Raw genomic sequence first — 115343 nt, forward strand, 5'->3', positions numbered from 1 at the left:
ACCGGCGGCCTCACCAAAGTAGACATCCGCCGCGAAGTGTTCAACAACTCCAACACCCGCTCCGGCAACCCGAAGAGCAGCAACCTTGGTGTGAACGGCTCTATCAGCAACACCGAAACGGTGAACTGGCTGAACGAGAACACGCTCACCTACGCCCGCACCTTCAATAAGGTACACCGGTTGAATGTAGTGGGCGGGATGACCATGCAGCAGGTTTCCTCGCATCGCTATGGCTTCATCTCCACACAGGTGCCCAATGAATCCCTCGGCATGAGCGGTCTCGATGAAGGGATCATCACCAACGCGCCGACGGCTAAATCCACCAATACGCTAATGTCTTTCCTTGGACGTGTGAACTACGGCTATAAATCCCGCTACCTGTTCACGTTCTCCTTCCGCGCGGACGGCTCCTCCAAATTCCCCACCAACGCCAAATGGGCTTACTTCCCCTCCGGCGCGGTGGCATGGCGGCTAAGCGACGAACCGTTCATGAAGAACATCTCCTTCCTGTCGGACGCCAAGATCCGCGCGGGGTACGGTCTTACCGGGAACAACCGCGTGGACGACTTCGCCTACCTTTCTTCCCTGCAGATAGTCACTTCTTCCGGCTACAGCTTCGGGGAATCACCGGTGCAGGGCATCATCCCGAACAACCTCGGCAATACGCAGCTGAAATGGGAAACAACAGGGCAGGCGGATATCGGTATCGATCTCGGCTTCCTGAACGACCGGATCACCCTTACTACCGACTACTATAAGAAAAATACCCGCGACCTGCTGCTGAACGCCACGCTGGCGCCGTCTTCCGGCTACCTGAGCGGATACAGGAACGTAGGCCGCGTATCGAACGAAGGGTTTGAATTTACCCTCAACACCGTTAACGTAAAAGGAAAAGATTTTACCTGGTCCTCCAACTTCAACATTGCGTTTAACCGTAACCGTGTGATCCAGCTGAACGAAGGCGAACCGAGCTACGCTTCCCGCATCACCTGGGGCAACTTCAACAACGCCTATCCGTACATCGCCATTCCGGGTCATCCCATTGCGCTGTTCTACGGCTTCCTGTTCGACGGCATCTACCAGTACGGCGATTTCAATCAGCTGGCCAACGGCTCTTATGTGTTGAAAGACGATGTGCCGAACAATGGCTCTCCCCGCGCGAATATGCAGCCGGGGCATATCAAATACAAAGACATCAACCAGGACGGTCAGGTAGATAACAACGACCTGACCATCATCGGAGATCCCAACCCCGTGCACATCGGCGGTTTCTCCAACAACTTTTCCTACCGCAACTTCGACCTGAACGTTTTCTTCCAGTGGAGCTATGGTAACGACATCCTGAACGCCAACCGCATCGAGTTCGAAGGCGGCGACGTGGTGCGCAACTACCTGAACATGTTCAAATCCGTGGAAAGCCGCTGGACGCCCGACAACCCGTCCAACACCATGTACAAGATAGGCGGACAGGGGCCGCTGGTATATTCTTCCCGCACGATCGAAGACGGTTCCTACCTCCGGCTGAAGACCGTAGCGCTGGGATATACGTTGCCCGCGCACATCCTCAAAAGGGCCGGCATCAAGTCCCTGCGGGTGTACACCTCCGCGCAGAACCTGATCACATGGACGAACTACACCGGCCTGGACCCGGAAGTTTCCGTACGCCATTCTGCTTTAACGCCCGGTTTCGACTGGTCCGCTTACCCGAAAGCAAGGACCCTCACTTTCGGGCTGGATGTTAGTTTTTAACGATTAAAATGTAGAAAGATGAAGCCGAGCATAATGCGAGGCTCCATCTGACCCGCAAAAATTAAATATTAACAGATGAAACGTTTGATCAACATATTACTCCTGGCCGGCTGCATGTTCAGCTCCTGCAAAAAATTCCTGCAAACGAGCCCGGAAGACTTTGTGACACCGGACAACTATTATAAAACGGAAGCAGACCTGCAGCGCGCGCTCAACGGCGTGTACAACAGGCTGATCGATAACTACGGCAGGATGTACTCCCGCGGGCTGTACAGCTTCTTTGCCATCAGCGATGAATTCTTTTACAAGAACATCACTATCAACCACCTGAAGGTAATGGACTTTGATGCCGGCCAGCTGGACGTAGGCAAGCTCTGGGAAGTGGCCTACCAGGGAATCGACAGGGCCAACCTGCTGCTGGAGAATGTGGACAGGCCGGAGATGGACGAAACAAAAAGGAACGCCATCAAAGGGGAAGCACTCTTCCTGCGCGCCTACTATTACTACATCCTGGTGAACAACTACGGCAGCGTGCCCCTGAAGCTCGTTTCCACCAAATCGCCCACAGATCCTTACCTGCCGGGCTCTCCCATTGCGGACATCTACAACAGGATCGTTGCGGACATGCAGGAAGCGGAAGGGCTGGTAAGTGACATCAGCGGCTTCACCAACAACGAACGCATCAGCAAAACGGCCGTACAGGCCATCCTGGCAAGGGTTTTCCTGAAGATGGCCGGCGAGCCGCTGAAGGATGCATCCCGCTACGAAGATGCACTCACCTACGCCAACAAGGTGATCACCTCCAACAAACACTCCCTGCACCCGGACTACAAACAGATATTCATCAATCACTCCGCTAACCTTTATGACCTGCAGGAATGCCTCTGGGAAATAGGCATGTACGGCGACCAGCAGGGCATTCAGCTGGCGGGCGCGGTAGGCATTGAAAACGGACTGGAATGCCCGGATGATAATATCGGCTACTCCGGCGGCGCATTGCATGTTACCGCGCGCATCTTCAACATGTTCGATTCTGCTGATCTCCGCCGCGACTGGGCCATTGCTCCCTATAAATATGTGGTGTCCAACGGCGTTACCTCCAAATCATTCTACACCGATGCGCAGATCTATGAACGCACGGTAGGCAAATGGCGCCGTGAATATGAAACCGCCGCAACAAAAAACCGCGTATACAACTCCACCAACTTCCCCGTGATCCGCTATGCGGATGTGCTGCTGATGAAGGCCGAAGCCGAGAACGAAGTGCACCAGGGCCCCACACCGGAAGCCTACGAAGCCATCAACAAAGTGAGAAGAAGAGGTTACGGCAAACCGGTGGACGTACCGGACCCGGCAGTAGACCTCGCAGGACTGGGCCAGGAAGAATTTCTTGCTGCGGTGCAGGACGAACGCGCCCGCGAGCTTTGCTTTGAAGGCATGCGCAAACACGACCTCATCCGCTGGGGCCTCTTCATCACCAATATGAAGTCCCTCGTAGGAGATATCGACGCCACCGCTCCTTCCGCCTACAAATATGCCGCCAACGCCGCAAAAAACACCACGGCCCGGAACATCTGGCTGCCCATCCCTACCACGGAGCTGACCGTGAACCATCTCATGAAACAAAATCCTAACTGGTAAAACGTATCATCATGCGCAAAGCATTTATCATACCGATCCTTCTTACTACCGTTGCCGCCTGCACGAAAGAAAAAGTGACCACGCCGGGCCTGGAAGTTTCCACCTCCTCCCTGACCTACAAAGCAGGCGATACCGTGACTTTCAATCTCCGCGGCAATCCGGACAACATTACTTTCTATTCCGGCGAGCCGGGCCATAATTACGAGTTCCGCGACCGCACCCGCGCCGAGAACGACCTGCTGATCGATTTCACCAGCCTTGTGCAATTCGGAGAGATCCGGCAGAACCTTCAGCTCATGATCTCCACTGACTTCACCGGCGTAGCCGATTCCAACGCGATCAAAGCCGCTACCTGGACGGACCTCTCCGACCAGGTGACCTTTTCCTCCGGCGCAGACCGCACGCCCTCCGGCACCTTGAACCTGAAGGACTACGCCGTGGAAGGAAAGCTGATCTACGTCGCCTTCCGCTACACGGATTACAAGAAAGAAAAAGGCCAGAACAGGTGGGTGATCCGTACTTTCAATGCACAGAACATTTCGCCGGACAGCATCGTTACGCCGCTCGCTACGGTAGCCACCGGCGGATGGCAGGCAGTGGATTTTAAAAACTACAGCAAGAAATGGGTGATCACCACCGCGCAGCTGCTGATGGAAAGCACGGACAAAAACGGGGATGATAATGAAGACTGGATCTTCGCCAAAGGCTTCGACCCCTTCGCGATCAAACCGGATGAAGGCACTGCCTTGAAAAACATCAGCACCGTACTGTCCCAGCATCAACACGTATACAAAAAACCCGGTACCTATAAAGTGGTGTTTGACGTTTCCTCCGTTCGTTACAACGGTGAAAAGCGCGCGCAGAAAGAAATTATCTTAACTATTACGAACTAATTATCCATGAACGCTGTCATTGATACGTCGGTTATTGTTGTGTTTTCGGTATTTATTATGCTGGTGGGATTTTCTTTCTCGCGCACAGGCAGAAACCTCAAATCGTTCTTCGCCGCGGGCGAGGCGGTGCCCTGGTTCATCGGCGGGCTTTCGCTCTTCATGAGCTTTTTCTCCGCCGGTACTTTCGTGGCCTGGGGCTCCATCGCCTACAAGTACGGCTGGGTGGCCGTTACCATCCAGTGGACGATGTGCATCGGGGGGCTGGTGACCGGCCTGTACCTCGCACCGAAATGGAAAGCCACCGGCAACCTGACAGCCGCCGAATTCATCCGCGAACGCCTCGGCGATAAAGTGCAGAAAAGCTACATCTACATTTTTATGCTGGTGTCCCTGCTGATCAAAGGTTCCGTATTGTATTCCGTAGCCCGCCTGGTCAGCTCCTCCCTCGGTTTTCCGCTGATGCCGAGCACAGTGGTGCTTGGATTGTTCATGATCGCTTATACCGCCGTAGGCGGGCTGTGGGCGGTAATGGTGACAGACATCCTGCAGTTCGTGATCCTCACCGCCGCCGTGCTGATCATCATCCCGCTGGCATTCGACGCCGCGGGCGGCGTGCAGCAGTTCCTGCATTTTTCTCCCGAAGGATTTTTTGAAGTGGTGAACGGTGAATATACCTGGGGTTTCATGATAGCGTTCGCATTGTACCACATCTTTTACATCGGCGGCAACTGGACGTTCGTACAGCGCTACACCAGCGTGGACACGCCGAAGTCCGCCTCCAAAGTAGCGTATCTGTTCGCCGGGCTGTACATTATCAGTCCCGTGCTGTGGATGCTGCCGCCGATGGTATACAAGACCATCAATCCCGGTCTGACCGGACTGGATACGGAAAACGCCTACCTGATGATCTGCCAGCACGTATTGCCGGCAGGTCTGATGGGGCTCATTCTCACCGGCATGTACTTCTCTACGTCCGCGTCCGCCAATACCGCGCTGAACGTAGTATCCGCCGTTTTCACGAACGACATCTACAAAGGCACGCTCAACCCGAACGCTTCAGACAAAAAGCTGATGCTGGTGGCGCGCGTGTCTTCCTGGTTCTTTGGCATCGGCATGATTGCCATCGCCCTGGTTGTTCCCTACATCGGCGGCATCGTGGAATTTACGTTAAGCATTGGCGCCATCACCGGCGGCCCGCTGCTGGCGCCGCCCATCTGGGCGCTGTTCTCCAAACGGCTGACAGGAAAGAGCACGCTGTACATTACGCTGATCAGTCTCGCCGCCAACCTCGTTTTCAAAATGATCCTGCCGTTCACTTCCGGGTTCAGCCTGAGCCGTGGCGAAGAAATGCTCGTTGGCGTGGGCCTGCCGTTTCTGATGCTGGCATTGTACGAGATATATGCCGCCTATAAAGGAACGATCAGTAACGAATATACGGAGCTGCAACAACGCAAGGCGCTGCGGAAAGCGGCGCCGGTGGAAGTAAGCGAGGAAGAAGCATTCGAGATCAGGAAGCAGAACAGGTTCGGGTTGAACGTGATCTCCTTTTCACTGGCTTTCATCGCCGTGCTGCTGTACGTGCTTTGCTTCTTTTCCGGTGCAAGCGCCATGCTCGTAGGCGGTATTGCCACGGTGATCCTGTTTTCATCCCTGATCCCGCTGCGTGCCGCGCGGAAAGTAAAATTGCATTGATATGAAGAGATATATTGTGCTGGCTTTTCTCTGGTTTTCCGCGCAACCCGCGGATGCGCAACAGCGCGTTTCCCTGGAAAACGGGGCCTTGAAGCTGCGCTGGACAAAGAAAGAAAGCGGATGGCAGCTGAGCGATGTCACCGTGCATAAAACCCGGCTGTCGAATCCCAGCGGCGAATACACATTGCTGTATTCGAAAGAAAAGCCGGACTCCACACCGGATGCCACATACGCCCAATTCCCCGGGGAACAGTACCATTACATCGTTCCACTGTGGAAAGAGATCACGCAGCCTGTGCAGATGAACACGGCAGGAGAAGCGTTTCACTTCTATCCCGCCGAAGTTATCCATCATCAGAACAATGCGGTCACCTTTACAAGAGAACTCGGCATCGCCACGATGACCACGGCCTGGAGCATCGATCCCGATTATCCGGCCGACCTTCGCGTAAAGATCAGCCTGCGCGCCAAACAAGCCGGCTATTTCTCTATCGCAACGCCTACCATTGCCACTTCCTCTGAAAAGAACCTGAAATGGGCCGGCATTCCCGGTCATTTCCAGAGCAATGCCATTGAAAAGGATTTCATCAAAGCCTTCGGATACATGCAGGGTATCCCGGACAAACCCGTGCTGGTGCGCGAACGCAGCACCACTACTTTGTCGCCGTACATGGAGATGAAAAACAACATCACCCTCGCCGTGATCCCTGATCCCGGCACCGGCCGCGATCCCTGGGAACTGAACGCTAAAACACAGAACACGTGGCTGCTGGGGCTTTCCCTGATGAACCGGAAAGCCATGCTCACACCTACGGCGTATCATCCCGTACTCGGACAAAAAGGTTCGCTGCTGCAGGCCGGTGATTCAATAACCTTCTCCTTCCGCTTTTCCATCCAGCAAAAAGACTGGTATACCGTGTACAAACATGCGGTGAATGACATCTATCATTTCCGCGATTTCCTCGCGCTGAAAAAAACAAAACAATCCCTCACCGACCGCATCCTCGCCATGCACCGCTACCTCATCGACGATAAAACGTCCCTGTGGCGTACCGAAGCGTACAAGGGCATGCGCATCGGCGCGCAGGCTTATCTCGGCGGCGTATATGGGTCGAATAAGGACGCCATGAAAAATTCCGATTACGGCGCGATGTGGATGCTGGCCAATATCATGCAGGACACGGTATTGCAGGAAACAAGGCTGCCCTACGCCCGCAATTTCAAATTGCAGCAGCAGGAACATCAGCCCGGCTTCTTTTACGGCGCCGCCGCGGGACAATACTACCTTTCGAAAAGCAAACGTTTCACGGAAGAATGGGGGCCTTATGTTGAGCCGGTCGGTCTGACTTATTACATGCTGATGGATGCCGGTAACGTTTTGCTGTTCGAGCCGAACGATACGGCGCTCACTGCCACCCTGCAACGCGCGGCGGACAGGCTGCTGCGCTGGATGGAGCCGAACGGCCGCTGGCAGGTAGCATACGACCACGCCACGCAGCAACCCCTGTTCACCGAAGTGGAAGACCTGCGCCCAACGTTCTACGGCCTCGTGATCGCCTACAAAATATTGCACGATAAAAAATACCTCGATGCCGCCCGCAAAGGCGCGGACTGGTACATTAAAAACGCCGTGGAGAAAGGCCGTTTCCTGGGCGTTTGCGGAGACACCCGCTTTGCGCCGGACTTTGCTACCGGCCAGAGTGCGCAGGCGCTGCTGGAACTCTACGATCTCACAAAAGACCGGAAATATCTCAACGCCGCAATCGCTACCGCAAAACTATATACGACTTCCATCTATACCCATCCCATTCCCACTACCGCCGCGAAAACCGTGAACGGCATCCCGCGGCAGGATTGGGAGATCAGCCAGGCAGGGCTCAGCTTTGAGCACGGCGGCAGCCTCGGTTCCGCCAACTACCGCGGCCCGATACTACTGGCCAGCCACGCCGGCATGTTCGTACGGATGTTCGCGTTAACCGGCGATTCACTGTTCCTGAACATGGCGCGGGCCGGGGCTTTGGGCCGTGATGCCTTTGTTGATCCCGCAACGAGCGTTGCCTCCTACTATTGGGACGTGATGAACAAAGGCGCAGGCCCTTATCCCCATCACGCCTGGTGGCAGGTAGGCTGGATCACGGATTACCTGCTGGCGGAAGCTAAAATGCGCTCCGGCAGCAAAGTGAAATTCCCGCGCGGGTTCATCACGCCGAAAGTAGGTCCACACCAGGCATATGGCTTTGCGCCGGGAGAAGTGTACGGTACAAAAGCAGACCTGTTACTGAAGGATGGCCTGCTCCGCGCGGACAGTCCTTACCTGGATTATTACTGCGCGATCAACCGGGAACAGCGCAAGCTGTTTTTCATCCTGCTGAATAATGATGATGAACCGCTGCATACAACACTCCACGCTGATGTACAGCCGGGGCCAGCGGTACAGTTCGCCGCAGACGGTAGCAGGAAAACCATCACTGCCGGGAAGACCATTCCCGTGCAATTACCACCTTATGGCATACAAGTGATCGAAGTAAATTATAAATGAGCAAACGTTTAACATATACCTACCTGCTGCTGCTCGGAAGCCTCACGGCCCGGGCGCAGGAATCCCTGCTTGTGGAAGCGGAAGACTTTCAGTTCAAAGGCGGATGGCAGACAGAGAAAGCCGACGGCCGTACGATCCTTCGCGTGTTCTCCGGCAAAGTAGCCGCCGCGGACGCATTGACCGTGATCGACGTTAAAAAATCCGGCAACTACGCCGTATGGGTGCGTACGCCGGATTATCCGGCGAATCATCCCGGCACCAGGTTGTTTTCGTTACATATAAATGAGCAAGCCATGCCGCGGGAATCCGGGCAACATGGCAAGGACGGCTATTACTGGGAGAAAGCAGGCAGCGCTGTATTGGAGATCGGAGAAAATGTGCTCCGCCTCAAAGACACCCGCCGCAACTTCGGGCGGTGCGACGCCATCCTGCTCACCAGTACCGATGCGAATCCCAATGAACAGGACATCAAACCGGCAAAGGCTGCTATCGTTCAGAAAACAACTACGTCCACCTCACCCGCCACCGGTGATGCGTTGGCTATACCCAAAGATGCACGGACAATTGCTGCCATACAGAATGATAAAATACGGTTGCGGTTTGTGGAAGGAACAGATAAAAAGGCTTTAACGGTAACAGACATACGAAAGAACGATCAATGGATTTCGATGGATAATGCACACGAATCCAACCGTATCTTCCTGTTAAACGCCGTTGAGCCGCAGCTCAACTTCGGCAGCTTCTTTCCTTCCTGGAAGGGATCGCTCGGCAGCAGCAGCTTCACCAGCAAAGGCAAAACATATTCCATACAGGAGCCGGGCCAGTTGCTGAACCCTTTCCTGGCGGGCAAACTAAGCGTTTGCCACGCTACCACCGTACAACAAACGGACGATCACACACTGGCCGCGGAATACCAGACCGCAGACGGACAAGTGATCAAAGGTACCTGGCAGTTACCTGCGGGAGCACAGCATCTTCAGCTGACGCTGGACTACACCCCGGCGCAACAGGGTTATTACAGCTTTGTGGTAACAGCCTTCCAGGGCATTGCGCCAGCAGAAGTTACCAATGTACAGCTGCCGCCGATGTTCCAGTACCAGCGCCTGCCGGAAGGGCCGGTAATGCTGCCCTCCGCCATGATGCCGCAGCCGCTGGCCATCGTGGAGAATAAAACGCTCACAACATTTATCACGGCTGCACCCTCCACCTATCCGCTGGATTGGGCGCAGTCATTCACCTCCCGCGCCGGTTTCTCCATCAAAAATGAAAAGAATAATGTGCAGCCGGTGGCTTTCGCGCCGGTACTCGGGCTGGATGATGCTAAAACCGCAGCGGGTCAGTCCATCCGCCGCTCTTTTGTTATCGGCGCGGTAGCGGCGCCCTGGCAGGATGCGCTGGCCTATATTTCAGACAGCATCTACCGGGTGAAAGATTACAGGAAGCAGGAAAAAATTTCACTGACGGAAGCCGCCTTTAACATCATTGACCTGATCAAAAACGATACCGCCTCCGGCTGGGCGCCGCAGCTGAAAGGGTTCTACGATATTGAAGCCGATCCGAAGATACGCCCCACCGTTGTGCAGGCCGCGCCGCTGGCGGTGATCTCCGCGGCGGTGATCGGCAGGGACGAAGCGCTGTATATCAACAGGGCGCTGCCAACGATCGAATATACTTTATCCCGCAGCGGGTTCCGCTGGGCAAATGGCATTGCCGGCACCTTGTTCAATAAAGACAAACGATCATTGCGGCTCAGTCCATTCAACTCCCAGTTCACCACTGCGTACTACGAAGGTTTATACCAATTGTTACAGCAAGCCAACCCCTGGCTGAAAAGCATCGCGCTGCCGGATAACGCCGTGCGGAACGCAAAAGGTTACTCCGTGCGGGTACCGGAATGGTCGCAGGAACTGGCCGCCTACCGCATGACGAAAGACCGCAAATGGCTGGATGCCGCGCGGAAAGGCGCCAACGCATTCCTTGACACGGAAGTTTACGGCCGGCATACCACGCCGCTCAGCAAACAACCCTTTTACAATACGTCCTTCTACGCCAACTGGTGGGACCTCCCCGACCTTTATGACATAACAGCAGACAGCACTTACCTGCGCGCCGCGGAAGATGCTGCATTTCACACATTGGCAGGCGTACGTACGTATCCGTTAGTGGAAGAAAAAATGCAGACCATTCATCCGAAAGGTGTTTATAACGGTAATACAACGATGTGGTGGAAAGGCGGTAAAAAGTACCGGCTGGGCTTCCCGCGGCAGAAAGGCGATGCGCCGGAAAAGCAGGTACCGCAGCGCCTTGTTTCACCGGTGGGACTGGGCTTTGAGCAGCCCTTCACGTTCTTCGATCCGGGCAAGCTGGTGCGCCCCGTATTCATGAGCAGCTGGGCGCCGCACCTGTTGCGCCTCTCCGGCAGCCGTCACGGTGAGCTGTTTGAAACGTACGCCCGGAACGCCGTGATAGGCAGGTTTACGAACTATCCGGGGTACTATGGTACAGGGTTTACAGACATCACCATGCAGCCTGACTTCCCGTATAAAGGGCCAGACGTAAGCTCCATCTACTATCATCACATTCCGCCACACCTCGCTTTCACGCTGGATTTCCTGCTTACTTCCGTCATGCAGCGCGCAGCCGGACAGATAAGCTTCCCTTACAGCAAGCAGGATGGTTTTGTGTGGTTCAACAACCGCATTTTCGGTGGTGGGAAAGGACAGGTATTTGATGATAAGGACGTAAGCCTGTGGATGAAAAAAGGATTGATTCAAATCGATAATCCAGCCGTGAATTATGTAACGGCAACATCCGGTAAACATTTCTGGGTCATCCTGATGAATGAAGCGCAGGAAACACAGACCTGCAACATCACCATGAGCAGCGAGGCGCCGGTGGCGGAAAACGCGAAAGGTGTAGCCTATCCCGGCAGTGGCGCTGTAAACAGAACGGTAACGCTGGAAGGGAAAGGGTTTACAGCGATCGCTTACCCGTTGTCCGGAAAGCAGTCCACCCGCAAAATAACGCCGCTGAAGCACGGCATGCAGGAAGTGGACTTCGGTCCCGGTATCGGGAAATTCTACGCTTTCAGGATACGTTCGCCGTTCGGGTGGGATTCTATCTATGGATATTTTGAGGACATCGCATCGGAGGGCGCTACCGCCTCGGTGACGATCAATCACAGGGAAGAAATAAAGAACGCTTACCCTTACGAATGGTCGTATCACCCGCTGGACACGAAAGCGGACGCTACGATCAAGATTCAGGTCAGAACAAGAAGCGGAAAAACATTTGACAAATCAGTAGCGCTATAAAAAAATTTCGTTCAATGAACCAACAAAAGCTGAAGAGTGCGACGCAACGGCGGGCCCACCAGGGCTATACCGCCGGCCTCATAAAAAAAGCCTGCAGCAGCGCCGTTGTTCTTTACCGTGAATGCGGACGCATTGTGTTAGCATTGCTGCTATGGACGGGCACCGCGCAGGCGCAAACGAAAGAAGACCTGATCGCTGCATCACAAGCCGGCGCATCGCCGTTGTTCTTTTCCGTAAATGCGGAGAAGGTGCCCCTGGTAACTACCGGCAACTTCAGCGATCCCCGCGAATGCACTGTCAGGAACGGGCTGCCCAACTTCTTCCATAAAGTTCGTGCAGGCAAGCCCGTTACAGCCGGGTTTATAGGCGGCAGCATCACGCAGGGCAACGCGTGCTACCGGCCGCAAACGGCGAAATACCTCCAGTCCATGTTCCCCGATGTCCCCCTGAAAGCCATCAACGCCGGCGTTTCCGGCACCGGCACCGACCTGGGCGCCTGCCGGCTGCGGGACCAGCTGTTGCAGTACCATCCCGATCTCATATTCGTGGAGTTCGCGGTGAACGGCGCCTATGCGCCAGGCATGGAAGGGATCGTCCGGCAGATATGGCAATTTGATCCGGAGATCGACATCTGCCTGATCTACACTATCAATAACGGGCAAACGAAAATATACGCGGAAGGCGGTATTCCCGCTAACATACAGGGACTGGAGAAAGTAGCAGCGCACTACGGCGTGCCTTCCGTGCACCTCGGCCTGGAAGCCTCCCTGCTGGAAAAGGACGGCAAGCTGCTCTGGAAGCACAGCGGCGAAGCACCGGGCAAGATCGTTTTCTCACATGACGGTACTCACCCCGTACTGGCGGGCGGTAACCTTTATGCAGCGGCCATTGCGCGGAGCATGCAGCAAATGAAGCACACCGCCGAACCGGTTAGGCACTTGCTTCCGCCCGCCTTGCATCCCGGTAACTGGGAAGATGCGGCGATGTTCGCTCCGCTTGATCTCGCCACTTTCAAAGGCGGCTGGCAACAGGCTGAGCCGATGAAACAGTTTGCGCCCTGGTTCCCTTATGTGATGCAGGCCGCCACACCGGGCGCTTCGTTCACCTTCCGCTTTTCCGGCACGGCCTTCGGGCTTTTCACCATCGGTGGGCCGGAAGCTGGACAACTGCGTATTACGGTGGATGGTCAACCTGTCAGCCTGACGGACAGCCCGCTGGCGGGCACGCGGATATTCAGCGCGGGCGAACAACCGCTGCTCAACCTGTTCAACCGCTACTGCAGCAACCGGTACCGCGGGCAATATGACCTCGTGGCGCTGGAACCGGGCGATCATACCGTAACCATTGAACTTTCCGGTGAGCAGGCGGATAAAGCAAAAATACTGGGACCGCAACAGCAGGGTGATATTTCGCAACATCCGGAAAAGTACGCCCGCACCGTGGTCTATCTCGGCAAGATATTGCTGAAAGGCCGCCGTATCTGATGGGAATGTTCCCGCAATTTGGGAATGTTCCCGATTGTTTTTAATGGCGTTTGCATGAATAGCGCCTGCTGAAGCATATTAAATTTGATGATGAAACGTACGATGAAACACAGATACTTCACAATACTCTCCCTGCTTGGCGGTCTGACTTTGCCCGCGCAGGCGCAGGTGCCGGGCATCACCGTCCACTCCGCGGGGAAACCTTATGTTTTCAACCCCGCCTTTGTGGTACTGCGCAGCGCGGACAATCCGGGCCTGGCGCTGAAGCCGGCGGGCATTCCGAAAGTAGCGTACAATGTGCTGACCTGGAAGATGAAAGACCGCAGCAAATCGGATTTCAGGCAGCAGAAGATCGACGCTTCCGTAGCCGGCGATGGTTTTGACGACAAAATACTCCGCGGCAAAAGCGAATGGAGAACAGCGAATATCTATAACGTGGGCGAACAAACGGAGATGCTGCCGGTATCCGCGGTCACAAAAGGCGACACCGTGTTCTTCCGGTATGCCGATAACCCGGCCTTCCGGCTGTCCGCCTACAGCATCACTACCGCAAAACCTTATCCTGTTTTACACTATACCTTTACCCCTTTGCAGGCCGGCTACTACAGCGTTGGCTACACGGGTGCGCCGGCATTTACCACGGAACAGGCGGCTGCGATATGGCAGCCACTGATCTGGCAGGAGAAGCGCATCCCGGACGCTGCCTACCTTACACCCGCCTTCATGGCTACCCTTCCCACCACGATGGTGAACGATGGCCGCAGCACCGTGGGTGTACTGGCAGCGCCGCAGGAGCTTCCTTTCCAGCCCTTGCCCACATTGCCGAACAGCCGCTTCGGCATTGCGTTGCGCACAAAACAACAGCAGCTGCGACCGCAGATCTACGCCCCGATGCCCGGCGGTTACCGCTCGAAAATGAACAAAGGCGAAACATTTGAGTTCTCGATGCTGCTGGTGGCGGAACCGCTGGATATCAGCCATACCTACCAGCGGATCGCGGAAACGGTATTCGGGTTTAAGAATTACCGCCGAAACGACATTGCTTCGCTGAATACGGCGCTGGATAATATCGTGGCATATTCGCTTTCGCACTACGCCTGGTTTATCGACAGCCTGAAGGGATGCGCTTATTCCACGGACGTGCCGGGCGCGGTAAAGAACGTGTCCAGCCTCAACCCGCTGGAAATTGCGCTGGTAAAAGATGACGCAGCGATGTTCGAGCAACGCGCTTACCCGCTGATGGAATTTATGTTGTCCCGCGAGAAATTCCTGTTCAGTCTTGACAGCACACAGAAGATCCAAAGCCCTTCCCGCAAGCTGAGAGGCCCTGTAGCCCCGCTTTCCGAGCTGGGCGCTTTATATGCCACATTCGGCCGCAACAATGATTTTTATCTGCAAATGATGCAGCAGGAATATGGCAAAAGCCGCGTACGCAATCTCGATGTAAAAGAAAAAGGCAATAACTGGATCAACGCCATGCATCTTTACAAAGCCACCGGCGATGCGGCTTACCTGCGCACGGCGAAAGAAAAAGCCGATGTGTACCTAAAACAGCGCGTACGCACCGCGCAAACGGCTTTCAATGATCCGTTCGCCGGCAGTTTCTTTTTCTGGCCTTCGTATACGGACAGATGGATAGAGTTATCGGAATTATACGAGCTGACGGGTGATACGGCGTACCTCAACGCCGCGGTGCAGGGCGCGAGGAATTACACCCTTTTCACCTGGATGGCGCCGGGCATACCGGACAGCATGGTGACCGTGAACAAGGGCGGCAAAGCACCGATGTACAACTACCTCCGCTCAAAAGGACATACACAGATGTATTTCCCCGAAGAAAAAGCCCCGGCATGGCGCCTCTCCGAAACCGGTCTCACACCCGAATCATCCGGCACCGCCACCGGCCACCGCGGGATCTTCATGGCCAACTACGCCCCCTGGATGCTGCGCATCGGCCATTACGCGAAAGACACCTTCCTCATCAACGTAGCAAAAGCCGCCGTCATAGGCCGCTACCGCAACTTCCCGGGATACCACATCAACACGGAAAGAACAACGGCCTACGAAAAATATGATTTCCCGATGCATGAGCACAAGGCCCAAAGCGTCAACTCCTTTCACTACAACCACATCCTGCCCATGGCGTCCATGCTGATCGACTACCTGGTAACGGATGCGGTTACACGCAGTAAAGGCGCGATCAGCTTTCCGGCTGAATACATCGAAGGATATGCTTACCTGCAGAACAAAATGTACGGCATGCGGCCCGGCACCTTCTATACGGAGAAAGATGCACAGCTCTGGATGCCCGCAAACCTGCTGCGCATCAGCAATGTGGAGCTGAACTACGTGGCGGCGCGCAAGGACGATCAACTGCTGCTGGCATTCACCAATCAATCGGGACAGCCCGTTACAACAGACGTAACCGTGAACCCACAGCTGGTAAAATTCTCCGGGAACAGCAGCGTAGATGTGTTCGCGGGAGCGGCAAACAAGTTGCAGGACAGCACCTTCACCGTCACCGTACCGGCGGACGGCATAGCAGCGGTATCCCTGCAAAACGTAACACCGCAGCTTTCCTTCCAGCATCTTCTATTAAAAAACACACCGGACAACAGCAAGGATTATGCAAAGCTGAGCACCGGCAACGCACACGCCATGCTGTTCAAGCTGGGCGGGTACGGCAGGCGGCTGTACGTGTACCTGGAAGATGACGATAACAAGGTCCGTCGCGCCACGCTGCACTATGGCAATGAAACGATGACGGACAGCACGTACCCTTTCGAATTTACGGTTCCCCTGAAAGACGGACAGCGCATCCGCTGCTGGCTGTCACTTACAGATATTAACGGAAAAACAACTCAAAGCGAAAAAGTAACCTTAGGAAAAAAAGAATAAACAATGATCAAGTCTGAAGCGGCCGGGCAGCGTTCCTTTCCCGGTAAAAACATAGATGTTGACCTCGTGATCGCCGGTGGCGGTCTTTCCGGTGTGTGCGCCTCCATTACCGCGGCACGCCAGGGCCTCAAAGTTGCGTTGGTGCAGGACCGTCCCGTGCTTGGCGGTAACTCCAGCAGTGAAGTGCGGCTGTGGATACTCGGCGCCACCTCCCACATGGGCAATAACAACCGCTGGGCCCGGGAAGGCGGGCTGGTGGACGAGCTGCTCGTAGAGAACACCTACCGCAACCCCGAAGGCAACCCCCTGATATTCGATACCATTTTGCTGGACAAAGTGACGAGCGAGCCGAACATCACCCTGCTGCTGAACACGGCGGTGTATGCCGTCGATAAAAAAGACGCGCAGACCATCCGCTCCCTGAAAGCATTCTGCAGCCAGAACCAGACCGAATACACTTTAACGGCTCCCCTGTTCATGGACGCTTCCGGCGACGGCGTAGTGGGCTTCCTCTCCGGCGCCGCCTTCCGCATGGGCGCTGAAGCGAAAGAAGAATTCGGCGAGCTGTTCGCGCCGTCAGAAGAATATGGCGAACTGCTCGGCCATTCGCTCTATTTCTACAGCAAAGACACCGGCAGGCCGGTAAAGTTCGTTCCCCCGGCCTATGCGCTCGACGACATCACCAAAGTACCGAAATTCAAGAGCTTCAACGCACGTGAATTCGGTTGCAAACTGTGGTGGATAGAATACGGCGGCCGGCTGGACACGGTGCATGATACAGAGATCATCAAATGGGAACTCTGGAAAGTGGTGTACGGCGTCTGGAACTACATCAAGAACTCCGGCAACTTTCCCGAAGCGGAAAACCTTACCCTCGAATGGGTGGGCACCATCCCCGGCAAGCGCGAAAGCCGCCGCTTTGAAGGGGATTATATGATGCGCCAGCAGGACATTGTAGAGCAACGCCAGCACGATGACGCCATTGCATTCGGCGGCTGGTCCATCGACCTGCATCCGGCGGACGGCGTATTCAGCGAGAAGCCCGCATGCAACCAGTGGCACAGCAAAGGCGTTTACCAGATCCCCTACCGTAGCGTGTACAGCCGGAACATCAGCAATCTCTTCCTGGCAGGCCGCCTGATCAGCGCGTCGCACGTAGCTTTTGCTTCCACGCGCGTGATGGCTACGGCCGCATACGTATCACAAGCCGGGGCCATGGCTGCGGCGATCTGCAAGGAGAAAGGCATATTGCCGGCAGACATCGTGCATCAAGGACTTGTTCATTCGCTGCAGCAACGGCTGCTGAGAACGGGGCATTACATTCCGGGAGTTCATGCGCAGGATGAAAAAGACCTCGTAAAATCAGCCACCATAACAGCTTCCAGTGAGCTTGTATTTACAGAGTTTACCGGCACGCCGCTTAAAAAACCGCTGGATGTGGCCGTGGCCCAGATGATCCCGCTGCAGCCCGGAAAGATCGGCCCGCTTACCTTCCATGCGGACGCTACCGAAGCAACAACGCTGGAAGTAGAACTGCGCATCAGCAGCAAAGCCGCCAACCATACGCCGGACGTAACGCTCGCCCGGCAAACGCTGCCCATCCATCCCGGCAGAAACTGCCTGCAACTCAACTTTGACGCAGAGATACAGGAATCCGCCTACGCATTCATCACCTTCCTTAAAAACCCGCTGGTGCAGCTGCACCGCACGGAAAAAAGGATCACCGGTATGTTGTCCGTTTTCAACACGATCAACAAAGCGGTATCCAATTACGGCAAACAAACGCCGCCGGCAGACATCGGGATGGACGAGTTCGAGTTCTGGTGCCCGCAACGCCGGCCGGAAGGGCATAACATCGATTTTAAATATCCGGAGGGACTGAACGTGTTCAAAGCATCCAATATCCGCAACGGCATCGACCGGCCCGTATCACAGCCCAACGCATGGGTGGCGGATTGGCAGGATGCACATCCAAAACTGGAGCTGAACTGGCCCGCGCCGCAAAGCATACGCGAGATCGATATTTTCTTCGACACCGATTATGACCATCCGATGGAATCCGTGCTGATGACGCATCCGGAAACAGTGATGCCTTTTTGCGTGAGGGAATACAGGGTGAAAGATGATAAAGGCAATGTGATCGCATCGTGCAGCGATAATCATCAGGCGTATAACCGTATCCGTTTGAGCGAAGCGGTTACCACCGGCAGCCTTACAATTGAAGTGGAACATCCTTCAGCGGACGTACCGGCAGCGGTGTTCGCGGTAAGGTGCTATGCATAGACTAAATAAATGGTAGTCCATTGTCAACAGTTACCGTTAAATATAACAGGGGAAACTTGTGAATTGTAATTCGTAGGTTTCCCCTGTTCTCAAAAGAGATATCAATATACTAGTTTCAAATTCTCTAGCTCAATAGTCTATTGCTACCTACAGCCATCTGGATATACAGTACAACATACTACATAAAATTCACCGAGGCTTATTGAGCCATTTTGATTTCCATCAACAGTTTCAAAATCCGGGCTCTCAATTATAGCTTCCCATTCTGCCTTGCTGACAGAACCGTTGCCATCCGTATCAATAGCATTATAAAATTCCCCGCAGGGATCAGGTGTAATCTTATTTGAAGACATAAATAGAAGCGAAAGGCTTAAAATAACACTACCAACTAAAAAAAATTTAATTTTTTTCATAAAATAGAATTTAAAAGATAAATAAAAATGTTTGATGAAAACAGGGATATGCTTGGATTCAAGGCATATGACTAAGGGCTATAGAAGCTTATTGATTCTCTTCAATCTATTGCTACCAATAATATACAACATTGATATCGCCAAACTCATCAGTTCGATTTGTTGGCTAAGTTTCTTTGCTTCAACTAATCACAAGGATGCTTCTTATTGAAGAAAAAAACACAGAAAAACATTCGTTAAAAACGAAACCAGGTTGGGAAGCAGCTCAATCTTCGATTTGATCAGAAGTTCTTACATTCTTTAGTCTATACATTCTTTAGTCTATGCATGCTATTGACCATTCGGAAAAATCTAATGAGCCGCTTTGGTCAGTATCGAGTGTTTGAAAGTCGTCTGGATCTCCACCAGCCGAACTCCATTCCTCACCACTGATGTCACCACTACCATCTTGGTCCATTGCATTAAATAGCTCCTCGCATTCATCGAAATCACTAATATTTGTACTCTGTTCCTCTTTCGATTTCTCTTGCGAGTTTAAAGGGTATTCCATAACATTAAAAGAAAAAAAGAAGGTGGAGATAGATAAAACGAGTCCACAAACAAGAAAAAAATGAATCTTTTTCATAAGAAAATTGGAGTTTAAAGAGTGGGTTAATGATCAAAAATATCAGTATGAATATAGTATGAATGTAGTATAAATTTATCAAAAAATCAAACTCATTCCACTAAGATTTTTACATTATCTAAGGAAGATGCAATTTTTTCATCGGTATAAGCTATAAAAAAATTGGCTCAGAAATGTCTCTGAATATAATCATAGAAATACTCTGGCCGGCGATAGGCGCCGGTGTAAGGGATAACGTGGATGCCGGAACGGAATCCGTAAATGGATGAGAAGGCCGGCTAGTTGAGGAAGCCGCTGATGGCTTGCCACAGCTGTGCTTTTGTAAATGGTTTTTCCAGGAATAGGTCTGCGCCGTTTTCCAGGGCGATGTCTTTTGCGGAAACGTCCACGCCGGAAATCATGATGATTTTGGTAGCGGGATAATTTTTCCGGATGAAACTCACCAGGTCCAGCCCGAAGCCGTCTGGCAGCCGGTTATCTACCAGTACGATGGCGGGGCGGTACTGTTGAAAATATTCCACAGCATCGGCAATAGTTTTTACATGTTCTACTTCCAGGCCCTTTCCATCCAGCAGCATATTGATGAGCAGGCACATTTCGCCTTCATCTTCGATGATCAGCAGTTTCTGTTTGGTGTTGGCATGGGTTGCGGCGTTTGTCATAAGCGATCTTTGTTTTACAGGGATGTATTTGTAAAAATCGTACCAAAGCTTGCGGGTGGGGTTAAAATGAAGGAAGACCAGCTCTGTTGAGTTGGTCTTCCTTGTGTTATTTTTAAACAACAGGTGGCGATACTGCTATCTGGCCGCAGTGGCGCTGCCGGGAGGGTTATTTATTGCGGTCGCTGTCGTTATTGCCGTCGGTAGCTTCATCATCGTTTTCATCGTCCCCGCCATTTTCTTCATCGTCTTCATCGTCATCAACGTTTCCGTTATCTTCATCTTCACTATTGTTGTCATCATCATCATTATCTTCACTATCGTCCTCGGTATCTTCGTCTTCGTCCTCATCATCATCTTCACCATCGCCGTCTTCATCTTCATTATCTTCATCATCTTCTTCATCGTCCTCGTTATCTTCATCTTCGTCCTCATCATCTTCACCATCGCTGTCATCATCATCACTATCTTCACCACCCTCTTCATCGTCCTCAGTATCTTCATCATCTCCACCAGCGCCGTCTTCACCTTCATTATCTTCATCATCTTCTTCATCGTCCCCGTTATCTTCATCTTCGTCCTCATCATCTTCACCATCGCTGTCATCATCATCACTATCTTCATTATTCCCACTTTCATCATCCTCTCCAACTGCGCCCTGTTCCTGCTCCAGCCCGTCGCTTTCCTCCGCGACTTCATCATCCATCATAACCGTAGTGGTTTCCGTCAGCTCGCCGTTCTCTGAAACGATGAGATGGCCGTCATCCACGACTTCTTCATCTACCTCCAGCGTTTCGCCGCCTTCAATGGCCAGCTGCGTGGGCGGCACAAAATCCTCGTCGAACACTTCTTTCAGCTTCGGCAGGTCTTTGGGGGAATTCAGGCCGAAGTAGTCCATGAAAGCCTTTGAGGTGGAATACAGCAGGGGCTTGCCGGGCAGGTCCTCGCTGCGGCCGGAGATCACGATCAGCTCTTTTTCCAGCAGTTTTGTGATGGAATAGTCAGTGCTCACGCCGCGGATGTGCTCGATCTCGCCTTTGGAGATCGGCTGCCGGTAGGCGATGATGGCCAGTGTTTCCAGCGCGGCGGTGGACAGGCGTTTGAGGAATTTCTCGCCATTGAGCTGCGCTACTGTCTGGTAATATTCCTTTTTGGTCAGGAACTGGTATCCCCCGCCGCTTTCGCGCACGCTGAAGGCATAAAACTCGGAGTTGTATTTCTCCTGGATGGCTTCGAGGGCCGCTTCCACCTGTTCCTGCGTGGCGCGGTCTTCCAGGAAGGCCAGGGCGTTATTGAGCAGCTCGAGTATGTCCGCCACCGGCAAAGGACGGTCTGCGGCAAAGATCAATGCTTCTACGTGCGGAATGAGCTGAGAGATTTCCATGAACGAAAGTCGATTAAAACAAAAATGTCAAAGGCCGAAAATAAGACCTTTGACATTTTTTCAGAAATATAAATATTGTGCTGTTGATTATTTGTGCATAAGATCAACCCATCAGCGCTGCGGCCCCGCTCACGATCTCGGTCAGCTCGGTGGTGATGGCTGCCTGGCGGGCGCGGTTGTATTCGATCTTCAGGTTGCGCAGCAGTTCGCCGGCGTTGTCGGTCGCTTTGTCCATCGCCGTCATCCGGGCGCCGTGCTCGGAAGCATGTGCGTCCAGCACTGCCTTGAAGAACTGGGTGTTGAGGATCTTCGGCATCAGCTCGGCGATCAGGGTAGCTTTTTCCGGTTCAAAGATGTAGTCGGCTTTGGTGGCTTTTGCTCCGTCGGTGTTTTCCACTTTGGCAATGGGCAGGAACTGCTCCACTTTAAAGCGCTGGGTGGCGGCATTCTTGAATTCGCTATAAATGATCTCCACGGCATCGTATTCCCCTTTCACAAAACCTTCCATCGCTACGGCGGCGGCTTCTTTTACATGCTCAAAGGTGAGGTCGCCGAACAGGTCCCAGAAGCGGTCGTTCACCTTATAGCCGTTCTTGGAAAAATGCTCATAGGCTTTTTTACCGATGGGCATCACTTCCACATGTCCTTTTGCAAACTGGGCAGCGTATTTCTCGCGGACGGTCTGCTTGGCCAGCTTGATAATATTGGCGTTGTACGCACCGCAAAGGCCGCGGTCTGACGTGATGGCCACGATCAGCACCTTTTCCACCGCGCGGTTGGCCGCCAGCGCCATGTCAATGTCGCCTTCCGTATTGCTGACGATGTTCTGCAACATCTCCTGCAATTTTACGGCGTAGGGGCGCATTTGGAGGATGGCATCCTGGGCGCGGCGCAGCTTCGCAGCACTCACCATTTTCATGGCTTTGGTGATCTGCTGTGTAGACTGGATGGATTTTATACGGTTACGAACTTCTTTAAGCTGTCCAGACATATTCTTTTAAAGATTTATATGAAAGAACGACGGCCCTTTCATTTTCGGCTGCAAAGGTAAGCATTGGGCGGATAAATCGGAAATCCGCCTCCCGATATTTCTTCCTGATTCTGGTCAGGTTTCCCGGGAAGTTATTTATTTCTGCTATATTCGAAAAAGGAATCATGTTCCGCCGTTTTTTTAAGCCAAGTTTAATTGCAATCGTTTGCAATTATCCGGGATAATTCTTTATCTTGGAGCGCTCAAGTCTACTGAAGTCCGGTAGCATGGCGGCGCAACAACGGGCGGCGTGCGCAGATCAGTCAACTTTAAAACAATAAAAGCAGCGGTGCAATAGCCCGGATTGCAGAAGCGGCTTTCTGATACAAATTCACTGTTCCATGAAAAAGTACATCCTTCTCGGTTGCGGGTTGCTATGGATGGTCGCCGCACAGGCGCAGAATGGCAAATGGCAGAACCTGTTTAACGGTAAAGATCTGAAAGGCTGGAAACAGCTTAATGGCAAAGCTATTTATGAAGTAAAGAACGGCGAGATCGTTGGTACAACGGTGCTCAAGGAGCCGAATTCCTTCCTGGCGACGGAAAAGAATTACGGGGATTTCATTTTTGAGGTGGAGTATAAGCTGGATAACGACTTCAACTCCGGCATCCAGTTCCGCAGCCAGAGCAAGGCGGATTACCAGAATGGCCGCGTATTCGGCTACCAGATGGAAGTAGACCCGTCTGCCCGCCGCTGGAGCGGTGGCATCTATGAAGAGGGCCGCCGGGGCTGGCTGTACCCGCTGGACCTGAACCCCGCGGCACAAAACGCCTACAAGCCCAATGCCTGGAACAAATACCGCATTGAGTGCAGGGGCTCCGAGATCCGTACCTATATCAACGGCATTGCGGCTTCCCACCTGGTAGACGCGGAACTGCCCTCCGGCTTCATCGCGCTGCAGGTACACGGCATCGGCAACAAACAGGAAGATGCCGGCAAGCACATCCGCTGGAAGAACATCCGCATCATGGAAAATCCGCCGGCTTCCCAGTATTCCCCGTATGATACGATCTATGTGGTGAATAACGTGCCGAACACCGTTTCAGAACAGGAAAAACGCAACGGCGTACGTCTCCTGTGGGACGGCGTCAGCACCAAAGGATGGCGCAGCGCCCACAAGGCCACTTTCCCCGAGAAAGGCTGGGAGATCAAAGACGGCACCCTGAGCGTACTGCCTTCTGACGGCGGCGAATCCACCAACGGCGGCGACATTGTTACCGAAGAGGAATTCAGCGCTTTTGACCTGGAATTTGACTTTAAACTGACCGAAGGCGCCAACAGCGGCGTCAAGTACTTCGTGACCGAAAAAGAAAGCGGTCCGGGCTCTGCAATTGGCCTTGAATTTCAGATATTAGACGACGCAAAGCATCCAGATGCAAAATTAGGCGCCGCGGGTAACAGAAAACTCGCATCTTTGTATGATCTTATCCCTTCCTACAAATTCACCAATTCCCATAAAAAGATCGGTGAATGGAACCATGGCAGGGTGGTAGTGTACCCGGACAACCGTGTGGAGCACTGGCTGAACGGTCATAAAGTGGTGAGCTATGTGAGGGGGGATAATATTTATAAAGCACTGGTGGCGCGCAGTAAGTACCAGAAATTTCCCAACTTTGGGGAAGCAGAAAAAGGACATATTCTCCTGCAGGACCACGGCAATGCCGTGAGCTTCCGCAGCGTTAAAATAAAGATTTTGAGGTAGTCAGCGACTATTTCATTGTTCACTGTTTTTCAACCGACATCCCGATTCTTCGGGATGTCCTTTTTTTATATCCTTGGCTCCCAGCCTTTCTCGTACGTCCGTTTCCAAAGCTGTTCCGCTTCCTCATTCCCGATGATATGCCCGTTTTGCGGGTCTGTATGCAGAATGCTGCCGCTGCGGTGAGCGATATTGCCCAGGTGGCATAACAGCACGCTCTTGTGACCTTCCGCGGCCTCCGAGTTCAGCTTTGCTTTGCCACGGATGGATTCCAGCAGGTTGTGGACGTGAATGGCGTCGAGGAACTCCCCGCCGGGGCTTACCACATTGGTAGCGTCGCGGTTTACCTTGTTGCCCTGCTTCACTTCTTTTACCAGCTTGCCGTCGTTGTCAACGATCCGGTAGCTGTCTCCCCCGTCATTGTACAAGGCGCCTTTTTCCCCGAATATGGTGAAGCCGCGCCCGCTGCCTTCCAGCTGGTACGGGTGGCAGCTGCGGCCTTCCCATACGATGGCGCGGTTGCCTTCAAATTCGCAGGTGACGGTCTGTGTATCCGGCGTTTCCCAATCGTCGCCGGAATAAGCGAAGCGGCCGCCGGCGGAGGTGACCTTTATGGGAAAATCCACGCCCATGAACCAGCGCATGCAGTCCATCTCATGCGTGGCGTTGTTGCAGGTTTCCGCCGTGCCCCAATGCCAGCGCCAGTGCCAGTTGTAATGCACGATATTGTCCAGGTAGTCTTTCCGTGGCGCGGGCCCCTGCCACAGGTCCCAGTTCAGCGTAGACGGAACGGGCACCTTTTGCCCGGTGCCGATGGGCTTGCGGTTGTTCACATACCAGCCCCTGGCGTAGTACACGCGGCCGATAATGCCGTCTTCCCGCACTTCCTTTGCGGCCTGCTGCAGGTTGGGCCAGGAGCGGCGCTGATTGCCCATCTGCACCAGCCGGTTATGCTTGCGGGAGGCCGCTACCAGCAGTTCGCCCTCATCGGGATTGTAGCCGAGCGGCTTTTCCACATACACGTGTTTGCCGGCCTGGCAGGCCATGATGGCGGCGGGAGCATGCCAGTGGTCGGGGGCCGCGATCATGATAACGTCCAAATCCTTCCGCAGCACCAGTTGCCGGATGTCTTTGATGACCTCCGGCTGGCGGGACTGGTCTTTCACGGCGTCCAGGCCCTTGCGCACCGCGTTGTCGTCTACATCGCAGATGAACCCGATCTCCGCGCCGGGCAGCTTCGAGGTTATCTTTGCGAGCCAGTTGCCGCGGGAATTCACGCCCATGACGCCGACCACGATTTTGTTGGAGGGGGCGTTCTTTCCGAAAACAGGGAAGTTCAGATAAGTCAAGCCCGCCCCTACACCGGCCATCGCGCCGGTTTTGAGAAAGTGTCTCCGTTTCATAATGTGTTTGTTTTAGTGTGAGCCGATGCCGCTAACGTGGAAGACAGGGTTTAGCAAACCCTTGCCCGTATTGATGACAATCGTTTGCAATAAAATTAGGGAAGGAGGATAAACTTTCTTGAAAAAAATGGATGGGCGGTCTATATTTCCATCGCCTTCCAGATCAGATCGTACACCTCCGTGGCGAGTAAACGTTCGCTGACGGGCTGCGTGCTGATCAGCACGGGATGGTCTTTTACATCTCCGGCAAGGCGGCCGTGGGAGCCGCGGATGAGCGTAGCGTCAAGGGGAATAACGTCCATCAGGTAACGGAAGCCGAGTTTTTTCTTCAGCACTTTTCCGATGACTTTCAGTTTGACGAAGGGGTCCGCGGGGTTGAGGAACATTTCTACCGGATCATATCCCGGCTTGCGGTGAATATCCACGATGCGCGCAAAGTCCGGCGCCTTCGCATCATCCAGCCAGTAATAATACGTGAACCAGCTATCGGCATCGGCTACCAGCACAATATCCCCGCTGCGTTCATGATGAATGTTGTGCGCGCGCTTCCCGTCACGGTCCAGCACCAGCTGCACACCGGGCACTTTTTCCACCAGCTCGCGTACTTTTTTATAACTATGATCATCATTCACATACACATGCGCCACCTGGTGGTCCGCCACCACAAAGGCTTTGGACGCGCCCGCGTCCAGCAATTCCAGCCCGCGTTCCTCGCGCACCGCTATCAGTCCCGCTTCGCGGAAAATGCGGTTGAGGTGAACGGGACGGCTGACGTTGGTGATGCCGTATTCCGATAAAATGATGATCTCGCTGTTCTTTTGCTGGTAGTGCTCCACCAGCTGCTGCACCACCTTGTCGACCGCGCGCAGCTCGGGCGCTATTTTCGTATAATCATGCCCGTATTTCTGCAGGCAGTAATCGAGATGCGGTAAATAGATCAGCGTCAGGGAAGGATCATGCCATTTGTCCGTGAGAATGGACGCATCGGCGATCCATTGTGTGGAGCGGATGTTGGCGCCGGGGCCCCAGAACTGGAAGAGCGGGAACTGGCCCAGCTCCTGCTGCAGGCGGTCCCGCAGCTGCGCGGGATGTGCGTAGCAGTCCGGCATCTTGCGGCCGTCTGAAAGGTATTGCGGGCGCGGCGTTACAGAAAAATCGGCGCTGGAATACATGTTGTACCACCAGAACATTTTGGCGCAGGTGAATGCGGGATCGAGCTTCTTCGCGCGCTCCCATATCTTTTCCGCTTGTACCAGCTTGTTGGATTGTTTCCAGAATTTGATCTCGCAATCTTCGCGGTCATACCAGCCATTGCCTACGATGCCATGCTCACTGGGCCACTGGCCGGTAACATAGGTGGATTGCACCGCTGTGGTCACCGCCGGCAACATGGGGGCGATGGCGCCTTTATGATGTTGCTTTGCATATGCCGCCAGGAATGGCGTGTGCTCACCGATCAGTGATGAAGAAAGTCCTACTACGTCAATTACGACCGTTTTTCTCATAGATATGTCTGCGTTACAATACCGGCCCAAAGCTAGGATGATGTCAGGATAATTCCAACTGTTGCAACACCCATTTCATTTCTCTTGCGATGGATGCGCCCATCTCCTGTTTCAGTCCTGCCGGCAGCACTTCCCAGGTATAGGTTTCCACTTCCAGGTGCTGCGTGAACGGCTTGGCAGCCTGCCGTTGCAGCACACGGGTGATATCATCGCGCGTGGAGGTCAGTGCGCCGAATTGCTGCACGAACACCGGCACATGAAAATGCGCGCGCCATTCCTGTACGGCTTCATTGTCCTTGTCAGACAGGGCTTGCGGCAGATCGGGATAATGTATTTTTTTATCGTCGCCGGTGCGGGCGATCACCTGGTGCAGGTAAACGGATTCATCAAATTCGGCAAATGCGCCGGTGGCCTGCTGCCGGGATGCCGCGTCGCGGAACTCGGCTTTCAGCGCCGCGCTGATCTGCACTTTACCGGTCTTCAATCCGAAGAAATGCAGGCGTTCCAGCACTACCAGCGGATCTTCGTAAGATACCGCGAAGTGGCAGACATCGTAGCACAACTGCACATGCTGCTTGATAGCGAGGATGGCCTCTTCTTCTTTCATGCCGAATTTATCTTCCAGGAAGATCACGCCGGCGGGCAGCAGGTGCTGAAAATACCAGTCGATATACTCTTTCGAATTTTCCAGCATGCCGTCCGGCTCCGGCTCTACGTCCAGGTGCAGCAGCGGCCCACCTTTGCGGTGGATGCTTACCAGCTGTTCCACCACGAGCAGCATGTTGAGCGTTGCGCTTTCCATGACGGCCTTATGTTCTTCCCCGCAGCGGTGCCAGATCTTGTAAGATAAAGGAGAAGTGGAAATGCCGCCTTCCATGCCTTCCGGCAGGAGCGCGGCGAGGATGCGGAACAGGCGGATGGTATAGGCTACGCGCTCCGCGGTGGTCCAGTCCGGCGTGTGCACATCGTCTTTTACTTTCTCCCGGTGAAAGCCGCCGTAAGGAAATCCGTTCATCGTGAATACGTAACAATCCTGTTCTTTCAGCCACTGCCGGAATGCTTCCAGCGCCGGTTCTTTGGAGAGTTCCAGGCTTGCCAGGTTGCTCAGGCGGAGGCCGATGCCAAAGGGCGCGGCGGGCGATACTTCCGCTTTAACAGCGGGAATGAATTGCCGGAGCTGCGCGAAATGCTCCTCCCAGTTTTCACCTGCATGGATGTTGGTACAGTATGTCAGGTGGCCGTATGGCGTATGCATGGTATAATGAATTGTCTAATGTCCGAATCTGTTTTTTTACGCTACCACTTGTCGCGGAGCATATTCACAGCCTGTGCGAGGGCTGCGGCGTCCATTTCATGCACTTCCTCTCCTTTGCCGATGGCGCGCAGCAGGGAGATGGTGAGCCTTCCGCCGAGGTGTTCGCGGAATTCTTCCAGCCCCGCCATGATCGCTGAGTTTTCATCCTCTATTTCGAGCAGGGGATGGTACAGCGGCAACCGCAGCTGTTTCAGGAGATTGATGATGCGCATCACGGATGCTTCGTCCAGCATACCTTTTATCCAGGAATACACGCTGTCCAGCGCAATGCCGATGGATACGGCTTCGCCGTGCCGCAGTTCAAAGTCCGTCAGCTGTTCCAGCTTGTGCGCGCTCCAGTGGCCGAAATCAAGCGGACGGGAAGAGCCGCTTTCGAAGGGGTCTTTCCCGCCGATATGGGCCATGTGCAATTCCGCGCAGCGGCGTATCAGGTATTGGAGGCTCTGTGGTTCCGCCTGTGTCAGCTGTTGCGCATGCGCTTCCATCCAGTCGAAAAAACCGGCATCCTTTATCAAAGCCACTTTAACGGCTTCTATCATGCCGGACCGCCAGTCGCGCTCATCCAGCGTTGTCAGGAAGTGCGCGTCGTTGAACACCGCTGCCGGCGGCGCGAAGGTGCCGAGGAAATTCTTTTTGCCGTGATAGTTGATGCCGTTCTTCACCCCAACGCCGGAATCGTTCTGCGACAATACGGTGGTGGGGATGCGGATGTGTTTCACGCCGCGGTGGCTGACTGCCGCTACATATCCCGCCAGGTCCAGCACGGAGCCGCCGCCAATGGCGACTACGTAAGAGTGACGGTCGATCGCATGCTGGTCGATCGCATTCACCAGCCAGTAAAAGAGCTGCAGATCATTCTTTGCCGCTTCTCCGCCCGGCACAACGATCACGTCCTGCACCAGCTCGAAATTCTCAAGGTCCGCGCAATACGCCGCGATCTGCTCCTGCAGGGTAGCGTGCGCTTCCGTGACACCTTCATCTACGATAAATAATAACTTTTTGCGGATGCCTTTCTCTGCGCGGGATTCCAAAAAAGATGCAAAGCATGGATTGGCCGGATCGAAGATCTTTTCTGTAAAATAGACCTTGTATTCAAACTGAACACTGAATGATTGCTGTATGTACGACATATCTATACTCCTACCGATTCTTACGAACTGTTTAATCGGCTAAAAGTACAAAAACGGCTTCAAATCAGGGGAGATTTGTTGTTAATCTTCGGTCATGTTACGGCGAAGGCCCGGGAAAGGAGGATGGACAACGGCAGGAGCGCCAGCACCGCGAGCGCGTAGGGGAAAGAGGCGAAGGCGGCAGCCCAGGCGGCGTTCATGGCGATGAGGCCGATGATACCGCCTTTCACGGCGCGGCCGATCTTTGGTCCGCTGGGGTCTTTCATGGCAGCCAGCAGGGGCCGCATGATGAGGTATAGGAAAATGGCGAGGAATGGCGCTACTTCCAGGAGCTTTCCATTAACCCAGGCCTGTACAAGAATAACGATGCATACGATCGCGTAGCCGGCGGCGGCCAGTTGCAGGGGGCGCTTTTTTCCGCCATGCACTTCATCGCGGCTGATCATGGTGATAGCGGCAATGTACAGCACCGGCACCAGCGCAAACCAGCCGGTGTAAGGTATTGATCCCGGCACAACGCTCATGCCGAGCAGGAGGTTCAAACCCCGGCAGAGCCCCATGTTCAGCGGGCCGAGCACGGCATGATGTTTCCCCCATTTATTGTATACCAGCGCGGCCACGGCAATGCCAAGTGCAATGATGCCCGGCACTTCGCCCACACTGAACGCGCCGATCACACCTAACACCAACAGATATACGCCAAGCACGATCGCTTCGGTACGGGAGATGATGCCGCTGGGAATGGGCCGCTCGGGCCGCTCGGTACGGTCCAGCTTCGCATCAAAAACATCGTTGAACACCACTCCCCCGCCGTACAGGCCAATGGTAGCGAAAATGAGACAAAGGAATTGCAGCACGGACTGCGTATCTCCGTAACCGGCGAGCAAAAAGCCGGATATGGCAACGCCCGCCATGATATCGGTGATGGCCGTCAGGATATTTGCCGGCCGCATCAAACGCAGATAGCCAAATAGTTTGGTAAAGATATAGCTCACGTTCTTCAGTTAGGATTCAGTATGGTTAAACAATGGGGAAAGTGTATCGGTTACCTGATAATGGTTGATTGTTTATTTGGCCGGGGTTGTTGCCCGCCACGTAAAACAGTGCTGCCATTGTATTTCAGACTTTGATCGACAGATTGAACAGCATCAAAGTCCGCTTCGTTAATTTGTCCGCTTTGTGCAAACGCCGTGATAGCATTCCGGTAGGTAACCAGCTCAACCGCGGCTTTGTCGATGCCTCTTTCCAGCATCAGCGCGGCTGTTTTGGGCACGGCCAGCGGATCACTGATCCCCCAGTCTGCCGCAGAATTGATCATGATACGTTCGGTGCCGTATTGCTTTATCACTTCCACCATTCTTTCATTGCCCATCTTGGTGAAGGGATAGATGGTGAAAGCGGCCCAGAACCCTCTGTCCAGCACCTCCTTTACGGTCTCTTCGTTGTTATGGTCCACGATCACCATGTAGGGATCGAGGCCCATTTCCAGCGCGATGTCCATGCTGCGCTGCGTGCCCTGCTTTTTGTCGCGGTGCGGGGTATGTATCTGCACCGGCAGGCCGGCGTCTTTGGCCAGCTGCAGCTGTGCGCGGTAATATTTTTCTTCCAGGGCGGTCTGATCATCAAAGCCGATTTCTCCGATGCCTACCACACCTTCCTTGTAAATGAACAGCGGCAGTATTTCCATCACCTGTTCGCTGAGCTTTTCGTTATTGGCTTCTTTGGAGTTCAGGCCGATGGTACAGTAGTGTTTGATCCCGAACTGCGAGGAGCGGAAGCGTTCCCAGCCAACAAGACTGCTGTAATAATCGCGGAACGTATCCACGCCGGTGCGCGGTTGTCCAAGCCAGAAAGCGGGTTCTATCAGCGCTACCACGCCGGCGTCCGCCATGGCCTGGTAATCGTCTGTAGTACGGGAAGTCATGTGCACATGCGGGTCAAAAAAACGCATGCCTTTGATGGCATCCAGGTATGCCGGGTTGTGATTGAGGGGTTGTAGATCTTTTTCCGTCAACTGAGCACTGCAACACATATATGGTTCAAATTACAAATGACATTAAATTAATAATAAAATACAATGCATAGAATAGCATGAATTAGCCATTTATGCGGCGGGCTACCGTTTCCCAGGTGAGCTTTCCCGTTGCGATGTCTTCCGCCATTTCGGGGCGTTTTCCGAGCAGCTCACGGGCCGGGTTATACGAAGAGCTGAAACAGGCCAGTGCGGCGGCTTCGCGCTCGGCATGCTGTTCTGAATGCCATACTCTTTCGATGTCGGCGAAATTGGTTTCACCAATGAAAGGCGCTACCAGCCTCCATAACAGCGGATGCACCACTCTTCCGGCGGCCCATCTTTCATGCGCCAGATCGATGAGGGTGCGCGCCAGCACGAGGTTTGCGCGTTCGTCCAGCCCAACGATCCGGTGAACGGGTTTCTCGGTAAAGAACGCCTTGAGCACCAGCTGGTTCCACGCGGGCTCGTCCAGGTACCGCGCCGGGTACGGATTATCCAGCATAATGGCCTCCAAAACCACACCAATGTTTGATCTGATGCCTTCCGCGGTACGGGCGGTCCATTCTTCGGGGTAGGCCAGCAGGGGAAGCGCGCTGTAAAGCGCCACCTGTTCGTTCATTTCCGCGGCCAGGAAGAGGTTTTCGATCGCCCGTAAGTAGGCGGGCTTGTCTTGTACGGGAAGCTGAAGGAGCCACCAGACGCGAAAAAGGCGGTCCAGCGTATAATTGTTCAACACCATGGGATGCAGGGTGGCCTTTTCCTCCGGCAGCAGCTCCACTTCGGCCCTGCCCAGGAAGCGCGGGGCGGCGGAGAAAGCCAGGTTGAACTGCTGCATGGCGCCCTGCTGCAGCCAGGCAGTAAGCTGGCCGTCCAGCCACTTTTGTGCTGTTTCCGGCGTATGTCGAAGGATGACCTGGTATAAAAGCGTTGAAACCTTGCGCTCGTCGTAAACGTATCCCATGGGGCTAAAATAAGAAATTCCGGGCTGGCAATAAATGACTTAAAAATAAAAGAGAGGCAACAAGTGCCTCTCCTTCCGCCATTCTAAAACCTGATTAGTAACCAGGATATTCTTCAGGGACTAGTCCCAATATCGTGCCGGGGTTGAACTTTTTAGGTTGCCTTGGCGTTAAAGGCCCCCTTTCAGTATGCAATATAAGGATTAAAAGTCGTTCATCGCTCACCCCAAAGTGTCAAAATTTTAACATTCTCTTTGGAAAAACGATTTTGCAGAAGAAAAGTTGACCGATATTCGTACGCTGGCACAGTTATTCAATAGATTAACGATTCAAAAAAAGTGGAATTTATAAAGACAATAACTTCTCTAAATATCGGTCAAGGTAGTATTTATCTCATGCAAATATTCGTATGCGATCTTGTTGCTCTTGATGTTTTAAAATTATAACATTTATTTAACAACCGCAACTATTGTGCTATTTTTTTCTAAAAAAAGTTTTCTCACTACAAGCGTCGTACTTGTATGATGGATTTTACGTAAGTTTAAACAATTTAGCTGATTGATTTGATTTTTTTTTCGTACAATTTGTATCATGAAGATATTCAATGTTGTTTTTGCTGTTTTGTTCGTGCTTTTTGCGGCGCTGCAATGGAATGATCCGGACCCTTACATCTGGATGCCCATTTACCTGTATGCCGCCATATTCTGCGCACTGGCCGCCACCGGCAAATATTATAAGGGATGGTATCTTTTCGGTATCGTTGCCTGCCTGGGGTATGCCGTGTACCTCTTTTTCGAGAAGGACGGGGTGTTAAGCTGGATGAGGGACCACCAGGCCGAGAACATCGCCGGCGCCATGAAAGCGTCCACTCCCTGGATAGAAGATACCCGCGAATTCTTCGGGCTCTTTATTATCATCATCGTTCTGCTGGCGAACTATGTGCACATCAGCCAGAAGAAAGCGAAGAAGATGCGGAAGAAGATGATGAAGATCGGGTAAAGCGAGCACCCGGATAAAATATATCTGCAAAAAGGGCTGATCAGTATTCCTGATCAGCCCTTTCTTATAACATCTACGAACCTGTCTATTTCGCCAGCAGCCTGATGAAATCTATGCCCACAGGCGCTTTCTCCGCGGGGTCCGCGGCTTTGAACACCAGGAACAGGGAATGTTGCTGGTTACCCGTCCATGCCGGGAAGCGGATCACAGCGGTTGCGGGCTTTTCTTTCTCCGCGCTGGTGCCGATGCTTACCTCTCCGAGCTTCTGCCCGTTCACGGCATCGTCTATACGCGCTTCCACGGTATATCCGTATTGCGGCACGTCCTGCACAAAGTAGGTCAGCTCTATGCCGTTCACTTCCGCAAGGTCCAGGTTCTTGTAAGAAACCCAGGAGCTGGCGGTGGGTATGAGCAATTTCTTCCCGCTGATCTCCACGGTAGCGGCGCCGTCTGCCTTCGCGTAACTTTCCGCCTGTATTTTCGGATTGCGCAGCTCGGCGTTGGCGGTGCCGGTGATCGGGCGGATACCGGTGCCGCCTTTGTCGGTATAGCTGGCGGTGAGATAAAAGATACCTTTATCCTTCAGCTCATTGCCAACAGTGGGTTCCACACTGCCGCTCACCGGCAGGGAAGGTTCCTGTTTTGCACCGCCGGCCACGGAGAAGATGTACTCCACGATCTGTTTGGCTTCGCCCACGGTGATGGACGGGTGGGCGGACATCGCTGTTTCACCCCATACGCCGCCGCCGCCTTTGATGATCTTTTCCGCGAGGTATTGCGGCGCTTTCGGATCGTCTTTATATTTCGTGGCTACTTCCATGAAGCTCGGGCCGATGGATTTTTCATTCGGTTTGTGGCAGGTCTTACAATCCGATGTTTCCATGATATTCTTGCCGGCGATGGCGCCGGAAACGATCTGGTGGCCCTGCGGCAGGCCCGCCTTGTCTTTCCCTTCCATGTACAGCGCCTTGATGTACAGGTTGCCGGCATCCAGCGTTCCCGCGGCGGTGCTGCCGTCTTCCTTGTCGGTTACAGATACGTTGTAGCGTACCTGTTTGCCGGGGAAGTAGAACATTTTGTTGCCGATGATATCAATATTCACTTCCGGCGTTTCGTTACCGGCGTATACATTGATCATTTTACTGCGCACGCTGGCGCCGTGGCTGTCATATACGTCTACGAATACGGGGTATTCGCCTGCTACGCTGAAAGTCTGCTCCACAAAAGGTTCCGTTGTTTCTTTCTTGTTACCGTTACCGAAATTCCAGAGGAAGGTAATGCGATCTCCGTCGGGGTCCATCGCGCCTTCCGCGGTGAGCTTCACTTTAAAGGGCAATGCGCCGGTGAGCTTGTCCACTTTCAGACCGGTCTTCGGCGCGCGGTTGCCGCCGTTATAATCGATGCGGGACAATGCGGCGTCCGCATTCTTGCTGAACCAGCCGTTGCCGTATTCGAGCACGTACAAACGGCCGTCCGGCCCCATTTCCATATCGATGGGCGCATTGAATTTCGTGCCGGGCATGAACCTTTCCATCTTTACAAAATTGGCGTCCTTATCCAGCGTAACGGCCATGATCCAGCCTCTTATCCAGTCGTAAATAAACAGCTTGCCATTATAATAATCCGGGAAACGGGTTGCTTTCGGATAGAACTCGCTGTAATATACCGGCCCTGCTTCCGCGTTGCGGCCGCCGCTGCCCACGAGGGGGAACTCTTCGGACTTGCCGTAAGGGTACCAGATGAACGCGGGCTGCGCCGGCGGCAGCTTCGTTAAACCGGTGTTGTTGCGGGAATTATTAACGGGATTTTTCGGATCGTTATAGGGACCTGATTCGCCGGTTTCATAATTGAAAGCGCGGTAAGGCTTGTTGTCCGCGATGAAGAGCGGATAGCCGTAGTAGCCGGGCTTCTTCGCCTGGTTGATCTCATCATATCCCTGCGGGCCGCGGAGCGAATCGTCTTTCGATGCATCCGGACCTACTTCGCCCCAGTACAGGATACCTGTTTTCTGGTCTACTGAAATGCGGTAGGGATTGCGGGTGCCCATGGCGTAGATCTCCGGCTTCGTTTTGTCTGTACCGGGTTTGAAGAGGTTGCCGTCCGGAATGGAATAGGTGCCGTCTTCTTTCATGCGGATGCGCAGGATCTTTCCGCGCAGGTCGTTTGTGTTGGAAGATGTGCGGCGGCCATCGTATTGCAGGTGACCGGGACGGTCGTCCACAGGGCCATACCCCTTGCTGGTGAAGGGCTGGTCCGGCTCGTCAAACGGCGTGGTGTTGTCGCCGGTGGAGAGGTACAGCAATCCGTCCGGACCAAAAGCAATGGAACCGCCGGTGTGGCAGCATATCTGGCGCTGGGAATAAAATTGCAGCACCACTTTTTCGCTTTCCATCTCCAGCCGGTTGTCTTTAAACACAAAGCGACTGAGGCGGTTCACGGAAGTATCCGCGGGCGAGTAAAAGATGTATACGAAGTTATTCTTTGCATATGCGGGGTCCGCGGCAATGCCGAGCACGCCTTCTTCGGCATTCACTTTCGGCACGTCCGTTTTGTGATATACGTTGAGGAAGCCTACCTGCGACAATGCCTTGGTGGTATTGTTGAAGAACAGTATTTCGCCGCGGCGTTGCGCCACGAGGATGTCCAGATTCGGCAGGATGGTCATTTCCGTGGGCTCAAAGAAATTGCCGCCGGTCAATACCTGTTTGGTAAAGCGGTCTTCATCCGGCAGGCGTTGCGTGGTGGCCCTGGCATAATCCAGCACGAGGTTCTTGCCGATGGCGTACTGGATGCCGCCGAGCACGTGCTGGAGAAAATTCTTTTCGGTATAGGATTCTTCGGTGTGCCCCAGCTCGGTGTAGAAAGCGCGGCCGCCGTCGTATTCGTGATACCAGCTGATGCGGTGGTCGTCGCCCATGGTGCCGCCTTTGTAAGATTTTTCATCCACCGACATCAGCACTTTTGTATCCTTGTTGACGTTCCTGAAGTTGTACCATTCGTCCGTGTGCTCCCAGGTATCCGGCAGCTGTTGCGTGGAGGGATGATTCTTGTCTTTCACCACCAGCTTTGCTTTGGCGGTGCCTTCCGGATGATTTTCAAAGTAGGCGCCGACCAGTTTGCCGTACCATGCCCAGTCATACTCCGTATCGGTAGCGGCGTGGATGCCCACAAAGCCGCCGCCTGCCTGGATGTACCGTTCAAAGTCCGCTTCCTGGCGGTTGTTCAGCACATCGCCGGTGGTGTTGAGGAAGATCACGGCGGCGTATTGCTGCAGGGAATCTTCCGTAAAGCGGTCCGCATTCTCCGTAGTATCTACATCAAAGCCGTTCTCCTGCCCAAGTTGCCGGATGGCTTTGATGCCGGCGGGAATGGAGCTGTGCCGGAAGCCCGCGGTCTTGGTGAACACCAGCACTTTCGGATTGCCGGTGCGCGATTTGCCGCAACCCGCGATGCCGATGCCCATTACGGCGAGGATGGTTATAATAAAAAGATGTCTCATCAAGGTAATTAGTTTAAATAACGGGATGTTTTAAAAGCAGATAGAGACGCAGGATGGCTGCGTCTCTATAAGTTGATCTATTTCTTTTTCATCATCATTCCATTCACTTCTTTTTGGCCAGCACGTATTCAATGCCGCCCCATATGTGTTGCAGGAATTCAGGCTCCATGTAAGATGCTATCGTGTGGCCCAGTTCCGTATAGAACATGCGGCCTCCGTCGAAATCACGGCACCAGCTCATGGGGTGATTATCCCCGTTCTTGCCGCCTTCATAGGAATGCTCATCGATTTTGAGCAATACATGCAGGCCGGGAACGATGCTCTTGAAGTTGTACCATTCATCCTTGCGAATCCAGGTGCTGTCCAGATGACGGGTAGCGGGATGCTCTCTGTCCATCACCTGCAGCGTTGCGGTCTGCTGGTGCGGATGGCTCAGGAAGTAGGCGCCGACCAGCTGGTTGTACCAGGGCCAGTCGTATTCCGTGTCCGTAGCGGCGTGGATACCAATGTAGCCGCCGCCGTTGCGGATGTACTTTTCCATGACCACCTGCTGTTCATCGTTCAGCACATTGCCGGTGGTATTCAGGAATACGATGGCATTGTACTTTTTCAGATTTTTTTCTGTGAAGACGGATGCATCTTCGGTAGTGTCCACATCAAAACCTTTTTCAACGCCGAGCTGTATCATGGCCCGTTTTGCGGTGGGGATGCAGTCGTGGCGGAAGCCGGCCGTTTTCGAGAATACGAGCAGCCGCGGCTTCGCCTTTTTAAAGGAGAAAGCGGTTGCAATGCCGAGGATGCAGAGTCCTAACAGGAGAAAACGTTTCATATGCTAGAGTTCACGGATCTTGATATTCCTGTACCATACGCCGTCGCCATGGTCCTGCAGCGCGATGTGGCCTTTTGCAAATGCGCCGAAACCTTTCCAGGTCTTGAATTTGCTGTTAGCTACCAGCTGGTCCCATTCCGGTGTGCCCATGGTTGTTTCAGCGGTCTTTTTACCGTTGAGGAACAGGGTGAGATGGCCATCTTTCTTGATGATCTTTGCTTTGTTCCATTCGCCAACGGGCTTTGCGTAGCGGGCGGGTGCGGCGATCAGGTCGTACAGTTCGCCGGCGTTATGTTTTACGTTCTTGCCGTCCGGATGTTTGTCGTCGTCGATCACCTGCATTTCAGGACCTGTGGAGTAGGTAGCGCCGTATTGATCGCCTTCCTGCACGCTGAAGATGATGCCGCTGTTGCCGGCTTCAGCGATCTTCCATTCCAGCTCCAGCTCATAATTTTCGAATTGGTCCACTGTCATGAGGTCGCCACCGGAAGCGCCTGCTTTTTTAGCGGCCACATCGAGGTAGAGTGCGCCATCCTGGATTTTCCAGGCGGAGGGAGCTTCCTGTTTTTTGAAGCCGCGCCAGCCTGCGGTGGTCTTGCCGTCGAACAGCAATTTCCAGCCGGCTTTCTTTTCCTTGCTGGTCAGGGAAGGACCGCCATTCTGGGCCTGCGTGGAGGCGCATCCTGCCAGTACGCCGAGCAGTAATGCGGATGAGATAAAACGTTTCATAATATTGTTTATGTTGTGTTTGTCTTTACAAGAAATTATTTTCCTACGGAGAGGATGTATTTCACCATTTCCTTCGCGTCTTCCTGGGAGATGGTGGGGTGCGGCGCCATGGGAATTTCGCCCCAGTTGCCGGATCCGCCCTTGATCACTTTCCCTGCCAGCAGCTCGATGTTGGCGTCTGTTGCTTCATATTTTGCCGCAACTTCCTTGTAAGCCGGCCCGATCAGCTTGGTATCTTCCTGGTGGCAGGTTTTACAATCCTGCGCGGCGATCAGCTCCTTGCCTTTCCCGGCCACGGACGTTACCATGGAGTTATCGACTACGGCAGGCGTTTCCTCCGCTTTCTTTTCCTCCGCCTTTTTTTCTTCACCGCCGCCACATGCAGCAAAAAGGACAGCCGTGCTGATAAATAGTGGCGCCCATATTTTCTTCTTCATTTTTACGCTTTTAATATAATAATTGAGAAATCGTTTTAGCTGTTTTACAGGCCCAAGATACGCCGGTTCAGGTTCTCATCCGCACCGGTGCCGGCAAAATCGTCAAATGCCTTTTCGGTAACGCGGATGATGTGGTCGCTGATGAAGGGCGCTCCCTCACGGGCGCCGTCTTCCGGATGTTTCATGCAGCACTCCCATTCCATCACGGCCCATCCTTCAAAGTTGTATTGCGTCAGCTTGCTGAATACGGCTGAAAAGTCCACCTGCCCATCTCCCAGAGAACGGAAGCGGCCGGGGCGGTCTATCCAGCCCTGGTAGCCGCCGTACACGCCGGAGCGGCCGGTGGGATTGAATTCCGCGTCTTTTACGTGGAACATCTTTATTTTCTCGTGGTAGATATCGATGTATGCGAGGTAGTCCAGGCACTGCAGCACAAAGTGGCTCGGGTCGTACAGGAGGCATGCGCGGGAGTGGTTGCCGGTGGCGGCCAGGAATTGTTCGTAGCTGGCGCCGTCGTGCAGGTCTTCACCGGGGTGGATCTCGTAGCAGAGGTCGATGCCGTTGGCATCCATTTCATTGAGGATAGGCAGCCAGCGGGCGGCCAGTTCCTTGAAGCCTGTTTCTACCAGTCCAGCGGGCCTTTGCGGCCAGGGGTACACGGTGTGCCAGAGCAGTGCGCCGCTGAAAGTGGCGTGTGCATTGAGGCCGAGGTTGCGGCTGGCTTTTGCGGCGTACTTCAGCTGGTCAACGGCCCATTCGGTACGCGCTTTGGCATTGCCGTGCAGTTCCTTGGGCGCGAAGCCGTCGAACAGTTCGTTGTAGGCAGGGTGTACTGCTACCAGCTGGCCTTGCAGGTGCGTGGACAGCTCGGTGATCTCCATGCCGGCGGATTGTACGATGCCTTTGATCTCGTCCGCATAGGTTTTGCTTTCCGCGGCTTTTCTGAGGTCTATCATGCGGGGGTCCCAGGTGGGTATCTGCACGCCTTTGAAACCCAAGCCGGCAGCCCATTTGCAGATGCCTTCGAGGGTATTGAAAGGTGCTTTGTCGTCCAGGAACTGCGCCAGGAAAATACCTGGTCCTTTGATCGTTCTCATAAACTGTTTCTTCTGTTAATAATTGACTTGTCAATGGCCAGAAGGAACCCCGCACTAACATCCCTGTGTGAGAAATCTCATGCCCGGTTTCCTTACTGTTTAAAAAATCTGAAGATCAGTGCTTTCATTGCTTCCGGCACTGATCTTTATCTGGTGGGGACCTGATTTTGCGCAGGTCCTATATTTCAAATTTCGTCCATTTCTGGTCGCTGGCGGATGACTTCACTACGGTGTCTATGAACGCCATGCCGCGGATGCCTTCTTCCACGCCGGGGAAATCGAGTGCTTCGGGGGCTGCTTTACCACCATCGATCTTTGCCTGGAGGGTCAGCGCGAAGTTGCGGTAGAGGTTGCCGAATGCTTCCAGGTATCCTTCGGGGTGACCGCCCGGGGTACGGCAGTTGTGGGTAGCATAGCTGCTCAGGTGCGCGTTGCCGCCGCCTGCGCGGAGGATCTCCGTGGGTTTTTCCAGCCATTTCACCAGCAGGGTGTTCGGCTCCTGCTGCGCCCATTCGAGGCCGCCTTTCTCGCCATACACGCGGATCTTGAGCGCATTCTCTTCGCCCGCGGCCACCTGTGAAGCTTGCAATACGCCCGCAGCGCCATCTTCAAAACGCATCAGCACCGCGCCGTCATCGTCGAGCAAGCGGCCTTCCACCTGAACCAGCAGGTCAGCGCATAGCTTGTCAACTTTCTGGCCAGTGATGTATTCCGCGAGGTTGAATGCGTGGGTGCCGATGTCGCCGAACGCGCCGCTTTTCCCGGAGCGTTTGGGATCGGTACGCCATGCGGCCTGTGCGTTGCCTTCACGCTCGCTCATTTTGCTGAGCCAGCCCTGCGGGTATTCCACCCATACCTTCCTGATCTTGCCCAGGGCGCCGGCTTTCACCATTTGCTTCGCCTGCTTGACCATCGGGTAACCGGTGTAAGTATGTGTGAGCAGGAGCGACAGACCGGTCTGTTCCTGCTTGGCTTTGAGTTGTTTGGCTTCGTCCAGCGTGAAGGTGATAGGCTTTTCTATCACTACGTGGAAACCCTTGTCCAGCGCCATCATAGCGGGTTCAAAGTGTGCGAAGTTGGGCGTAACGATGGTGATGAAGTCCAGCCTTTTGCCAGCCGGCATGGCCGCTTCTTTTTCGAGCATGGTTTTAAAGTCCGTGTAGATGCGGTCTTCATCCAGGAACAGCGAGCGTCCTGAATCCTGTGCTACTTCGGGGTTAATGCTCAATGCGCCCGCTTTCAGTTCAATCAGCCCGTCCATATTGGCCGCAATGCGGTGGATGGCTCCGATGAAGGCGTCTTTTCCGCCTCCGATCATTCCCATTCTGAGTTTTCTGTTCATACTAACTAAAATATTCGATTACTGTTTTTCAATTATGCTGTCTGTGTATGCAATGTCTGTTTCTTTTTTCCTCTCATGTAGAAGAAAAGACCGGCAAATGCCACGATCAGGATCACGGGGATCACCAGTGTTACATTGATGATCTCGGGACCGGCAACGGCCTGTGCCTGCTGGAAGGCCGTAGCTTCAGCAGTACCGGGGGTGGCGGAACGGTAAGTATCCAGTGAAGCGCCCGCGGGCAGGTTCTTGGCGATGATGCTGTCGTAGAAACCGCCCATGAAGAAAGTATATACGGATACGGCGAACATGCCTGCGCCGCCCACGAGGTTCATGCCGAGGGCGCCTGATTCCGGAATATTTTCAGAAACGAAACCGAGCATGGTAGGCCAGAAATAAGTGATGCCGATGCCGAAGATCACGGCTGCCACAAAGAGCATGGTGCCGGACATGCTGCCCATCATATAAAGGCCGAGGGCGGAAAAGATGGCAGAGGCCAGCAGTACGCCGGTGGGGGACATTTTGTGTACAACGGGACCAGCCACCGCGCGACCCAATACCTGCACGCCGGCAGTGAGCGCCAGCACCAGGAGGCCGTATTCCGTTACGTTCTTGAGCAATATTTCGATCCACTGGTTGGTGAACAGTTCTGTAATGGCTGTTCCGAACATGCAGATGAAGATGAAGATGAATAAGGGGCTTGCGATGGAACGGTACATCTGGCTGTTGGAAACACCGGCGGCCACACGCTCTGTAACGGGGAAGTCGAGTTTCAGGAACAGGAAACCATAGATCAGCGTGGGGATCAGCATGGTGGCTACCTGTATCTGCCAGCCGATGTTCACCTGGTTCAGGAAGAACACAATGAGGCTGCCTATCACGATACCGCCGGGGAACCAGAGGTGAAAGTGGTTCAGCTTGGTGGTTTTATTGTCCGGGAAAATGGTTGCTACCAGCGGGTTACAGGCAGCTTCCACCGTACCGTTCGCCATGCCGATGAACAGTGTGGATATGAACAGCGGCCAGAAGCCTGATGCGAACCAGGGAGTGCAGATGGTCAGCAGAATGCCGATGAGGTGCAGCAGGAACGCTGCTACCAGCAGCCTTTTCATGCCGATGGCATCCACAATGAAACCGCCGATCACTACGGCGAGGGGGAAGCCCCAGAACGCGGTACCGGTGATGATCGCCAGCTCCTGGCCGCTCAGATGAAACTGTACGCCAAGCTGGCCGAGAATACCGGCGCGGATTCCAAAGGACAGAGAGGTAACGAGCAACGCAAGGCAGCTCGCAACAAAAAGCTTATTAGGCTGTATCTGCTTCATATACGTGATTTTGTAAAAATTTAATGGTCCAAATAAAACGTTTAAATTTATAAAAAGTATTTACATATTTTTATCTTTTTGTGATAAGATAACTGCTTTAGGTGAATATTCCATCACCCGAATTTTCTTTATCGATAATTTCCACCCCATCCCCCCAAAAATTCCTAATTTTACAAGCCTCCGGAAAACAGGCTGCTCTGCCACCTTGTCACAACTGCCGTTCCGGGCGTAATATTTGACTGTACAACCATACGCAGGGCTCCTGTGTGAGGTTACATTTATCCATACGAAATCGAAATTTTAACATGCTAGGTTTTTTAACAAAGCTTTTTGGAGGAAACAAGTCTGATCGCGATATCAAGCTGATCCTCCCTGTTGTGAAGCAGATCAACGAGGAATACGAAAAACTGTCATCCCTGCCTATCGACGAACTGCGCAACAAAACGCAGGAATTCCGCACCCGCATCAAAGAACATCTCGCCGATACCGATAAGGAAATTGCAGATAAAAAGGCTTCCGCAGAAAATGAGGAAGACGTGAACGTAAAGGACCTCACCTACAAGGAAATCGACAAACTCATCAAGCAACGCGATAAACAGATCGAGGAAATCCTGGAGCAGCTGCTGCCGGAAGCCTTCGCTGTTGTAAAAGAAACTGCCCGCCGCCTGAAAGAAAGCACCGTTATCACTGCCCGCGCCACGGAGCTGGACCGGCAGCTGGCGGTGAAAAAGGACTATGTGACCATTGAAGGTGACAAAGTGACCTGGAAAAACTCCTGGATCGCCGGCGGCACCGAAGTGACCTGGAACATGGTGCACTACGACGTACAGCTGATAGGCGGCTCCGTACTGCACCAGGGCAAGATCGCGGAAATGGCCACCGGTGAAGGTAAAACGCTCGTGTCTACCCTCCCGGCTTACCTCAACGCACTGGCCGGCGAAGGCGTGCACGTGGTGACGGTGAACGATTACCTCGCCCGCCGTGACTCCGAATGGAACGGCCCCCTCTTCGAATTCCTCGGCATCACCGTGGATTGCATTGACAAACATCAGCCGCACTCCCCCGAGCGCCGCGCCGCCTACCTGGCAGATATCACCTACGGCACCAATAACGAATTCGGTTTCGACTACCTGCGTGACAACATGGTGCACAGCCCTGAAGAAATGGTGCAGCGCAAACACCATTTTGCCATGGTGGATGAGGTGGACAGCGTACTGGTCGATGACGCGCGTACGCCGCTGATCATCTCCGGCCCGATCCCCCGTGGCGACGAGCAGGAGTTCCACGCACTGAAGCCCCGCATCCAGCGCCTCGTGGAAGAGCAGCGCAAAGTGGTGAACCAGTACCTCCTCGAAGCCAAGAAATTGATTGCAGAAGGGAAAGACGACCCCAAAACCGGTGGTCTTGCCCTGATGCGCGCATGGCGCGGCCTTCCCAAGAACAGCGCCACCATCAAATACCTCAGCGAGCCCGGCATCAAAGTACTGCAGCAAAAAGCAGAGAACTACTACATTGCCGACCAGCAGCGCGAAATGCCGAAAGTGGACGAAGGGCTGTTCTTTCACATCGAAGAAAAAAATAACAGCGTAGACCTCACCGAAAAAGGCATCGCCCTTATCACCGGCTCCGGAGAAGATCCCAACTTCTTCCTCCTGCCGGACGTAGGCGCCGAAATAGCAGAACTGGAAAAGCTGGAACTGAACGCAGAAGAGAAAATGCAACGGAAAGACCAGCTGCTGCAGGATTTCGCCATTAAATCAGAACGCATTCACTCCGTGCAGCAATTGCTGAAAGCATATACCCTCTTTGAAAAAGACGTGGAATATGTGGTGATGGACGGAAAAGTGAAGATCGTGGATGAACAGACCGGCCGTATCCTGGATGGACGCCGTTATTCAGACGGGCTGCACCAGGCGATAGAAGCGAAAGAAAATGTGAAAGTGGAAGCTGCCACACAGACCTTCGCCACCATCACCCTGCAGAACTACTTCCGTATGTACCACAAGCTGGCCGGTATGACCGGTACGGCGGTAACGGAAGCCGGTGAGTTCTGGGAAATTTACAAGCTGGACGTGGTGACCATCCCCACCAACCTCCCCATCACCCGTAAAGATGCGGAAGACCTGGTGTATAAAACGAAACGCGACAAATACAAAGCCGTTATCAACGAGATCAAAACCTTGAAAGAAGCGGGCCGGCCGGTGCTGGTGGGTACCACTTCCGTAGAGGTGTCCGAACTGCTGGGCAAAATGCTCACGTTCGAGAAGATCCCGCACAACGTACTCAACGCCAAGCAGCACGCCCGTGAAGCACAGATCGTTGCCGAAGCGGGGCTCGCAGGCGCCGTGACCATCGCCACCAACATGGCCGGTCGTGGTACGGACATCAAGCTCGGACCCGGCGTGAAAGATGCCGGCGGTCTCGCCATCATCGGTACGGAAAGGCATGAAAGCCGCCGTGTGGACAGACAGCTCCGCGGCCGTGCCGGCCGTCAGGGCGACCCGGGTACTTCCCAGTTCTTCGTATCCCTGGAAGACGACCTGATGCGCATGTTCGGCTCCGACCGCATCGCCTCGCTGATGGACCGCATGGGATACAAGGAAGGCGAAGTGATCCAGCACAGCATGATCACCCGCTCCATTGAACGCGCGCAAAAGAAAGTGGAAGAGAACAACTTCGGCATCCGTAAACGCCTGCTGGAGTATGACGACGTGATGAACAAGCAGCGCTCCGTGATCTACAGCAAGCGTAACCACGCCCTCTTCGGCGAACGCCTCGCCATAGACATCGACAATGCATTCTATGACGTAGCGGAAAACCTGGTGAACATCCACCGCGAAAGCGGCGATCACGAAGCATTCAAGCTGGAAGTGATCATGAACTTCGCTACCGACACCTCCATCACACCGGAAGAACTGGCCAAGAACAGCGTGCAGGAAACCGCCGGCAAGCTGTACGAAGAAGCCAAGGAAAACTACCGCCGCAGAAATACAGAGCTCATGAACGGCACCCTCCCCGTGATCAAAAAGATCTTCCAGGAGCAGGGCAGCCACATCGAGAATATATCTATTCCTTTTACAGACGGCAAAAAAGGCGTGAACGTGCTGGCGCCGCTGAAAAAAGTAGTGGACACCGAAGGCCGCGAAACCGTTGCAGCACTGGAACGCAGCATTACGCTGGCTTTGATAGACGAATCCTGGAAAGAACACCTCCGCGCGATGGACGACCTGAAGCAGTCCGTGCAAAGCGCCGTGTACGAGCAGAAAGATCCCTTGCTGATCTACAAGTTCGAAGCTTTCAATCTCTTCAAACAGATGGATGGCGAAACCAGCCGCGAGATCGTATCTTTCCTCTGCAAGTGCGGCATCCCCGGAGAAAGGAATGACCAGGAGCAGATCAGGGAAGGACGTGAGCAGAAAACAGACATGAGCCGCATGCGCGCATCCCATCATGAATTTGAGGAAGCGCCGGCAGGTAACGGCCGCCGCGAGCAGCCGGAATACGCGCCCACGGAAGAGCAGCACCGTCCCGAACCGGTACGTGTTGGCCCGAAAGTAGGCCGCAACGATCCCTGCCCCTGCGGTAGCGGAAAGAAGTACAAACAATGTCACGGTAAAGACCTGTAGTCACCATACTTTCATTGCAATAACGGAGTTACACAGGCCGCCTGCGTAGCTCCGTTATTGCTTTAAGCAGCCATATGCAACTGAACCGCTATATCGACCATACGATATTGAAACCGACCACCACCCTGGAGGATATTAAAAAGCTCTGCATGGAAGCCGTGGAATACGACTTCGCCGCCGTATGCGTGCCGCCGCCTTTTGTGAAGCTCGCGAAGAGCTTCGTGGGCAGCACCCATACCAAAACAGCCACCGTTATCGGTTTCCCCTTCGGATATTCCGCCATTGAGGCCAAAGTGGCCGAAAGCGTGCTGGCCATTATCGATGAAGCGGACGAGCTGGACATGGTGGCGAACATCCTCGCGATCCGCAACGGGGACTGGGCTTACCTCGAAAAAGAGATCGCCACCATTATGCCCATTATCCGCAATAAACAGCGGGTGATCAAGGTGATCATCGAAAGTGGCATATTATTGGAGGAAGAAATCATCAGGTGCTGCGAGCTGTATGCGCGCCACGGGGTCGATTTTGTGAAAACGTCCACCGGCTACGCGGAAAAGGGCGCCAGCGTGGAGGCCGTGCAGCTGATGCGCAAGCATCTGCCGGCAAATATACAGATCAAGGCTTCCGGAGGGATTCGTACCTTTGCCTTTGCGGAAGAGCTGGTGAATGCCGGCGCCACCCGGATAGGAGCCAGCGCCAGCGTGGAGCTGATGCAGCAGGCATTGCAGTGAGGGCGGAGGAAATGCTGCCGCCTGGCCTTGGAATCAATTGTCCACCGAAAAAACAAATGATTTATATATGATGTTAAGAACAGGCTGTTTATTCTTTTTCCTGCTCGCCGCGGTATCCCTGCGGGCGCAGGACAGCACCGGCGACAACTACGGCCCCGTAAAAGTGACGAAAGACAGCCGCATAGACATCCTCATTAAAAAACAAATCTACATCAACACACTGGCCATCCGCAACCAGCCGGGCTTCCGCGTGCAAGTGCTCACCACCAACCGCCGCAACGACGCCAACGACGCCAAGGCCAGGGCCATGCAGCTGCATCCGGAGCACCGCAGCTATATCGACTTCCAGGCGCCCTACTTCAAGGTGCGCATCGGGGATTTCAAAACCCGCGAGGAAGCGAACGAACTGCGTAACAAACTGCTCGAACAATTCTCCGGCGGCGTTTTCGTAGTACCGGCCATTATCAATGTAACACCGGGCCATGAATTTGATTGAAAAGGCCAATAAAAATCAAAATGAACAGATGAACCGCCCGTATAAGTCCGGCACCGGGGTGACCGCGCAAGGCGCTACATCTGACCATTTAAAATCAATTTGAACAGATGAAACAAAGGATCAAATCCCTGGCCAGCGAATACGCATCCGACCTCATAGCTTGCAGACATCATCTTCATTCCCACCCGGAGCTTTCCTTCCAGGAATATGAAACGTCAAAGTTCATCCAGTCGAAACTGGATGAATACGGCATTCCTTACACCGCAGGCGTCGCCGGCACCGGCATCGTCGCCCTCATCAAAGGAAAGAACCCGGAAAAGAAAGTGATCGCCCTCCGGGCGGACATTGATGCGCTGCCCATCGAAGAAGCCAACGACGTGCCTTACAAATCCCAAAACCCCGGCGTGATGCACGCCTGCGGCCACGACGTGCACACCACCGTTATACTGGGCGCCGCACGCATCCTGCAACAGGTGCGGGAAGAATTTGAAGGCACCATCAAAATACTCTTCCAGCCGGGAGAAGAAAAACACCCCGGCGGCGCCAGCCTCATGATCAAAGACGGCGCACTGGAAAACCCCAAACCGCAGGCCATCCTGGGCCTGCACGTGCTGCCCGCCATGGAAACGGGACAACTCGGCTTCCGGGCAGGACAATACATGGCCAGCGCGGACGAGATCTACATGACCATCAAAAGTAAAGGCGGCCACGCCGCCGCGCCGCATCTCACGGCAGACACCATCCTCATCGCGTCTAACCTCGTGGTGAGCCTGCAACAGATCATCAGCCGGAACAACAACCCGTTCTCCCCGTCCGTATTATCCATCTGCGCCTTCAACGGCGGATTCACCACCAACGTGATCCCCAGCGAAGTAAAACTGATGGGCACCTTCCGCGCGATGGACGAAACATGGCGCTTCAAAGCGCATGAACTGATCCGCAAACAGGCCACCGAACTGGTGCATGCCATGGGCGCGGAAATCGACATCGACATACTGGTAGGTTATCCTACGCTCTACAATAATGAAACCGTAACCGCCACCGCGCGCACACTCGCGGAAGAATACCTGGGCAAAGAACATGTGGAAGACACCGAGCTGCGCATGGGCGCGGAAGATTTCGCGTACTACTCGCAGGTGATCCCCGCCTGCTTCTTCCGGCTGGGCACGGGGAATAAAGCACGGGGCATTTCGGCGGGAGTGCATACGCCGGTATTTGATATTGATGAGAGAGCGCTGGAGATCGGGGCGGGAACGATGGCTTACCTGGCTACGCAGTTTTGAGGAAAGCGCTAATAGGTTTTCACGACACCCTTCACCTTATATATTTTATGTATCGCTGATCGTGGAAGTTCAGTTGGAGGTACTGTCTGGTCATGTGATACCAGTAAAATGTGATCATCTTTTGTTTCATGGGGATAAACATACTTGATTACCTCAGTTCCTTTGTGCGTAAGTATCAGGTAAGCTTCCCCCATAATGATCTCATCTACACTTGTAGCTTTGCATACAATGTAGTCGCCATTCCGGACTTTAGGGCTCATGCTATCTCCTGATGCAAGGATGGCAAAATCACAATCTTTGAATTGAGGCATTCCTATGTAGCTGGTAGGTATATTTCCATCAATTCCGAATTTTACGGGCACATCAAATACTGGTATTCCGGGACTATTGGAAGCGGTGGTTTTATTATCTTTTGAATAAGAGGCACCAGGGTCTTTTGTATCGTTCTTCGCATTTTTAATAAACATCTCTCCTTTACCTTCCAGAATCCATTCTTTATTGATCGAATATTCGACTACCAGTTTATTAAGAAAAAAATCATTGATCGGCTTGGAGCCGCCCAGTATGTCTGATAAATAAGCAGGCGTTTTATATCCCAATTCATTGGAAATAATCTGATTAGTAAGCCCATCCCTGCTTTTCTTTAGCTTGAATATTGCTTCTTTCAATCTGTTCAGTGCGCTCATCTTACCTGACATGGTCTAATTTTTCGACTATTTTATTTTAAATTATCTTCCATTCGACTTAATATTGTATTCGGCAAGCATCCGTCTACAAATCAGTCAGAATGAGTGAATATAAATCAAAACAAGAATAAAACAATCAACCCATACCATTAACGGGCGGTTTGTTGAGTGACGGAAAAATGGGTATTTTGATAAAAAAAATGTCAATTTTGCAATTGTACACATCAATTTGACAAAATGAATATCAGGCATCAACAGTTACTGGAAAGAATTACAATCATTCCCGGGTTAATGAGTGGCAGACCTACCATCCGGGGTATGCGTTTTCCGGTGGGTGATATTTTGGAAATGCTGGCTGATGGCATGACAGAAGATGAAATCATTGAACAACACCCGATTTTGGAAAAAGAGGATATATTTGCTGCATTACTTTTTGCGTCTGTAAAAATGAAAAATACAATCGTAATTCATGCAGCCTGAATGGGAGATCTGGATTGATGTCAATATTTCGCCAGCCATTGCCAAATGGATCAGGGATGAAACAGGGATTCAGACGAAGTCAGCATATACACTTGAACTGTACACCTTACCTGATATCGAAATTTATCGGAAAGCGAAGGAATATGGCAATGTAATACTGATATCGAAAGACGCGGATTTCCCGGAGTTGATCAGCAAACAGGGGGCCCCGCCCAAACTGATCAATATCAAAATAGGTAATTGTAATAACCAGACCTTGTGGGAGCTCTTAAAACCGCATATCAACAAGGCTATAAATTTGCTTATTACTGACAATATTGATATCGTTGAAATAGATTCAGTCACCCGATAAAACAAAAGGCCGGCCCCAAAGCCAGCCTTTTTTGTTTTTCACAGTCATAGCCCCGTTAATAATAATCCGTATCATACGGCATCAACGCATTCGTAATTTCATACAGGTAACTATCCCCGATCTGATGCACCCGCTGCACCTTGTACAGCGGCGTCAGCGGCCCCCAGAAAGAAAGCTGCTGTATATACCAGTCATCTCCCTGCTTTTCCAGCTGCACATGGTTCTTTTTATCCGGCGTGGTCCAGGAATCATTCGGAAAAACGAGCTTCTGGTTCAGCGCGGTGGCATGCTGACCGGGAGTTAGCTGCTCCGGACTGAATGAAGCGCCCGGCAACAGGGAGGCCAGCGGAAAATTGACGTATTGGTAAGTTGCAAGGCGTACCCGCTTGTCCAGCAGATCATACGCAGTTAAAAGTCCTTCCGCCCGCCAGCCGTCGTTCACCGGCAGGAAAACAGCGCAGGGCTTTGTACCGTCCAGGTATTGCAGGAGGGTGTCGTAGATCGGTTCAGCTTTTACACCACCGTAATTGAACACCGCATGCATGTAGGAATAGGCAGGGTCCTGTTCCAGCCACTCCAGTATATTAGCTACATCGTATTGCACCTGCCTGACCGGAAAGCTGTCCGCGCTGCTATACATGGGCCCTTTGTAGGTACGCCATTGCACGCGATTGGATACCGCTCCTTCCGGCACGATCAGCTTCAGGGTATCGCTGCCGTTATAAGAAACAAGTTTCGCCGGTTTGTGGTCCAGCATCACCAGGTTATCCGTCAACACATCTGAAAAATTTTTCACGATCATCGCCACGGTGTCTCCGGGATAAGCGTATAAAGGCCAGTAACGAAGGACGGAAGGAGTAGGCGCCACGGATAGTTCCGGGCCATAAATGCTTATATAATCTTTTCCGAGGCTGATGGAAATCATCAGCCGGCCGCTATGTGTGTTAATAGGAATAACGGCGCGCAGGCTGTCTTTATGAACGTGCACGACTTCTGCGGAGCGGCCGCTGATCGCTACTTCTGTTTGCATGGATGCCTGCTGCAGACCGGAACCATATATGCTGATCGTGTCGCCGGCCTGTACAAAGTTCCGGCTGATGCCGGTGATCACTGGCGGGGTGATAATGTTGCCTGGTGCCGGTTCGCGCTCGCGCTTGCAGGACGAGGCCAGCGCCAGCAATACGCAGCAAATGAACGGTATGTTATAAGTTTTATTCGCTTTCATATTTTACTGATTGATGATGGCGGACAGGTTGATGGTTTTATTCGGATTGCCGTCTGCCGGCTGCATATAGCCGCGCAGAACAAAAGTGTATGTCCGGCCGCCAAGCATGGAAAATGATTTGCGGACGAGCGTTTTTTCTTCGCCGTTGTCATTATAACGGATGCGGAAGCCCGGCTTCGGGTTGGGCGCGATCTTCACAAACGGCGTGATCTGCCTGTAGGTTACGGAATCGATCTCCGGCACGCCGGTGGTATCTATCACCATACTCACCTTCGGCGCATCCGGCGCCAGGTGCACCAGCCGGATGTAAGCTATGGACGAATCGCGCGCCACCTCATCATCAGATACGATGGTTTCAAAATATCCGAGGCTGTCCGCGAGATAGATCGTCTGATGCCTGCCCGGCTGCAAATCGATCTCCGCATCCGTAATCTTGTCGCGCACATCGGCGGTATCGGAGAAGGATATACGATAAGTACCGGGGCGGAACAGCTGGTAGGATGCGTAGTTGAGCGCGCCGATCAGTTCGGTGGCGGCGCTGTTGTACGTAAGGCTCAGCATGCTGTCGTTATTGAGGGAAACATAGTTCCAGCGGTTGTAAAAGTCAGCGCTGCCATTGTAGAACATGGCATGCGCAATGGGCTGTGTTGCCGGCAGTTCCGCCTCCCGCGTGCAGGCCGTGATCAGCAACATGCCGGTTATCCATCTTTTCATATCGATTTGATTAAAGGTTACCGTTCTATTGTAATTTTTTTGATCTGGACGCCATACTGGCCGTCTACCACGTACAGGCTCCCAAACTGGTCGAAAACGATCCGCCGTGCATATACAAACGCGGCGTTGTTGCCGGGCTGCGGCTGTAAAACGGACGCTTCGTCCCGCGGGCCGCCGCCGGCGAGATAAGTCACCGTTTCCTGCTGAAGGTCCATTTTATAGATCATGCCCTGCTCTCCCAGGGGAAAGAAGTTGGTGATCAGCAGATTGCCGTCGTAGTCCACATCAAAGGAAGACACGCCGGACAGCTCCACTTCCTTGAAAGTGCCGCTGTACACAAAACTCCGGGAACCGGCAGGCTGACCGATGATGGTGGATACTTCTTTTGTATCGGGATTGATCTCGCGGATGTTCTCCTGGTATTCCCAGCCCGGCTCTTCCAGCACGTACAGTTTGCCGTTACCCGCCATTACGATCTTCATAGCGCCGTAGAAACGCGCTTCATCGCCAAAGCCGTCCGTGTGTTCTTCTACCGGGAGGAAGAACGTTTCATTGGTCATATTACCCGTACGGTAGTCGATCGTTTCGTAGGCGAAGGAATCCACTTTGCCAAACAAGGTGCTGACCATGCCGTCCGTAGACACTTTGCGGATGAGGGCCCGCTTGTCTATGAAATAGAGGTTTCCGGCGGGATCAAAGGTCATGCTGGACGGTTCACTGAGCAGCGCATTTTCCCTGCCATCGCGTATGCCTTCGTAGTTGTTGCCGGTCCTCGTTTTCCCGCCGGCTAGGTGCTCGATGTTGCCGGTGGCGGGGTCCAGCCGGATGATCTCGGGCCTGTCCTGCCGGTGGCGCTGACCGTCGTAGCTGTCATACCATACGCCTGTCATCACCCCGAGATAAAGCTTGCCATCCGGACCGCGTTTCATGGAAAGCACGCGGCCCAGGTCGCGTTGCCGGCCCACTGTAGCGTCGATGTCGTCCCCTCCGCCCGCAAGTGTTGTTATAACGCTGTCTTTCAGCTGGCGCACCACGTAATAAGGTTCGTTCGTAGAAGAATTTGTATACCATTCCAGCATATAGAAGACCTTGTTGGCCGCATCGTACGAAATGTCTTCCAGCTGCCCGACGCCGGCGGTGGCTAAGGGGCCGTCCACCGGCTGCTCACTGTCTTTTACGATGATGTAAGGTTCCACGATCACCTTTCCGGGATAGAGAATATCCGGCTTGGAGATAAACAGCTCCATGGGCGTCCGTTTCACCCCATTCGCCGTAAAGTACACGTTGGTAGGGCCGAGTGTAGCGCCTTCGGGCACCAGGAACGTAAATACCTCCATGGGCAGCAGCACGGAATCGCCCGCGTTGTAATTGGGCACTTTCACCATCCTGCTTTCGCGGTTAAGCGGCTCCACGGCTACGTTACCCACATAAAATTGCAGCGCCGCATCCGGCACACCGATCTTGGCAAACACTTCGATCTCTTCCGCGATCTTCGCCACCGGGCCGCCGCCAGCCTTCCTTCCTACGAACACCACGCCGGAATCCGTTTCCCTGATCCCGAGTTCTTCATCGAACTTCTTACAGGAAAAAAGCGAAAGGCCGAGTAATAGTATAAATATGTGTTTCATACGCAACGTTTTTTTCATCAGAAAATAAAATTCAGCGCGAGGGAGTAATACGGGCGCTGATAGTAGCGCCGGCTGATCACATCGCCGGAATTGACGGTCTGGCCGTCTTTTACACTTGTTTGTTCGGGTGTGTATTTATAATCGCGGTTATAGTCTTCGTACAGCGTCATGGGCGCATTCAACAGGTTTTGCGCGCCGGCCTTGATGCTGAGGTATTTGTTCACGCGCTGGCTCCAGGTAAGGTCCAGCATATCGCGGCCTTTCTCCATGATGTCCGGGAATCCGGAATTGATGTCACCGGGCGTGTATTCACTGGTGCCGATCGCATAGATCTGGTCACCGCTGCGGTGATAAACGATGGCTACTTTTGTTCCGGTCTGCGGGCGTTCGTAATTCAGGGAAGCGTTCAGCAGGTAGGGCACCTGGCCTTGCAGCGGCCGTTCCCGCGGCGCCTGGTGACCGTAGTAGATCAACGCCGGTGTTTTCACCTCGCTGTGCAGGATCGCGCCGTTGAGGATCAAGGAGAGGTCGCGGAAGACATTGCCGGAAAGAAAAGCCAGTCCTTTGCGTATCTCCGCTTCCAGCCCGTACACCTTAGCGGCCCCGGTATTGGCGTAGTAGAAAGTATTGAAAGCGGATTCAAAAGTGCGTTCCCTTCCCCAGATCAGCTCTATCGGACGGTCCAGCGTCTTGTAAAAAAATCCGAGGTTGAACATTTCGTTGCGGAGCATGCTGCGGGGATACCACTCGAAGCGTACATCGTAATTATGGATGTTCACGGTGGAGAGGTTGGGGTTGCCGTAATAGTGCTCATATTTGATGTAATCGAAGTAATCCATCGGCGCCGCTTCCCGGAATTCGGGACGGTTCAGCGTTTTGCCATATCCCGCGCGGATAATGATGGTACTGTCCGGCCGGTAACTCGCATTCACGGAAGGCAGCACGGAAGTTACCGGCTTGCTGATCACCAGCGGGTAGCTGGCCTGGCCGGTTTGCAGGGAACCCAGGATGCGGAACAGGTTATGTTCTACCCGCACGCCGCCGAATACGTTCAGTTTGTTCTCCAATGCCAGCAGATCAAGGCTGATATATCCCGCCGTATTCCGGTTTTCCGCGAAATACTGATCGTTCGGAACGGTGGCTTCGCGCCAGCGAAGGCCGGTGCCGTCCGCACGGAAAATGCCGGTATCCAGCCGCGCCGGTATCTGCCATTCCTCCGCGCCGGTGCCGCCGCCTTCTTCTTCATTCGGAATGATGATATTCGGGTCGTACGCATGTACGCCATTGGCTAAACGAAAAGTGCGGGTGGAAAGATAGCGCTGGCGTGTTTCGTGAAAAACACCGGCTTTCAGGTTAAAAAAGGAAGCAAACCGGTGCTCCGCATCGGCGTTGGCCTGCCAGGCTTTTTCTTTTACGTCGATGAAATAGCGGGATACGGGATAAATAAGATCGCGGCTGCCGTGTATCCAGGGCGCGTCCGGGTTGTCTTCCGTCAGGGAAACTTCCGGATCTCTCTGACGGCTGTAGCCCAGCTCGCGCAGGTCGGGGTCTTTGCGGTGAATGGAGGAAAAGCCGATGTTGGTGAATATTTTCGTCCGCTCCGCCGGTCCGAAATGCAGATAGCTGCCCAGCTGGCCGGAATACAGGAAGCTGCTCAGGAAGTACAGCCCCACGCGGCGCTGGTCCAGGTGCTCGAAACCGTCCTTCACCTTGTAGTCGTTCAACGCAATGCGCTGGCCCTGCTGGTTGATGAACTGCTTCAGCTCCAGCTTTACGTGATCGCCGAGTTGAATATTATTGTTCTGGATGAGGGAAAGACGCGCGGCATGTATGCCCTGGCGGATGACGCCTTCGTACGAGCGGTTGCTTTTGTAAAGGGATTGCTGCTCCGTTTCCCGGGCCTCATGCGTGTTGGTATAGGAAAAAGAGCTGAGGTTGTTGAGCTGGTAGGCGCCGAGTTTCCAGGAATCGTAATAGTTGATCGTAAGCCGTTTATCCAGATCGAAATACCGGGCGTTCGTGAGATAGTTGTTGGCGAACTGCTTCGAGTATTTCGCATTCACGTCGGGGCCCATCAGGTTAAAATCCACCGGGCTCGGCATGCCTTTGGGCAGGCTGCGCACGCCGTCATCCAATCCCAGGAAATCCGTTTTGCTACCCGCATAGGAAGATATGTCCGAGAAGCTGGAACCGGGACGGTATTGCGCGGAGAGCTGCACATCTATCTGGCGGGTGAGCATGCTTTTCTTGGTATTGATCTTTATCAGGCCGCCGGCAAACTCGCCCGGCAGATCGGGAGAGGGGGATTTGTAGATCATGATCTTGTCGATCGTATTGCTGCTGACAAGATCGAACGAGAAGGCCCGGCTGTCCAGCTCCGTGGCCGGCGCCAGGTTATCGTTCAGAAAGGTCATGTTATACCGTTTACTCAGACCGCGCACTACAATAAAGCGGTCATCGGAAACATTGACGCCGGGAATGCGCTTCACTACTTCCGCCGCGTCGCGGTCCATGCTGCGGGTAATCTGTTCGTTGGAAATGCCGGATATCACTGTCCGCGCCGTATACAGCTCATTGATCAGCTGTTCGTCCGTAGTGTTGACCACTTTTTTCCGGGCAATGCCTTTCACTTCCACCTGTTTCAGGTTGTTGCTGGCCTGGAGCTTGAAGCTGGCGGTAATTGTTTTGTTGGCGGTGACCACCAGTCCGTTCAACCGGCCGCTTTTATAGCCGATATAAGAAAAGAGGATATTGTACTTCCCTTCCGGCACTCTTTCAAACAGGAAGTCGCCTTTCTCATTGGTGACCATGGCGATGGCGGTGCCTTCCAGGCGGACGGTAGCACCGGGCAGCGGGTCTGCGTTCTCGAAGTCCACAATGCGCCCGCTGATCTTCCCGTACTGCACCGGTTGCGGCGGCGGCACCGCTGCCAGGATGATATTGGCGCCGGACACGGAATATGCGATGCGGTGCGCATGCAGCAGGTCGTTGAGAATGAACCAGAAGTCCCGGCCCTTGAAGTTTTTGCCGGTGATAACGATGTTCCGCACGAGCGGCGGTTCATACACAAAGTTGTATCCGCTGGCCTTTTCCAGCTTCACCAGCACGCTGCTCAATGCCTCCTGCTGTATGACCAGGTCCATTTTTTGCCGGCCGGCAGCGAAAACCGGCACTTGCATGCAGACAATGAGGAATGTTACCCAGAAGTTTTTGTACATAAGTATGTTTTAGAATGATGAATGGCACGGGACGGCCCTTACATGAAGACATGCTGTTTCATGATGTGATGGATAGGCCGTTGTACCAGGTCTGTTTAATGCATATTGCGGTAACTAAACCACAGGGTGTTGTTTTGAATGGTGAATTGAAGGTTCCTGTTCATGCAGAGCACTTCCGCAATGGCCGCCAGGCTTGCGCGCCGCTCGAAGGAGGCGGTGTACAGCTCCTGCGCGATCTCCGGCTGGCGGAAGCGTATCAGCGTATCAAAGCGGTTTTCGAGGGATGCGGCGATCTGCGCCAGGGTATTTTCCCGGAAGCGCATCTTGCCGTGCCGCCAGTCTGCCAGGCTTTCCGCGTCTACCGCGCTGCTGGTCATGGTATGACGGTGCAGATCGTATTGCACCTGCTGGTTCCGCAGGAGCGTGGCGCTGTCCAGCTGCGATGCTACGCCCACCTTTCCTTCCAGCACAGTGATGGTCATATTGCTGCTGTTCGTGTAAGCATTTACGTTAAATACCGTTCCGAGCACGGTGGTCTTCAGCCGGCCTGTTTGCACGGTAAAAGGCCGGGAAGCATCCGGTTGTACGTGGAAAACGGCTTCTCCGCTGAGGCGGACGTTCCGGCGCGGCGACCGCTCCATGTCGTGCGGATAGATCAGTGTGCTGTTGTCGTTCAGCACTACTGTGCTGTTGTCCGGCAGGGATATTCTCTTTTGTTCTCCTTTGCGGGTGCGGAGCGTATCGTATGTTTCCACAGCCGCCAGATGCGTGGCCTGCCGGTTGCCCGTGAACATCCAGTACGCCGCGCCTGCGGCCAGCAAGCCGGCGACGCAGGCGGCGGCGGTGCGGATCATGCGGGGGTATAGGGATCTCCGTTTGAGCGGTATGTATATGGCGTCCTGCTGCGGGGCGGTGTTGCCGAGCAACTGTTCGAATGCGCGCCAGTTCTCCGGCGCCTGTGTGTCTGTCGTGTTCAGGGAATGGAACAGGGACACCGCTTCGTTGAACAGGGCTTGCTGGCCGGGGTGGGCTTGCAGCCATTGTTCCCAGGAATGCTGTGCTGTGGGGTCTGTGCCCAGGCAGTAGGCGCAGAATGAATCGTCCAGTAAAAATTCCGATGCGGTCGAATAAACTTTCATTCGTTTTTGTTTCTCACTGACCAGACAACAGAGCGGCCATAATTTCCCATGGGTTTTGCGCGACTTAACACGCTGTTAATATTGCAACTGTATTTTGGCAGCAAAAACCGCTTTGGATCAGGATATCTGGCATAAGATACGTGCAGGCGACCAGCAGGCGATGGTATCGCTCTATAAAAGCATGTACCAGTACCTGCTGAATATCGGCGGGCGGTATACGGAGGACCAGCACCAGGTCAAAGACCTGATCCAGCAGCTTTTCCTGCATTTATGGGAACAGCATGCGCGGCTGCCCGCAGTGACGCATGTAAAAGCATATGTGGCAAGAGCTTTCAGAAACCGGCTGCTCAACGCGCTGAAACATGCGCCCCGCTACGTGCCGGTAGGCGAAGAAGAAGCGGCGTACGAACCTGCGGAATTATCTTACTTTGAAAAGCTGCTGGGCTACCAGGAAAATGAAGCCCGCCGCGCACGGCTCAGTGCGGCACTGGCGCAGCTGACGCCACGGCAGCTGGAATTGCTGGAAATGCGCTTCTACCTGCAGATGAACTACGAAGAAATGGAATCCGCGCTTGGCATCTCCCGTAAAACTGTTTATAATATCATTTTCAACGCACTGGAAACTCTCCGACGGGAAATGAAATAACCGCTCCGGTAAAAACCGGAACGGCATTCATCTTTATGAAGACAGAATTATTACTCTTCCTTTGCCTGCAAATACCCCATCATACTGACCGCGCTGCCGGACAAAGCGATCTTTGCGGTTGAATCCACGCCCACCGGCTGCCATACGCGCACCTTCGTATCATTTGAAATGTTCAGGGTCGTCTGTCTACCAAAGCGGTAGCCCAGGGTATCTATGGCGCCGCCCCAGCTTATGTCGCAAATCGCATCCGTTTCCAGCTGTAAATTCAGCCGCGGCAGTACTCCTCCGTACATGAGGCACCTGGCCTTTTCCTTCATGTGCACCTTCAAAGGAACGTCTTTCTGCGAAAGCCCGAATACTTCTATCCAGCAATGGTCTCCGGTAACAGAGGCCAGTTCCTGCGCGTAGATCTGCAGGGAATGGTCGTTAAAATATTTGCCTTCCGTCATCCTGTCAACCAGGTAGGATATAAATAAGGTATCACCCTCCTGCCGGACCTTCATGTATCTTTCCTGCATGGCGCTGAGCTCCATCCAGGAGGCCGTGTCTTTCCTGAAGAACAGCCGCAGATTATGGCTTTCGCTAAAGGAACGGCGTGTCCCGTTTTCCGATACCTTCCATAAAGCGCCGTCATATACAATGTGGCGGAATGGTTTCAGGGAACGCTTGTTGCTCTTGCTGACGAAGTCCGCCGCATTCATCCTGATATTCCCTTTTACAAATTCTCCCTTCAGCAAAAAATTATACAACACCAGCGATACCGGCAGGAACACCAGGACCGCGATCAGCAGTTTATTACTCGTTTTCATGTAATTAGCTTTAATAGTTATGCTTTGATTTGACGCTGCTTGTATTTTTCATAGCGTCCTTTCAACTCGTCCAGCTCTATTCCCAGCAGGAACATCCTGCGGAAGAACTGCGGCAGTTCCTCCTGCACGAACTGCTCCTTTCTCATAGCGGTGATCTTCTTTATCGCGTCGGCGCTGACGAAATATCCCATACCCCGTTTTGTATAGATAATGCCCTGCTGCTGCAGGAACTCATACGAACGCATGATGGTATTGGGATTCACCTCCAGGGTAACTGCCAGTTCACGTACCGACGGCACTTTCCCCTCCGGCAGCCAGTGCTGCAGCTGCACCTGGTCGCAGACGAAATCCGCGATCTGGAGATATATGGCCTGTGTATGATTGAATTCCATGTTGGCGGTTTGAATAATGAACGGTTATAGCTGCTGCTCGCGGATCTTCATCCAGGTGACGCACCACAGCAGCACAAGGATCAATGCCGGTATCAGCAGGAAAGGTATCTGAACAGCCGGCCGCAAGGCTACATGATAGTAATGCCCGATGTTGTACATGCCGTCGGCCACTTTTGTATGCGCCTGCAGGTTGATGGAATAGTAGGGAACAGCGCTGTCGAAGTTATATAACGTGTCCCGCTGGTAAAATTCCGCTGTCCTCGATTTGTTTATCATTGTTCTGGCAGATCCGTTGTTCACCAGCACAACCGCAAATACAAGGAGGCATACCGCTACCGCCGATTTAACGAAAACATGCCGGCGAAACCAGATAGCACCGAGCAGGACAAGCGACTGTATGCAGATATTCAGTAAAAATGCGTACAGGGCAGTTGCATTAACGGGCAGATAAAATCCGCTCTCATAGCGATTCCAGTGCAGGTTGATATAATTTACCAACAGGGTACAGGGGATGCAGATCAGTATAAATACGAACGGGTAGAACACGATCGCCAGCAGCAGCGCCACGGCCAGCCGTTCCGCGGCGGAGGCGGGCAGCATCATGGCCATGATGCGATCGTCCGTTCGCGCGAACTGTCTGAAAATGGTGGAGCTGAATACAGCGGAGCTCAATATCAATCCGGTAGCGAAAACAAATTCCTGGGATTCATACCCGAATTCGCTCACGTAGGAAAGAAAGAACATAAATCCAAGCAGGATGCCCGCGATAGATGCGATGCCTAAGAGGTAAAGCTTCCGGTTAACAGCCAGCTGCAATTTGAGCAGGTAACCAAAACGGTTGAACGAAAAATTCATGGTATAATATTTTTATTGTTTGAACAGGGGGAGGATCGATTTTTTTTCCAGCAGCACGGCGTTGAAGAACATCTCCATGTCCAGCCGGGAATGCTCCTGCCGGCGGTTAACGGCTACTACAGCATATCCTTTCAGGGCGCCTTCGGTATAAAGCGGCGCTTCTGTTTCTTCGAGGCTCATCACATGACGGAAGGAGAGCTTTTCGGTGATGCGGGTAACGGGTTCCTGCAGGATGACGTGCGTGCCGTCCATAATGATCACTTCATCGATCAGGCTGTCCAGGTCCTTAACCTGGTGAGTGCTGATGATCATACATTGATCTTCGGCCAGCGAGCCGGCGATCACTTTACGGAACTGGTGTTTGGAGGGGATGTCCAGCCCATTGGTAGGCTCGTCCATCAGCAGCACTTTGGCGCGGGTGGCAATGGCGAAGGCGATCAGCACTTTCTTTTGCTGGCCATGGCTGAGGGCGGAAAGTTGATGGTTACGCGGTATCTCGAATACCTCGAGGTACTGGTGAAAACCGCTGTGGTCGAAAGCGGGATAAAAAGGTGTGAAGAGCTGCAGGTACTGCGCGATATCCATGTCCGGCAGGCGGAAGACTTCCGGCAACAGGTAGATCTGCTGCAGGAAGGAAGGTTCGCGCTTTGAGGGGTCAAAGCCTATTACTTCGGATTTGCCGGATTGCGGGAAGAGCAGGCCGCAGATGTTGTACAGCAGGCTGCTTTTGCCGGCGCCGTTTCGTCCGAGCAGACCGTAAATGCGGCCCGGCCGGAGGGAAAGCGACACATCGTCCAGCACAGGGCGGCCCTTGCGGTAGGAAAAATGCAGGTGTTGAAGGGATATCATAATCTTTATTTTTCTGATTGATATAGTGTACTAGTTAAATAGTACACTACAAATGTAAATCGATCTTTTGAATTTCCAAATTTTCCTTTCGAAGAATGATTTGGCTTGACATCTTTCGTTTCTGGTAGGATATTCGCAAAATCAACGGCGGATCAAGTCCACCTCATGTCCACGTTACGTCCACCTGACCCGGCCCGTTCCTTCGGTGTTCATGGCCGGTTCCCGGCTATTTCCCGCACCTGTTTCCTTAAAAAGATAAAATACTATCGACTCTCTCATTATTCAATACGCATTTTAATGGCAGGATTCGTGCATTTAATATTACAGCAGGCCGGAATAAGGCTGTACATTTATCGGTTCAATGATGTGTGATATGTTCAAAGGGATATGGTTTTGCAGCCTGATATTATGGATGATGCCGGTTTCCGGCCAGACGCAGCGTATTTATATTTCTCCTTCGGGGAATGACAGCAATCCCGGCACAAAGGAAGCGCCGGTAGCTACACTGCACCATGCGCAGCAGATGTGGCGGAAGCTGGACGGAACCGTGCAGGTAGTGCTCCGGGGCGGTACTTACTACCTGGACAGCACGCTGCTGCTGACGCCGGAAGACAATGCGGACATGAATACTTTTCTTTTCATCATGGGATATCCCGGCGAGGAAGTGGTGCTCAGCGGCGCAAAGCCCCTGAAAACATCCTGGGAGCCCTGGCAGCGGGGCGTCTACCGCACCGCCGTGCCCGCTTCCGTTCCGTCGATGGACCGTTTGTTCATCAACGGTGAGCAACAGATACTGGCACGTTATCCCAACTATGATTCCAGCGCCCGCTTTTATCACGGCACAGCGGAAGACGCCCTCTCTCCTGCCCGCGTCAAAACGTGGAAACAGCCCGTGGGCGCTATCGTACATGCGTTGCACCGCGCGGAATGGGGCGGTTATCATTACCGCATCACCGGGGTGGATGAAAAAGGCGCTCCGGTACTGGAAGGCGGCTGGCAGAATAACCGCCAGATGGGCCTGCATCCGCAATACCGCTTTGTGGAAAATGTAATAGAAGAACTGGATGCGCCGCGGGAATGGTATTTCGACAGTGCCGCGCACCAGCTGTACTATATGCCGCCCACAGGCGGTGAATTGCCCGAAAACGTGTCTTACGCCGTGCTGAAAGAACTGATCGTTATCAAAGGATCGCATCAGCGGCCGGTAAAGCAGGTCATTCTCAACAACATCATCTTCACCGGCACTGCCCGTACCTTCATGCTTACAAAAGAGCCGTTGCTGCGCAGCGACTGGACCATCTACCGCGGCGGCGCCCTGCTGATCGAAGGCGCGGAATACTGTTACATCGGCAATTGCAAGTTCGATGAAGTGGGCGGTAACGCCATCTTCCTGAATAACTATAACCGGTATGTGAATGTGGACAGCTGCCACATTTACAAAGCCGGCGCCAGCGGCATTGCCGTTGTTGGCAGTCCGGATGCTGTGCGCTCTCCCGCTTTTGAATACAATCAGTTTGTTCCCTACACAAAAATGGACCGCACACCGGGCCCGCAGAGCGAGAACTACCCGCATTATTGCGACATAAAGGACAATCTCATCCAGTACACCGGCGAAGTGGAAAAGCAGTCCGCCGGCGTACAGATCTCCATGTCGTCCAACATCACCATCTCGCACAACACTATTCACAACGTTCCGCGTGCAGGCATCAATGTGAGTGAAGGCACCTGGGGCGGGCACATTATCGAGTACAACGACGTTTACAATACCGTACTGGAAACCGGCGACCACGGCGCTTTCAACTCCTGGGGCCGCGACCGCTTCTGGCACCCCGACCGCCGGGTGATGGACAGCGCCACCACGGCGGATATCAGTCTTGTCACCCTCGATGCCCGCGACATCACGGTCATCCACCACAACCGCTTCCGCTGCGATCATGGCTGGGATATTGACCTGGACGACGGTTCCTCGAACTACCGCATTTACAACAACGTTTGTCTTAATGGCGGGTTGAAGCTGCGGGAAGGATTTTTCAGAACGGTGGAGAACAATATCATCATCAATAATTCTTTCCACCCGCATGTGTGGTTTTCCAATAGCGGCGATGTGTTCCGTTACAATATCGTTACGTCCGCATACAAACCGATCGGCATTCAAACATGGGGCAAGGAAGTCGATTATAACTTCTTCCCCGACAAATCTTCGCTGAAAGCTGCGCAGGCGAACGGCACCGATGTGCATTCCACTTACGGCGACCCGCAATTCATGGATTTCGCCGCAGGTGACTACCGGGTAAAACCCGGCAGCAAAGTGCTCTCCACCGGCTTCACGAACTTCCCGATGGACCAGTTCGGCGTACGTATCCCGAGGCTGAAAGCCCTGGCCGCTCCTGTTCCTTTACCGGCGGAGCTGTACGCACAGCAGACCGCTGGCAAGGCTTCCCTCACCTGGAAAGGCGCCACGGTAAAGAATATAGAAGGATTAGGCGAGCGCTCGGCCACCGGCCTGCCGGATGAATCAGGCGCATATTTCGTTAAAGTGCCGGCAGGAAGCGAGGCGTACAAGGCCGGTTTCAGAACGGGCGATGTGGTGATTGCGGTGGAAGGGGAGAAGATCAGGGATACGGCGGATTTTATGTCGAAATTCCAGGAGCATGCCTGGAAGCAAAGCATGCAGATGACGGTGTTCCGCAACCAGCGGGCGATGGAGCTGAAGGTGGCGAAGTGAAAACATCCCGATGGAGTTGAATGTTCGACTGAACTTTCAAAATAAGCGAAGGCTGCGCCAGATGGTGCAGCCTTCATTTATATCGTCATTCTCCAATGAATTACATTTCCGGGTACAGCGGGAACTGCTTCATAAACTCGTTCACTTCTCCGCGCACTTTCGTGATCAGCCCTTCATTATCTGAATCCAGTAACAGCTTGTCGATCCAGTCCACGATCTGCGGCATATGATCTTCCTTCATTCCGCGGGTGGTCACTGCTGGCACGCCTATACGGATACCGGAGGTGATGAAGGGGGATTTATCATCGAACGGCACCATGTTCTTGTTCACGGTAACGTCTGCTTTTACGAGTACCTGTTCCGCTTTCTTGCCGCTGATGTTTTTATTGCGCAGGTCGATCAGCATCAGGTGGTTATCGGTACCGCCGGAAACGATCTGGTAGCCTTTCTCCACGAAAGCGCGGGCCATGGCCTGTGCGTTGCGGATGACCTGGCGGGCGTACACGTCATAATCGTCGGACAATACTTCAAAGAAGGATACAGCCTTTGCAGCGATCACATGTTCGAGGGGGCCGCCCTGGATGCCGGGGAATACCGCCATATCCAGCAGGGAGCTCATCATGCGCACTTCGCCTTTCGGGGTTTTGAGGCCGAAAGGATTTTCAAAGTCTTTCCCCATGAGGATCAGACCTCCGCGGGGACCACGCAATGTTTTATGGGTAGTAGTGGTAACGAAATGACAGTGTTCAAAAGGAGAGTTCAGCAGCCCCTTTGCAATGAGGCCCGCCGGATGCGCGATGTCCGCCATTACGAAAGCGCCTACTTTATCAGCGATCTCGCGGATGCGCTTGTAATCCCAGTCACGGCTGTAAGCAGAAGCCCCGCAGATGATCACCTTGGGTTTTTCCGCCAATGCCCTTTCTTCCATTACATCGTATTCAACCAGACCGGTTTCTTTATTCACGCCGTAAAAGAAAGGCTGGTACAGCTTCCCGGAGAAATTCACGGCGGAGCCGTGGGTAAGGTGCCCGCCCATGCTGAGGTCCAGCCCCAGGATCTTGTCACCAGGCTGCAGAATGGCCAGCAATACGGCGGCATTGGCCTGTGCGCCGGAGTGCGGCTGCACGTTGGCGTATTCAGCGCCGAACATCTCCTTGGCGCGGTCAATCGCCAGCTGTTCGCTAAGGTCTACCACCTCGCAACCGCCGTAGTAGCGGCGTCCGGGATAACCTTCCGCGTATTTATTGGTCATAACGTTACCCATGGCCTGCATTACCTGCAAGCTGGTAAAGTTCTCCGAAGCTATCAGCTCAATGCCATGGCGCTGTCTTTCCAGTTCCTGGCCGATAATATCGAATATCTGCTGGTCTCTTTGCATGGTGAAGGAAAATTTAAGACGCAAAATTAATCATCTTCTGATTAATTAAGAATTTGGAATTGATGAAAAGAGCAATTTGGAAAAATGATGATAATTTATATATGTAATGCTGGTATTGCTTTAAGGGATGGCTTTTATCAAATCTTGTTATAAATTGTGTATCACTTTTAAAGGATGATACGATGAAAGCATTTTTGGGAACAGGGCTGCTGGGCGCCAATTTCACAAAAGCCCTGCTGAAAAAAGGTGAACAGGTACAGGTTTGGAACCGTACCGCATTAAAAGCAAAAGCCCTCGAAGCAGAAGGCGCCATTGTGTACGAGCAAATAGCCGATGCCGTAAAAGGCGCCGCGATCGTGCATGTTGCGCTGAAGGACGATGCCTCCGTAGACGAAGTGCTGACTGCTGCCGTCGCCGGCCTGCAGCCCGGCGCCATGATCATAGACCACACCACCACCTCCGCAGAAGGCGCTGTGCGCCGGACAAAAGCGTGGAAAGAACGCGGCTATACCTACCTGCATGCGCCCGTATTCATGGGCCCTCAAAATGCCCTGGAAGGCACCGGTTTTATGATGGTATCCGGCGACCAGGAAGTGATCCGGAAAGCAGAACCCATCCTTTCCCCGATGACCGGCAAACTCATCAACTTCGGACCGGAAGAAGGCAAAGCCGCAGGCATGAAGCTGATCGGCAACCTCTTCCTTGTGACTTTCACCGCCGGCCTCGCCGATACGCTCGCCCTTGCGAAAGCCTTGCATGTTTCCATAGATGATGTGTCCGCACTGTTCGAATCCTGGAACCCAGCCATGGCTTTGCAGGCCCGCCTGAAGAAGATCGGCGGCGGCAACTACGACCAGCCTTCATGGGAACTGGACATGGCGCGTAAAGACACCGGCTTATTCCTGCAAACGGCTGAACAGGCTGGCGTTAAGCTGGCTGTGATCCCCGCGATAGCGGAGGAAATGGACCGGTGGATTGAGATGGGCTTTGGCAAGAAAGACTGGACGGTGATCGGGAAGGGTTCGACGCGTTGATGAAACTCTTATTCCTGGTCCAGAGGAATATTTGTGCAATGGAATGACTCACACATAACTAGAATCAGACACTAGCACAACTATCTATTATTATTGGTAACAGAATTGAATCTTTAACAATCTGACATACTTTTGTAATACTGCCTTGTACTGGGTCAGGCCACCCTTAAAAGACTGGAAGATATAAACGCCAACCCGCCAGAAGCAAAAAAATATGCCTCGGCCACATCGATATAGTGATCCGGGATTTCAAAAACAAAAAAGCTTACGCCAAATAAAAAATGCAGCTCAAACTGCGCTTGATATTTCTTCCCATAAAGAGCTTATTTAAAATTCTTCGGTAAAGGTGATGTTTGGCAATAATACCCCGCTTTCATAAATTACATATTCAAGAGGATTAACAGAAAAAGGGAACTCCTTAGCCTCAAGGTAAATTGAAAAGCCTCCTTCAAAAACATTACTACTGTACCATTTCCAACCTCTATTTTTCATAGCATCAAGCCATGATCCATAATCCCATAAAACCGAAGAATTACTTAATATTTCATTTATATCATACGATTTTATTCTTTCTATAAACCAACCAGGTAATATATCTTCCCATTTCTCATCAGAAGGCCAACTATCACGGTCATATCTCGCAATTTCAGTAACAACTTCTTTAACCCTTAGAAGGTGATAAGAAGGATTATTTGCATTAACCTTAAAATGCAAAACTGAACCTTTAAACAATTCCCCTGCATTATTAAATGCAATCCTTTCTATTTCATCCATAAATCAGTTCATTAGTTTGTGGGCTTGGTAATTATCTCAATTGATTTCTTATCGATGTTTTTTAATAAATCATCAAAATACTCTTTGGGTAGCCCATACTGGTCTACTGCTTTGGTCGGATCAACAATTTGTGGCTTCCCCGGATTTAATCTACCTACATTCTGAGGAACGGCATCTTGCCTTATTTTATCGGCAAATGATTTAGTAATCTTCATTCTCAAAATGACTGCTTCTTCTCCTCTCTTAGCTGCAAACTCTAACGCCCGGCCTTCTTGTCCAATATTAATAAACAACATATCATCACCAGCTATCCCAATATTCTGCCTTGCCTCGTCAACAACGAACCGAGGTTTACTTATTCCCCCCTGTACTCTATACATGTACTCAAACGCTTCTTCTGTGGGAGCTTTAAACACCTTAAATCCAGCACTGAGAATCCTTCCCACTCCCCAAGTAATAGCAAGATCTGCTGCCCCGTCCTTAAACCTTTCTTCCTGTAACTTCTTCCCTTCCGGGCTTTTCGCCGTATTATGCTCAAAAAGGCCTCCTACTTGCGTTAATAGCAACGTTCTTGTAGCCCACCCTTTTGTAAACACTGCATCAAGAGCTATCGCCATCGTTAATGTCACCACAGCGCCTGCTCTTGCTGAATTTACAACCCTCGGAGTTCTTTTCCCTGCCATCAGGTCATCCACCAAGCTTTTATTCATAGCATAAGCTTGACTAGGTGGAGGACCCGGCTCTAGACCATCCAGATCAACAAACTGGATTGGCATGTTACCAGCGAACTGGTACGGTGTATAGAATGGATAGTCATCCCTAAGCGGATCTACTGATAGGAACCGCCCTAAACGTGGGTCATACACCCTAAACCCATAGTCCTGCTGGTTCCCCACCCCCTTCACCTCATTATCATTCTCCTTCCCATTGAACCCATATCGATAACTACTCCCCTCCACCCGCTTATATGTCCTCCCCGGCTGCATCATCCCAAACGGGTAATAATCCTGCGCATTTTCCACTATCGGGTAGAAATCCACCTTTGCCGCATCGCTGATCGTAGACAGTACGTTACCGAGATGATTTGCCAGCTCATAACGGCGATTACCGGGCGAATTCCATGGCGTACTGCTTGTACCTCCAACGATGTTAATATCGGGCATCCACATACCCAGGCGGCTGCTTCCGTAAAGATGCTGCTCCTTCCAGTAAGTCACCGCATCACCGTTCTTATTCCCATAAACTCCCAGCACGTTGCCTTGGGCATCCCGTACGTACCATGTTTTATTTACCGTACTGCCAACTGTTTCCTGCTTGTAAACTCTGTTACCGGCCGGATCATAAGCATATTCCAAAGAACTTCCTGTCTTCGTGATCTTCCTGATCTTCCCATAGACTGTCCATTCAATCTTGGTAATAGACTCTTTAGAATCCCTGATCAGGTTACCGATATTATCATAAAGATAGTTATCATCCACCTGAGTTTCAATATCTGAAGTAATAGCAGGCGTGGAAACATAATCCTTTACATGCCGTAATCTATTGTTAACCAATCTACTGGCTGCATTCCGCGGGTAAAAATAACTCAATGTATCCATCAGCGCACCGTCGGCACTGCTCCGGACATATTTCAGGATATTGCCATTTCCATCGTAGTCGATATTCTCCTTATAATCATTTGTGTATTGTGCCAGGCCCCAACTGGTAGTTGCGGCTGTAAGCGCATGCTGACGCTGTTTGACGAGGCGGTTTAACTGATCATACCGGTAAGTATATCCAACCGGCGTAGTACCCGGTAACTGATATAGCGCAACTGTTGTATGACTGATGTTCCCGTTGTAAAGCGCATGGCCTGTGATATCTTCTGTTTCAGCACCATATTTCAATTGGAATGCCTCGGCTGCGGCATTGACTGGTTTATAGTCGTCACTGAAATAACCTAATGAATAAGCCATTACGTCTTTTCCTACACCATTCGCTCCATCTTGCCCGATTTCGACCGCAGGGTTCAGATGGCTGCCATTGATTCCTTTCAGCCAGCCTTGCAGTGTATAAGCATAATCAATGCCCTGCAGCTTCTCATGTCCTAATTCCACACGCGCCAACGGCCCGTGCAGGTAGTAACGATAGATCGCATCCGTCTTGCCGTTCACGACGGTACTAATATTCCGCCAGTCGGAACTGGCGGTGATACCGGTTCTTGCTTCCACCAGGCGGTTCTCTGCATCATATTTATACTTCTATGTGATTAGGACAAGCCCGGCTCTGGATGAGCAAGACCCTGCTAATGCTTCTTTTTTCAGTATCCACCCCATATTAATCCCCTCCCAAATTCATAATTCGCAACTGATTACGTAATTTGCCCGCAATCTACACCACACCATGAAAGCAATCATACCAGTAGCAGGTGCCGGCACCAAACTACGACCACATACATATACGCAACCGAAGGCGCTGATCCCCCTGGCCGGAAGGACCATCCTGAGCATCATCGTAGACCAGCTGGTGGAAGCCGGCATCCGCGAATTTGTGTTCGTGGTGGGCTACCTCGGCGAAAAGATCCAGCATTATGTACAAAAGAAATACCCGGACCTGACCACGCACTTCGTGCAGCAGAACGCCCGCGAGGGCACCGGGCACGCCATCCTGCTGACCCGGGACGTTGTGCAGAATGACGAAATACTCATCGTGCTCGGCGACACCATCGTGGAGTGTGATTTCAAAGAGGTGATCAGCTCGCCCCACTCCCTGCTCGGGGTAAAGAAAGTGGATGATCCCCGCAACTTCGGCGTGGCGGAGATGAACGACGGCGGCACGATCACCCGCGTTGTGGAAAAACCGCAGATACCGAAATCCAACATGGCGCTGGTAGGCATGTACAAGATCCGCGAAACGGAGCAGCTTTATAAATGCCTCGAAGATAACGTGCAGCAGCAGGTGCGCTCACACGACGAGTTTCAGCTGACCGACGCGCTGGAATGCATGATCGGGCATGGCGTACAGCTCAACGCCTTCAAGGTGAGCAACTGGTTCGACTGCGGCCGGAAAGACACGCTGCTGGAAACCAACGCCACCCTGCTTAAAAAATACAAGCTGGCTACCAACCCGGTGCTGCCTTACGAGAATACCATCATCATTCCGCCCGTGAGTATCGGCGAAGGGTGTAACATCAAGAACAGCATCATCGGGCCGAATGTAGCGATCGGTGATAATACCGTTATCAGCTATTCCATCGTAAAAGATTCCATTATCGGGTCGTTCAGCAACCTGTATGAAGTGGTGCTGAAATCTTCGCTCATCGGCAGTGACGCCAACATCCGGGGGCTGAGCCAGAGCCTCAACATCGGGGACAATACGGAGATCGACCTGGGCTAACCAACAAAGATTATGGCTGCATTCAGCAACAGTATCACCCGTCTATTCAATATTCAATACCCGCTTGTACAGGCCGGCATGGTGTGGGCCAGCGGATGGCGGCTGGCCAGCGCGGTCAGCAATGCGGGCGGGCTGGGACTTATCGGTTCCGGCAGCATGTACCCAGATGTGCTCCGCGAGCATATCCGTGCGTGCAAACAGGCTACCAGTGAGCCTTTTGGGGTAAATGTACCTTTGTTGTACCCGGATATCGATAAACATATACAGATCATTATCGAGGAAGGTGTGCGCATTGTGTTCACTTCCGCGGGCAACCCCAAAACATGGACGCCTTTGCTGAAAGAGAAAGGCATCACCGTGGTGCACGTAGTGTCCAGCGCGAAGTTTGCGCGCAAGAGCCAGGAAGCGGGCGTGGACGCGGTGGTGGCCGAAGGCTTTGAGGCCGGGGGGCACAATGGCCGGGAGGAAACGACTTCTATGGTGCTCATTCCCATGGTAGCGGACGCGGTGGAGATACCGGTGATCGCTGCGGGCGGCATCGGGTCGGGCAGAGCGATGGCCGCGGCTTTTGCATTGGGGGCCGATGGCGTGCAGGTAGGCAGCCGTTTTGTGGCTACGCCGGAAGCATCTTCACATATGAATTTCAAGGAAGCGGTGGTAAGCGCCGGAGAAGGCGATACCATGCTATCACTCAAAAAACTGACGCCGGTGCGCCTGCTGAAGAATGCGTTCTATGACGCGGTGCGGGCGGCGGAACTGCAGGGCGCTTCGCCGGAAGAGCTGGCATTATTGCTGGGGCGTGGCAGGGCGAAGCTGGGCATGTTCGAAGGAAGGCTGGAGGAAGGAGAACTGGAGATCGGACAGGTGAGCGCCATGATAAAGGATATCCAACCGGCTGCTGACATCGTGCAGGAGATATGGGAGGAGTTTAACGAAGTGCGCAGGCAACTGCACAATTTATGATCCTGCCGCTGCAGTGAGTGACACAACGGCGGCACCATCGCTGATCCCGCCGCCGGCCCACCTATCAATTCTTTCTTGACAACCATTTCCCCACTTCCTTCAACGTCACTTTCTTTCCGTACAACAATATCCCCGTCCGGTAGATCTTCGCGGCCAGCCAGGTGGTGCCCATGAAACCGGCCACCAGGAAGATGACTGACAATGCCAGCTGCCAGTAAGGCACCGTGCCCGGCACACCGTAAGGAATGCGCGCCATCATCACCACAGGCGAAGAGAAAGGAATGATGCTGCCCCATACCGCGAGTTGTCCGTTCGGGTTGCGCACCGCGGCGAACATGATAAAAATGGATATGATCACCGGCAGCGTGATGGGGAAGGTGAGGGACTGCGCTTCGTTCGGATCTTCATTCACCAGGCTGCCCACAGCGGCGAACAGCGCGGCATAGAAAAGATATCCGCCGAGAAAATAGAACAGGAAACAGGTGATGATCAGCGGCCAGTTCACGCCTTCCACCACGAAGTTGATCTTGCTCATCGCCTCCGCCATGGCCGCGTTGTTACCTGCACCCTGCGCCGCGGCGGCATTCATGGTATCGGCGCCGACAAACAGCGGCAACAGCATTTGCAGGCCCACGATCAGCACGATCCAGATCAGGAACTGCGTGAGCCCCACGCCCGCGATGCCTACAATTTTTCCCATCATCAGCTGGAACGGCTTTACGCTGGACACCATCACTTCCGCCACGCGGTTCATCTTTTCTTCCATCACGCCGCGCATCACGGTGGTGCCGAACACCAATAGAATAATATATACCAGGAAGGCGGCGCCATATCCCACGGCGTAGGCCAGTCCCGCACTGCCTTTCTTCTCGTCTTTCCCCGCGAGGTTCACGATGTCGATGTCCGCGCGGATGCTTTCGACTTTTGCCTTGTCGATCCCCGCCACTTCCATGCGCTTGTCTTCCAGCACGCCTTCCAGCCGCCGTTCCATATTGGATTTCAGCATCACGTTCATCTGGCCTTTGCTGTAATACACGATGGTACCGGGGCGGTCAATGTCCATCGCCGGGATGTGCAGCAGGCCGGTATAGCCTTGTTCCAGGTAAGTATTTTTGAAGGTATCTATTTTGGCGTCCACAAACTTGTAATGCACGCCGCCGTCATCCGCCAGCTTTCCCTGGAATACCTTGCTGTCGTCTACCACGGCGATCTTCTCATTGTCGCCGGACTGCATCATCAGGATGGGGATGAGGATCATGGCCACGAATAACACGGGCACCAGCAGCGTGACGATCAAAAAGGATTTTTTGCGTACCCTGGTGAGATATTCCCTTTTAATAATGATCCATATTTTGTTCATGCTTCAGCGTTTTTCACCTGCGAAATAAATACCTCGTTGATCGTAGGCAGGATTTCCTCGAAATAGTTCACCTGTATGCCGTGGTGAATGAAATGCGACAGGATGTCGTTCGTTTTGCTGGCTTCGTTCAGCTTCACGGTATAGGCTTTCTCATGCTGCTGCACGATAGTGAAATGCCAGGTGGCCATTTGCGCGGGATTCGGCTGTTCGTCCAGCGCAATGCGGAACAGGTGCTGCTTGAAGTTCTGCTTGATCTCCTTCACCGACCCGTCCAGCACCTTGCGGCCTTTGTTCACCAGCACAATGTGGTCGCAGATCTCTTCCACCTGTTCCATGCGGTGGGTGGAAAAGATGATGGTAGTACCGTTTCGCGCCATTTCGAATATCTCGTCCTGTATCAGTTGCGAGTTGATGGGGTCGAGGCCGGAGAAAGGCTCGTCGAGGATGAGCAGCTTGGGCTGATGCATGATCGTGGAGATGAATTGCACCTTTTGTTGCATGCCTTTGCTCAGCTCTTCCACTTTCTTGTTCACCCAGGAGGCGATTTCGAACTTCGCGAACCAGTGATCGATCTTCGTCTGCGCATCCTGCTTGCCGAGGCCCTTCAACTGCGCCAGGTACATCACCTGCTCCCCTACTTTCATTTTCTTGTAGAGGCCGCGCTCTTCGGGCATGTAACCGATGTGGTGAATGTCTTTATGGGGGTCGAACTTTTTGCCGTCGAAGATGATCTCGCCATCGTCGGGATAAAAGATGCCGGTGATCATTCGCAGCAGGGTGGTCTTTCCTGCGCCGTTGGGGCCTAGCAGTCCGAATATGCTGCCTTTGGGGATGGTGAAGCTGATATCGTCTACCGCCTTATGCGTGGCATAGTGCTTCTTTAGATGTTGCAGTTCCAGTACGTTCATACTGTTAAATTTAATGGATTAGGCGATGGGTGCCAAGGAATATTTGATGGCTTCTGCTACGCGCTCTCCGTCCATGGCCGCGGATACAATACCGCCGGCGTAGCCTGCGCCTTCACCGCAGGGATACAGGCCGGAGACCTGCGGATGCATGAATGTTGCAGTATCTCGCGGAATGCGCACGGGGGACGAGGTGCGGGATTCAGTGGCGACCAGTATCGCCTCGTCCGTATAATATCCCCGGATCTTTTTGCCGAATGCCTTGAAAGCTTCCCGCAGCCTGCTGTGCACGGCTGCCGGCAATACTTCGCGGAGGTCTGTGCTGCGCACGCCGGGGATGTAGGAGCATTCCGGCAGGGTGGCGGACACCTTGCCTTTGACAAAATCCGTCATGCGCTGCGCGGGCGCTACAAATTTGCCGCCACCGGCTGCGAAGGCGTCGCGCTCCACGGTCTGCTGATAGATCATGGCGGCGAGGGCGCCGTGTTGCGCGAAGGGCGCGAAGTCCGTTTCATCTACGGTGACCACCATGCCTGAATTGGCGAAGGGGTTGTTGCGTTTGGACGGCGACCAGCCGTTCACCACCAGCTCGCCGGGCGAAGTGGCGGCCGGCGCAATGATGCCGCCGGGGCACATGCAGAAGGAGAACACACCGCGGCCTTCTACCTGCTCCACAAGGCTGTAGCTCGCCGGCGGCAGGAAGTCGCCACGCAGCGGGCAGTGGTATTGCGCGCTGTCGATCAGTGTTTGCGGATGTTCCACGCGGACGCCGAGTGCAAAAGGTTTTGCTTCTATGAGGATGTGCTGGTCATGCAGCAGTTGAAAGATGTCACGCGCGGAGTGGCCGGTTGCCAGTATGACATGAGAAGCCTCCCATGTTCCGCCACCGGCTGTCTTTATGCCGCGGACATGGCCGTCCTGCAATAGCAGTCCCGTCATCTTCTGCTCAAAGTGCACTTCACCGCCGCTGGCGATGATCTGCTCGCGCATGGCGGTGATGATATGCGGCAGCTTGTTGGTGCCGATGTGGGGATGGGCGTCTGTGAGGATGTTCTCGTCCGCCCCGAATTGCTGAAAGATGTGAAGGATGCGGTTGATGCTGCCCCGTTTGTTGGAGCGGGTGTACAGCTTGCCGTCGGAATACGTGCCGGCGCCGCCTTCACCGAAGCAGTAGTTGGATTCGGGGTTGACGATGCCGGTTTTGTTCAGTGCGGCAAGATCTCTCCGTCTTGCGCGCACGTCCTTCCCGCGTTCCAGCACAATGGGCCGGAGGCCCAGCTCGATCAGCCGCAATGCCGCAAAAAGCCCTGCCGGCCCGGCGCCGATGATGATGACCCGTTGGGCGTTGCTGCTGAGCGGATCATAGCGGAACACCGGGCGTTCCCTTTGGTGGTAAGGCTCGTTGATGAAGACTTCCAGGGTGAGCATATAGTATACCTGCCTGGAGCGCGCGTCTATGGAACGTTTGAGAAGATGGAAGCCGGTGATGGCCGCGGGCTTTACGCCCAGCGCGGCGGCAGCCTGCTTTATAATGGTGCGTTGATGGGCTGCGTCCTGCGGGAGCAGCTTGAGGGAGAGCTGTTGAATCATGTGCGGTTAGGTATTTATCCTAAAACTGGCACAAAGATAAGATATCTGAATGAACAAGGGCCGGCCGTTGCCGGTCAGCGCCGGCTGCAATAACAAAGGGCTCCGTAACACGGAACCCTTTGTGCGTAATATAATAACAGGAAAGGATTAAAACGGCAGGTCGTCTCCGCTGTTTCCTCCACCGGCGTTAAAAGGCGCTTCCTGTGAAGTGTTGTAGTCAGGCTGACGGTCCGCTCCCGGCTGCGCCTGCATCATGCTCTCCATGCGCCATGCGTCCAGGTTGGTGATGTAGTTCACCTTGCCGTCTTTCTCCCAGCGGGTACCTTTTATATTAAAATAAACTTTAACCATTTCACCTTCGTTATGGCGGTCTACGATAGCGGTACGGTCCTGCACGCACTGAAACTTCACGTAATTCGTAATCACCCGTCCATTGATGTCATCGGTTTTCTCTATCACGAATTCCCGGGTCTTGAATGATTCACTGCGTTGAACCGTATTATACTTCACTATCAGCTTTCCGGTAATTTCAAAACTCATAAAAACAAATTTAAAATTTCAATTGCGCCAAAGATAAGTTTTTCAATATAGGATCGCTGAATTACTTTTGCACAAGTTATTCTACATTTTTGCAAACAACACCATACATTTGCACGAAATTTGAGAATAGCGAACGCAGTTTTCCAAAAAAGTGAGATACACCGAAGCCTCTGAAAAGCTCCCACCGGGACCATCATTTTTAGCGCTGGACATGGGCAATGTTATTTTACCTGTTATGTTGGTGATTTCGTGCAAATCAGCAAACAGACAGACAAATGACCTGTGAATCATGCCCGTACGGTTTAACACTTTTCATTGTGGCGAATTGCAGGCTAAACGGGTGTTTTAGCCGAAAAAATCTTGAATAAACAGGAGCCGGTATTCTGTAATTGTTCTAAATAAAACAAGGGCAGATTTATTTTTTTTTTCAACATTTTAATCAGATATTCGTCGTCCTGTCAAAAAATTCTTCAACTGCCCATATTGAAGAATTTGTATTCGAGAACACCCAAATTATAAACACGATTAATTTTTTTTAGTTAAATGAGTAAAACTTGCGAACAAGTTTGGGAAAAGTGTCTGAATATAATCAGGGATATTGTGGAATGGCAACCATTCAAAACATGGTTTGAACCGATTAAACCCGTAAAGCTTGAAAACAATGTTTTAACGATCCAGGTCCCCAGTCAGTTTTTTTATGAATACCTGGAAGAGCACTATGTTGGACTGTTAGGCAAAACGATCAAGCGCGAGTTAGGCAAAGAAGCAAGGCTGGAATATCGGATAGTGGTAGAGAATGGCACTCCCCATCAACATCCTAAAACGGTGAATATGCCCACGCAATTTACCAAGCCTCAGAAGGACAGCGAAGTAGATTTCCCGTTAACGATACAAAATCCGGTGAAAAACCCGTTTGTGATCCCGGGTATCAAACGTGTGCAGATAGATTCCCAGCTGAACCACAACTACACTTTTGAATCCTTTATTGAGGGTGATTGCAACCGTGTGGCCAGGAGAGCCGGCAAAACAGTGTCGGACAAACCGGGCGGCACCTCTTTCAATCCGCTGGTGATCTACGGCGGCGTGGGGCTTGGCAAAACGCACCTTGCCCAGGCCATCGGCAATGAAGTGAAAAGGCAGAACCCGAACAAGGCCGTTCTTTATGTAAGCGCGGAAAAATTCATCAACCAGTTCATCGACCACTCCAAGAATAATATCATCAATGACTTCATCCACTTCTATCAGCTGATAGATGTGCTGATCGTAGATGATATACAGTTCTTCGCCCGCGCGGAAAAATCGCAGGACGCCTTCTTCGCCATCTTCAACCACATTCACCAGAGCGGCAAACAGCTGATCCTTACGTCCGACAAACCGCCGAAGGACCTGGACGGCCTGCAGGAACGCCTGCTTAGCCGGTTCCGCTGGGGCCTCAGCGCGGACATGCAGATCCCTGACTTCGAGACGCGCATGGAAATTCTGGAAATGAAGATGCGGAACGACGGCCTCGAAATGCCGAAAGAAGTAGTGAAATACGTTGCCTACAACATCCAGAGCAACGTGCGGGAGCTGGAAGGCGCACTGATCTCCCTGCTCGCGCAATCTTCCCTGAACCGGAAAGAAATAGACCTGGAACTGGCCAAGCGCGTGCTGAAATCCTTCGTGAAAACATCCTCCAAGGAAATCACCATCGAAAGCATCCAGAAAATGGTCTGCGAATATTTTGATGTGCCGTACGACAAGCTGCTGCAGAAAACCCGCAAGCGCGAGATCGTGCAGGCCCGCCAGATCACCATGTACCTGGCCAAAAGTTTTACCAAGAACTCTTTAAAGACCATCGGCGAACACTTCGGAGGACGCGACCACACCACCGTGATCCACTCCTGCCAGACCGTGAAAGACCTGATGGATACCGACAACAGTTTCCGCGACAGCGTGATCGAGCTGCAACAAAAAGTGCAACTCGCCGCTATGTAATACCTATGTAACCCTATCGCAACTATCCTTGCAAAAAAATATTTGATACCGGGCCAGAGCGCCCGGTATTCTTTTTCCCGCAATAGCTGCTTATTTTTAGTATATGATAAGACTGATCACCGCCCTGTTTTGCCTCTCCACCTGGTGCATGCCCGCCGCTGCGCAACAATACACCACCGCCAACGCGCATTCGCATAACGACTATGAGCATGCCGCTCCTTTCCGGAATGCCTTCGCCCGTTCTTTCGGCTCCATAGAGGCCGATGTATACGAACGGAACGGAGAGCTGTTCGTAGCGCATGATTCATTCAGGATAACGCCGGAGCGTACATTGCGCGCCTTGTACCTCACGCCATTGCAACAAGCCATCCGGGAGAAAGGCGATTCCCTGCGCCCCCTGCAACTGCTCATCGACCTGAAATCAGCCGGTGAACGAACGCTGCAAACGCTCGTTCACCAGCTGAAACAGTTCCCGGAGATCACCGGCAACCCGAAGATCAGGCTGGTCATCAGCGGCAGCATGCCCGCCCCCGAAAAGTGGGCGCAATATCCTTCCTTCATCTGGTTCGACGGCCGCCCAACGCTTACGTACACAGACGATCAGCTGGCGCGTGTTGCGCTGATCAGCGACAGTTTCAGCCGCTATGCCAAATGGGATGGTAAAGGAACGCCGGGGAACGAGGAGGAGCTGCGCATCCGCACGGTGATCGGGAAAGTGCATGGTATGAACAAGCCTTTCCGCTTCTGGGGCACGCCGGATAATATCACTACATGGGACGTTATGATGAAGCTGGGTGTTGATTACCTGAACACGGACAAGATCGATGCGCTGGCGGATTATTTAGAGAAACGCTAGCTTGTGGCGGGCATCAGCGTAGAACACTCCGGCAGGCTGCGGACTGATGCCGCTACATACCGGACGTTCGCCATAACATTCAAGGCTGAGGCCAGCCATATTAGTGCAGGTGCCGCCAGCCGGTCAGATCAACGCATCCAGCTGCGCCTGCCACTTCTTTTCAATCTCCCTGATCTGCTCCGCCGGCACATCGTAGGCGCCGATCCAGGCCCACACGACAATATCCGCGTCAGGGGCATACCGGTCCAGCATCAAACGGAACATCGCATTGTTCAGCGCGGGAATGGTACCGCACAAGTCCTGCGGGGGATTGAGATACACCAGCGAGCCCGCGTATTCCTCCCCTAACGGCGTGGTGTATACGTAATTTTCTTCGCCGGCAGACAACCGGCCATTCACCAGGATGTTCCATATCTCTTCATGGGATTTTTTGGATTTGCGGCGTGCAAGCGCCACCAGCCTGTCTTTGCCCGCATGGTGCTCCAGGTAGTGCTTGAGGCTGAGCGATTCGGTATCCCATCCCCGGCGCACACCATCGTACATATCGTCCCAGTTACGACCGCCGCCGAACCCCGCATGCACAATGCGCAGCATCGTCTTCCCCTGTTTTGCTTCCAGGAAAAATTCCACCGCCAGCCGGCGCGGCTCCGGCGATACAATGGAATGATGCTCCTGTCCATATCCGAGCCGCAGGTAACTAAGGTCCCTTTCTTCTTCGATCTCCATGCGCCAGTCCACTTTATCTCCCCAGGAAAGCTCCACCGCTTCGCCGGGCTGCACACTTGCATGCAGCGGGAACCAGCGTTCCAGCTCTTTCGCGTCTGTGAGGGCTTTCCACACTGCTTCCACCGGCGCGTTGATCTCGCGCGTAACGTCTACTATCCTGCCGGCCTCTTTAGTTTGATGATCGTTTTTCATGTTGCTGTTTTTTAAGTGTTGGATGAGAGAATAGATGAAACTGGTACGGCCTTGCATGCGGATCGTCATCCGTGTGATATTTGGCGGCCAGCTTCATGATCGTTCTGGACAATTCTTCCGTGAAAGCATTCAATTTTTCAGGGTCGGCAAAGCGCACTTCCGTTTGCAAGGTAAAAGTGGCCAGCTTTTTCTTTGCTTTATGCGCGCCGGTCTGCAGCTCCGCCACTTCCTGTATCAGCTTTGAAGCCGCCGACACGAGATAGGAAGAAGAATATTTGTCCTGCACCTCTTCCGGGTCTGCCTGCGCGGTGTTCAATACAACGAGGTAAGACTTCGCGCTCGCCCGCATCACTCTTTCCGTGCAGTTGCCTTTCTTTCTTTCTTCCACCAATTCTATCAGCTCGTTCTTCTCCAGCTCCCGCAGATGGTAATTCAGCTGCTGCCGCGGCATTTCCAGGATGCGCGCCAGTCCCGCCGCGGAGTTGGGTTCCTTGAGATGTTCCAGGATGCTTAGCCGCAACGGATGCATCATCGACGCGGCTACCTGTGTGTCCCTGATAAATTGTGCTTTCATATCCCGAAAGTAACACCGAAAAATTAATTTTTCAAGGAAATATTTGTTTTCAGTAAAACAAACTATAAGTTATTGATATACACATGATGAAATTTAAATTATTAAAGAACGTACGAAGGTGGTATCCGTAATTGCGGTTAATTCATTAAATTGATAGAGTCACCAGACATCAACCAAAATCTAAATCTTCTTTCCCTCATGGTAACTTCTTCCACGGACGGCGTACAGCGGCGGGAAAGCCCTGTACTGGCCGTTATTACAATTGGTCTTGCTGTTGGGATACTGGATGGCCTTGCGGCCATATTGCATGCATTTCTCCGCTCGGGGGTATTACCCGGGCAAATATTCCGTTTCATTGCCAGTGCGTTGCTGGGTGAAGCGGCGTACGATGGTGGTAATGGAATCATCGCCCTGGGTGTTCTTCTTCATTTTGGGATAGCTGTTATCTGGGCGGCTGTGTTTTTCATAGCTTATCCCCGCTGGCGGTTATTGCGGCGGAACAAATGGCTGACGGGCCCGGCGTACGGGATCTTTGTGTGGCTGATGATGAACTTTGCGGTGCTGCCGCTGACGGCGTTGCCGGGCATGGCCATTAACTGGCCTTCCGCCGCCATCGGCATATTGATACATATGTTCGTGGTAGGTCTGCCGATCGTGGTAATGACGCGGCGGTGGTACGACGCGGCGCCTTAGCTCAGGGTTTCTTTAAAAAGCCGCAGCGTCCTTTCCCAGGCGAGCTTTGCGGCGGCTTCGTTATATCTTGCCGGCGATGTGTCGTTATGAAATGCGTGCTGCGTGCCCTCGTAAATGTACAGCTCATATTTGATGCCCGCGGCTTTCAGCGCCGCTTCATAAGCAGGAATGCCCGCATTCACGCGATCGTCCTTTTCCCCGTAATGCAGTTGCAGCGCTGCTTTGATCTTCGGTACATCGGCAGCATCGGGCTGTGTGCCATAAAAAGGAACGGCGGCTTTCAGGTCAGCGTTATGCACCGCCAGCTGGTTCGCCAGCGCACCGCCCCAGCAGAACCCTACGCAGCCGGCCTTCCCGTTGTATTCAGACCGTGCTTTCAGGTAATCGAAAGCATTGAGAAAATTATGCAGGTTCTTCGCTTTGTCCAGCTGCCCGAACAATCCTCTTGCTTCATCTTCATTCACGGGCGTTCCGCCGAAAGGGGACAACGCATCCGGCGCCAGCGCGAGGTAACCGGCTTTCGCCACCCTGCGCGTAACATCCTTGATGTGCGGCGTCAGGCCACGGTTTTCATGTATGACCACCACAGCACCCCGCTTCCCCGCGGCTTGCGGCCGCACCAGGTAACCTTTCATGGTAGTGCCGTCACCGGGATAGGTGATATTCTCTTCCGTCAGCCCTTCCTGCAAAGGCTGCACCGTGGCCGCATTGGCGTAGCTCGATTCGAGCAGCGGCAGCACGGTCATGGCGGCGGCCATGCTTCCGGTCAGGCGGACGAGTTGTTTCAGGAAGTCTTCCCGCTTCAGGGGTTTATGGGTGTACTCATCGAAGAGGTTGATGATGCGCTGGTCCATAGGAAAAAATTTATAGTAAATTAAGCATTTTTCCTGTGATGACGGGCGTTTCTGGTGGCAATACGGGGTAATTGCAGCCTAATCCTTCCCCGGCACCATCCGTGTAGATACACCAATGCGCGTCCACACATTGATCGTGATGATGGCCATGATGAGCTGGGACAAATATTGCCCATCGAACAATTTCGCGGCCTGCCCGTAGGTTTCGTCAGACACGCCGCCTGAGATCAGCGTCACTTCTTCCGTCAACGCGAGGATGGCCCTTTCTTCTCCGGAAAAGAACGGCGTTTCCCGCCATGCGCTCAGAGCATAGAGCCGCTGCTCCGTTTCGCCTTTCGCGCGGGCATCCCTCGTATGTATGTCGATACAAAAAGCACAGCCGTTCAGCTGCGAGGCCCTGATCTTTATCAGCTCCAGGTGAAGCGGGTTGATGCGGGAGCGGGAGATGTAGGCTTCCAGGGCGAGAATGGCCTTGTAAGCATCAGGATCTTCTTTTTTAATGCGGATTCTTTCAGACATTGTGATCATTTTTTATTACATCACAAAGTTGATACAACTCCGGCATCCAAAAAATTGAACTGGTTCAAGAAATGCGTTTCGCCCTGATCTTGCTGAGGAATTCGGGCGTAAAGCCGAGATAGGAAGCGAGCATGTATTGCGGGATGCGCTGGATGAACTCGGGGAAGCCGCCGGCAAAGTGATCATATCTTTCCTGCCCGCTTAACGAGAAGATGTATTTCACACGCAGTTGCGCGGCGTTGAGGGCCTTTTCGAGAATGATGCGGAAATATCTTTCCAGCTGCGGCACCGCCGCGAAAAGCGCATCCTGCCTGTCGCGCGGAAGACAGGCCACCGTGGTGCTTTCCACCGCCTGGATATTGAACCCTGAAGGCTGCCGCAGCTCAAGGCTCTGGTAGTCCGTCATCCACCAGTTCTCAATGGCGAACTGGCATATCTGCTCCGCATCTTTTTCCGTGGTGAACCAGGAGCGCAGCAATCCTTTCATGATGAAGTAATTCGCGGTGCAGACCCCGCCTTCTTTCAGCAGGAATTCCTTTTTCTTCAGCTCGCGTATTTCCACCGATCCTTCCAACAAAACAGCTTCTTCATTGTTTAAGGAAATATACTGGCGGATGTGTGTGATCAGCGCGTTGCAATTCATGCTGTCAAAGTTAGATCATCCGCCAAAATATTTAAATTGATTAAAACATCCACATATGCTGCTACGTGACAGGCTGTCGCTTGTCCAGGTATTTCCGCTGGGCAGCATATCCCGCGCTATAGAGATCAACCTGCCTGAAATGCCCGGCCACCAGCCGCTCCCTTCTCCCGTTGAGCCAGGAGGCGGGCAATACATGCTGTGAAACCAGCCGTAAGCATATGTAAACAGATCCCTCCTTTGGCACAATGCCACCCTCCGGAGCACAATGCGTCAAAGCCCTGCTGCGCGCATCCCGCATCCGTCTTTCTGATAATTTTCAGTAAATTTGAACGCTAATTGAAAAGAAAGTGCGTCCCAAAATCTTTTCCCGTACCTATATCTATTTATAACGTATTTCGATGTCTGAAAGATCAAGCAAACATGCAGAGGAACACCCCCCGCTGATGAAATTCCAGGTAGCTCCGGAACTGAAAGCTCACACCAGCATATCTGATCAACTCCCAAAGGACTATGAACGGTACCGCGTTCCCGGAACGATCGCCGAATTTATCAGCGGCCCCTTTGGTTGCTATTTCACCCAGGAAATCCGGCAAAAGGACTGGGTGATCGGCTGGCTGAACTTCGATATTAAAGAGAAAGTCTTCCTGCATCCCGTTACCGCGGCGCCTTTCATTGGTCTTTACTGCGGACTGAAAGGCAACATCCCCTGCGAGCTGCATGGCAGCGAAGCCATGCTGATATTGCCGGGAGACAGCTTCGGGTTTTATTATGTGCCGCAGGCCGTGATGAACAAAGCATACTTTGAGCCCTTCCACTATACCGGCGTCTACATGTCCTTCACCAGCGAATTTTTACAGAAGTTCGGCGCCAACAATCCCAGGTTCACTTCGCTGATCGAGAAACAGGTGAAACGGGTGATGGAAGGCGAGCAGGTGGATGTGATCTCCCTGAGCCCGGAAGCCCACTCCATCATCAAGAACATGCGGTTCCGCGCGGAAGATGATCCGCATTTCCTGATCTTCCAGGACATTAAGGTGAACGAGTTGCTGCTCCTGTATTTCGAGCTGCTGAGGGCATCGCAGCATGTGCCGCCGCATATTCAGAAATCACTCGGCTTCATTGCGGAATACTACGATACCCAGCTGACCATACCTGAACTGGCGGAGCAGGCCGGTCTTTCCGAAGAGGTCTTCCGGAAAGAGTTCAAGGCGGCGACCGGCATGGCGCCGGACCGCTATCTGAAGAAATTCAGAACGGAAAAGGCGGAACACCTGCTGCGTACTACGGACCTGAAGATCGGCGAGATCGTTGCCAAGACCGGGTTTACGGACAATGCGCACCTGAGCAGGACCTTCATGGAAAAGCATAAAATGACGCCCACGGCTTTCCGGGCGCAAAACCGGTAATCCCCGCAAAGCATACAATTTTTCGCCTGCAACCATACAAATCATTTTGAGAAATTCTCTCTTACTTTGTCATCAAAGGCCGGGAAGCCTCTGCAATGTGCTCCTATTAGCCCGGTACTTTGCTCTTTACAGATTAACTAGTTTTTTTCTTCAATTAGCTTAAAACACAAACTGTTTGTTTCTCCAACTTAGCTCAATACCGCTTCAAAAAGCGGGCAACTGATCCTCTCCAAGCCTTTCTGTAAGCCACCAGGTAATTCACATGGCCGGCTTGCGGAAAGGTTATTAGTTGCTTCGGCCCCTGCAGGCCGCTGTATATTTCATCAATTTCTTTTCTTGTGACCCTTTCGTCCTGCTCACCGTAAAACAGCAAGGTGGGGATGTTCACCGTTTTGGCATAGTCAACAGGCCGGTGCCCGAATCCCCAGAAGCCATGCTGCACGCCGCCCCAGAACACCAGGAATCCCGCCAGTGGAAATCCCGGCACCCCCACCGCCCGGAAACGCGCGCTGGCCGCTTTGTACAAAGAACCGAACGGGCATTCCAGCACCAGCGCCGCCGGTTGTATCCGGTAATCCTTCACTGCCTTCAGCACGGCCACAGCGCCCATGGAAGTACCGAACAAATAAATGTTCTTTTCTCCCGCATGCGTCAGATAATCGTATACCGCCTTCACATCTTCCGCTTCCTTAAAACCGATGGTAGTGGCATTTCCGCCGGAGTTGCCGGAGCCCATGAAATCCGCCAGCAGCACATTGTACCCCAGCCTCCGGAATTCCTCCGCTTTATCCAGCATGGAAGATCTCATTCCCCCGTACCCGTGAAAGACAGCTACCGTGCCTTTTGCGCCTGGCGTTTCTATGAGCCAGCATTCGATCCGCTCATGGCTTTGCAGCATGATGGTGCGGTAGGGGCCGGACGGCTTGCCGCGGTTGACCGGCCGCGGATTGTCCACTCCCAGGCAGATCGTTTTCAGCTTGCCGGCGAAGGACAAGGTATGCGGATCGGTTTTCGGCGCGCGCGTATCGCTGAAATGCGTAAACTTCCAGGCATGAAAAAATGCAAATAGATTGACCAGGATGAACAGGCTGAAGATGCTCCATCCTGCGCGTTTTAAAAACCGTTTGCCCATAATTTAAAATTCAGACACGCTCAAAAGCTTCGGGATATACCACCGTTCCGGAAGCGTCATCCAGCGCGCCGGGCTTCAGCTCCATGGCCATGAACACCTCTTCCGGCACGTCGTACAATGTTGTAATGCCCCATTTTGCCGCGGGCGCAAAACCAAACTTCGGGTAATAGTCCGCATGCCCCAGCACGATCACAGCCGTAAACCCCGCTTCCCCGGCGCGCCGCAGCCCTTCCGTGATCAGCCGCCCGCCGATGCCCCGGCGCTGGAAATCCGGGTGCACCGCCATGGGCGCCAGCGCCAGGCTTTCTATCCGTGCGCCGTTCTCCCGTGCAATGAATATCCGGGTAAAAAGAATATGCCCCACGGCCATGCCGTCCACTTCCGCCAGCAGCGAAAGCGCCGGAACAAAGCTGCCCCCTTCCCTTAAAAACCCGATCAGCCGGCTTTCATCCTCCCGTCCGAATGCCAGCCTGTTCACTTCATAAATATGACCGGCGTCGGATGTTTCTTCCGGGCGTATGCGGATGTTCATGATGCGATCATTTTGCCTCAATTTACGACACTGCCCTGTAGTAAAAAAAGGACTGCCTGCCGGGTTGATATCCAATTCAGGTATTTTAAATATATTTACTGCTGTATTGTACCCAGTTAACCTTTTATGCATAACAATCTATCTTATCACTAAAACAACGCAAATGAAAAAACTGATCGCTGAATTCATCGGAACATTCTGGCTGGTCCTTGGTGGATGTGGCAGCGCCGTACTGGCCGCAGCTTTTCCGGACGTGGGGATCGGACTGGCGGGCGTGGCGCTGGCTTTCGGCCTCACGGTGCTGACGATCGCTTATTCGCTGGGGCACATCTCCGGCGCGCATCTCAATCCCGCCGTATCCATAGGGTTGTGGATAGGCGGGCGTTTCTCCAGCAAGGAGCTGATTCCGTACATCGTTGCACAGGTACTTGGGGCGGTGGCCGCGGCGGGCGTCCTGTACATCATTGCCACCGGCAATGGCAGTGAAGTGGGTACTTTTGCCGCAAACGGGTATGACGAGCTGTCGCCCGGCAAATACAGCATGACGGCCGCGCTGGTAACGGAAGTAGTGATGACTGCCATGTTCCTGCTGATCATTCTCGGCGCAACGGACGACCGGGCGCCCAAAGGTTTTGCCGGCATCGCCATTGGCCTTGCGCTGACGCTCATTCACCTGATCAGCATCCCGGTTACAAATACGTCCGTTAATCCGGCCCGGAGTACCAGCCAGGCGATCTTCGCCGGTGGAGCTGCGTTGGGACAGCTGTGGCTTTTCTGGGTAGCCCCCATCATCGGCGCGGTCATCGCCGGTTTGATCTATAAAGGAGTGTTCGCTGAGAAGAAATAATTTTTGACTAAAGAAAGGAGGCCGTCAATGCACGTTAGTGATATTGACGGCCTCTTTTATTTTATGCCGATGACAGACGGGCTGATCTTTTTATGCCCGCCTGTTACAACACCAGCTGCTCATACAGGCGCGTCAGCGCCGCCTGCGGATCTCCATTCAACCCCGGATGTACCCTGGACGTTTGCACTACGGTACTGCGCATGGCCGTCAGCCAGCGGAACCGCGAAGCGATATCGAGCCTTGCGATAGGCCCGCCATCTTTTTCGCCATTGCATATTTTTTCAAAAGCAGCGAGGTAGGATTGCAGCTCGGGAACGTCCAGGCTGGCGCAAAATGCGTGTAGGCGCACTTCATCCAGCGAATACATCATCCGCAGAAATTTCATTTGCCTGCAATAGAGCACTACGCCTACATTGAGGAATTCCTCCCGTTCCACCCGGGGCACCACGCGGATAACGGCGTACTCAAATAAGTGATTTCCTTGCATGCTGCGCTTCTTTTACAAAAATTTCAGATGATGCGATCCTTGCCGTCAAAAACCGGGCGTATACTTCCCGGCGGTCCGCTGCTATAGCGTCTGACGCGGATGCGGTGAGCCATTCGTCCGGTATAAGCTCTACAATGGAGCGGACCTTTTCTTCGGTGAGCATCGCGCGGTATGCGGCGTCCACTTCATCCAGCTCCGCCGCCTGCGGCAGCAGCACATGATCCTTTACCTGTACGAAAGGGCGCAACGACTGTTCGGCCCAGTTATCCCAGGAATGATGGAAGTAAAGCGACGCGCCATGATCGATCAGCCACAGTTCTTTATTCCATACGAGCATATTGGTATTGCGCGCCGTGCGGTCCACATTCGTCAGCAGGCAATCCAGCCATACGATCTGTGAAGCCAGTTTCGGTTCAATGACCGTAACGGCGGGATCGTATGTGATGGAGCCGGAAAGGTAATGCAGCGCAAGGTTCTGGCCTACGCTGGCTTTCAGCAGGTCCTGTATTTCTTCATCCGGTTCCGTCCGGCCGAAGGCCGTATCCAGGTTAGCGAATACGATCTCCGGCACCTTCAGGCCCAGCGCCCTTGCCAGCTCACCACCCAGAAGATCGGCGATCAGCGCTTTCACGCCCTGACCCGCTCCGCGGAACTTGAGCACATATAAAAAACCATCATCGGCCTCCGCGATCGCCGGCAAAGAGCCGCCTTCGCGCAGCGGCGTCACGTAACGGGTCACATTCACGGTCCTGACGGGTGATGAATCTATTTGCATATCTGCCATTCAATAAATATAGCGCAAGATATTAAATCTATCTTTCCCAGAAAGGCGGCGGCTCAATACCCAGCGCCCGGAGATATACATACCCCTGCCCGCGGTGATGGATCTCGTTATCGATCCAGTAGAGGATGAACCAGTACACCTGGCCTTCATACATCTCAAAGGCAACGTCCGTTTCCTGGAAGCGTTGCGCCGGTATTTGCGGCCACAGGGCGTCCATCTCCGCCGTTGCTTCGTCCCAACGCTGCAGCAGCGCGTCCTTTGTGCGGGGCGGTTCCTTTTTCTGCGTCTGATTGTCTTCCACCAGTTGTTTCCATTTGCCGGTCAAAACGCCCTTAATGCCCGGCACTCCCATCAACAGCATTTCTACCGCAAGCTCGGCGAAGGGCCGCATGCCACCAACGGAAAAGGTAAATAACTGATCTTCCGGGAAAGCCTCGATCACGCGGCGCGTTAAACGGCGGTGTCCCTGCCAGTGTTCCAGCAATTGCTGCGAAGAAAGAATGTTGTGTTCCATGGTTATATGTTTTTTGTTTTGTCTGACAAAGAAAAAAGCGGGCTGCGACAACCTTATGTCAGTATGCTTTCCGGTACAATAAAAAAACTTTTCATTCGCCTCCAATAACGGTATGCCAGTTAAACTATACGATACAAGGGCCTTTACAGAGAAATTCATGCCTTCTTCAGCGCTGCGGCTTCTGTTCAAAGGCGATCTGACCCGGTTCTTCATTGTGCGGGTGGAGGATATATACCGGCATGTGAAGCACGCGGTGCCCGCCTCCCGCTCGGCCACCCACTGCTGCCTGTACCTCACCGAAGGAACCGCCAGCATGAAGATCGGCAGTGCAGCATACACGATCCGGCAGGGAGAAATGCTGTTCGTACCCGCGGGACAAATATTCTCGTTCCGGGAAGGCGAGGTGAACAAAGGTTATCTCTGCCATTTTCACCCCGACGTGCTGATCGGCAAATTCGGGCAAAGCGGTTTGTTGCAGGAATTCGGGTTCCTGCAGGTCTGGGGCTATCCTCATATCATACCCGACAGGCAAACGGCGGCGTTCATCTCACAGCTTTTCGGGCGCATCCTTTTCTATTATGAGGAGCGTGGACTCAAGAACCTCAACATTATTCAATCCTGCCTCATCACCCTGCTTTGCGAGGCGAACCGCGCGTATCAGCCCGCACCGGGAGCCGGCAGCGGTTCCGCTGTCAGTATCACCAACAGGTTCAGAGCGCTTGTCTTTTCCCATATCAAAACCAGGCATCGCGTAGCGGACTATGCGGCGATGCTGAACATTACACCCAATCATCTGAACAAGACTGTCCGCTCCGTTACCGGGAAAACACCTTCGCGGTGGATCGATGAAAGTATTGTGATGGAAGCGAAGGTGCTGCTGTACCAGACGGAGCTTTCTATCGGGGAGATCGCCGCGGAAACGGGACTGGAAGATCCTTCCTATTTCAGCCGGCTGTTCAGGAAGTATGAAGGCATGACGCCGGTGCAGTTCCGGAAAATGATTGAAAAATCCTGAAGATGGCATCATCCATCCTGATACGATCATCATTCTGACCCCATCTTTACAAATAAAAAATGTACGGTCCGTTATTATTCTTTCATTCCATTTTCCGTTGGCTGGTGCTGCTCAGCCTTTTGTATGGTGTGTTCCGGGGCTTTTCCGGATGGATGGGCCGGCGGCCTTTTACGCGGACGGATGATACCGTGCGGCATCTCACCGCCACCTTCGCGCATATTCAACTTACGATCGGCCTTGTGCTTTATTTTTCCAGTCCATTGATGGCATATTTCAGGTCGAATTTCAGCGAAGCCGTGCGCGAGTTCGATCTGTTGTTCTTCGGACTGATCCATATTATATTGATGACCTTGTCGGTCGTGCTGATCACGATCGGCTCCGCGGCCGCGAAGCGCCTGGACACCGACGCCCGGAAATTCCGCACAATGGCGCTTTGGTTCACAGTGGCATTGATCATTATTTTTATCGCTATCCCCTGGCCGTTCTCTCCGCTGGCAAACAGACCTTATATAAGATCATTCTGACCGGACAATCGGTTTAAATTGAATTGATTATCAATAAGTTGAAAAATTTTTCGGCGGGTAAAAACCTGCTGACATACTGCTGTCACTCCTGTGCATTCTCTTTGTATTGTACTTAAAAACACACACCATGATACAGGAAAAAACCGCACCCGCCTCCACGCAAACCTCCATCGCCACCCTGATGCAGAATTATGTGAACTACAACCTCTGGGCGAACACCACGCTGGTGAACTGGCTTCGCAGCAAACCGGCGGAAATGCTGGAACAGGAAGTAGCTTCCAGCTTTCCAAGCATCAAACTGACGCTCATCCACACCTGGCAAACGCAGCGTTACTGGCTTTCCCTGATCCGGAGAGATGAGCCGGATACTTTCAGCGGGTTTGAAGGAAGTGTGGAAGACATACTGGATATTATTGTGGAGCATTCGCAGGAGCTGGCGGATTTTGTGCAGCACGCGGGAGAGCGCGGCGTAACAAGCCGTACGCTGGTGGTGAGCCCCTGGTTCCAGAGCGATTTCCAGAATTTTGAATATATCATGCATGTGGTGAACCATACCACGTATCACCGCGGGCAGATCATCACGATCGGGCGGCAGCTGGGGTTCACGGACGCGCCGATGACCGATTATAACTACTATAATGTCTTCCGTCATGAAAAATAAATTTGCGTAAACGAAGCCGGTAAAGAAGAAGTAAGGGTTGACTAGATGCCGCTCTCCGGATGCTCTTTTATCAGCGCTTCCCACAAGGAAATGTAGTCGCTGACCGGCGCCTTTATCTGCATCATCTGCGCGATCATGCCGTAAATATCTTCCCGCGTTTTCCCTTCCTTGCGAAGGAACTGGATAGACGTGGCGCCGGCAGATTTGGAGAGCTTCCTGTCCCCGGCCTCCAGCAATAGCGGATGATGATAAAAGATGCTTTCCCTGAATTTTTCGTACTGCAATACATCCGCAAGATACAGTTGCGCCAGCGTAGACGGCCAGAGGTCTTCTCCCCGGACGATGAGATCGACGTTAAAAAAGCGGTCGTCCACCAAAGACGCGAGCTGATACGCGGGGAAGCCGTCTTTTTTCCTTACTACAAAATCCCGCATTTCCGCGGGCAATGTGCTGGCCAGGCTTTTTCCGCCGGGGATGCGGACGGTCAGTGTTTTTTCTTCGTTGGTGCGTAGCCGCCAGTTGAGATTTTTGCCGTCAAGGGGCAAATTTTTGTTGCGGCAGGTGCCGGGGTAGATGCCGTTTGAAATTTGTGCGCGGGAGCATTCACAGGCGAAGAGCATTCCGCTGTTTTTTAGTTGTTGCAGGGCTTCGTTGTAAAGCGGCAGGCGGTGGAGTTGGGAGTAGATGGACTGGTATTCGTGGTGATCACGGGGGCCTTCGTGCCAGGGTATCCCGAGAAAATGCAGCGTATCAAAAATATCCTGTACGTATTTTTCTTCCACCCTTTCCCTGTCCAGATCGTCTATGCGCAGCAGAATTTTTGCGCTCGCCTGTTGCGCGAGCGCGGCTGTCAACGCAAAAGAAAAAGCGTTCCCGAGATGCAAAAAGCCGCTGGGAGTGGGCGCCAGCCTGGTTTTGGTGATATGTTGCGGAGCGGTCATTTCCGCTGTAAAATACATTTTTGTGGGAGGATTTGGATAATTGGGATATTTGTTCATATTTTTGCAGCCCACTACGGAAGGATCGGTAGTTCAGTCGGTTAGAATGCCGCCCTGTCACGGCGGAGGTCGCGGGTTCGAGTCCCGTCCGGTCCGCAAAAGATCGAAAAAGAGATGGTTATCTGATCTCTTTGGAACGAAAAAGCCTGTAAATATTGAATTTACAGGCTTTTTTTATTTGCCCGCCTGAAATTTTCATATCAAATCACACTAACGGAATTTAACGTGAAAGGGTACCATTTCGGGTACCTATTCTGCTGTCGTAAATTAGGTACCCGAGCTGATAGAAGCTGTTTGGAAAAGTTTTAAAAAATTCTTTTAAAACCTGTGAGGTATGAAAATCAACGACAAACTTTCGGTGCTTTTTCTCCCGGAAAAGCCCAAAATGGACAAACAAGGGCGTGCGCCTATTTATGTTCGGATTACTGTAGAAGGTTCTCCAAGAGCAGAAATGTCCCTCGGGAAGAAAATTTATCCCGAGGACTGGAATCCGGAAGATGAATGTATAAACTTACACGCGAAGAACAAGGAACTGGCTTTGGTTAATACGATCATTAAGCAGTATCGGGCCAAACTGGAAACGGACTATTTCGTATTAAGTTCTCAAAGGGAGGTGGTGACATCTCAGATGTTAAAACATTACTTTAAGGGGGAGCAGGAGAAAAAAGAAGAAAAAAAAGAAGAAATTCTGCCAGAGGTTTATGAGCAGATTGATGAATATATTAAGGTAAAAAAGGGAAAGGTAAGCCCGAATACAATTTCCGTGTATGAAAATGTAAAAATCCACCTAAAAGCATTTGAAGCGTTCTCCAGCAAGCAAATCACGTTTAATTCTTTCGATTTTAATTTCTACGATAGTTATGTAGATTTTCTCACATACCACTATGTTCAAGCGCGGTTTAAGAAACCCGTGATTGGGCTTAAGCTAAATACCATAGGCAAAACAATCAAGCATCTAAAGGGGTTTATCAAGGATCGTGTTCGCCGCAAAATTATTGCTCCAATAGATCTGACTGATTTTAAGGTCCCAGATGAAGAATCAGACGCCATTTACCTCACGTTTAGCGAAATAGCCGCCATTTACTATACTGATCTTAGCATGTATCCAGACCTGATACAAGACAGGAACCGGTTCGTTGTTGCTTGTTTAACGGGTCTTCGTTTTTCCGATTTTTCAACGTTAGAAAAGCATAATCTAAGGAATGGTCTATTGTACAAGAAGCAAAATAAATCAGATCATTGGGTAGTAATTCCGGTTCGTGAAGAAGCATTGAAAATTCTGGAAGAAATTTTCAAAGATGATATTCCTGTTTCAAGCAATCCGGAGTTTAACAGGAATATTAAGATTATAGGGAAACTGGCTGGCATAAATCAACTCATAACGTTCAGATATAAAAAGGGGAATCAGGATATTGAGGTAACAAAAGCTAAATGTGATTGGATTACTTCGCATACTGGTCGCAGATCCTTCTGTACTAATGAGTTCTTGGCCGAAACGCCCGTGAAACTAATTATGATGATTAGCGGCCATAAAAAAGAGAAAGACTTTTATCGGTACATACGTATTAAACCAGAAGAGGCTGCAGAAATCCTTAAAAAGATATGGATGGCCAGAAATAGGATGCGGGCTTTTGCAGGTGACAATAACGTTGTGGGACAATTAGATTCGGGAAAGACGAATGAAGGTGAAATGGAGCCAATAAGAGAATTTGAATGTTAAATTGAATCAAAACGAATCAACAGGAACGAGTAAGGCTCTTGCAGTTGGGTTTCGCTCCTATCTTAGGGTTTTATATAAAAATCGGCTTTTAACACAAATAAATATTACATTATGAATATAAGCAATGTTGCCCCGACGGATGAAATAATTATGTCAAAGATTTATATAATAAGGGGGGAGAAAGTAATGCTGGATCGGGACCTGGCTCAATTATACGGTGTTGAAACCAAGCAACTGAAACGCCAGGTTAAAAGGAATATAGAGCGCTTTCCTAAAGATTTTATGTTTGAACTTTCGGACCAGGAACTTCGCGATTGGAGGAGCCAATTTGGCACCTCCAATGACGGTGACAAAATGGGGTTGCGTTATACCCCTATGGCGTTTACTGAACAAGGCGTGGCGCAGTTATCGAGTGTCCTCAATAGTCCACTTGCCATTAAGGTAAATATTCAGATCATCCGCATTTTTACTAAGATGCGCGAAATGTGGCTAACGCATAAAGACATACTCCTGAAACTGGAGGAACTGGAAAATAAAGTAGCAGGGCATGATCGGGAAATACAGGTAATATTTGATTACCTGAAAGAATTATTAAATCCACCGCAACCTCCACGTAGGCGGATAGGATTTAATGTAAAAGATGAGGATTGATTCAAATCCCGAGGTCATAACACAGACAAATAATGAATATCAAATGTTTGCCACTATTTAAATATTTTGGTAAATATTTGATTTTTAAATTTTACCATTCTTGAAGAAAATGACAAATATAAGTCAGTGATTAGGACTGGTAGTAGAACCGCTGGCGTGATGTGTAAGCAAAAATCATTGAGAGTACCCCCCACTGGCGACCTTGCGAGAGCAAAAAAAGGGGGCGATCACAATTCCCCTTGTAAAATTAATACCGTTACCAGATCAATATATTATTATTACAATTCCACTATGGCCAGGCGTGTATACTTAACTCTCGCTCCGTAGGGAATCGTAGATACTTTTCATGCGGCCCCATCCAGGAGGAATTATTGCCGGTATTTACTTTTACCCACTTTTTGTTATGGTGTCGTTCTGTAATAGTTGCCGGGTATATTATCCGGCTTTCTTCGCTTCCGGAAGGAGCAACCCACATAAGCCGAGTACCAATTGGAAGGTGGTTGATTTTCATGATCATTGAAATTATTATAGGGGTAATGAAACCAGATAATTAAAAGGACTTGGCGCTTACAATATTATTGGGGCGGCGCTGGCAATCTTCTAATGGTTGTAAATGGCTGCGGCGGCTGAAGAATCGTTATTTCTTTTTGACGCATTAATCCTTGTAATTCTGCCTGTCCATCCATTCCGATCAAAGAAAGTGCTTCTGCATAGGGTAATACAGATAGTAAATGATAATGAAAAAGAATCTTAGTGATAGCCGGCGTATAATCAATTACATAACCATATGTTCCCAATTGAGCCGGCAGATCCATAATTTCATGTCCGAATCCATCCACACGAGCGAAATGTTCGGCTACTGCTCTATCTGTCGTGAAAGAAAGAAACTGTAGTTGCTCGTGTGGCGGAACAGCAGTAACTGGATACTTCAAAAGCACCCCTCGGTAGATTTTCTCCGGGATGTACTCCATTTCATGTAACAGCTTCTGTGCTACGCTAATGATAGTAGTCATGTTGTTTTGTAAATAATTGTCTGCTGCGCCGGGGTTGAACGGCACTAAAGCATTGATCGACCAGTTGAAATAAATTGTAAGATCGCCCTTTATTTCACCGAGGGTTAATTTTGCTATTTGTCGCATAATATTTTGGATAGATATGAAATGATGCTCTGTATATGTAAGTGGAAGCGTGATCTGAAGGATATGGTATAGGTACCTTCAGGGTCTATTCTGACACGCGAGTTATTCTGTTCAATAAGAGCGGTTTGTTTGGCAATTTCAAAGGCGATTTTTGCTAAAGCGTGCTGACTAAGTAGTGCCGCGGCATTGCTATTAATAGGCATTCTACCTGTTTGTTCGAGTGCGGCATTGATGGCCGACAATAAATAAATCCTGTCTGTATTCAGACAGGCATTGTAAACTTTTTTCCAATTCTTAGGAGATAATTGCTTTTTCATGATAGTATGGCACGCTCTTTTGACCGGCGGCGTATGTCCGGTTAGATGAATGTAGCATTGCGCATCAGTTTGACACTGATGGCTGAAACTCAAACTGGAATTAGAATCGAAGGGAAAGACCCGGTTGGTCAGTATGTGGAGGTCTATAAATGTCGGAATGAGAAAGCTATCTTATTTGTTACTATTCAGGTATTTTCTGCCATAAGCGACAACGAAATCTTCGAAACAAGTGAACCGGCTGTTTGATTCGGAACTAATAAATGTATCCCATTCAATGATATGACCATATTCTATGCAGAATCTTATGGCGGCAGCAGGAATTAAATCCATCAGCGCGTGAAGCGAATTAATTTTATGATGTTTGATCTCCTCCGTCAGATTATAAGCCATGATGGAAGCTATTAAGGCTACTTCATTCGGATCGTCAGCAGGCACAGAAGGTGGCCCATCATGAGGTAAGACTTGTATGCCTGGCATTTGAAAGACGGCGGCATGAAGTTGTGGTGTGGTATAATAAACACCTAGCCACCCTTGCATATCCATGAGTCCTTGTTGATATGCATCAGCTTCTTTCTGTGTATCAAATGTTGCAAACATTTCCGGAAGCATCAGTCTTTTGAGCCGTCGGGCAATTTTTTTCGCTGATGTGGTGCAGATAAATACATTCTCTGCATTTTCTCCAAATACGCCGTGGACAGCGAATTTAATGCTGCCATCAGGAAGTTTCATTTTTGTACTCATAAGTAAATGTTTAAGAAAGTGAGTAAAATTGTAGTTGTAAATTCTCCGAGGAAGGGGAAAGCATATTATTCGTCTTCTAGCGAGTATACCGCTATTATTTCTATGATTTCGGGAGTAATATCAAAGTGGATATCGGCGCCCTCTTCGATCGCTTGCTGTAGTTCTTTATTAACCGGGATGGATTGAATGAAATAATCTTCCCCAAAGGTCGCCCTACATTTTTCCCAGCTATCCGGGTCATAGGGTATGAAACCATCAGCGAAACATATCAGGTGATGATGCGGCGGTGTCCTGCCTATCAGGGCGGAAGTCATGAGGTAAATGTTGTTTTCTTTGACCAGCCAGATAGTAGGACAGCTATGCTCGGCGTATCGTTTGATGTCCACATTTGGATAATTCAAATTGTAGCTTTTGCCTGTATCTCTTTCATAAGCGGCAACCATTTCTGCGAACGTTGCTCTGAAAGTCGTTGCCTTCGATGTACGCTTGAATAACCCTTTCAGACGCACGTTTCTAAAGATGAGTCTTGCCATATGCAAATGTTTTATTGTGTTAAAAATGAGAAGAAAGTTCTTCTTGGAAGTGGAGATGTGGTTTTACAGTGCAGGCTGATAAAGGAAAATAATGCTCAACGCTGCTTTTTATAGGGGATGCCGTATCCCAGCTGGATTAATTTTTTTGCGGCTAATGTAAAATCACCGTTACATTCAAGTATTGCAAATACTGCGGATGGCTTATACCCCTTCCATCTCTCAAAAGCAGTACTGGTGGTTAATACCGTAAACAGACCTAATTCATGGTGAAAATCTCCGGACGTGTCGTGTTTTGTATCTCCCGGGCGCCTGAAAATGGTTTTTACGTTCGTCGATGCAGTGATCTGCCAGTTATGTCGTAGGAGTAGCGCAATCACGTCACCACGTTGGTTATAGTCTTCAAAGGGGCTTCCCGCCGGCGGACAGGGATGGGTTTTATGCTTTTCGGTACGTAGCCCAGGGGCTATTTGATGAAAACGCCTGGCTATCGAAAAAAGCCTGTCCTGTTGTTCCATTGTGATAAGCGGCAGAGAGCATAGATCCTGCTGTAAATAAGTATAGCCCGGTGTTGGAGGAACGACAATAATACTGCCTTCTGCGCAAGATTCAATAAGCACTTTGACTGTTTCATTTGGTTGTATCAATCTTTCTGCTTTCGCTGTGGGCCTTTGTGCCAAATGCTGGCTCCTTGTTGGTTCTTCACATCTGTAGTACCAGTGAAATCCCCCGGAGCGCGTTGTTGCTTTTGCAAATTTTCTTGATTTTAGGCCGAAGACTTCATTCATAGCGTTTTGAAAACCATCATGTAACGTTCCCGTCAGATCATTTTTTATATCCATATCGATTCCTACAAAGTTCCCACTGACTTCCCCACATACAATGCCAATGCCACAACTGTCAGATCGTGAGAACATCATTTCCAGCTCATATATGGTCGGCGGACGTTTGCGATATTGATTCCATCTCCAAACCGGCTTTTTCACCGCGTTGACGGCCACAACCGAAAAACCCAATGCGTTGTATTGAAGCGCAGCGGTCAATAGATCGTTCATTATGGTTGTTTAATCGGCGACTGTACAGATTCTCATTCCAGAGTTGACCGTATTATTCGTTTTTGAGCTATTATCACCTTTGTTGAACAATAGGTTGTCTGGAATCAATGGTAGATATAAATTCGACGGCAGATGTATGAAAGCATTTCTATATTTCATACGCATTTTTCCTGATGAAGTTGAATTTTTTGCTATTATGGGCTATTAGTTTTTCGATTGATCTTTTTTTGAATTGATAGACGCGGGCGATCATTCGTATGTCATCTGCAGAAAGATGATGATAATCCAGCTTCCATTCCTTGTCGCGCCTTGAATTTGGGAACGTGCAGGAATAGAGGCTGTAGGTAATCGTCGAGCTTTGTGTTGCCATTTGTTGCACAATTAAGTTGGGAAATGATGCAAAGTGCCGCCTGTCAGCGGTGAGAACTGCCTTTCATTTGTTTCCATAAGCCCAACCGCAGCTTTACAATATTCACCATCGTGTTTACATTGTTGTTGATAGCCTGCGCCTGTGGAATATAGCTTTTGTCCTTCCGCACTTTCTCAATGCTCTCGTTCAGCACTTGCATCAGTTGATCGCCCACACTTAACTGACTTTCCATGATCCGTTGCAATTCGGTGGGCGGATGCTGTGAGTGCTCCATTCTGTTTACTCTGTCGAAAGGTTCCCAGTAAGATAAAAATGCCGTTACTGCTTCTATTTTTCGCTCGAAAAGATTCAGATTGGTTTGGATGGTACACTTATCCTGCTCTTCATCTAGCACGCAGCGCTGTATGAAATGGATCTGTCCGGCGTACAGAAAAGTCTTTCCTTCCAATTGTTTTAATTGTGCGCTAATTTTCTTGTTGTCCATAAATGGTTCTTTTTAAAGTGATTTGTTTTCTTTTAATTTCAAGCAATGTCTTATTTGATTGTAGCAAAGTCCTAAGAGCCGTATTTTTAGGGGAAAGGATTCCCGCTATATAGTTGTCAGATAGCGTCTGGATGGACGCTGATGCATTTCGCTTTGCCAACGCCGCGTCAGATAACAGTTCCAGGTTGTCAATGGTGAGATTATTAGGGTTGCCATCTTTAAAGACAACATTTGTTCTCGGCGGAATTTTGCCATAGGCTTGTTCCCATGCCCAACGGTTCCAATGCACAAAAGTGCCGTTGTATTTAATGACGGGGAATTTTCTGCCAGTATTTCTGTGATTCCAATATCGTATCTCGCCTTCAGGCGTACGTCCCCTTTTGTTCCATGCTTTAAGTGGGCATATAGCAAATCTTCCGGCCAGTACGTTCCTAGCGTGGATATTCCTTTGTTCCTTCAAGGTTCGCTTTAATCCCAGGTAATTCCGCTTTTTCTCTATGTGTTTTTTCGTCCAGGGTTTCACTTTAGGCCATTTTTTTTGAAAAATTTCCGCTAATTCACAATCTCCTATCATTCGGTAATGATCGACGAGGTACCGCACTTGCAGTTTCGTGAAATATTCGAGCTGAAGCCGCTTTAGTCCTAATTCATAGCAAATCCTGCGAACAGTCCCTATGTTAATACAAAGAAAGTCGGCCAGCTGTTGGTTATTCGAAAACCGGTGATAATGTGTTGTTATAGCTTTTGGGATACTGCTGCGAACTGTCGGCGGTGATTTTTGAATATCATTTGCCCTACGGCAACTGTTAGAACGTTTCTTCATTGATATAAATAATCTGGGTGATAAATAATAAGTGAGGGATAGATGCAATAAGAAAGATGTGCAGGATGGAACGCGCGTGTTAGAAATTGTAATTCAGGGTAGGCTTCCGGGCCTTTATCTGCCAGGATTGATTGTTTCTTTCCCGGAATCCGGGCTCTAACTTTGCATTCGCCTTTTTTAAAATAAGCCCTTCATACAGATCAGTTTGGATGATTTCATTATAAAGTTCAGAATAGTTATCAAGGTATGCCGGCGCCATGAATACATTTTCTACCTGTGTAGCTATAAGATGGTTAAAAATGATCATGTCGTTTTCAGACACAAAACCTCTGCTGGTGCCAAACAGCTCGTATAATAAAGTCAGGCGACTTTCAAAAGTTACGCCGATCAGGTAACGTCCTCTCCAGACAAGGATATCCCAAATGATAAACTTATGATTAAAAGGTTTCCCATTTTCGCCATATTTATTTTTGTTGAGATACTCGCCACACAGGACCATATATTTATCGCTGTCATTGAGAGCTGTATACTGGATGGGATTTTGTAGTGATAACTCTTCGTTTTTCCTGTTAAAGAGTTTGTATTCACTTTGGCCGTTAATGAATAGAACCGCGCAACTGCCATTATACTTAGGTTGAGCGATCCATTCCTTCCCCAATCCACTTAGCAACCCGGGGGCAATGGCCACTTCCGCCCGGGGTGGATAGATATACTTAAAGTCCGAATATTGTTCAAAGATGTTCATGATAGTAATTTTTAACGCATGGAAACGATAGGAGCAATAGCGTAGAACAGATCAGTCATTTGCTCCCCGTATTGTGCCAGGGTGTCGATCGTACCTTTTTTTACGTTGACAGTTTCTTTCGCTTCGATCAATACAGCCAGATCAGCCTCCGGTATTCCTTCCGCATTTTGCAGGGCATCAGAGATCACCTCAATATGTTTTTTTAGAATTTCCTGGTTGAACAGATATTCCGTATCACTTTCAATGACACCCGGAAAATTTTCAGCAATGATTGTCGCGACATCGTCTGTCATTTTAGGATAGCGATCCTGTATACTGACTGTCACATCACCCAATTTAAAAGAGCCAATATTTCTGCCCTGTTTTTTGTATTCCTCTAAATAGAGATCACGGGCTTTGTCCTTAATAAAGCCTTCTTCAATACTCAATTTTGCATCCCAGTTTTTACATTGTGATTTTGCTTCTACATAAGCTTTCACGTGCTTCTCCAACTCCGGGGTAATTGTCAGTGATATGACTTTACTTTTGGTTTCTTTGACTGGAGTAGTTTTTTTTGCGGATGTAAAAAGATTGGCTTTTACGGTAGTTTTACTTTTTTGCATGACAAAATTTTTAAAGTTTGAAAAAAGCTACCCGCTACTTATGGCTCAGGGCATAAAGTCCTAGTCCTCTATTGAGAAAAGCGCGCATTGCTCGTGAATGTAATGATGTGACTAGGCGAGTAAGCCGGGAGGTAGCGGGTAGATATAAAAAGGGGGAAGTGTATAGAATGCGATCAGGAAGCCATTTTCTTGACAGGTGTGTCTATCTTTTTGCGGGTTTTGTTTTCTTTTTTGGCAAGATCAGCTTTCATTTCTTTCAGTATGGCTGTTTCCTGGCTCCTGCGCAGTTGCCGTTTTTTCGCGATTTCTGCTTGTTCCTGTTCAAAATCAGCGATGGGGATTACCCCTAAGCTTTCAGCCATCTGGCGGAACATATACCCGCCTTTTGTATTAGGAAGGTTAAAGCTGTACTTATGAATCATTATTTGCCGAATAAGATAAGTGATCTGCGGTTTCGTTAAGGTCAGCAGTGCATGGCCGAATTTTTCAGGACTGGCGATATCTTCTAAACCCGCTTTACGAAGTGCTTTCCTGACTTGTCGCTGCCCTTCATAGTTGAGGCTTTCAAACAGCAGGAATAAAGTAAGCAGATTGTCTGATTTCCCAGCTCTTGTGGGAATGGCCTGAAGCGATTTATCTTCTTTCACCTGCTGAACGATCTTTTTATGAATTTTTTCCTGATCGAGTTCCACGGCTCTAATTTCTCGCTGTTGGATCTCCTTTATACGTGCTGCTACGTCTTCCACGGTAGGATTCCCTTGCTCAATAGCCTTTTTGGTGACTTTTTTTGTTTTTTCCTTAGACGTCAATTCGACATAAATATACCTGCCGGTATCCCGGTCATTATGGGAGTATAGTACCAACGCTTTTTTGAATTTTCCTATAGCGATATTATCCTCGAAGGTTTTCATTTCTTTTTCGAAATTCGCTTCGGCATCTTTGAACATTTTCTTTATTACGGTAACTTTTTCTCCTTTCATGTTATTTTGGAAGGACTTCCAATCCGGCGCTTTCGGTGGTGTTATTTTTCGGCAATCATCGCCATATCCCAATTTCAGTAGCTCCACCCCCTCTTCTTTCATGTGGTTTACCATTTCCGGCACGCCGTAGCCATCGTAAACCAGTACGGTGGTGGGGTCGTTTAACACTTTTTCTGTTTCCCCTTTCAGGTAAAGCGATGTCTTATTCTTTAAACAAGCGACATGATTACAGTGTGGGTATTTTTGATCTTCAGGAAAAAGGGAAGCGGTGGCGGAATTAAAAGGACATCCCATGCACGATCCTGCCTTTTTATCCAGTTCCGCGTCGTTGAGGTCAAAAACCACCCTAGTGAGGTCTCCCTTGTATTTATTGATCGTATGATGGGTGATAGAGATCTGCGGATTTGCTTTTCTGGCCTCATCTTTATCTACCTGGTTCTTGTAAAGCTCTTTCTGTGCCTCTGCTGGCAGAGTGCAGATAAGCAGGGCAGTACTAATAAATATTCCGTTTTTCAGAAAGAGCGTTTGCCATTGCTCTGTAAGATCATTGAGTTTTAGCTGCTGGCGGACAAAATGCGGCGTTTTACCAATGGAGTGGGCGATGTCCTCCGTTTTCATTTGTCGTTCATCAATGAGAAATCGAAAGCCTAGAGCTTGTTGCATGGGATGTATATCCTGGCGCTGGATGTTCTCGATAAGCTGAATGACCTTTACTTCTTCATCGGTGATGTCCGCATTTTTGATGATAGAACGGATCTCTTTGAATTCAAGTTGCAGTGCTGCTCTGTAACGCCTTTCACCAAAGATGATCCTGTAACCGTTTTCAAATGGTTTTAGCATGATAGGTTGCAGCATACCAATTGTTTTGATGGATGCTGCCAACTCATTAATTTCTTCAAAAGTCCGTCGCGGTTGGTTGGGATCTGAAGAAATTTTGTCAACCGGTACCAGCACACCATTCCCAGTTGCTGGTTGCATTGTTACTTCCATTTTTGTCGTGTTTAATTGTTAAGAAATATTCAAAAATCAAATGAGGCTTGTTGTGTGGGGGATGTGGAGCTACGCCCCACTTTAGGAGTTTCTTTGATTTCTTTTGTTGTTATGCTCATTTTTTGTTTAAGCAACTCCCGTCTTTTTTTGTAGATGAATTGTCGCAGCCGGTTAAGTGCGTGCTGTAGCCATTCTGTAAGCTCTCGGGGTGCTTTTACTTCATTCCAGTGATCTTCCATAAAAAGGTTCTCCAGTGTCCGGCAACTCAAATGCGTATAGATATCCACCCAATCGCTATTCATCGGGGCTTCAAGGGTTCTTGTATAGAGATAAATCACGCACTCTACATCGGTGGCTGATTGTTGTTTTTTCATGAGTGCAATCATTCTTGCCATGGAAACCTGCGCCAGTAGCCTTTGTGGTATTGTATCAGCCCATAGCTGGCTAAATGTGAGAACCGGCGCGGTAAGGGCGTCCATTATATCAAAGATGTAATTACCTTCCTGTTTCCGTTTCTCATTTTTTACTACAGGAGCCTGATCCGTTCCAAATAGCTTGGGTTGACCAGTTTTGCTGTTCGTCCTTTTCATAATAAGCTAGCTTTATCATTATTAAGTTGACAAGAGTGATTCTTGTAGCCGGAATTCGCATTAGAAAGAGTAGATAGGTTAACTATATAAAATGTCAGGAACTAGGAATATGATTTTTTAGATATAGTATGGGTGTTTTATTTTTTTCAATTCAAGAATTGATTGTTCATCCCAGTTTTTCATTCCTCTTTCAAGTTTGTCCAGGTATTTATATATAATGTCCTTGTCTTCAGGAAAGAGCATACCTGTTTGTATATCGGTTACAAATGTCAACTCTCTTTTAACAATTATTAATTCAACTGAAGGGGGCAGAGTGCCATATTTACGGATCAACTGTTCTAAATATATTCTAGCTTCCTGAAGGCCCAATTTGGAAAACTGATTAGTATAAGAAGTCATTATACCGTACGGCTTTGCCGGTAACGGAAAGTATTTTCTTTCTTTACTAGCGTACACTTCATATAGATTATACGTACGGAATTTCATTTCATACAATTTGATGAGTTAAACAATTGGGTTTCTCGTTATATGATTCAGGGTTATGTCAGGCGAAGAACTCATTAACCTTATCCAATATCTGTTTTGCTTCCAGGGCTTTTTTGCTACGCAACAGATCGTCATTCCGGAGCAGTTCAGGATCGATTAGCAGATGCTTCATGCTTTCGATGGTTTCCATTACATTTTCATCCTGTGTAAAATTCAGACGGGGCAGGATGTCTATGAGTTCACTTATGTTGGCTACCAGGCTGTCCCGGAAGATCGCTTTCTGTTCTGACAGTTTCTCGACCATATGCCCAACCGCTTCCCTGATCCTTACCCAGATGTTTCTGGTAGCCTGTGAGATTCTGGTATTGAGCTCTGTTTCAATCTGGTGTTTAAGTACAGAGATCTCCTTCTGGTCTATTTCCAGTCTGAAATCCGTCGTGTCGGAAATGGTCATAAAACTGATCTGGATAGCAAACTTGGTTCTGACATCGGAGATGGGGGGATAGTCGCTTTCCTGGAACATGCCATTCAGCCGCTGCCGGGCATCTTCCTTTAAGTGAGGATACTGTGTAATAAAGCTGTCTACCGCACTATGGAACTGATATTTGAAGTCGTTGTACTTAGCGATAAACTCGAAATAGTTTGTTGCCGGAAGCAGTCGATCGCCGTTGTCCCCCCATGGCAGGGTGTTCTCGTATAGAAAGCTACGGGCGGCGCCGGCAATCTTTTGGATTTCCTTTAATTCATTTTCTGCTATCAGGATCTTATTGAAGCGGCCGGCGTTGCGGGTATTGTGCGCTTCCTCTATTTTCTGTGACACCTTGCGGTCATACTTACGCGCACACCATTGGCTTATGGTCAGGTTGACCAGCAAGGCTTTTTCTGGTAAACTTTTCATGATGAAGGATGTTGGTGATAAAATATGTTAGGTGATCTGTATGGTTTCCCCAAAGGGAGGAATAAAGGTGGCTTTTCCGAACTGGGCCCAAAGCACGGGATATTCCGGTTCGGAAGGAAAACGGCGACATTCACCGTCTGTCAGGTACACTGCTACTTTGGGTTGCAGGTCGTTTTCTTCGATATAGGTGAAGCCGGGACGGAAATCTGTCCCCCCGCCGCCATAAGGGTTTAACTGAATGGGGGTGTCGGGTTCTATTTCCTGTACTCCCTGTACAATGGTGTCTACATAAATGATCTGTAAAGAAAGGTTAAACGTTGTAGCGATATCCTGCGCTTCAGCTGCGAATTGATTCAGTAAAGTGCGATTAATACTGCCGGAAGTATCTACCAGCAATATGACCTTACCCGTCTCCAGTGCTTCCAGCGCTGGAAGGTATAAATCACAATGGATATGACGGGGAGAAGGCTTTTTCCATGTATAGTCATTACGATTCGTTTCACTTAAAAATCTTGACAGCACTTCCTGCCATGCTATACGTGGACGTAGCAGATCTTCAATAAGCCTTTGAACAAAGGCGGGCAATTTTCCCTGTCGTTTCGCTATCATGGCTGATTGCACAAGAGCCTGTTTGACCTCGGATTCAGTTTCCTGCATAGTCGTACCTGTAAGCAGGGTGTCTTCTACATCGCCGGTGCCTCCATTATTGTTACCTGAAGCATCCATTTGTTCCTCCGGCACTGGTAGCAGGTTATATACTTGTTCGGCGCTCATATTCCTGTATATGGCATTCGTTAAATATCCCTTTGGTAATTGAAAACCTGCGTCGATCAGTAAAGGATTGATAGCGTAATCGCAAGCGTGATTCCACTTTACTTTGTCCCTGTGTCCCCTGCGTGTATGGTGCAACATGGCGGTATGCATGACTTCATGCGCGATCATACCCTTTAGTTCTTCCAAAGTCAGCTGCTCAATATAAGCGGGGTTGTATTTGATATACTTGCCATTGGTGGTAGCGGTAGATTGCGTGGTATCAGGCAGGAATTGCATTCTTTGCGCAAGTGAAGCAAAGAAGGGCTGCACCAGGATGAGCTGTACCTTCGCTTTGATTATTTTTTCAGAAGCATTCATAACATGGCGTTTAGATAAGTATACCCGCTGCACTGCTGGCTTCCCATTCGATGAATGCCCGGTTATTACAGATGCTGCTGTTTCTGGTAACCGCGTCTTTCATGCAGGATACGGAATTCTCAACCGGAAGGCGATCCAGGTACATACAGATGGCGTCTATATTCTGGTCTGTCATTTTGTGGGCGAGTGCGCTGGAAATAGCGAATAATGCTCCCGGTTCTGTCGGTACGGGGGCGCCGGTAGGGTTCAGGACGATCTCCTCCAGTGAGGGTAGTTGCCGGTATAACTTCAGAAATGCCCGATACTCAATGGCGAAAGCTTCTCCGGCGGCCCCTTTAAAGGCTTCAAACTCGAATTTTTCCGGAAGCCCTGCGGTTATTTGCTTTCCGACGAACGCTATTGTTCGTGGTGTGGGTGAGTTCCGGATTTCTTTAGTGGGTTCAAAATTGTCCAGCAATTCCGGCCGGAAGCGGACAAAGGCGATCAGCTCAGTCGGCATATGGTGTGCCAGGGCCCATTTTACCCAATCGTCCGTGTCCACTTCCAATTCCACGATTGCAGCGAAGCGGGATTTCACGGGTTCCAATAGGCCACTGACGGCGGCTTTGTCCTCCCTGCGGTTGGTAGCGGCGATAAAGGTCACCTGGTCGCTGATCTGGTGTCCATTGATCTGGCGGGCCAGTAATAATTGCATGCAGGCGGCCTGTACACTGGCAGGGGCTTGACCCAGGTCATCGAGAAAAAATACTGTCTTCTTTTGAGCAGTGATGATCTGATGGAGCTCGCCGTAGGGAAGAAAATCAGCTGTGCCGTTCTTTGTAGGAAAGGGCAGTCCCTTGTAGTCGGTAGGATCACTAACGACCGGGTGTGAAATGATCAATTCCGCCTCTGCTGCGATAGCCGCTTGCGTTGCGATATCGGATTTACCGATACCAGGTTTTCCGGTGATCAGTACCGGGAAATTGTTTCTGATAGCGAATTGGAGATATTCGCTTAAATCCTTTGGTTTCATATATTTGTTTTTTAGGTGACTTTTTTTTTAAAGTAGGATCAGTTTAGTTACAGCGTCAAACTGGGTTTACTTCCTGACGAGTTTCTTCAACCGGGTTCTAATAGTGCCACTATCCGGAATAAGCCCCATATCTTTCATAGACACATATTCTTGACCACAGACAATGATGTGCTCGATCAAGTTTATATTTAGAAGGCCACAACCGTAGGATAAACCTTTTGTTAGTTCTATATCTTCTTTGCTGGGAGTAGGTGCGCAGCTTGGATGATTATGAGAAATAATAATATTGCAGGCCATACATTTTGCACAAAGTGAAAACAGGATTCTTTTATCTACTAATACCTGGTTCATACTTCCTATTGATAGGCTATGATATCCTATCAGTCGTAGTTGGCTATCTAAAAAAAGAACCTTAAAGTCTTCTTTGATATATTTTTCATCTCCCCAAATTTTGAACAGAACTTCAGCTACAACATCAGCGGATTTGAGTTGTACACGTTTATTGGGAGATACTTTGGGCTGATAGGATAGCTTTATTTCAGCTATTGCACGATGAATACTTTTCATGATTGTTGATTTATGTTGTGCGTTCGTGTATTTATAATATCCGTAAAGGTGGTCGTTCAGACTAATGTTATCACCGTAAGTGAGCGTGTTGATATAGGGATATTTATTAAAATAAGTGTCAGGTGTTCGATGAACGCTATGGAGGAGGAGGAATAGGCGATCATATTATTCTCCTTTTAGATAAAGAATGATTTTATTGCGAGGTGATGATGGAGTACAGGATGTCATCTTCCCATTCAATGGGTGAGATGCCAGGTTCTATTAATTCTTCCTGCATGCTGTCGATAATACTTTTCAGAGAAGCTATTATTTCATTAGCAGTCCCTTCGCCTGAGATGGAGATTTTTAATGTCATGATGAAATTGTTTGAGGTAAATAAATATTGATATGTTCAGGTGCTATGTCCTCGTTACATCTCGTTCTGTAATCTTTTTCCCATCGCTACATGGCGGGTACGCATGTAAAAGGAAAGGCCCCAAAAACAGCGGCGCACAGCCCGATATATCCAAACACTAATGATGGCCTTTGTGAGCGACAAAAAAAATAGCACACATCGTTGTTGTGCGCTATTTTTTTTGTCGCGTGTGGGAAAATGAAAAGAGGCGCATCGTTCATGCGCCTCTTTTCATTTCGTGTTAGTGTTTGGATATTTCGGGCAGCCGCTACTTTCGCCCTTTCCTTTTACATGCGTACCCACCATTTAGGGAATTTTTTTTAATCGTTTTAGCTTTTAATTCCTCCCTTTCTTTTGATATCCACTATAACCGTTTTCCCTTGGGATTTTTGAATCAATTGTGCTGCTCTTTCAATTTGCTTTTTTGATTGCGCTTGCAGAGCTGAAAGCGCTACCAGCTGGTTGTTCTGGGACAGAACACGAATGTCCTTTTCTTTTGGCACCGCAACGATCTTATGTGTTTCGGGCTGACCGTTTATAAGCAGCTTTACTTCTTTTGCAGCGCCGGAAAGCAATGTATTATACAGATTCTTATACTCTACATCCCTCATTTTTTGGGGTAAGGGCATTGCTTTTAAGGCAGCGTCCATGTCGAAAGCCACGGATTTAAATGGTGAGTTGGGATCAGTTTTATCCAGGATGGTCCAATCGGTTCCGTTCTTGCTCACCCCTCTTCCATTAAGCAATTGAGCAGCCTCGGCTGCGGAAAAACGTGATCCCGTTGTTAGGGAAAATTGCTGCCAATAGTGCTTTTCAGCTGTCCTTTCTACTATGTTAGTGATTCTTTTTGCCGCGTCGAATCGTTCAAACTGGTAGCAGCCTGTTTGTGGGATCAGGTTGAAGTGTAGTATATAGTCTGTTTGAGGTTGCCGGATATCGGCATAGCGGATATGGAACCTGGGTAATCCTTGGGCAATAGATTTCTCCAGTATCTGTGAAACATCCTGTGTAAAACCGGCTACATGCATGTTTCGACTGAGTACCTTAAAGTTTTCTTGTATGCCAATTTGGTTTTGGAATGAATGTAACATCGCCTCGTTACGTTGCACTCCTACCAGGCGACCTAGAAGGAAATTATGCAACCAGCGGCGGATGCGCCCATATTGCAGGCTATTTCTAAAAGAAGGCCGCGCCAGCACCGTTAACCGCCTGATCTCATGGAGTAAAAACTTTCGTGTTGATTTTTCCGCTCTGTTAAGCCGGCGGTTATTTTGCTGAAGAAGGTCCTGATAAAATTGCTTTTTTAAATGAATCGCTTGTATATCGTCCCGGCTGCCGAATGGATTATTGATCCGGTACTGGATTTCTTGTTCCGCATAGAGGTAAATGGCCTCCTGAAGTCGGTTATTTGCCGGTTGCATAAATATCAGAGCGGTGTTGCCTTAAAAAGATCTTTATTTCGGATAGTAACAGCGATGCGGCGCCCTCCGTTTTCTTCCTGAAGTTCAAACGTTAGCTTTTTTTTATCCGGAACGGCTACCTGGGAAATAATGATATAATAGTCCAGTGAGGCTCTTCCCTCTATTTTTGGTAATTGATCCCAGTATATCGGTTGAACGGGAATCTGTTGTATGGAGGAACGACGGGTAATTTTTTTATCATGAATGCATAGGTTAGTCCAGTTCGCCCGGTAAGGAAGGGATGAATGGTTCCTGATATGAAACCGCAGTAACATCAGTTCATTTCGTATGTAAACACCTTGTAATGCTACCTGCATTTTAAACCTGGTGCTTTGCCGTGATTTTCTAGCTTTTTCTCCGGAGGCATCGGATATGAATTGTTGTAATTGCTGCTCGTTGATCCCGTCGCTGAAAACGGTGGGAACCAGCACGTCAGTGCGGTTACCGGGAAGAAGATAATAGGTTTGTGTTGCCGGCGCGGTGCTAAAGAAGACGTTAAAGGTATGTATTTTACCATCTTTCGTGAAAATATGTAGGCTGGTAGGCGGCATATGAATAGAATGCGCTTTTAGCTTAATAATATTTTCAGCTTCCGGAATCTTTTCCATCAGCAGCTCTGCGGATCCACAGTCTCCATCCCGAACTGGGAAAGGGAAAGCGATAACGGTAGTCGCGAGGTTTGTCACTTCAATTTTGTGAGCAGAGCCGGCAATCAATTTGGCGGGTAGCTCATGGGACTGCGCATAGGAGTAGCAGGTCCAGCAACATACAAGTAAACTTAACAGCACTGTTCTCATAAAACGATATTTTAATATTATTGAAGGAATACTTTGTGGCCGGCCTTGACCGTCACTTTCATTTGTTTGACTTTCTTACTGAGGAGGGATTTAAGGCTTTGGATACCCGCGGAGGTTGCCTGTGCAGCCACGGAGGGGTCGATGGTGGTCATGGAAAGTGACTGTACGGCTCTGCTCAAACCCTCTTTAGCAGCATCTCTGGTGATGGCGCCCGGCACATAAATGCCGGCGATACCATCGGTATCATAGGCCATCAGTTGAATGGAGAGCAGGGAATTGTTATGAATGATCTTATCCAGGTCAATCAGTAATCTCTCATTGGAGATAGCGCAGGTGCCGTATATAAAACTGCCCGCGGGGATTTCCTGTTGCCCGACATAGATGGTTTCCGCCAGCCGGAGCTTGATCGTTGATCCGTTATAAATAGTCTGGTCCTCATGTACTACAGCCTGGATAGCTGTTTTATACCTGGTGAGGGCTACTGGCGGCCGTTTCAATCCATAAAAGCCCGAAATGGAAGGATGGAAATCAGCGTGGCCCTGGACAGGTAAAGAGGCGGTGGTATCCGTGGCCTTTCTGTTGGGGGTGGCAGGGTGGTTGATCATGATAATCTTATCCAGCATGGATTCCAGGCGTTTCATTTCCTTGTCTTCGGTGGTATCCGATTGCAGCGTTGCCATCAGTTGCTCTAACCTGACGATTTCAGGGGATGTTTCTTGTAATGGTGATCTGTATTCACTTTCCGGCAGTTGATCTTTGCCGGTATCATTCAGCTCCTCCAGAATCTTGCTGAGCTGTTCATTTACTCTTTTCTCCTGCACATCCAGTTGCCTGGTCCGGGAAGTGCGGGAAGGTACGTCATCGGGGAAGTCAGGTGGATTGGACGCGGGATCAATGAGCTGATGGTCGTTTTGTCCTTTGAGTCTGCCCAATTTATGGATAGAGTCCGCCTGAAAATCCATGTAGGCTTCCAGTTTGGTTTTCTTCTCTTCTTTTAAATGCGGATTCGGCAACGTTGTATTCAGGCGGCTTACACTGTCTGTCGCGGCTGCATCTCCTCCGCCACTACGCTGCCATTTGGAGATCAGCAGGTAAAGTACAAGAAGGCTTATGGCAAATAATGGCCACAATACCAGTGATCGCTGGCGTATCAAATTCATTTTCATATCTATATGATTTATTTATTTTAATTATATCACCTGAAATACTATCCTGTTTATGTTTCCACTGGCGGTATTTGCGGATCATGAGAATATCCAGGCTATCGGGTAATGTGATATTCTGGGGGATGATGAGTGGTTGATGAGGATGTAGTTGCCGGCGTTGATGGGAAGACCGGGTCGTTAAGTGATAGAGGTTGAAAACTTGTAGCACAGTGATCAGGATACAAATCGTGCATAAGAGCCATACTTGCTGCCGGCGGGCACGTAGTTTTCCCCCCTTTTTTTTGGGCATCCCGTTCATGATCATCTTTTTGAAGTGCTGATATCAGTATTTTCCAGTACCCGCCATCGTTCAATCATCAATCCATGCGGGTTATTGTCGCTGGGTTGCGTCATCCGGATATAGCCTTCTGTAACCAATGTCCTAATGGTGATAGTGGTTGCTCTGACAATGCGCTGCTTGCCAGTATACCGGAAATACCAGGGTGTTTTATCAAGGTTGACCTCAATATGTTCACATTCAATTTCCTGGCTGATATTGGCTGATATGAGGGAAGAGTAATAGCCGCTTTCCCGCAGGTTTTTGTATTCATTAGTAGCTGAATGATCGGCCAGGTACAATGCTTTATTGATATTCTTTTTAATAACGGCATCGTCAGGATGAAGGGTGAAAAAATAGTGGTGAAAGGTTTTTACGTGATCTTTCGTTTCAATGGGCCAGTATTTACCTCTTTCCTCTGCAAAGGCTTCAAACAATTTTCCATTAGCAATGATGAATACGCTGTTATCCTTTTCCCTGATAATTTCCTGGTAAAACCAGACGGTAAATACGGAAAACAGCACGCTGCAAATGATAGCGACAATGGCAACTATGCGTGAAAGTTTAAAAGCGGATTCAATATTTCTGAATTGTTGGAACATACATGGAGCATTTAAGACTTGCCAGAAAGTTTATTGTAATTGTAGCCCCCTTCTGCATGATAGGGCTCTGAACTCGCAGCATCTGCCATGGAACTGGAATACATATCATTCCCGTAGGTAGAATGGCTCATACTTCCTGCGCCGGCACTGGAAGCGCCTGTTGAACCACCGGCGGCTCCCGCTGCTGCTATATTGACGCTGGTAAGTGCCAGGCTATTGACTTTTGCTACGATCGCATTGCCGCCAGCGGCATGTACTATATAATTGGCGATACTGGGGATGCAGAAGTAACTTACGACGCCAACTACCAGGAAGACCAGGTAAATGACATCTGTCTGTCCAAAGCTGGATACATGCCCCTGCTGAAGATCTGCCAGGTCTAATTGCAGCATTCCTTCCTGGATTTTATTAAGCATGGCGCCGAGTAGGTTGGCGATGGGTAACCATAGATAAATGTTTATATAACGGGCAATCCAAATAGGCAGGATGTGATGAAATCCGTCGTAGATGGACAGGCACAGCACAAAGGGGCCCAGAATGGATAATAACAGCAGAATAAATGTCCGTATGGCATCTATACAGATTGCCGCGGCGAAGTAGAGCAGCTGCAGGAGAAATGAGAAAATCAGTTTGGTAAGGACGTTCAGGCTGTTGGTAACAATAGATAGAGAGAAGGATAAAGCGCGACCAAGGGTTAAGCCTTCTGGCTTATCCTCTTCCTGTTCATATTTTCGCCAGTCTTCCTGGTTCCCGTGAAGTCCTACTAAATCTTGCCATTCTTCACTGTTGGTAATAGCCTCCTCTCTGTCTTTTAGTAGCATCTGAACAGGGTTACCTGATCTCATTACCATTGCTTCCGTGGCCATTACAGTGGGCGATAGAATGCCGTTCATAATACCCAACACATAGGGATAGAGCGTAATGATGGTAGCGATGACCAGCGGCCTGAGCAGAGAAAAAAAATCAATAGGTTCTGCTGCCGCCAGTGATTTCCAAACCCTGTACCCGATGTACCACAATGCGCCGAATGCCCCGATCGCCTGCGCGATGGTCAAAAGATCCTTTGATAGCGGCAGCATGTCCCTATACAGTGCATCCAGGAGATACTGAAACTTCTTCATTTCTCCGGAAAATATCTGGCACTTTGCTGTCAGAGGCGCCCCGACCAGCATGATGCATAACTGAAAGACGATAAACTTTGCTCTATTCATCACTATTTCATTTTTCCATTTCAAAATATTCCTGAAGCGATTGATACTGACTTTTCGCTTTGTTGCGCTGCGCAGCCAACAGCGTTATCTTTTGCTGGAAATAATTGGAGAAGTCAACTTTACGTTTCATATCGTCATATATCCGGTCAATGGCGGAAAGTCGTTCTGCATCATTCATCCGTAGCTGGTTAGCGGTGATCACCATCAGCAGGGCATCCAGGTTGTTTAAAGAACCCTCGATCAGCCTAGCGTATACTTCTTCCAAATACCGCAGTTCACCTTCCTTAAAGAGTTGATCGATCGTGTAACGCCTAAGTGCTTCTTTGGAATGCCGCAATAGCTGCTGTTGCAGGGAAACAATGTCCACCACCCGTTTGTATTTCTTTACCGTAGGGCTGACGCTTAATAGCCCATCCAGGAACGTCTTGTGTAGCGAAAAATTCCCCTCTGAAAGGTCTTTGATCGTGTTGTAGCCCGTTGATAATATGGTATACCCTTTGTACATCTGTTCCAGCAGGCTCTTTAGCTGGTTCAGCTTTTGGATATTCAGCATCAACTGCTGGATTTCAGCAGACTGGGCTTTTGCTGTTTTGAACCCGACAAGAAAAACGAAGGCGACGGTAATTCCTACCAGGGAAGGCACTTTGAGCATAACACACTTCATTAATCGTGAACAGTATGCAGTTGACGTAAGGATTCGAGGCTGGTGTAGACCCCGCGTTTTTGGTGGGACAAGAGGTGAGATTGGTTAACAATGCGAGATAACCACTCCTTTTTGTTCATGATACCGGTATAGATGTGCTCAATCCTGCTTAGTCTTTCGGTATCGTTCATACGGAGTATGTTGTCAGTAAGTACGTCCGCTATTAGCGTCGCATCATCTTTTAGATACAAAAGCATATTATCCAGTTGTCCGGTAATAGCCATTCTGTCGGCGGAGGAAATAAAGGTTTGGCCGTAAAGGAATTCCCGGAA

104 protein-coding genes and 1 tRNA gene (2 of these 105 cut by a window edge) are annotated in these 115343 nt (G+C 51.0%); 34 read left to right on the forward strand and 71 right to left on the reverse strand.

From position 1 onward, the window contains the following. The 9 genes from CCY01nite_RS03295 to CCY01nite_RS03335 form a co-directional block, all read left to right on the forward strand. Positions 1 to 1749, forward strand: partial view of a SusC/RagA family TonB-linked outer membrane protein gene (locus CCY01nite_RS03295; RefSeq protein ID WP_222614299.1) — the 3' portion only. 1392 nt of this gene lie to the left of the window's left edge; 1749 of the gene's 3141 nt are visible here — the last part of the coding sequence; its start codon lies off the left edge, out of view; the stop codon is at positions 1747 to 1749. A 75-nt stretch (positions 1750 to 1824) separates the two neighbouring features. Then, positions 1825 to 3390 carry a RagB/SusD family nutrient uptake outer membrane protein gene (locus tag CCY01nite_RS03300; protein ID WP_146857870.1) on the forward strand — a complete coding sequence of 522 codons (1566 nt, stop codon included), beginning with the start codon at positions 1825 to 1827 and terminating at the stop codon, positions 3388 to 3390. A gap of 11 nt (positions 3391 to 3401) precedes the next feature. Next, positions 3402 to 4283 (forward strand): DUF5017 domain-containing protein, encoded by an 882-nt coding sequence (locus CCY01nite_RS03305; RefSeq protein ID WP_146857871.1) that lies wholly within the window; start codon positions 3402 to 3404, stop codon positions 4281 to 4283. Between the two features lie 6 nt (positions 4284 to 4289). Next, on the forward strand, positions 4290 to 5975 hold the full coding sequence (locus CCY01nite_RS03310) for a sodium:solute symporter family protein (protein WP_146857872.1): 1686 nt from the start codon (positions 4290 to 4292) through the stop codon (positions 5973 to 5975). 1 nt (position 5976) lies between these two features. After that, entirely contained in the window at positions 5977 to 8514 is a 2538-nt protein-coding gene (locus CCY01nite_RS03315) for a glycoside hydrolase family protein (RefSeq protein WP_146857873.1), read from the forward strand. Further along, positions 8511 to 11828, forward strand: coding sequence for a hypothetical protein (locus CCY01nite_RS03320; protein WP_146857874.1), 3318 nt, complete (start codon positions 8511 to 8513; stop codon positions 11826 to 11828). Before CCY01nite_RS03315 ends, CCY01nite_RS03320 begins: the two co-directional genes overlap by 4 nt. 14 nt (positions 11829 to 11842) lie before the next feature. Continuing rightward, the gene (locus CCY01nite_RS03325; protein WP_146857875.1) at positions 11843 to 13312 is read left to right on the forward strand and encodes an SGNH/GDSL hydrolase family protein; all 1470 of its coding nucleotides are present in this window, start codon (positions 11843 to 11845) and stop codon (positions 13310 to 13312) included. Positions 13313 to 13414: 102 nt separating this feature from the next. Continuing rightward, positions 13415 to 16210 carry a hypothetical protein gene (locus CCY01nite_RS03330; RefSeq protein ID WP_222614300.1) on the forward strand — a complete coding sequence of 932 codons (2796 nt, stop codon included), beginning with the start codon at positions 13415 to 13417 and terminating at the stop codon, positions 16208 to 16210. A 3-nt stretch (positions 16211 to 16213) separates the two neighbouring features. Next, positions 16214 to 18493 carry an FAD-dependent oxidoreductase gene (locus CCY01nite_RS03335; RefSeq protein WP_146857876.1) on the forward strand — a complete coding sequence of 760 codons (2280 nt, stop codon included), beginning with the start codon at positions 16214 to 16216 and terminating at the stop codon, positions 18491 to 18493. 143 nt (positions 18494 to 18636) lie between these two features. Here the strand turns inward: CCY01nite_RS03335 and CCY01nite_RS03340 are convergent, their stop codons facing one another. From CCY01nite_RS03340 to atpG, 5 genes are all read right to left on the reverse strand, one after another. After that, on the reverse strand, positions 18637 to 18906 hold the full coding sequence (locus tag CCY01nite_RS03340) for an EF-hand domain-containing protein (protein WP_146860814.1): 270 nt from the start codon (positions 18904 to 18906) through the stop codon (positions 18637 to 18639). Between the two features lie 316 nt (positions 18907 to 19222). Further along, a complete protein-coding gene (locus CCY01nite_RS03345; RefSeq protein WP_146860817.1) occupies positions 19223 to 19531 on the reverse strand; it encodes an EF-hand domain-containing protein in 309 nt (102 codons plus the stop codon). A gap of 278 nt (positions 19532 to 19809) precedes the next feature. After that, on the reverse strand, positions 19810 to 20193 hold the full coding sequence (locus tag CCY01nite_RS03350) for a response regulator (protein ID WP_146857877.1): 384 nt from the start codon (positions 20191 to 20193) through the stop codon (positions 19810 to 19812). A 166-nt stretch (positions 20194 to 20359) separates the two neighbouring features. Further along, positions 20360 to 21574, reverse strand: a complete 1215-nt coding sequence (gene scpB, locus CCY01nite_RS03355; protein ID WP_146857878.1) for an SMC-Scp complex subunit ScpB — start codon at positions 21572 to 21574, stop codon at positions 20360 to 20362. Positions 21575 to 21677: 103 nt separating this feature from the next. After that, complete coding sequence (gene atpG, locus CCY01nite_RS03360) at positions 21678 to 22565, reverse strand: ATP synthase F1 subunit gamma (RefSeq protein WP_146857879.1); 888 nt, start codon at positions 22563 to 22565, stop codon at positions 21678 to 21680. A gap of 380 nt (positions 22566 to 22945) precedes the next feature. On the opposite strand from atpG, the gene CCY01nite_RS03365 reads away from it, so the two are divergent. Beyond that, on the forward strand, positions 22946 to 24307 hold the full coding sequence (locus CCY01nite_RS03365) for a 3-keto-disaccharide hydrolase (protein ID WP_146857880.1): 1362 nt from the start codon (positions 22946 to 22948) through the stop codon (positions 24305 to 24307). Positions 24308 to 24372: 65 nt separating this feature from the next. Here CCY01nite_RS03365 and CCY01nite_RS03370 read toward each other — a convergent pair whose 3' ends face one another. The 7 genes from CCY01nite_RS03370 to CCY01nite_RS03400 form a co-directional block, all read right to left on the reverse strand. Next, on the reverse strand, positions 24373 to 25707 hold the full coding sequence (locus tag CCY01nite_RS03370) for a Gfo/Idh/MocA family oxidoreductase (protein ID WP_146857881.1): 1335 nt from the start codon (positions 25705 to 25707) through the stop codon (positions 24373 to 24375). A gap of 140 nt (positions 25708 to 25847) precedes the next feature. Beyond that, positions 25848 to 27212 carry an alkaline phosphatase family protein gene (locus tag CCY01nite_RS03375; RefSeq protein WP_146857882.1) on the reverse strand — a complete coding sequence of 455 codons (1365 nt, stop codon included), beginning with the start codon at positions 27210 to 27212 and terminating at the stop codon, positions 25848 to 25850. Between the two features lie 43 nt (positions 27213 to 27255). Then, on the reverse strand, positions 27256 to 28467 hold the full coding sequence (gene eboE, locus CCY01nite_RS03380; RefSeq protein ID WP_146857883.1) for a metabolite traffic protein EboE: 1212 nt from the start codon (positions 28465 to 28467) through the stop codon (positions 27256 to 27258). A gap of 41 nt (positions 28468 to 28508) precedes the next feature. Further along, the gene (locus tag CCY01nite_RS03385) at positions 28509 to 29657 is read right to left on the reverse strand and encodes a 3-dehydroquinate synthase (protein ID WP_146857884.1); all 1149 of its coding nucleotides are present in this window, start codon (positions 29655 to 29657) and stop codon (positions 28509 to 28511) included. A gap of 92 nt (positions 29658 to 29749) precedes the next feature. Further along, complete coding sequence (gene eboC / locus CCY01nite_RS03390) at positions 29750 to 30652, reverse strand: UbiA-like protein EboC (protein ID WP_246129841.1); 903 nt, start codon at positions 30650 to 30652, stop codon at positions 29750 to 29752. Between the two features lie 50 nt (positions 30653 to 30702). Further along, positions 30703 to 31689: a TatD family hydrolase gene (locus tag CCY01nite_RS03395; RefSeq protein ID WP_146857885.1), complete on the reverse strand. Its 987-nt coding sequence runs from the start codon at positions 31687 to 31689 to the stop codon at positions 30703 to 30705. 64 nt (positions 31690 to 31753) lie between these two features. Then, on the reverse strand, positions 31754 to 32632 hold the full coding sequence (locus CCY01nite_RS03400) for an EboA domain-containing protein (protein ID WP_146857886.1): 879 nt from the start codon (positions 32630 to 32632) through the stop codon (positions 31754 to 31756). A 589-nt stretch (positions 32633 to 33221) separates the two neighbouring features. On the opposite strand from CCY01nite_RS03400, the gene CCY01nite_RS03405 reads away from it, so the two are divergent. Then, positions 33222 to 33629 (forward strand): transmembrane 220 family protein, encoded by a 408-nt coding sequence (locus tag CCY01nite_RS03405; protein ID WP_146857887.1) that lies wholly within the window; start codon positions 33222 to 33224, stop codon positions 33627 to 33629. A gap of 85 nt (positions 33630 to 33714) precedes the next feature. Here the strand turns inward: CCY01nite_RS03405 and CCY01nite_RS03410 are convergent, their stop codons facing one another. The 7 genes from CCY01nite_RS03410 to CCY01nite_RS03440 form a co-directional block, all read right to left on the reverse strand. Then, the gene (locus tag CCY01nite_RS03410; RefSeq protein WP_146857888.1) at positions 33715 to 37128 is read right to left on the reverse strand and encodes a ThuA domain-containing protein; all 3414 of its coding nucleotides are present in this window, start codon (positions 37126 to 37128) and stop codon (positions 33715 to 33717) included. Positions 37129 to 37231: 103 nt separating this feature from the next. Next, positions 37232 to 37957, reverse strand: coding sequence for a ThuA domain-containing protein (locus CCY01nite_RS03415; protein ID WP_146857889.1), 726 nt, complete (start codon positions 37955 to 37957; stop codon positions 37232 to 37234). A gap of 3 nt (positions 37958 to 37960) precedes the next feature. After that, on the reverse strand, positions 37961 to 38686 hold the full coding sequence (locus CCY01nite_RS03420; protein ID WP_146857890.1) for a 3-keto-disaccharide hydrolase: 726 nt from the start codon (positions 38684 to 38686) through the stop codon (positions 37961 to 37963). Between the two features lie 35 nt (positions 38687 to 38721). Continuing rightward, a complete protein-coding gene (locus tag CCY01nite_RS03425; protein WP_146857891.1) occupies positions 38722 to 39123 on the reverse strand; it encodes a c-type cytochrome in 402 nt (133 codons plus the stop codon). 44 nt (positions 39124 to 39167) lie between these two features. After that, positions 39168 to 40220, reverse strand: a complete 1053-nt coding sequence (locus CCY01nite_RS03430) for a sugar phosphate isomerase/epimerase family protein (RefSeq protein ID WP_146857892.1) — start codon at positions 40218 to 40220, stop codon at positions 39168 to 39170. Positions 40221 to 40398: 178 nt separating this feature from the next. Further along, positions 40399 to 41562 carry a Gfo/Idh/MocA family protein gene (locus CCY01nite_RS03435; protein WP_146857893.1) on the reverse strand — a complete coding sequence of 388 codons (1164 nt, stop codon included), beginning with the start codon at positions 41560 to 41562 and terminating at the stop codon, positions 40399 to 40401. Positions 41563 to 41594: 32 nt separating this feature from the next. Then, positions 41595 to 42884, reverse strand: coding sequence for an MFS transporter (locus tag CCY01nite_RS03440; protein WP_146857894.1), 1290 nt, complete (start codon positions 42882 to 42884; stop codon positions 41595 to 41597). Between the two features lie 305 nt (positions 42885 to 43189). Between CCY01nite_RS03440 and secA the strand changes: the two genes are divergently transcribed. The 4 genes from secA to CCY01nite_RS03460 all read left to right on the forward strand — a co-directional run bounded on the left by secA (position 43190) and on the right by CCY01nite_RS03460 (position 49020). Then, positions 43190 to 46510, forward strand: a complete 3321-nt coding sequence (secA, locus tag CCY01nite_RS03445) for a preprotein translocase subunit SecA (RefSeq protein ID WP_146857895.1) — start codon at positions 43190 to 43192, stop codon at positions 46508 to 46510. Between the two features lie 74 nt (positions 46511 to 46584). Beyond that, a complete protein-coding gene (gene deoC / locus CCY01nite_RS03450) occupies positions 46585 to 47241 on the forward strand; it encodes a deoxyribose-phosphate aldolase (protein WP_146857896.1) in 657 nt (218 codons plus the stop codon). Positions 47242 to 47308: 67 nt separating this feature from the next. Next, a complete protein-coding gene (locus tag CCY01nite_RS03455; protein WP_146857897.1) occupies positions 47309 to 47737 on the forward strand; it encodes an SPOR domain-containing protein in 429 nt (142 codons plus the stop codon). A gap of 107 nt (positions 47738 to 47844) precedes the next feature. Further along, positions 47845 to 49020 carry a M20 metallopeptidase family protein gene (locus tag CCY01nite_RS03460; protein ID WP_146857898.1) on the forward strand — a complete coding sequence of 392 codons (1176 nt, stop codon included), beginning with the start codon at positions 47845 to 47847 and terminating at the stop codon, positions 49018 to 49020. Positions 49021 to 49028: 8 nt separating this feature from the next. Here the strand turns inward: CCY01nite_RS03460 and CCY01nite_RS03465 are convergent, their stop codons facing one another. Continuing rightward, a complete protein-coding gene (locus CCY01nite_RS03465) occupies positions 49029 to 49718 on the reverse strand; it encodes a S24 family peptidase (protein ID WP_146857899.1) in 690 nt (229 codons plus the stop codon). A 225-nt stretch (positions 49719 to 49943) separates the two neighbouring features. Between CCY01nite_RS03465 and CCY01nite_RS03470 the strand changes: the two genes are divergently transcribed. Together CCY01nite_RS03470 and CCY01nite_RS03475 are read left to right on the forward strand one after the other, a co-directional pair. Next, on the forward strand, positions 49944 to 50186 hold the full coding sequence (locus CCY01nite_RS03470; RefSeq protein ID WP_146857900.1) for a DUF433 domain-containing protein: 243 nt from the start codon (positions 49944 to 49946) through the stop codon (positions 50184 to 50186). Then, on the forward strand, positions 50176 to 50538 hold the full coding sequence (locus CCY01nite_RS03475) for a DUF5615 family PIN-like protein (protein WP_146857901.1): 363 nt from the start codon (positions 50176 to 50178) through the stop codon (positions 50536 to 50538). Before CCY01nite_RS03470 ends, CCY01nite_RS03475 begins: the two co-directional genes overlap by 11 nt. 55 nt (positions 50539 to 50593) lie before the next feature. Here the strand turns inward: CCY01nite_RS03475 and CCY01nite_RS03480 are convergent, their stop codons facing one another. The 5 genes from CCY01nite_RS03480 to CCY01nite_RS03500 form a co-directional block, all read right to left on the reverse strand. Beyond that, positions 50594 to 51763 carry an IPT/TIG domain-containing protein gene (locus tag CCY01nite_RS03480; RefSeq protein WP_146857902.1) on the reverse strand — a complete coding sequence of 390 codons (1170 nt, stop codon included), beginning with the start codon at positions 51761 to 51763 and terminating at the stop codon, positions 50594 to 50596. A gap of 3 nt (positions 51764 to 51766) precedes the next feature. Continuing rightward, on the reverse strand, positions 51767 to 52477 hold the full coding sequence (locus tag CCY01nite_RS03485) for a DUF4397 domain-containing protein (protein WP_146857903.1): 711 nt from the start codon (positions 52475 to 52477) through the stop codon (positions 51767 to 51769). A gap of 17 nt (positions 52478 to 52494) precedes the next feature. Then, on the reverse strand, positions 52495 to 54105 hold the full coding sequence (locus CCY01nite_RS03490) for an NHL repeat-containing protein (RefSeq protein ID WP_146857904.1): 1611 nt from the start codon (positions 54103 to 54105) through the stop codon (positions 52495 to 52497). Between the two features lie 17 nt (positions 54106 to 54122). Further along, positions 54123 to 57323: a TonB-dependent receptor domain-containing protein gene (locus tag CCY01nite_RS03495; protein WP_146857905.1), complete on the reverse strand. Its 3201-nt coding sequence runs from the start codon at positions 57321 to 57323 to the stop codon at positions 54123 to 54125. 95 nt (positions 57324 to 57418) lie between these two features. Next, a complete protein-coding gene (locus tag CCY01nite_RS03500) occupies positions 57419 to 58462 on the reverse strand; it encodes a FecR family protein (protein ID WP_146857906.1) in 1044 nt (347 codons plus the stop codon). Positions 58463 to 58556: 94 nt separating this feature from the next. Here CCY01nite_RS03500 and CCY01nite_RS03505 point away from each other — a divergent pair, with 94 nt between their 5' ends. After that, complete coding sequence (locus tag CCY01nite_RS03505) at positions 58557 to 59108, forward strand: RNA polymerase sigma factor (protein WP_186830878.1); 552 nt, start codon at positions 58557 to 58559, stop codon at positions 59106 to 59108. A 50-nt stretch (positions 59109 to 59158) separates the two neighbouring features. On the opposite strand, the gene CCY01nite_RS03510 is transcribed toward CCY01nite_RS03505, so the two are convergent. The 4 genes from CCY01nite_RS03510 to CCY01nite_RS03525 are packed head-to-tail and all read right to left on the reverse strand — an operon-like array spanning position 59159 to position 62013. Continuing rightward, positions 59159 to 59917 carry a hypothetical protein gene (locus CCY01nite_RS03510; RefSeq protein ID WP_146857908.1) on the reverse strand — a complete coding sequence of 253 codons (759 nt, stop codon included), beginning with the start codon at positions 59915 to 59917 and terminating at the stop codon, positions 59159 to 59161. Positions 59918 to 59934: 17 nt separating this feature from the next. After that, positions 59935 to 60309 carry a GntR family transcriptional regulator gene (locus tag CCY01nite_RS03515; RefSeq protein ID WP_146857909.1) on the reverse strand — a complete coding sequence of 125 codons (375 nt, stop codon included), beginning with the start codon at positions 60307 to 60309 and terminating at the stop codon, positions 59935 to 59937. 24 nt (positions 60310 to 60333) lie between these two features. Next, positions 60334 to 61164, reverse strand: a complete 831-nt coding sequence (locus CCY01nite_RS03520; protein WP_146857910.1) for a hypothetical protein — start codon at positions 61162 to 61164, stop codon at positions 60334 to 60336. A gap of 12 nt (positions 61165 to 61176) precedes the next feature. Continuing rightward, complete coding sequence (locus tag CCY01nite_RS03525) at positions 61177 to 62013, reverse strand: ABC transporter ATP-binding protein (protein ID WP_146857911.1); 837 nt, start codon at positions 62011 to 62013, stop codon at positions 61177 to 61179. Positions 62014 to 62386: 373 nt separating this feature from the next. Here CCY01nite_RS03525 and CCY01nite_RS03530 point away from each other — a divergent pair, with 373 nt between their 5' ends. Continuing rightward, a complete protein-coding gene (locus CCY01nite_RS03530) occupies positions 62387 to 64738 on the forward strand; it encodes a PDZ domain-containing protein (protein ID WP_146857912.1) in 2352 nt (783 codons plus the stop codon). Between the two features lie 100 nt (positions 64739 to 64838). Here CCY01nite_RS03530 and glyA read toward each other — a convergent pair whose 3' ends face one another. After that, positions 64839 to 66116, reverse strand: coding sequence for a serine hydroxymethyltransferase (gene glyA, locus CCY01nite_RS03535; RefSeq protein ID WP_146857913.1), 1278 nt, complete (start codon positions 66114 to 66116; stop codon positions 64839 to 64841). Positions 66117 to 66298: 182 nt separating this feature from the next. Here glyA and CCY01nite_RS03540 point away from each other — a divergent pair, with 182 nt between their 5' ends. Beyond that, positions 66299 to 67150, forward strand: coding sequence for an NAD(P)-dependent oxidoreductase (locus CCY01nite_RS03540; protein WP_146857914.1), 852 nt, complete (start codon positions 66299 to 66301; stop codon positions 67148 to 67150). 327 nt (positions 67151 to 67477) lie between these two features. Here the strand turns inward: CCY01nite_RS03540 and CCY01nite_RS03545 are convergent, their stop codons facing one another. Next, positions 67478 to 67924 carry a hypothetical protein gene (locus tag CCY01nite_RS03545; RefSeq protein ID WP_146857915.1) on the reverse strand — a complete coding sequence of 149 codons (447 nt, stop codon included), beginning with the start codon at positions 67922 to 67924 and terminating at the stop codon, positions 67478 to 67480. A gap of 11 nt (positions 67925 to 67935) precedes the next feature. Further along, the gene (locus CCY01nite_RS03550) at positions 67936 to 70134 is read right to left on the reverse strand and encodes an RHS repeat domain-containing protein (RefSeq protein WP_146857916.1); all 2199 of its coding nucleotides are present in this window, start codon (positions 70132 to 70134) and stop codon (positions 67936 to 67938) included. A 172-nt stretch (positions 70135 to 70306) separates the two neighbouring features. On the opposite strand from CCY01nite_RS03550, the gene CCY01nite_RS03555 reads away from it, so the two are divergent. Both CCY01nite_RS03555 and CCY01nite_RS03560 read left to right on the forward strand, forming a co-directional pair. Further along, positions 70307 to 71299 (forward strand): sugar phosphate nucleotidyltransferase, encoded by a 993-nt coding sequence (locus CCY01nite_RS03555; protein WP_146857917.1) that lies wholly within the window; start codon positions 70307 to 70309, stop codon positions 71297 to 71299. A gap of 12 nt (positions 71300 to 71311) precedes the next feature. Then, a complete protein-coding gene (locus CCY01nite_RS03560) occupies positions 71312 to 72262 on the forward strand; it encodes an NAD(P)H-dependent flavin oxidoreductase (protein ID WP_146857918.1) in 951 nt (316 codons plus the stop codon). A gap of 64 nt (positions 72263 to 72326) precedes the next feature. On the opposite strand, the gene CCY01nite_RS03565 is transcribed toward CCY01nite_RS03560, so the two are convergent. The 4 genes from CCY01nite_RS03565 to CCY01nite_RS03580 all read right to left on the reverse strand — a co-directional run bounded on the left by CCY01nite_RS03565 (position 72327) and on the right by CCY01nite_RS03580 (position 76657). After that, complete coding sequence (locus CCY01nite_RS03565; RefSeq protein WP_146857919.1) at positions 72327 to 73622, reverse strand: ABC transporter permease; 1296 nt, start codon at positions 73620 to 73622, stop codon at positions 72327 to 72329. Next, positions 73619 to 74530, reverse strand: coding sequence for an ABC transporter ATP-binding protein (locus tag CCY01nite_RS03570; RefSeq protein ID WP_146857920.1), 912 nt, complete (start codon positions 74528 to 74530; stop codon positions 73619 to 73621). Before CCY01nite_RS03570 ends, CCY01nite_RS03565 begins: the two co-directional genes overlap by 4 nt. A gap of 18 nt (positions 74531 to 74548) precedes the next feature. Then, positions 74549 to 76117, reverse strand: coding sequence for an NAD(P)/FAD-dependent oxidoreductase (locus CCY01nite_RS03575; protein ID WP_146857921.1), 1569 nt, complete (start codon positions 76115 to 76117; stop codon positions 74549 to 74551). A 147-nt stretch (positions 76118 to 76264) separates the two neighbouring features. Further along, complete coding sequence (locus tag CCY01nite_RS03580) at positions 76265 to 76657, reverse strand: DUF3127 domain-containing protein (protein ID WP_146857922.1); 393 nt, start codon at positions 76655 to 76657, stop codon at positions 76265 to 76267. 543 nt (positions 76658 to 77200) lie between these two features. On the opposite strand from CCY01nite_RS03580, the gene dnaA reads away from it, so the two are divergent. After that, positions 77201 to 78634 (forward strand): chromosomal replication initiator protein DnaA, encoded by a 1434-nt coding sequence (dnaA, locus tag CCY01nite_RS03585; RefSeq protein ID WP_146857923.1) that lies wholly within the window; start codon positions 77201 to 77203, stop codon positions 78632 to 78634. Between the two features lie 103 nt (positions 78635 to 78737). Further along, complete coding sequence (locus CCY01nite_RS03590; protein ID WP_146857924.1) at positions 78738 to 79490, forward strand: phosphatidylinositol-specific phospholipase C/glycerophosphodiester phosphodiesterase family protein; 753 nt, start codon at positions 78738 to 78740, stop codon at positions 79488 to 79490. A 123-nt stretch (positions 79491 to 79613) separates the two neighbouring features. On the opposite strand, the gene CCY01nite_RS03595 is transcribed toward CCY01nite_RS03590, so the two are convergent. Together CCY01nite_RS03595 and CCY01nite_RS03600 are read right to left on the reverse strand one after the other, a co-directional pair. Continuing rightward, positions 79614 to 80408: an SRPBCC family protein gene (locus CCY01nite_RS03595; protein ID WP_186830879.1), complete on the reverse strand. Its 795-nt coding sequence runs from the start codon at positions 80406 to 80408 to the stop codon at positions 79614 to 79616. After that, positions 80386 to 80982: a winged helix-turn-helix domain-containing protein gene (locus CCY01nite_RS03600; protein WP_146857926.1), complete on the reverse strand. Its 597-nt coding sequence runs from the start codon at positions 80980 to 80982 to the stop codon at positions 80386 to 80388. The genes CCY01nite_RS03595 and CCY01nite_RS03600 overlap by 23 nt, the downstream gene beginning before the upstream one ends. 198 nt (positions 80983 to 81180) lie before the next feature. Between CCY01nite_RS03600 and CCY01nite_RS03605 the strand changes: the two genes are divergently transcribed. Beyond that, positions 81181 to 81675: a hypothetical protein gene (locus CCY01nite_RS03605; protein WP_246129842.1), complete on the forward strand. Its 495-nt coding sequence runs from the start codon at positions 81181 to 81183 to the stop codon at positions 81673 to 81675. Here CCY01nite_RS03605 and CCY01nite_RS03610 read toward each other — a convergent pair. The 3 genes from CCY01nite_RS03610 to CCY01nite_RS03620 form a co-directional block, all read right to left on the reverse strand. Further along, positions 81672 to 82529 carry a dienelactone hydrolase family protein gene (locus CCY01nite_RS03610; protein ID WP_146857927.1) on the reverse strand — a complete coding sequence of 286 codons (858 nt, stop codon included), beginning with the start codon at positions 82527 to 82529 and terminating at the stop codon, positions 81672 to 81674. The genes CCY01nite_RS03605 and CCY01nite_RS03610 overlap by 4 nt on opposite strands. A 78-nt stretch (positions 82530 to 82607) precedes the next feature. Continuing rightward, entirely contained in the window at positions 82608 to 83048 is a 441-nt protein-coding gene (locus CCY01nite_RS03615; RefSeq protein ID WP_146857928.1) for a carboxymuconolactone decarboxylase family protein, read from the reverse strand. 64 nt (positions 83049 to 83112) lie between these two features. After that, positions 83113 to 83691: a Crp/Fnr family transcriptional regulator gene (locus CCY01nite_RS03620; protein ID WP_146857929.1), complete on the reverse strand. Its 579-nt coding sequence runs from the start codon at positions 83689 to 83691 to the stop codon at positions 83113 to 83115. A gap of 55 nt (positions 83692 to 83746) precedes the next feature. On the opposite strand from CCY01nite_RS03620, the gene CCY01nite_RS26525 reads away from it, so the two are divergent. Beyond that, on the forward strand, positions 83747 to 83893 hold the full coding sequence (locus tag CCY01nite_RS26525; RefSeq protein ID WP_186830880.1) for a hypothetical protein: 147 nt from the start codon (positions 83747 to 83749) through the stop codon (positions 83891 to 83893). A 196-nt stretch (positions 83894 to 84089) separates the two neighbouring features. Then, complete coding sequence (locus tag CCY01nite_RS03625; RefSeq protein ID WP_146857930.1) at positions 84090 to 85097, forward strand: helix-turn-helix domain-containing protein; 1008 nt, start codon at positions 84090 to 84092, stop codon at positions 85095 to 85097. Positions 85098 to 85290: 193 nt separating this feature from the next. Here CCY01nite_RS03625 and CCY01nite_RS03630 read toward each other — a convergent pair whose 3' ends face one another. Continuing rightward, the gene (locus CCY01nite_RS03630; RefSeq protein WP_146857931.1) at positions 85291 to 86229 is read right to left on the reverse strand and encodes an alpha/beta hydrolase; all 939 of its coding nucleotides are present in this window, start codon (positions 86227 to 86229) and stop codon (positions 85291 to 85293) included. 10 nt (positions 86230 to 86239) lie between these two features. Beyond that, a complete protein-coding gene (locus CCY01nite_RS03635) occupies positions 86240 to 86761 on the reverse strand; it encodes a GNAT family N-acetyltransferase (protein ID WP_146857932.1) in 522 nt (173 codons plus the stop codon). A gap of 106 nt (positions 86762 to 86867) precedes the next feature. Here CCY01nite_RS03635 and aqpZ point away from each other — a divergent pair, with 106 nt between their 5' ends. Next, positions 86868 to 87608, forward strand: a complete 741-nt coding sequence (aqpZ, locus tag CCY01nite_RS03640) for an aquaporin Z (protein WP_371863612.1) — start codon at positions 86868 to 86870, stop codon at positions 87606 to 87608. A 103-nt stretch (positions 87609 to 87711) separates the two neighbouring features. Here the strand turns inward: aqpZ and CCY01nite_RS03645 are convergent, their stop codons facing one another. From CCY01nite_RS03645 to CCY01nite_RS03655, 3 genes are read right to left on the reverse strand one after another with little or no spacing between them, the layout of a single operon-like run. Beyond that, positions 87712 to 88095 carry a DUF3037 domain-containing protein gene (locus CCY01nite_RS03645; RefSeq protein WP_146857934.1) on the reverse strand — a complete coding sequence of 128 codons (384 nt, stop codon included), beginning with the start codon at positions 88093 to 88095 and terminating at the stop codon, positions 87712 to 87714. Next, positions 88073 to 88870 carry a HipA family kinase gene (locus CCY01nite_RS03650; RefSeq protein ID WP_222614301.1) on the reverse strand — a complete coding sequence of 266 codons (798 nt, stop codon included), beginning with the start codon at positions 88868 to 88870 and terminating at the stop codon, positions 88073 to 88075. The genes CCY01nite_RS03645 and CCY01nite_RS03650 overlap by 23 nt, the downstream gene beginning before the upstream one ends. 37 nt (positions 88871 to 88907) lie before the next feature. After that, positions 88908 to 89393, reverse strand: a complete 486-nt coding sequence (locus CCY01nite_RS03655; RefSeq protein WP_146857936.1) for a DinB family protein — start codon at positions 89391 to 89393, stop codon at positions 88908 to 88910. 112 nt (positions 89394 to 89505) lie between these two features. Between CCY01nite_RS03655 and CCY01nite_RS03660 the strand changes: the two genes are divergently transcribed. From CCY01nite_RS03660 to CCY01nite_RS03670, 3 genes are all read left to right on the forward strand, one after another. Further along, a complete protein-coding gene (locus CCY01nite_RS03660; protein ID WP_146857937.1) occupies positions 89506 to 90408 on the forward strand; it encodes a helix-turn-helix domain-containing protein in 903 nt (300 codons plus the stop codon). Between the two features lie 59 nt (positions 90409 to 90467). Further along, positions 90468 to 90932 carry a hypothetical protein gene (locus CCY01nite_RS03665; protein WP_146857938.1) on the forward strand — a complete coding sequence of 155 codons (465 nt, stop codon included), beginning with the start codon at positions 90468 to 90470 and terminating at the stop codon, positions 90930 to 90932. A 127-nt stretch (positions 90933 to 91059) separates the two neighbouring features. Then, a complete protein-coding gene (locus CCY01nite_RS03670; RefSeq protein ID WP_146857939.1) occupies positions 91060 to 91593 on the forward strand; it encodes a DinB family protein in 534 nt (177 codons plus the stop codon). A gap of 41 nt (positions 91594 to 91634) precedes the next feature. Here the strand turns inward: CCY01nite_RS03670 and CCY01nite_RS03675 are convergent, their stop codons facing one another. After that, positions 91635 to 92552 carry a glutamate--tRNA ligase family protein gene (locus CCY01nite_RS03675; RefSeq protein ID WP_222614302.1) on the reverse strand — a complete coding sequence of 306 codons (918 nt, stop codon included), beginning with the start codon at positions 92550 to 92552 and terminating at the stop codon, positions 91635 to 91637. 61 nt (positions 92553 to 92613) lie between these two features. Here CCY01nite_RS03675 and CCY01nite_RS03680 point away from each other — a divergent pair. The 3 genes from CCY01nite_RS03680 to CCY01nite_RS03690 all read left to right on the forward strand — a co-directional run bounded on the left by CCY01nite_RS03680 (position 92614) and on the right by CCY01nite_RS03690 (position 94962). Next, positions 92614 to 92687 (forward strand) — tRNA-Asp (locus tag CCY01nite_RS03680). Between the two features lie 238 nt (positions 92688 to 92925). Next, complete coding sequence (locus CCY01nite_RS03685) at positions 92926 to 94311, forward strand: site-specific integrase (protein ID WP_146857940.1); 1386 nt, start codon at positions 92926 to 92928, stop codon at positions 94309 to 94311. A gap of 111 nt (positions 94312 to 94422) precedes the next feature. Then, on the forward strand, positions 94423 to 94962 hold the full coding sequence (locus tag CCY01nite_RS03690) for an ORF6N domain-containing protein (protein ID WP_222614303.1): 540 nt from the start codon (positions 94423 to 94425) through the stop codon (positions 94960 to 94962). Positions 94963 to 95537: 575 nt separating this feature from the next. On the opposite strand, the gene CCY01nite_RS03695 is transcribed toward CCY01nite_RS03690, so the two are convergent. The 24 genes from CCY01nite_RS03695 to CCY01nite_RS03805 form a co-directional block, all read right to left on the reverse strand. Next, positions 95538 to 96101: a hypothetical protein gene (locus tag CCY01nite_RS03695; protein WP_146857941.1), complete on the reverse strand. Its 564-nt coding sequence runs from the start codon at positions 96099 to 96101 to the stop codon at positions 95538 to 95540. Beyond that, complete coding sequence (locus tag CCY01nite_RS03700) at positions 96089 to 96418, reverse strand: hypothetical protein (RefSeq protein WP_146857942.1); 330 nt, start codon at positions 96416 to 96418, stop codon at positions 96089 to 96091. The genes CCY01nite_RS03695 and CCY01nite_RS03700 overlap by 13 nt, the downstream gene beginning before the upstream one ends. A gap of 171 nt (positions 96419 to 96589) precedes the next feature. Further along, a complete protein-coding gene (locus CCY01nite_RS03705; protein WP_146857943.1) occupies positions 96590 to 97159 on the reverse strand; it encodes a hypothetical protein in 570 nt (189 codons plus the stop codon). A gap of 65 nt (positions 97160 to 97224) precedes the next feature. Then, positions 97225 to 97692 carry a DUF3085 domain-containing protein gene (locus tag CCY01nite_RS03710; RefSeq protein ID WP_146857944.1) on the reverse strand — a complete coding sequence of 156 codons (468 nt, stop codon included), beginning with the start codon at positions 97690 to 97692 and terminating at the stop codon, positions 97225 to 97227. A 95-nt stretch (positions 97693 to 97787) separates the two neighbouring features. Then, positions 97788 to 98744 (reverse strand): bifunctional DNA primase/polymerase, encoded by a 957-nt coding sequence (locus CCY01nite_RS03715; RefSeq protein ID WP_146857945.1) that lies wholly within the window; start codon positions 98742 to 98744, stop codon positions 97788 to 97790. Between the two features lie 413 nt (positions 98745 to 99157). Next, a complete protein-coding gene (locus CCY01nite_RS03720) occupies positions 99158 to 99598 on the reverse strand; it encodes a hypothetical protein (protein WP_146857946.1) in 441 nt (146 codons plus the stop codon). Next, positions 99579 to 100421, reverse strand: a complete 843-nt coding sequence (locus CCY01nite_RS03725; RefSeq protein ID WP_146857947.1) for an HNH endonuclease signature motif containing protein — start codon at positions 100419 to 100421, stop codon at positions 99579 to 99581. The genes CCY01nite_RS03720 and CCY01nite_RS03725 overlap by 20 nt, the downstream gene beginning before the upstream one ends. Before the next feature lie 79 nt (positions 100422 to 100500). Then, a complete protein-coding gene (locus CCY01nite_RS03730) occupies positions 100501 to 101166 on the reverse strand; it encodes a DNA ligase-like domain-containing protein (RefSeq protein WP_146857948.1) in 666 nt (221 codons plus the stop codon). Positions 101167 to 101177: 11 nt separating this feature from the next. Further along, entirely contained in the window at positions 101178 to 101768 is a 591-nt protein-coding gene (locus tag CCY01nite_RS03735) for a hypothetical protein (RefSeq protein ID WP_146857949.1), read from the reverse strand. Positions 101769 to 101941: 173 nt separating this feature from the next. Beyond that, positions 101942 to 103738 (reverse strand): ParB/RepB/Spo0J family partition protein, encoded by a 1797-nt coding sequence (locus tag CCY01nite_RS03740; protein WP_146857950.1) that lies wholly within the window; start codon positions 103736 to 103738, stop codon positions 101942 to 101944. Positions 103739 to 103767: 29 nt separating this feature from the next. Beyond that, the gene (locus CCY01nite_RS03745) at positions 103768 to 104328 is read right to left on the reverse strand and encodes a hypothetical protein (RefSeq protein WP_146857951.1); all 561 of its coding nucleotides are present in this window, start codon (positions 104326 to 104328) and stop codon (positions 103768 to 103770) included. Between the two features lie 117 nt (positions 104329 to 104445). Next, positions 104446 to 104814 (reverse strand): hypothetical protein, encoded by a 369-nt coding sequence (locus tag CCY01nite_RS03750; RefSeq protein WP_146857952.1) that lies wholly within the window; start codon positions 104812 to 104814, stop codon positions 104446 to 104448. Between the two features lie 58 nt (positions 104815 to 104872). After that, complete coding sequence (locus tag CCY01nite_RS03755; protein ID WP_146857953.1) at positions 104873 to 105712, reverse strand: DUF3150 domain-containing protein; 840 nt, start codon at positions 105710 to 105712, stop codon at positions 104873 to 104875. A 27-nt stretch (positions 105713 to 105739) separates the two neighbouring features. Continuing rightward, positions 105740 to 106843, reverse strand: coding sequence for a vWA domain-containing protein (locus CCY01nite_RS03760; RefSeq protein ID WP_146857954.1), 1104 nt, complete (start codon positions 106841 to 106843; stop codon positions 105740 to 105742). Between the two features lie 10 nt (positions 106844 to 106853). Further along, complete coding sequence (locus tag CCY01nite_RS03765) at positions 106854 to 107855, reverse strand: AAA family ATPase (protein WP_146857955.1); 1002 nt, start codon at positions 107853 to 107855, stop codon at positions 106854 to 106856. 66 nt (positions 107856 to 107921) lie between these two features. Next, positions 107922 to 108422 (reverse strand): JAB domain-containing protein, encoded by a 501-nt coding sequence (locus CCY01nite_RS03770; RefSeq protein WP_146857956.1) that lies wholly within the window; start codon positions 108420 to 108422, stop codon positions 107922 to 107924. Positions 108423 to 108615: 193 nt separating this feature from the next. Then, positions 108616 to 108777, reverse strand: a complete 162-nt coding sequence (locus CCY01nite_RS26530) for a hypothetical protein (protein ID WP_186830881.1) — start codon at positions 108775 to 108777, stop codon at positions 108616 to 108618. A 368-nt stretch (positions 108778 to 109145) separates the two neighbouring features. Beyond that, positions 109146 to 110237, reverse strand: coding sequence for a hypothetical protein (locus CCY01nite_RS03775; RefSeq protein ID WP_146857957.1), 1092 nt, complete (start codon positions 110235 to 110237; stop codon positions 109146 to 109148). Positions 110238 to 110242: 5 nt separating this feature from the next. After that, complete coding sequence (locus CCY01nite_RS03780) at positions 110243 to 111073, reverse strand: DUF4138 domain-containing protein (RefSeq protein ID WP_146857958.1); 831 nt, start codon at positions 111071 to 111073, stop codon at positions 110243 to 110245. Between the two features lie 17 nt (positions 111074 to 111090). Further along, positions 111091 to 112239 carry a conjugative transposon protein TraM gene (traM, locus tag CCY01nite_RS03785; protein ID WP_146857959.1) on the reverse strand — a complete coding sequence of 383 codons (1149 nt, stop codon included), beginning with the start codon at positions 112237 to 112239 and terminating at the stop codon, positions 111091 to 111093. Positions 112240 to 112539: 300 nt separating this feature from the next. Beyond that, a complete protein-coding gene (gene traK, locus CCY01nite_RS03790; RefSeq protein WP_146857960.1) occupies positions 112540 to 113157 on the reverse strand; it encodes a conjugative transposon protein TraK in 618 nt (205 codons plus the stop codon). Positions 113158 to 113168: 11 nt separating this feature from the next. Further along, positions 113169 to 114368, reverse strand: a complete 1200-nt coding sequence (gene traJ / locus CCY01nite_RS03795; protein ID WP_146857961.1) for a conjugative transposon protein TraJ — start codon at positions 114366 to 114368, stop codon at positions 113169 to 113171. Between the two features lie 7 nt (positions 114369 to 114375). Continuing rightward, positions 114376 to 114921: a TerB family tellurite resistance protein gene (locus tag CCY01nite_RS03800; protein ID WP_246129843.1), complete on the reverse strand. Its 546-nt coding sequence runs from the start codon at positions 114919 to 114921 to the stop codon at positions 114376 to 114378. A gap of 110 nt (positions 114922 to 115031) precedes the next feature. Beyond that, positions 115032 to 115343 carry the end of a hypothetical protein gene (locus CCY01nite_RS03805; RefSeq protein WP_146857963.1) on the reverse strand. It continues 333 nt past the right edge of the window, so only the last 312 of its 645 coding nucleotides appear in the window; its start codon lies off the right edge, out of view; it ends in the stop codon at positions 115032 to 115034.

The sequence above is a fragment of the Chitinophaga cymbidii genome (genome assembly GCF_007992715.1).
In the GTDB taxonomy this organism is placed as follows: domain Bacteria; phylum Bacteroidota; class Bacteroidia; order Chitinophagales; family Chitinophagaceae; genus Chitinophaga; species Chitinophaga cymbidii.

Bases quoted from the DNA above. Each gene is read 5' to 3' on its own strand.
- CCY01nite_RS03345 (WP_146860817.1), bottom strand. From the start codon at position 19,531: ATGAAAAAGATTCATTTTTTTCTTGTTTGTGGACTCGTTTTATCTATC.
- CCY01nite_RS03465 (WP_146857899.1), bottom strand. From the start codon at position 49,718: ATGTCAGGTAAGATGAGCGCACTGAACAGATTGAAAGAAGCAATATTC.
- CCY01nite_RS03365 (WP_146857880.1), top strand. From the start codon at position 22,946: ATGAAAAAGTACATCCTTCTCGGTTGCGGGTTGCTATGGATGGTCGCC.
- CCY01nite_RS03340 (WP_146860814.1), bottom strand. From the start codon at position 18,906: ATGAAAAAAATTAAATTTTTTTTAGTTGGTAGTGTTATTTTAAGCCTT.
- dnaA (WP_146857923.1), top strand. From the start codon at position 77,201: ATGAGTAAAACTTGCGAACAAGTTTGGGAAAAGTGTCTGAATATAATC.
- CCY01nite_RS03660 (WP_146857937.1), top strand. From the start codon at position 89,506: ATGCCAGTTAAACTATACGATACAAGGGCCTTTACAGAGAAATTCATG.
- CCY01nite_RS03480 (WP_146857902.1), bottom strand. From the start codon at position 51,763: ATGAAAGCGAATAAAACTTATAACATACCGTTCATTTGCTGCGTATTG.
- CCY01nite_RS03720 (WP_146857946.1), bottom strand. From the start codon at position 99,598: ATGGACAACAAGAAAATTAGCGCACAATTAAAACAATTGGAAGGAAAG.
- traM (WP_146857959.1), bottom strand. From the start codon at position 112,239: ATGAAAATGAATTTGATACGCCAGCGATCACTGGTATTGTGGCCATTA.
- CCY01nite_RS03325 (WP_146857875.1), top strand. From the start codon at position 11,843: ATGAACCAACAAAAGCTGAAGAGTGCGACGCAACGGCGGGCCCACCAG.
- CCY01nite_RS03755 (WP_146857953.1), bottom strand. From the start codon at position 105,712: ATGAAAAGTTTACCAGAAAAAGCCTTGCTGGTCAACCTGACCATAAGC.
- CCY01nite_RS03495 (WP_146857905.1), bottom strand. From the start codon at position 57,323: ATGTACAAAAACTTCTGGGTAACATTCCTCATTGTCTGCATGCAAGTG.
- CCY01nite_RS03665 (WP_146857938.1), top strand. From the start codon at position 90,468: ATGTACGGTCCGTTATTATTCTTTCATTCCATTTTCCGTTGGCTGGTG.
- CCY01nite_RS03700 (WP_146857942.1), bottom strand. From the start codon at position 96,418: ATGAAAAAGCAATTATCTCCTAAGAATTGGAAAAAAGTTTACAATGCC.
- CCY01nite_RS03560 (WP_146857918.1), top strand. From the start codon at position 71,312: ATGGCTGCATTCAGCAACAGTATCACCCGTCTATTCAATATTCAATAC.
- CCY01nite_RS03675 (WP_222614302.1), bottom strand. From the start codon at position 92,552: ATGTATTTTACAGCGGAAATGACCGCTCCGCAACATATCACCAAAACC.
- CCY01nite_RS03670 (WP_146857939.1), top strand. From the start codon at position 91,060: ATGATACAGGAAAAAACCGCACCCGCCTCCACGCAAACCTCCATCGCC.
- traK (WP_146857960.1), bottom strand. From the start codon at position 113,157: ATGTTCCAACAATTCAGAAATATTGAATCCGCTTTTAAACTTTCACGC.
- CCY01nite_RS03435 (WP_146857893.1), bottom strand. From the start codon at position 41,562: ATGAACAGAAAACTCAGAATGGGAATGATCGGAGGCGGAAAAGACGCC.
- CCY01nite_RS03525 (WP_146857911.1), bottom strand. From the start codon at position 62,013: ATGATATCCCTTCAACACCTGCATTTTTCCTACCGCAAGGGCCGCCCT.
- CCY01nite_RS03375 (WP_146857882.1), bottom strand. From the start codon at position 27,212: ATGAGAAAAACGGTCGTAATTGACGTAGTAGGACTTTCTTCATCACTG.
- CCY01nite_RS03350 (WP_146857877.1), bottom strand. From the start codon at position 20,193: ATGACAAACGCCGCAACCCATGCCAACACCAAACAGAAACTGCTGATC.
- CCY01nite_RS03475 (WP_146857901.1), top strand. From the start codon at position 50,176: ATGCAGCCTGAATGGGAGATCTGGATTGATGTCAATATTTCGCCAGCC.
- CCY01nite_RS03605 (WP_246129842.1), top strand. From the start codon at position 81,181: ATGGTAACTTCTTCCACGGACGGCGTACAGCGGCGGGAAAGCCCTGTA.
- CCY01nite_RS03565 (WP_146857919.1), bottom strand. From the start codon at position 73,622: ATGAACAAAATATGGATCATTATTAAAAGGGAATATCTCACCAGGGTA.
- CCY01nite_RS03650 (WP_222614301.1), bottom strand. From the start codon at position 88,870: ATGCAAATAGATTCATCACCCGTCAGGACCGTGAATGTGACCCGTTAC.
- CCY01nite_RS03540 (WP_146857914.1), top strand. From the start codon at position 66,299: ATGAAAGCATTTTTGGGAACAGGGCTGCTGGGCGCCAATTTCACAAAA.
- CCY01nite_RS03600 (WP_146857926.1), bottom strand. From the start codon at position 80,982: ATGAAAGCACAATTTATCAGGGACACACAGGTAGCCGCGTCGATGATG.
- CCY01nite_RS03730 (WP_146857948.1), bottom strand. From the start codon at position 101,166: ATGAACATCTTTGAACAATATTCGGACTTTAAGTATATCTATCCACCC.
- CCY01nite_RS03770 (WP_146857956.1), bottom strand. From the start codon at position 108,422: ATGAAAAGTATTCATCGTGCAATAGCTGAAATAAAGCTATCCTATCAG.
- CCY01nite_RS03575 (WP_146857921.1), bottom strand. From the start codon at position 76,117: ATGATTCAACAGCTCTCCCTCAAGCTGCTCCCGCAGGACGCAGCCCAT.
- CCY01nite_RS03315 (WP_146857873.1), top strand. From the start codon at position 5,977: ATGAAGAGATATATTGTGCTGGCTTTTCTCTGGTTTTCCGCGCAACCC.
- eboE (WP_146857883.1), bottom strand. From the start codon at position 28,467: ATGCATACGCCATACGGCCACCTGACATACTGTACCAACATCCATGCA.
- CCY01nite_RS03740 (WP_146857950.1), bottom strand. From the start codon at position 103,738: ATGGAAGTAACAATGCAACCAGCAACTGGGAATGGTGTGCTGGTACCG.
- CCY01nite_RS03520 (WP_146857910.1), bottom strand. From the start codon at position 61,164: ATGAATTTTTCGTTCAACCGTTTTGGTTACCTGCTCAAATTGCAGCTG.
- CCY01nite_RS03610 (WP_146857927.1), bottom strand. From the start codon at position 82,529: ATGGACCAGCGCATCATCAACCTCTTCGATGAGTACACCCATAAACCC.
- CCY01nite_RS03300 (WP_146857870.1), top strand. From the start codon at position 1,825: ATGAAACGTTTGATCAACATATTACTCCTGGCCGGCTGCATGTTCAGC.
- CCY01nite_RS03335 (WP_146857876.1), top strand. From the start codon at position 16,214: ATGATCAAGTCTGAAGCGGCCGGGCAGCGTTCCTTTCCCGGTAAAAAC.
- CCY01nite_RS03725 (WP_146857947.1), bottom strand. From the start codon at position 100,421: ATGAAGAAACGTTCTAACAGTTGCCGTAGGGCAAATGATATTCAAAAA.
- deoC (WP_146857896.1), top strand. From the start codon at position 46,585: ATGCAACTGAACCGCTATATCGACCATACGATATTGAAACCGACCACC.
- CCY01nite_RS03460 (WP_146857898.1), top strand. From the start codon at position 47,845: ATGAAACAAAGGATCAAATCCCTGGCCAGCGAATACGCATCCGACCTC.
- CCY01nite_RS03595 (WP_186830879.1), bottom strand. From the start codon at position 80,408: ATGAAAAACGATCATCAAACTAAAGAGGCCGGCAGGATAGTAGACGTT.
- CCY01nite_RS26525 (WP_186830880.1), top strand. From the start codon at position 83,747: ATGCTGCTACGTGACAGGCTGTCGCTTGTCCAGGTATTTCCGCTGGGC.
- CCY01nite_RS03490 (WP_146857904.1), bottom strand. From the start codon at position 54,105: ATGAAACACATATTTATACTATTACTCGGCCTTTCGCTTTTTTCCTGT.
- CCY01nite_RS03385 (WP_146857884.1), bottom strand. From the start codon at position 29,657: ATGTCGTACATACAGCAATCATTCAGTGTTCAGTTTGAATACAAGGTC.
- CCY01nite_RS26530 (WP_186830881.1), bottom strand. From the start codon at position 108,777: ATGACATTAAAAATCTCCATCTCAGGCGAAGGGACTGCTAATGAAATA.
- CCY01nite_RS03395 (WP_146857885.1), bottom strand. From the start codon at position 31,689: ATGTGTTGCAGTGCTCAGTTGACGGAAAAAGATCTACAACCCCTCAAT.
- CCY01nite_RS03555 (WP_146857917.1), top strand. From the start codon at position 70,307: ATGAAAGCAATCATACCAGTAGCAGGTGCCGGCACCAAACTACGACCA.
- CCY01nite_RS03530 (WP_146857912.1), top strand. From the start codon at position 62,387: ATGTTCAAAGGGATATGGTTTTGCAGCCTGATATTATGGATGATGCCG.
- CCY01nite_RS03745 (WP_146857951.1), bottom strand. From the start codon at position 104,328: ATGAAAAGGACGAACAGCAAAACTGGTCAACCCAAGCTATTTGGAACG.
- CCY01nite_RS03775 (WP_146857957.1), bottom strand. From the start codon at position 110,237: ATGCAACCGGCAAATAACCGACTTCAGGAGGCCATTTACCTCTATGCG.
- CCY01nite_RS03510 (WP_146857908.1), bottom strand. From the start codon at position 59,917: ATGAAAACGAGTAATAAACTGCTGATCGCGGTCCTGGTGTTCCTGCCG.
- CCY01nite_RS03655 (WP_146857936.1), bottom strand. From the start codon at position 89,393: ATGGAACACAACATTCTTTCTTCGCAGCAATTGCTGGAACACTGGCAG.
- CCY01nite_RS03645 (WP_146857934.1), bottom strand. From the start codon at position 88,095: ATGCAAGGAAATCACTTATTTGAGTACGCCGTTATCCGCGTGGTGCCC.
- CCY01nite_RS03765 (WP_146857955.1), bottom strand. From the start codon at position 107,855: ATGAAACCAAAGGATTTAAGCGAATATCTCCAATTCGCTATCAGAAAC.
- CCY01nite_RS03405 (WP_146857887.1), top strand. From the start codon at position 33,222: ATGAAGATATTCAATGTTGTTTTTGCTGTTTTGTTCGTGCTTTTTGCG.
- CCY01nite_RS03750 (WP_146857952.1), bottom strand. From the start codon at position 104,814: ATGAAATTCCGTACGTATAATCTATATGAAGTGTACGCTAGTAAAGAA.
- CCY01nite_RS03570 (WP_146857920.1), bottom strand. From the start codon at position 74,530: ATGAACGTACTGGAACTGCAACATCTAAAGAAGCACTATGCCACGCAT.
- glyA (WP_146857913.1), bottom strand. From the start codon at position 66,116: ATGCAAAGAGACCAGCAGATATTCGATATTATCGGCCAGGAACTGGAA.
- CCY01nite_RS03485 (WP_146857903.1), bottom strand. From the start codon at position 52,477: ATGAAAAGATGGATAACCGGCATGTTGCTGATCACGGCCTGCACGCGG.
- CCY01nite_RS03370 (WP_146857881.1), bottom strand. From the start codon at position 25,707: ATGAAACGGAGACACTTTCTCAAAACCGGCGCGATGGCCGGTGTAGGG.
- CCY01nite_RS03705 (WP_146857943.1), bottom strand. From the start codon at position 97,159: ATGAGTACAAAAATGAAACTTCCTGATGGCAGCATTAAATTCGCTGTC.
- CCY01nite_RS03690 (WP_222614303.1), top strand. From the start codon at position 94,423: ATGAATATAAGCAATGTTGCCCCGACGGATGAAATAATTATGTCAAAG.
- CCY01nite_RS03420 (WP_146857890.1), bottom strand. From the start codon at position 38,686: ATGAAACGTTTTATCTCATCCGCATTACTGCTCGGCGTACTGGCAGGA.
- CCY01nite_RS03500 (WP_146857906.1), bottom strand. From the start codon at position 58,462: ATGAAAGTTTATTCGACCGCATCGGAATTTTTACTGGACGATTCATTC.
- CCY01nite_RS03470 (WP_146857900.1), top strand. From the start codon at position 49,944: ATGAATATCAGGCATCAACAGTTACTGGAAAGAATTACAATCATTCCC.
- CCY01nite_RS03425 (WP_146857891.1), bottom strand. From the start codon at position 39,123: ATGAAGAAGAAAATATGGGCGCCACTATTTATCAGCACGGCTGTCCTT.
- CCY01nite_RS03620 (WP_146857929.1), bottom strand. From the start codon at position 83,691: ATGAATTGCAACGCGCTGATCACACACATCCGCCAGTATATTTCCTTA.
- CCY01nite_RS03305 (WP_146857871.1), top strand. From the start codon at position 3,402: ATGCGCAAAGCATTTATCATACCGATCCTTCTTACTACCGTTGCCGCC.
- CCY01nite_RS03685 (WP_146857940.1), top strand. From the start codon at position 92,926: ATGAAAATCAACGACAAACTTTCGGTGCTTTTTCTCCCGGAAAAGCCC.
- CCY01nite_RS03630 (WP_146857931.1), bottom strand. From the start codon at position 86,229: ATGGGCAAACGGTTTTTAAAACGCGCAGGATGGAGCATCTTCAGCCTG.
- CCY01nite_RS03430 (WP_146857892.1), bottom strand. From the start codon at position 40,220: ATGAGAACGATCAAAGGACCAGGTATTTTCCTGGCGCAGTTCCTGGAC.
- CCY01nite_RS03580 (WP_146857922.1), bottom strand. From the start codon at position 76,657: ATGAGTTTTGAAATTACCGGAAAGCTGATAGTGAAGTATAATACGGTT.
- CCY01nite_RS03415 (WP_146857889.1), bottom strand. From the start codon at position 37,957: ATGAAACGTTTTCTCCTGTTAGGACTCTGCATCCTCGGCATTGCAACC.
- CCY01nite_RS03400 (WP_146857886.1), bottom strand. From the start codon at position 32,632: ATGGGATACGTTTACGACGAGCGCAAGGTTTCAACGCTTTTATACCAG.
- CCY01nite_RS03710 (WP_146857944.1), bottom strand. From the start codon at position 97,692: ATGGCAAGACTCATCTTTAGAAACGTGCGTCTGAAAGGGTTATTCAAG.
- CCY01nite_RS03410 (WP_146857888.1), bottom strand. From the start codon at position 37,128: ATGAGACATCTTTTTATTATAACCATCCTCGCCGTAATGGGCATCGGC.
- CCY01nite_RS03760 (WP_146857954.1), bottom strand. From the start codon at position 106,843: ATGAATGCTTCTGAAAAAATAATCAAAGCGAAGGTACAGCTCATCCTG.
- secA (WP_146857895.1), top strand. From the start codon at position 43,190: ATGCTAGGTTTTTTAACAAAGCTTTTTGGAGGAAACAAGTCTGATCGC.
- CCY01nite_RS03330 (WP_222614300.1), top strand. From the start codon at position 13,415: ATGAAACACAGATACTTCACAATACTCTCCCTGCTTGGCGGTCTGACT.
- CCY01nite_RS03615 (WP_146857928.1), bottom strand. From the start codon at position 83,048: ATGTCTGAAAGAATCCGCATTAAAAAAGAAGATCCTGATGCTTACAAG.
- CCY01nite_RS03800 (WP_246129843.1), bottom strand. From the start codon at position 114,921: ATGCTGAATATCCAAAAGCTGAACCAGCTAAAGAGCCTGCTGGAACAG.
- scpB (WP_146857878.1), bottom strand. From the start codon at position 21,574: ATGGAAATCTCTCAGCTCATTCCGCACGTAGAAGCATTGATCTTTGCC.
- CCY01nite_RS03515 (WP_146857909.1), bottom strand. From the start codon at position 60,309: ATGGAATTCAATCATACACAGGCCATATATCTCCAGATCGCGGATTTC.
- CCY01nite_RS03545 (WP_146857915.1), bottom strand. From the start codon at position 67,924: ATGGATGAAATAGAAAGGATTGCATTTAATAATGCAGGGGAATTGTTT.
- CCY01nite_RS03635 (WP_146857932.1), bottom strand. From the start codon at position 86,761: ATGAACATCCGCATACGCCCGGAAGAAACATCCGACGCCGGTCATATT.
- CCY01nite_RS03715 (WP_146857945.1), bottom strand. From the start codon at position 98,744: ATGAACGATCTATTGACCGCTGCGCTTCAATACAACGCATTGGGTTTT.
- atpG (WP_146857879.1), bottom strand. From the start codon at position 22,565: ATGTCTGGACAGCTTAAAGAAGTTCGTAACCGTATAAAATCCATCCAG.
- traJ (WP_146857961.1), bottom strand. From the start codon at position 114,368: ATGAATAGAGCAAAGTTTATCGTCTTTCAGTTATGCATCATGCTGGTC.
- CCY01nite_RS03590 (WP_146857924.1), top strand. From the start codon at position 78,738: ATGATAAGACTGATCACCGCCCTGTTTTGCCTCTCCACCTGGTGCATG.
- CCY01nite_RS03320 (WP_146857874.1), top strand. From the start codon at position 8,511: ATGAGCAAACGTTTAACATATACCTACCTGCTGCTGCTCGGAAGCCTC.
- CCY01nite_RS03695 (WP_146857941.1), bottom strand. From the start codon at position 96,101: ATGCGACAAATAGCAAAATTAACCCTCGGTGAAATAAAGGGCGATCTT.
- CCY01nite_RS03735 (WP_146857949.1), bottom strand. From the start codon at position 101,768: ATGCAAAAAAGTAAAACTACCGTAAAAGCCAATCTTTTTACATCCGCA.
- CCY01nite_RS03440 (WP_146857894.1), bottom strand. From the start codon at position 42,884: ATGAAGCAGATACAGCCTAATAAGCTTTTTGTTGCGAGCTGCCTTGCG.
- CCY01nite_RS03780 (WP_146857958.1), bottom strand. From the start codon at position 111,073: ATGAGAACAGTGCTGTTAAGTTTACTTGTATGTTGCTGGACCTGCTAC.
- CCY01nite_RS03310 (WP_146857872.1), top strand. From the start codon at position 4,290: ATGAACGCTGTCATTGATACGTCGGTTATTGTTGTGTTTTCGGTATTT.
- CCY01nite_RS03455 (WP_146857897.1), top strand. From the start codon at position 47,309: ATGATGTTAAGAACAGGCTGTTTATTCTTTTTCCTGCTCGCCGCGGTA.
- CCY01nite_RS03625 (WP_146857930.1), top strand. From the start codon at position 84,090: ATGTCTGAAAGATCAAGCAAACATGCAGAGGAACACCCCCCGCTGATG.